Raw genomic sequence first — 115,343 nt, 5'->3', positions numbered from 1 at the left:
GTCCATCATATCAGATGGACTCTTTTTTTACTGTCTACCTATAGGGGATAATACCAGATTCGCTCTTTTTATATTTTAAAATTAAATTTCCTTCCACCAAGCGGATAAAGGATAGTCTGTAGATTTTAACGTAATAGATTCGCCAATTTGTGGCGTTGTAATTTTAACTCCTAAACGGTTAGCTTCTTTCGTAACACGTTCTATCGGGTCACTCCATTCGTGTAATGCTAACGTAAAAGCACCCCAATGAATCGGAAGAAGTAATTCTCCTTTAACATCAATATGAGCTTGTACCGTTTCTTCAGGCAACATATGAATAGCAGACCACCTCGGATCATATTGCCCGCATTCCATTAATGTAAGATCGAATGGACCGTATTTATCACCAATTTCCTTAAAGTGAGGGGCATAACCGCTATCACCACTAAAGAAAATTTTAGTCTCTTGACCAAGAATAAGCCATGAACACCATAATGAACGATCTCTATCTGTCATACCACGTCCAGAGAAATGCCTTGCAGGCGCACATACTAACTTAATATTATCAAACGTAATTTCGTCCCACCAATTATGCTCACTAATTTTACTAGGTGAAACACCCCATTTAATAAGATATTGTGCAACTCCAGTTGGAACATAAAAGTGTTTTGCGCGATTTTTTAACTGCATAATACTTTTGTAATTCAAATGATCATAGTGATTATGAGAAATGATAATCGCATCAATTTCTTGAAGGTCATCACGTTCTAAAGAAAAAGCACCACTATAACGCTTACTATTAAACAAGGGAAATGGGGAAGAGGCATCTCCAAACATCGGGTCTAATAACAGTTTTTTACCTTCTATTTTCAAAAGAGAAGCAGAATGGCCAAACCATGTAACACTCTCTAACGCTTCATTATCTTTATTTGATAAAACAACAGGCAAATCCTTTATAGGACGCAGCTTTGATTTTATTTTAAAGTAATCCGTCATTAAACTTATAATATCTTTCTGTTTAAAACTCATATCAGTATGAATTTGATTTGTATATTTCTTATTCATTCGTTCTCCTTTTTGCGATTAACAATTTACGTATGTTGTTATTGTAGCTATTTGTAGTTTAAACTATGTTATTTTACCTTTCATCTAAAATGCCTTGTATTTCATAAATCCGTCAAATTCATTATTTGTATCTATAAAGTACAAATCGCATAGCAGCAGCTAAGACAAATATTAAGTACATGTAAATTGTTTTTATTTAGTAAATTCCTTCTTATACGCAACAAAGAACGTATGTTTCATTGTATGTTATAGAAGAAAATATGTCTCTAATAAAAGAAAGGAAGGAGAGGATGTAAGTGCACATAGAGCGAAAAAAGAAATCAAAATGTAAACTATCAAAATCTGAGATAACGCAGCTATATGCAGAGGGGAAAAGCACCTCAGAGATTGCTACACTTGCTAATGTGTCTGCAAGGTATATTCGTATGGTTTTATCAGACAGCAACGTCCCAAGGCGCGCTATAGGGAGTTGGAAGAGAAAGTATGACATAAAAGAAAATTATTTTAAAACTTGGTCAAATAATATGGCTTATATTTTAGGATTTATAGCAGCTGACGGCGTTATACAAAAAGAAAATCAATGCGTCAGTATATCACAAAAAGAAAGTTATATTTTAGAAGATATAAAAAAAGAATTAAACACCAACCAGCCACTTTATCAAAACAAAAAAACAGATGTATATATGCTAAACATTAATAGCAAAACAATAAAAGACGACCTTATGAACATACATGGAATCATGCCATGTAAATCATTAAATATTAAATTTCCATTCGTGCCTGAAGAATATTTACATCATTTTGTTCGTGGATATTTTGATGGGGATGGTTACGTCAAGTATGAAACGTATACAGTAAGCTTTGTAGGAGGATCATATAGCTTTATGAATTCTTTAAATCAGGTACTACAAAATCACAATTTACCAGCCGATTTACTAAATCAAAATAAACATTATCGCGTCATTTTAACCGGGAGAAAATCAATACAACTATTTTCAAATTGGATTTATAAAGACAAAGATATTTATTTGCATAGAAAATATGAAGAATTTCAGAAAGAAAGTCTAAGTCTAGATCAATTAAAAGATCGAAACCTAAAAAGAACCCAATCTGCTGTTAAGCAGAGAAAACAAAATTTCCTTAAGGAATATATGAAAAATAAATGTATCGCTAAAACTTGTTCCATTTTAGAAATAAAGGAACCAACTTTTAAAAGTTGGTTAAAAAATGATAATCAATTTAAAAAAGACTATGAAAGAATTCATTCATTATAAAAATACAAAAAACCTTAGTATATCTATGCTAAGGTTTTTAATTTGAGATTATTAGAGGATACTTATTTTCGTTTATAGAAGTTAGTAAATACATAAATCTTACAATGAATTTACTAGTAAGGGAGGGGTTATGAAGTGTTTACTAATAATATTCCGGAGAATATATTACATACAGCTTATGAAGCTAAAATGATTTTCTCTGGAGATAATTCGCCATCTATAAAAATAAAAGGAACGAAACTTCAATATTTACTTGTAATGCTTCATCTTGGATCAGTAAAGATTTAGTCTTATTGTTTAATGAAAACGATAAATCTTTAAAAGAATACTTTGCCAGCAGCAGATACTCAAAAGAAATTACTTATGAAGAGTTTTTTATCTGGTGGTATCACTTTTTCTATACAAAAGTAACTGAAGAATTAATAAAACAAGGTGTAATTATAACAAGCACAAAAAAAATCAAACGTACATAATCCATCAATAACTTTAAATTAAAGTGCTAATACACTTTTACAAATGTAGCAGCTAAATCGATAAATAATTATTAGTAAATAGAGGATAATCTGAAATCAAAACCTAACATTAAGAAAATGAAATGTTTAAAGGGGAGAAGAGCCTTGCAAAAGAAATTTATCAATCCAGAAACGATGCCACCAACTTTTGGATACTCGCATGTAGTCGAAGTTACAAACGCTAAACGAACAATTTACATATCTGGACAAGTAGCGATTAACACTGACGGTCAAATAGTTGGAATTGACGATTTAGCTACACAAACGCGACAAGTATTCGAAAATATTAAAAGTGCATTGGAAACTTCGGAATTAAAATTTAATGATGTAGTCAAATTAACATTTTTCTTAACAGATATTTCTCAAATGGCCATTGTGAGAAATATTCGAGATCAATACATTGACACTAATAATCCACCAGCAAGTTCAGCTGTAGAAGTTAGAAAGTTAATTAACGATAACTTATTAATTGAAATCGAAGCAATCGCTGTAGCAAACTAGTTATAAAAAAATATTCGTCATCATAATACAATTCGTTTAAAATGATCAGATTAAACGAATTGTATTTTTATTATTTAAAATCTAATTTATATCCGAAAATATTATTATCAATAGCTAATAAAGCGAATAAATACATAACCAATCACACATTACTAATTCGGTGGAAAAGGGGATCATAATAAACACAACTAAAATTTAGTAAGCTTATTACTTTTTTACAGTTAACATAATATATATTATAGGCAGTTATAGGAACAAAGCGATATCGGGTATCAAAAACCAAGTAAACTATACTTAATGAGACGAAACAGAGATTTTTAGTGAGATTTACACAAAATCTTATCTAAACGAATTTCTACAGTTTTTATCATTTATTTTGCTATAAATCCATCACAGCAAATTCAAATCAATAATCCATTAAGAATTATCGAATCAAAAACATTTTTGATCGACAAGAAATTTTTTATACAGAAAAATTATTTCTATACAAAATATAAATTAATAATTATATTTTATGTTTTACTTTATGAATTTATTGCTATTTGCACACGTTTTACAACTTCACATTATTTGTTGTTATTTCTGTTATTTAGGCTTGACTTTCATTACACTCATTGTTTCTTATCCTAGTTAACATAACGCTTATTTTTAACATAAAAAAATCCTCCTCACCTTCAGGAAGATTTTTTATTTGCTATTATTTTATTTATATCTTCTAGTAACAATCCCAATTGTAAATGACATTGGAAAAATCTAGATTTAACAGCTCTGCCTTACGTATAAAGAAATTAGCAACCCCAGAATCGCCCCACATAATATTTAATGAATCGTCTGTATCAATTTGCAGCAATAATATGTCATGTTGCTGGTATTTTTCTTCCCATTCTCTCGGATCTGTCTGTGTGAAAAATGGATATCCACCAATTTTATGTCCTTGATCTTTACATAAATCATCATACAGTTCGCCTAATTCTGTATTATTTTCTTCATCAACAATTTCTTCCCAATCAATGTTATCACTAAAAATCATTTCAAATCGATAATCTCTTGGTGTTACTGGTTGATAAGCTAACTCAAAATTCAGTTTTGCTGCTTCAGGTATGATAAAGTCTTCTAATTCTAAAGTGTTTAAATAACTAAAATCAGTAATTACCTTATTTAAATCTTCTATAATTGTAGAATGATAAATAATTCGAAAGTCTTTTTGGATTGTTGGATGATCAAAATCTGCTCCATAAAGCTCATCATCAGCACTTACGAAAAACTGTAACATTCCCTTTTGAGGCATATATTCAACATGCGGAATTTCTTCAAAGTTTAACTGCGCAAGTAGCATCATAGGTTGTCCATTTGAGTCTTTAGGATGCTCTTGATCTATAGGTAAATACGGATAACCACCAAACTTACTCTCAAAAAGTGTTGTCTCTGCTAATGTTCCAGACACTTTAACATACGGTTTTATACTTTCTTCTAAAATACTACGATACTGCTCTAGTTCTGTCGGAATTTGAAGTTGATACGTATTCTTCATCACATTTGCCTCCCTTTAGTAATGAATTGAAAATGCCTTACTTAATTATATAGCAAGAAATAGCTTTGTGAAAAATTGTTAAAAGTCCGTTTTCACCCTCGTTTTTTGCGCACTTGGTGGACAAAGTAAATTGTGTTCTAAAACCTTTTTATTAATAGTTCGAATTAAATCCGCTGCTTCTGCCGCATTTGTATTTTCTTTTAGTCTTTCTTTTAAATCGTCAATTTCTTTTGAAAGCTCAATCCACCTTGGTAAAACATGATTATTTGCTAAAGTTCTATAAAGTTGTTTTTCAGGATTGTAAGAAAGATCTTTATCGAGATTAAGAGGTTTACCTTTACCAGGTAAATTATCAAAAGCTCCTTTCTGTTCTGCTTGTTTAACGATAGAACTAATATGATCCTCATACGTATACGACCAAACTTTCTCATCTTTTACTAAAATCTCTTGCTTTTTTAGTTTTTTATCTAGTTCTTCTTGATTCATAGCTTCTCTCTCCTTTTTATTTTTTAGTGTCGTTTTTGTAAAATTCAATGCCCTTAATCCTTCGAATAGCTTTTCTCGCCACCACACGCTATCATGACCGCCTTGAAACTCTTCATAAGTAATTTGGTATTCCTTTTCTTTTAAAGCTTTATACAGACGTCTATTAGCCGTTAAAAGAGGTTTGTTTTCAAGTTCTCCTACTGCTATGTAAGAATAGAGATGAGTCGCATTAGAATCTATTGATTAAATTTGATTTTCAATCCAAGGAATTTGATTTTCATAATCATCTTTTTTCCAATGTACGGATCCAGACATTGACAACACATTTCCGAAAACATGTGGATTTTGAAGTGTTGCATAAAAAGCTGCTAAGCCACCAAGACTGAAACCAGCAATTGTTGTATGTTTTGCTTCTTGATGCACACCACGGAAGTAATTCCTCCTTGAAAAATGCATTCATTTTATCATTATAAGTTAGCTCTTCTAATCGATCGACAGGATCTATAGCAACAGCAATACAAGATGGGATTTCATTTTTGTAAATTAAATAATTAAGTGTTTTTGCGATTGGAAGGTTATGAATGAATGAATGAATTCCCATCAAATACAATGAGAAGTTCTTGAAGATGTGAAGTGTGAGAATAATCATGAGGCGTATAAATATGAATTTTACGTGTGTTATTTAAAATCGAACTATAAAAAGAATATGTTTCAATCTTTCCGGATGGATAATCATTTGAAGGAAAACGACTGCTATACTGCACGTCCATACCTATTTTTAACACAGACGCTTTATTGGTACCTTCTCCATCACCTCTCTTTCTCCTTTGTAGTATTCTATATGTAATTTTTTCATTAGAATCCCTATATAAAAGTAGTCGTAAGTTATGTGTTTAGAGAAGTTATTGATTAGAAAGATGATCAATTGCTTGAATAGAAAGTTCCAATGATTTTATTCTTCTTTCTAACAGTGTTCTTTGAGGACTCCCAAGCTTTGACTTAACATAAATCTTTTCAATTGATGGCAACAAACCAATTAGAACATTTCGAGCGTCTGCTAAATCCTCTTGGGTGTAATGATGGGTTTCTTGATTCCAAATACTTTCTAACATAGCTAAGCCGATACTAGCAGCTTTGAGTCTTTTTTTCACTAATGTAGTATTTGCCACCTTTTTGAGTCATCTGAGATAGTGCATTTTCAAGTTTACGGATTGTTGACTGTAAAGACTGTATAGATTCTACTTTATCTACATTTGATACGTTTTCCATATTAAACCTGTCCCTTCTTCGTTTCTAAATTAGTTTTCTTGATATTTGATAATACCATTTAGAAGCGAATTTTACTTGAAATATTTGAGTTGGACATGAATTGAAAGGAAAACAGCTAACAAGCTTCTATCTCCTCCCTCTTACATATTCTATATGTACTTCTTTTTTCTCGTTAAAATACCTACATGGACAAGGTGTTAATATTGTATATTTTATGAACAAAAAACGTACAAGCAGCATCACTTGTACGTTTTTTGTTCAGTAAGATAATAAAGTAATAGCTTACGGGTCTTTTCATAATTCATGAAATCTCTATATAAAATGGGATAATTCATAATCTCTGTTTCTAGAAAACGATATTGCGGAAACCACTCAAAAAACGATTTTCTTAGCCACTTAATTTGATTAAACACAATCTCCTGTTTATTATTATTAAGCACGTAACTTAAAGTACCTGCTGTATGCATCCAATAATAATTTAAATCAGCGCTTATACAATCATCTTCTGTAAACGTATTATTAAAATCTTTTCTTATTTTTCGAATGTCACAATTCGGAAACGGTTTATACAGTGGACTAGGCATGTTCTGCAATTCATTAAAAATAACCTTTTTACCTACCACCCCTTTATTTCTCTAGCCAATTTAATAAGTTTTCATAATGATATTGAGCATCGATATACCCAAGATTATATACATTAACGAGCTTTTCCTTATTTCTTTCTATTCCGCTTATAGGAAGCTGTACACTTGGTTGAATTACATAAAAATTATCTTTTTGTTCTTCTTGATTCATATAAGATATCGTCTCGTTATAAAAACGATAATGGTCTACTAAATTCTCTGCGATTTTCGGATATTTTCTATATAGAATTTTAGCTAGACCAGAAAATTTATTTCGCTGCTTCTCGTATCCTTCTGGCTTTGTCATAATTACAACGTTCTTTTCATAACCATCAGTTTGAGCTTTTAAAACTGGTATAGGATCTATAATTCCTCCATCTAGTAATTTTCGATTATCATATTCTACAGCAGGTGCTATAAACGGCACAGAGCTGGATGCACGGATGATTTTTAAAATATCATTTCCATGTTCTGTTTTATTATAATAAACAGCTTGTCCTGATTCGCAATCAGTCGTCCCTATAACAAATTGTTCATTACAGTTTAAGAAAGTTTGAAAATCAAATGGAACAATTTTATTAGGTACTTCATCAAATAAAAAGTCCATTCCAAATAATTCACGTTTTCGAATTAAATTTCGATAAGATATATACCTGTAATCTGATACTAGCTCTGTATTTACTTTCTTATTTCTCCCTTGTTGACGCGACAAATAGGTTGCTCCCATACAGGCTCCAGCTGATACGCCGACTACATATGGAAAGAATAAGTTCTTTTCCATGAAATATTCGAGTACACCTGCAGTATATAAACCTTTCATTCCTCCGCCCTCTAATACTAAACCGATATTCTTCATTCTATATCCCTCTGCTTCTTTTTTCTTAATTTCATATTAGCATAAGATTTTAAGATGAGGTTATATAAACTAATTACAACAATAACCAGAAACTACTAAAGTAATGTGATAATATCTTTGTGAGTAACATGTTACAATATAAGTAATTCATTCCACATATATTAAAGGAGGAATTTAATATGGGTTTATTTAGCGGTATTTTAGGAAATGCATCAAATACGAGTTCTGAAAGTGTAGAACGTGATTTAGAGAAGATTATGCTAGACGATGAAAAAGTAGAGCATGCTTATAAATTAATTCGTGATCTAATCGTATTTACAAATCGTCGTCTTATATTAGTAGATAAACAAGGAGTAACTGGCAAAAAAACAGAATACCATTCTATTCCTTATAAAAGTATTACACAATATAGCATCGAAACGGCTGGGCATTTTGATTTAGATGCAGAACTTAAAATTTGGGTGTCTAGTATGGAGGAACCAATTACGAAAGAATTTAAAGGTGACGATAGTATTTTAAGCATTCAAAAAGCGCTAGTAACCTTTACGACAAAGTAGTGGTTTTTGTATCTTTATTCATTTTCAAAATTACTAACCCGAGTATTTTGGAAGAATATACATTATTTTTGTATATTTAATCTAAAATAACATAAAAAGGTAAAGCGTATTTTAAATGCTTTACCTTTCTTTTTTGTAATAAACAAGTGTAGTTTTATCATTTAATTTCTTTATTACTTCTGTTCTTTTATACCCCATTTTCTCGTATAGAAAACAATTTCTTTCTTCTTCTAAAATCGTAGCAAGTTCAAAACTTCGTGCTTCTGGAAACATTTCTTCAATTAAAATAAGTACCTTCTGAGCAATTCCTTTCCCTTGATAGATTGGATGAATAAACATTGGACTAATCCAAAATTTATAAGGTAGTTCTTTTGCGGATATACATATCGCTCCAACAAGTTTCGAATCTATTATCACCTTATAAAAATTACTGCTGGGATTATTTATTCTAAAAATAGTTTTTTCAATAGTTTCATTTGCTGGATTTGTTTCATAGTCTTTATATTTATGTAATAAAGAGCTAAATGAGTCTATTTGCATTTGAAATATAACTTCTGCATCAGTTTCTGTCACCTTTTCTAATATAATCTCCATGTTACCAATTTAGACGCTTTCTTAAAGAAGTAATATGAGCGGTATGGTGACGACCATGCCATGCATATAGTCCTATTGCAACAGCAAGTTTTGTTTCACCAGTTTCAGGATGGTTAAATGTCTTTTCTAAATCTTCAATTTCTAGAGAATATAAAAGATTAACCCATCTTTTATGTAATGAATCTAGCATTACTAGTGAAACATCTACCGGTAATTTTGAATCAGGTAACTCTGCCCATTTCTCTTCTTTATACGGCTTAATAGTTGGATTCTTTTCTGTCAGTGCTAATTTAAAGCGTATGTAGCTATTCATATGGCTATCAACGACGTGATGAACTACTTGACGTACAGTCCAACCTCCAACGCGATATGGTGTATCTAACTGCTTCTGATCTAAATCTTTAATTGCCCTTGTTAGTTCATTAGGTAAATCTTCAATTTCTTGAATCCATGTATCAATCATTTCTTCAGTTATAGGACGTTTGTATGTAAATTGGCCAATTGGATAACGTAAATCATTCATGAATAAGTCCTCCTTATTATAAGTGTGAAGTATTTCTCCAAATATAGTGTACAAACTTCACATGTTCTCCATTTAATTCTACAGATGTTATATCTGATTCGTTTTGATAAGAAGAAAATCCGCTTTTTTCTAGTACAATTTGTGATGCGAGATTATTAGTCGTTGTTTTAGCATAAACTTCAGTAATTTCATTATTTTCCGCTACATCTAAAATTAATTTTACGGCTGCTGTTGCAACTCCTTTTTTAGTGAATTTTTCTCCGACACGATACCCGAGCGAACTAATTCGAGTTTCCGTATCTATATCTACTAAATTGATTCGCCCTACAATTTCTTTTTCTTCATTACGAATTAAATAAAAATAAGAATCTCCATCTGCCTGTTCAATTAATAAATCGTCTAGTAGTTTTTGGAAATATTCAAATTCAAAATATTTCGAGCCACGATTTGGTACCATTGTTTCAAAAAAAGATTTATTTGTAAGTTCAAACGTAAATAAATCTTTAGCATCTTGTTTCTTTAGTTGCTCTATGTATATTTCCATCCCGTATTCTCCTTCTTGATTTACTAACTGTTATACATTCTTTTTTAATCAATTATATTCCTGCTATTTCTTTCGATTAAGTAATACAGATAGTAGCACTTTCGGATGAAAGAGATGAAATGGACTACGAATTAAATTCATCACTCGTACTAACCGAATATAAACATCAGAATTACTTGCGGATAGTCGATATATTTGCTTCGTATACCATAGTTGAAATTTTTGTTTTGTAGTTAATTCTCTCTTTAGTTGCGGGTGACGTGATATTTCTGTTGTTGTCATATCCCAAGGAGTTTCTATTATAGTAGCTGCCTTTTTATAAAATTGTTGTGTAAATGTTTTATCAAGTTGTTTTCTATCTTGCAAAAGTAATTGCAATTGGTGAGCCTCCATAGCAGCAACTGATACGCCTTGGCCGAAAACGGGATCAAAACGACATTGCGCATCTCCAATAACTAATAATCCTTCTGGTACATTATTCACTAAATCAAATCGCCGGCGTACTTGATAAGGAATTTTGTATGTCTTTATATCAGTAATTCCCTCAGCCTTATTTAAGAAGTCTGTAACATTAGAAATTGATAGATTTTCAGCAAAATCATAAAACTCATCATCTGTTTGTGGTGCTTTCTCATTTGCGTATCCACTAAAAGTAACAAAATAACGATTATCTTCTATCGTTTGAATAAGAACGCCATAAGGGTTATCAGGGAAACTAGGAGACATTAGCATATTACAACAGTCTAACTCCTCATTTTCTTTAAGTTTGAACATTTTCGTTGCGTAAAATAAATCAATACGAACTTTCTCTTCTTGTACTTTAATTTCGTATTCTCGTAGCCACTCTATACTTTTTGAGCCAAATCCACTCGCATCAACTACAAGATCCGCATGAACTTCTTCTTGTGTGTTTGTCTCTAAATATTTAACTTTTACTCCACACACTTTGTTAAGCTTTGCATCTACCAATAACCCTTTAACCAATGTTTCATATTTAATAGTAATATTTGAAATTTGATGTATTCGTTTTTGAATATGCCATTCTAGCAAAGGACGACTTTGTTGAATCATATGTACTTCCCCTATGAACGGTTGTTTCCATAGACCGAATTGATGCCATTTCAAATCACGCGTAAAATTGTTTATAATACTACCCGCTTCTATTAATTCATTCGTAATATTAGGAAACAATTCTTCAATTGCGTTTTCTCCACCTTTTAATAACACGTGAGGATGATTACTTTGTGGAACTCTTTTTCTCGAAGACTTTCCATCCCACCTTTCATCAGCTTCTATAATGATTACTTCTTTAAAAGAAGTTGATAATGCTTTTGCTGCAAACTTTCCTGCCATACTTCCACCAATAACGATAGCCTTATTAAACATATTTTCCCCCTTAATAAAAAGAGATCCTGCCTTGTATGAATGAAACAGGATCTTAAACTAATTAACTTCTTTATCATTATACTTAAAATACATCAGTAAATTGCAACATTAAAATTAAAATACCTAATCCCCATACGTAATACGCGAATACTTTTAAGGAGTGACGTTTTAAATATTGAATCATCCATGAAACGGCTATGTATCCAAAAAACGCTGCTGATAACGTTCCGACAATTAAAGATGTACTAGAAATAGATTCTGCTTTCCCTTGAAAAACGTCTACAAATTGCAAAATGATAGCTCCAACGATGGCTGGTGTCGATAGTAAAAAAGAAAAGTAAGCAGCAGTTTCACGGTCTAATTTTCTCCATAATGCAGCGACAATTGTCATTCCAGAACGGGAAATGGCTGGAAAAATAGCAGCAGCTTGAAATGAACCGATAATTAATGCGTCTTTATATGTTATGTCATCCATTTTTTTACGACCATTCTTTTGTTTATCTGCCATGTAGAGAAAGAATCCGGTCACTAAAAACTCCCAACCGATCGTGATTCCTGTTTTTGAAATATCTTCAAAGAAGTCTTTAAACAATAAACCAATTACAACTGCGGGTATTGTCCCAACGATAAGTAATAACATGAGCTTTGAAAATGGGTTTTTAATTAAATATATAAATTCTTTTTTGTAATAAATAAAAACCGCAAGTAAAGTCCCAATATGCAGCATCGTATCTAAAAATAAGCCAGCCTCATCTAATCGGAACAAATGCCTTCCTAAATAAAGATGTCCGGTACTACTGATTGGTAAAAATTCTGTTAAACCTTGAATTATACCTAGTATGAAAGCTTCTAACCAATTCATGATGGTCTCCTTTCTCTTTTGCTTGTACCAATATATGAGGGTTAAATTTTCGATATGAAAAAAACTATATTTCTCTATGAATTTACTTTTTATTTATGGATATATATGTAAAGAGGGTTAAGGAGGGTTATTATGTGGAAGCACACAAAATTCGGTAATGTATTACTTTGGGTGGGCCCTATCCTTGTATTTTTAGGACTATGTATGACAAATGTTATTTCAGATATTCCTTTCTTTGAGGGAAAACATAAAACGGTTGGTATTGTACTTATATTTATAGGTGTAATCTGTTTTGTTGCTGCTAATCATTTGAAAAAAGGAGAAAGATATGAAGAATAAATCTAAATAAAAAACAATCCTTGCATATTAGCTAGGATTGCTTTTTATTAATGTTGATTATTTGTAGAATACTTTATCAACGTTATATTTCGCTTTGTATTCATTAATGATATATGTTTCGTAAATTTCTCTTTCTGTTGGATCTTCTACGATACATGCATCAATGCGGTATACTTCATCACGGTGATTTTTAATTGGTGAAACATTATCTTCAAAATGCTTCTTAATACGTTGTCTAATTTTACGAGCTTTACCTACGAAAAGAAGTTCGTCATTAATATTGTAAAACATAAAAATGCCGCCTTTATCTCTAGGGAACAAGTGGAAATCAATAAATCCATTAATTGGAGTAATGATTGGCTCGTCTCCTTTAATAACTTGTTTACGTTCAGTAATTGAAACATCAGCTTCAGGAATATTAATTTTAATCAAGTTCATTCACGTCCTCTTTTATTATAAAGATAAATAATAGCATACATAAGTAAGAAAAGCTATGTTCAGAGGCATATTTCATTTTATAATTCAAATATTATAGGTGTATCATGTAAACTTTTCTTCCAAATCATATGATCACTGGATTCTCCCCAGTAATCTTTCAATACATAGCTAGGTTTTCCAAACTTTTTCATCCATATACTTTGCGCATTTTTATATCCACTATCTAAACAATATTCTGTTATCCCTCTGCTAAGTAATGTAAGAAACATTGTATGTAGTAATAAACTCCCTATTCCCTTTCTCTGATACTCCGGAAGTATGAATACAGTTCCTATTTCATACAAATTTTTAAGTACACCACCTGTACAACTATTAATCAATGTACTTGCTGGACCGATTTCGATTGTTCCAATGATTTTATCGTTACTTGTATCAATTGCTAATAAAAAGTAACGACTTTCTCCGTTACTATCAAAGTCACTTTTCAAATACTGCTTTTTTGAGTTAATTTCATTTTCTATGTCATCTAATAATTGTGACAATCCTTCATCTTTGTATGTATTCGTAATAACTATACGGAAAAATAAATATAGTTCATCTACATCATTCAAATTCGGTCTTCTAACTGCAACGTTAGTCATGAATTCAATCTCCAATCCTCATTATGCCATTGTCAATACAACACTTTATATAATCTATTCATCATTATTCTGCAAAAACCTGCATAAATCCAACAGTATAGAAAGCTCATTATAAATATTGATAAAATAATTTTTATATCCATAGTTGTATGAAAAGCAGGACCAAGTACCGGAAAGTGGAAAACATCGAGAACAATCATAATACCTATAAGTAGACAAGTTGCTGAAAAAGAAACAATCCAAATTCTCCTCTTTAATTTTAAAAAGGATACTCCTAAGGCTAGACCTAATAAGCCTGTAGTAAAAGGAAAGACAATTAGTTCACTGGGCTCAATAATAAATAATAGAAAAATAGTAAGAATATAAGAAAGTATTCCCTCACGAATAGAATAGAAAATAGCAAAAAAAATCGGTAATGTCGAAAATGGACTAATGAGCAAACCTATACCAGGAACTAAGTTCCCAGCTGCTTGAAACATGGTGGTCAATGCACTCATCAAAGCTGTAAGTACTAACTTATTCGCAAGGGACAATTTTCTTTTATGAACAAAGCTCGTATCATGTTCTATCATCAGTTGATACCAATAACGTACAAACCAATTCATTAAAATACCCCCTAAAGATACCACATTCATTACTTTCTATATTATTCATACACTTATGGTTTATGAGTTGCTTTCTACTAGTTATAAATCACTATATAAAATAGATACTTATAGATTGAAGATGTTTAGGGGGACAAGTCAAGTTGTGCGTTTTGGAAGCAGAATAAACTCTTTATGTTTTTAAACTGAGAATTTATATCGTATCAAGGAATAATTTCAAAAATGGTACCTTTGTTATAATCAGTTACTTTCATAGAACTGTAAACTCCTAAATATAATTTAGTTTGATCCGAATTTGTTCCTAAACTCATATAATAAGCTGGTTGCGTACCAAAATCATAATTGGTTTCAATAGCATGAAAGTCAGCATGTTTACCGTCTGTACCTGCTCTAGTATAGGCTAAAACACCCTTAATTGGAGACTGAGATTCTCCTTTCTTGGCAAGGTCAGTAAAAACAACGCTACCTGTTAAATTTGGAATTGCATTTCCCATATATGGCTGAACTCCTGTAAGTGAAGTTCCTCCAAACTTATCTGTTCTAGAATCTTTATGAAAATAACTAAGTAGAGGCAGAATACGCTTCACTGAAGTTTGTATTGTTTCATCATAATAAACCATTGTTCTCTCATCCAAAGTCTGATTCTCAGAGCAATGTCGTATAAAAGAAGTAGGCAAATCCCCTTCCCATCCTCGCCACCCAAAATTGATAAACCCATCTTGATTGAGAGTTAACCTCATAAAATGCATTTGAACAAGTTCTGTTACCGGTATAGGTTTATATTGAACAAATGAAAAAATAGACTCTACAATATCTTGTCCGACATTTCCGGCGTATTTGATATATTGATTATAAAACCTTTGAAATGAAATGCCAGTTATATTACGTACTCCTTTTGCAATTACTGTAAGTGTTTCTTGTATAGATAAAGGAAGTTCATTAAAGCGTGTAACTACAGGAGGGTTATTTATAAATGTATTTTTACTTACATCGATTTCAATTATTTTTCCTGATATTTCTAAATCATCTTGGCTTAAATTAAATGGATCATAACCTGATCCGCCATCTCCATTTGTAAAAACAAGTTTTCCAGTCTCAGGTGAAAAGTTTAAACTATTGACTCCGTTATGATTAAAAAATGGTCTTCTTACATTCAGTAATGTTCGTCGTTTTTGAGCTTGACCATTAGATTGTAAAGTCCATTCTTCCACTGTATCAATGTGATCATATTGCGTATTTCTATTAAACCACTTTAAATTTAACGTTTTAGGGTCACAAGGATTCGGTTTAAATTGCTCAGAAAATGCACCTGGCCCTTGAGTTCCAGCTACTGAATAATGAAGATAAAATAACCCATTTTGATAAAATTGTGGATGGAACGCAAGTCCAAGCAATCCGCGTTCATCATAACCGCTACTAGAAACACCTTCTTCAAATGTACCTAATTTAATAATTAGGTGACGAATATCTAAAAATGTCTTTATAACTCCGTCCCCTATGTAAAAAATCTCCCCTAATTGAGTTGCGATAAATAGTCTTTCGGTCGATTCACCTGGAAGTATCGTTGTTTTCAATACAGTTGGTAAATTTACGTTATGAACAATGGGTCGTAAACTAACTTTAACTTTTGTCAATTAACTGTACACCCCTTTTTCTTCTTTTTTATAGAAGAATATGATTAGAGTAGTTCTGTTAGTATCAAATAAGTCGCATTCCTTTTTATTACAATTTTGTATATAATATAATTATAAATAATCTGGGGGACGAACTATGATAATCGTACTACAAATCATCTTACCACTGATTTTCACAGTCTATTTATTTACCCTCTATCGTAAAGGGACGTATGGATCAGCTTCATTTCTTTTAGCAGTCATGATAGGAATTTTCGGTTTAGAGAATATTTTTCAGCATGCTAGTCTAACAGATCATGCTATTTATCCATATTGGGGCAGTTTGAAGGCTGTTGTTATCGTTTTATCAGTCGTATTTCTATTTAAAAAAGGTGGTTTAACAGAAAAATATTGATTTTTAATGCGTTACATATTTTCTTGTTAAATTGCTTTTATTTTATAAAAGAAGAAATATTTATGTAAAAACACGAAGGGATGTGTTACATATGTCTATAAATATTATTTCAATAGTATCTATCATAATATGGATTGTGTTAATTACAGAACTTATAAAACCTTCAAAAGAACAGAATGGACGAAAAATAGTAACTTTAGTAACTGCTGGTTCCACATCAACACTTATTTTGACGGTTTCATTTATTCAAAATGTCCCGTTTTGGAATTGATAGTGATATAACTAACAAAAATATGTATAAATAAAAAGATTAGGATTTACTCCTAATCTTTTTATTTTTTGAGGTAACACCATATGCCCAGCAAGCTAAGGTCTTGAAATAGCCCCTAAACAAAATTTGAAATTTTTCTAAAGTTATTTATGTGAATTTAACTCGTTTTCAGGAACATATATGGTCCTTTTATAATTTGAAGTTCTTTTTAAGCTTCTTATATTTTCTATACGAACGCCTAACAATGTTTAACATAAAATACGGTATTTTAACCGGGAAAGGCAATTTATATATGAAAGGAAAATAAAAGGTGAAATATGCCTTTTCTAGATCTCTCCACTTACTATCTTCTTTTATTTTTAAGAAATCAGATACATCGACTACATATCCCCTTCCTTTTTCCATCATCACATTTTTCCCGTGAACATCACAAGGAGTTAACCCTTGTTCCCTCGCATACTCTAAAGCCTCATTAATATCAAGTATTACTTGCTTAGGAATTTTAATACCCTTATGAATAGCATCGTATAAGGTAATTTCTTTTAAACGTTTCAATACTATGAAATTTTCCCCTTTATATATAAGCTTTGAATAAGAAGGATGATCTCCAATTCTTCGGTATACTTCTGACTCTTTTTCAATTCCTTCTCCTTCTCGCACGTAAACTTTCACTACCCAATCTTTGTATTCTTTGTGCATGAATACTGCGGCATAATTACCTGTTCCTAAACACTTCCAAAGTCTAGGAATATCTTTAACTACTACAGGCTCGAATTCATCCTCACTTCTTATACTTACCTCTTTTAATAATTCGTCATTTATCAATCCCACAAAACTATTTATACTCATCATTCCCACTCCGGTTTTGCTAAAAGGGGGCCCACCCACATTTTAACGAAAATATACACTAAGCGAATTTTAGCATAAAACGAGTCATCTTTCTTCCTAAAATAAAAAGCTGACTCGTTTTATTTGAACTGTTGAATACTTAATATTTATTTCGTTATTCATAGTCAAAAACCGTACGATATAAAAATATTTCTAACTATTTTCATTTTTTCAGAGGCAACTGTATAGGGCTTTTCTTCGTGCAAGTTCTCTTCGTTCATTACCCATGCCAAATCTATAAAATATTGTTTAGAAGTGTAGCAAGGGTTTGTTAATGGTTCAATTCTTCTTCCACAACTATTTTTGTTAGCAAAAACTTTTATTGTTTTAATAGTCTTTTGTTTAATTCCCACAATGCTGTTTTGTTGCTATCCCATTTCAAAAGCGTTACTGCTTCCTCAAAGCATAACCATTTATAATTAAAGTGTTCTTTAGATAATGATATGTTTTTTGTAGGGACTTTAACTCCAAAAGAAAATTCTTTTATTACATAAACCTCTTCTCCCCAAAGGAATCCTCTAACTACATCCTCTACTGGTAGTGAAGACACAGAATCTAATTGTATATATGGACATTCTCTTGTAATACCAGCCTCTTCAAACGCTTCCCGTTTTGCTGATTCAATAGGAATCTCACCGACTTCTCCGCCACCAGCTATTCCTTGCCAATAACTATAATCACTTCGGTTGAAAATAGCATATTGAATGGAATCAGTAGTTTTTATATAAGGAAATATCAATACTTGATATGGCGCTCTCATTGCTTAAGCTCCTCTCAAAAAATAAGTTTTAAATAAATATAAATAAAGAGCCGACATCACAATTCTACATTATTAATGCAGGTTTATAATGTCGGCCTTCTATTTTTAAAGAATTTTATTTTTCATAAACAGGCTTACTCTTAACAGAGGGAAAACTGCTTATTCCTTGTCGAATTTGTTTAGCATGGTTCTTCCTAAATGTTAGCAGTACCCTATATTATTCAATTGCGCCAGCAACATCATAATCATTTAAATCTAACTCAATTGGTTGTCCCAGCGCTAATTTAGCAAGTTCCGCTCCTAAGTATGGACCAGCTGTTAAACCCGAAGCTCCTAATCCATTCGCAACGAGAATTCCTTCAAAGTTAGGTAGTGGTCCGATAACAGGTAAGAATCCTGGTGTGAATGGTCTGAATCCAACTCTCGTTTCAAGCATTGTAGCATTTTCTAAGCCAGGTGCAACTGCTAATGCCTTATGGAATACTTCATGTAAACCACCTGCTGTTACACGATGATCGAAACCAGTATCATTCTCATGTGTTGCACCAATTACGACATGCCCATTGTCAAACGTTAAAATATATTGATCGTTCGGTGGCATAACAACTGGCATATTTTCTGTTGCTGTATTCTCGATTTGCAGATGAACAATTTGTCCTTTTTGGAATGTAACTAAGAAATTAATTCCTAATGGATTCAAGATTTCATTCGCCCATGCGCCTGCAGTTACAATAACCTTTTCTGCTAAAATTGTTTCATCGTTTACTGTAACTCCCGTAATATGATTTCCTTCACGGACTAATATAGCATCGCCTTTTATTAAAGTTGCACCATGTTTTTTCGCAGCACTTATTAATGCATTGCGTAATAATCTTCCATTTACTCGTGCAGCACCACTAATATGAACAGAACTATATTCGTCTGATAATGCTGGGAATAATTTTTTTGTTTCTTCAGCTGATAAGCGAGTGATTTCACCAATCTCTGGGGCATCTTCACGTCGTTTATAAGCTCGCTCTTCCATTTGATCTAACTTTTTCTCTTCAGTATGTAAACTAATTGCACCTACACGATTATATCCTGTGTCAGTTTCACCGTCTTCTTCTAATTGCTGAATTAACGAAGAATAGTAACGTGCACCGCCTTTAACAATTTTATACCATGCTTTATTACGACGCTGCGATAGCCATGGACATACAATACCTGCTCCTGCATCAGTTGCTTGTCCTAATTGTTGGCGATCCACGATAGTAACATTCGCACCTGCCTTAGCAAGATGATAAGCAGTAGACGCTCCTAAAATTCCAGATCCAACTACAATATACGATTTCATTTCAAACACCTTTTCTCTTTTGCTAATTATATAAATATAAGAACATTCCTTAGTATAATGGAAGGAATGCTTTTTTCAATGTACTCATCACAATTAATTGTTGCAGCATTGTGACTTTCTTAATCATTATTTTTTCTTCTTACGGAATAATTCAATTGTTTTATAGCCTTGTGAAAGGATCTCTATCATTTTCTCTAGACGTTTTTCACGTGTTTTTTCTTGTTTTACAGAAAAAAGATTACGTGCCCAATCTTTCTGATATCCAGGCGTTAAACTTTGATAAAACTTAAGTTCATTCGGATGATTAGCTAATAATGCTTCAACATCTTTAATTCGATCTGCATAATCGGCAACACATTGACTCATAGCAGATGTTTTCGTTGTTTTTTTCTTCTCGCGTTTTAAACCTACAACAGTAAAGACTTCATCCATACTTACCATTCGTGCAAATTTAATGTCGCTTTCTCCCACATAACCATCTTCTCCAACGTTTAATGCCGGAAACATCTCATCACGGTGAATAAACGTACTATAACGAGCATTACCTTTTTTCGGATATGCGAAGAATACGTAACCTTTTTCAATTAGTAATTCTTCATTACTAATAATAAAATTCGTTTGTTTCACCATTTCATCAAGCGTTTCTACAAATATAAAGATAGCATCGTGTTCTTTTGAGAATGCAGTTTCTTTACCTGTAAAAATGTCATAATCACTTGGTTCGTTAATAACGACCATATTTGTATACTTATTAAGTTTCAATTTATCAATAACTGACATAATAATCTTCCTTTACATTCAAAATTCATTGTACATACTTTTTCGTACTGTTCTAGTGTATTATATGTATTAAGAAAATCAAACTTTAAATCGTATTATTCTGCTGCAAAAGAACATAATTCTTTACTAGATGGGGTGGTTTTATGCCATATGTAATTCGAGATGAAGGGCTAGTTTTACAAGGGGATGATGGAAAAGAACCAATTTTTCATACATATGAAGAAGCTGAGAAAACATTAAAAACACTAACTATACCGCAGTTTCCGAAACATATTAGAAGAAAACCATTTACACCAAAAATAATAAAGATAGCCGCTTCTGAATAAGAACCGGCTATCTTTATTATTCATAACTTAATAGCAAATAAAGTATATAAAAACTCTTTATATTGATCTTCTGTAATTTCATGCTTAGTTTTTTCCCCACGAATAGCTTCAGTTAAACTTGTATTCGTTAATGAAATATGACCGGAGTTCGTCAACTTTACTGCAATTGGTCCTTTATTAAAAATAGACTTCTCATCTTCTATCACTCTTCTTTGAACATCGTTTACTATTATCTCATCAATATTATGTTTATAAAAAGCATGACAAACTTTCCATTCTCCATCAGTATCTATTCTTTCTAAAACATAATTTCCCTTACTCGTATCTTTTCGTCTCACCCGGTACGAACCATTTTTTGAAGAAACAGACTTACCAGTAAAAGGTACAGGAACAAGAGGTACTAACGAAGCTATACCTACATCAATTAAATACTGTACATTATCATAAGTTAAAATAATTGTTATATGGCCATCCTCAAGTGCCCATGCATTTATATCGTTTTTATAAACCGTACCTAATGCCAGTTGTACATCATAGCCACAGTCTCTTAAGAAATAGTAAAAAAGAGTATTTAATTCGTAGCAAAGTCCACCACGGGAACTAGTTAAAATTTTCTCTCGTAAGTTTTCCAGAGAGATTTGATTCGTATTTCGTGCTATAACATCTAAATTCTCAAATGGTATAGTGTGTGCAAATGAAAAGAGTATAGTAGGTAATTCTTCAAACGTTACTTCATTACGTTTTTTAAGATTTAATCTTGTGAAAAGCTGATTTTGTAAACTTGTCATAATTAGCACCCCTAAAAAATTTATAAGTTTAAATAATATATGCTGATTGTAAATTTTAAGGGGCACTGTAACAATGTACATTTCATTTAACTGTACCGGTACAAAAATTACGATTCACAAGGTAAATTAATAGAAGGCGTCATTACAAATGTCTTTTCTGTAATTACTTCTTTTTGGGGAAAATCAAAAGCTACGAATATAAATTTAATAGTTTATCTATAGGCAAATTATTAATATCACTTAAATCAACAAAATAGTGAAGTTGCCACGTTTGGCTCCTTTTAGCTTGATTGCTAACAGTGGTATCCCAAACAGGATAAATTCTCATTGCCATTTTCCCTGTTTGACTTTGTGTTCTCAATATTTTTTCTTTAAGAAGAATCTCTTTAGGAAAAATAAATTGTCCTAGTTTATTATCAGCAATACAAGTGATTACTAATAAATCAGGAGCAGCTTCATAAGAGAAAGCTCTATTTCGCATATTTTCATCTTTCTCCCAAAAAGAAACAAATTGACCAATTTTATTAGGAGTAACTTTTGATTTTCTAAAACGAATGGTTTTGTTATTTAAGTGGAATAAACATCCTGCATATTCTGCGTTTTGCTTTTCTTCTTTTAGATTCGTAATCATTAAATTGTTAGGTTTGTAAACTATATTGTTTAAATCTCGGATCGTATCATTAAAATTGTTCAAGAAAACTCCCCCTTTATTCATCTCTTAGTTTACCACAAACATCAGTTCTTCTATATCGTATATAATCATGAACTAAGTGAAATGGGGGAATTTAGCAGGATATAATTATTACTTTAATGTACTTAGTTTTTCAATTGCTTGTTGTTCAGTTGCTAAGTAAAAAATATCTTTTCCTTTATTACATTCATAAATAAAATCCTTTAAGCTTTTACTAGTATACATAGAGAAATCTCCAACAATAGCAATCTTTACCTTGTAGTTTATAAACTTTTGAAGGATATCGCCCGCAAGCCGTGTTTTTAGATCAAAGAAATCTTCACTTATTAAAGATTTATGGATAATAATATGTTTCGCATCTACCTCATATTGAACTGTTGCCATAGTATCTAATGCAGACTGAACATCCGATATTAATACCTTATCGTTTCTAATGACCGCAATATTGATTCCATCGATTACTACTTTCTTTATTTCCATAGTCCCACCCCTTTATAATTTACACAGTATGAGTAAAATTGTTTTACAAAACTTTGTATTAATCATAGATTAAATTAGCCAAAGCTATTAAAATCGCTCCTATTTTTTATTGTAAGTATATATTTTTTATTGCTAATACGGTCAATGAAATTAATGATAGTTTCTCTTTTTTTATATTTTTGAATATATATATGGAATTACTTTTACTTGTTATAAAAATATTGTGGAGTAACATAACTTAACAAACTATCCAAAGTGTTAATCTCGGCATATGGTTGTATTTTGGTAGTATTCTTGATTTTCTGAGGGTTAAACCACACACCTTTTATATTTGCATTTTGAGGACCAGCAATATCCTTTTCTAAGTCATCCCCAACAAATAAAGTATTTTCCGGTTGTAAATTTAGCTTATCTAATGCTAGTTCGAATATACGTTTATCAGGTTTACTAAATCCCACTTCTTCAGAAATAATGATTGTTTCAAAATACCTATTTAAATTCGTGTTAAATATTTTAGCTTTTTGCCTCTGAGTTGAGCCATTTGTTATAATTCCAACTTTAAAGTGCTTCTTTATTTGATTTAAGAAATGAATAGTATTTTGGTCTATTGAAAAACATCTAGGGAAATTATTATTCCAAAAATCTTGGATGTAATTGCGTGGCAATCTATACCTTGGCGTGAATTCATCAAACAATGATTCTAAAACTGTCGTTTTATTACTTATGCCATATTCTCTTTTATCGTATTCTTTGAATTTCTGTAACATGTTGCTTTTAGCCGCACCATCTACATTTTCATAACACTTTTCTAAAACAATTAAAAATAATGCCTCTACTGCTTTATCCCTATCAAGTAATGTATCATCTAAATCAAACAGCATCGCTTTATAACCCATCAAATAATTTCACAACCTTTCTCGCATGATTTAAATAATCCTTAGTTCACACCTTAATCGTTTACTAAATTAGCAAAAAACTCTAAAGTTTGTGAAGTACACTCTATAATCTCGCTAGCTTTTTTTATATTGAAATTCATTTCCGTTTCCCCTTCTAGTAAGTAGCGAAAGTATATGTTCACACAGTTTAAGAAATCACATGCAGTTCCCAATATTATACATTGGTTTTTTAGAAATATAAATCGTTCAGCTTTTCATACGATAAGTTTTTTCAAGCATACAATTATTTTTTCATAAAAAGGAATATGGCTAATCATATTTTTTTGGAGAATACACATTCTTGAAAATGAAGCTAATACGTTAAACGTCCTATGAAGTTCCTATTGTATCTCCACATAAACTCCAGATAGTACGGCTATAATGACTACCAGAGGTGATATTATGAAAAACTATCATATTCTCGTGGTAGAGGACGATCAAGAAATTCAGGAATTAATTAAACAATTTTTAATGACGCAGCATTATACAGTGATAGTCGCTTCAGATGGACTAGAGGGTATGACACAATTTAATAAGCAATCATTTGATTTAATTCTTCTAGATGTCATGATGCCCAATCTTAATGGGTTTGAAGTTTCTAAAATGATTCGAAGTCAGTCAAACGTACCAATTATTATGCTAACTGCGTTGGAAGAAGAGGAAGATCAAATGAAAGGATTCGACCTTGGGATCGATGATTATATAACAAAGCCCTTTTCATTTCATGTTTTGATTAGACGAGTCGAAGCTGTACTTAGAAGAAGTTATGATAAAAATGTAAATAATCATTTGATATTTAAAGAAGTGCGTATTGATGTGGATGCATATAGAGTATATGTAAATGACGTTGAAATTATATTAACGACAAAAGAGTTTGAAATTCTACAACTACTATTTCAAAATGAGAGAAAAGTACTCACAAGAGAAAATATCGTAGAGAAAGTCTGGGGTTACGATTATTTTGGAGAAACACGAATAATTGATACACATATTAAAAACCTACGCAAAAAATTAGCTATCCCTTATATTAAAACAATAAAGGGTATTGGTTATAAAATTGATGAATAGTATTGTAAAATTCATGAAAATGAAGCAAATTACTTATAAACTCTTTATGACTACATCTCTCATTTTATTATCCTTTGCAGTATTGATTTATTTAACTTTATACTTCTTTCTCCCTACGTTTTATGAGCAATATAAAACAGATCAACTTCAAACAGGGATAAACGAAATCATTGATAAGTCTAAAAATCTTACGTTTCAAGATGCGATACCACTTTTTGATGAATACGCCAAAAAAAATAATGCGATGCTTTATCTTCAAAATAAAGAAGGAGTAATTATTTACTCTCCTTCATTTTCTTTTATTCAAAGTGGTACGCAAAAAACAGTAGTTACTAAAGCAACACGATTCGAGAATGCAAGTACCCTCAGCAATTCATATAATGTTACGAAACCAATTCAATTCCAAGATGGTAGTTTAACGCTTATAGTCTTTGCTACATTTCAACCGATTGATGAAGCTTCACAGGTTTTAGTACGCTTTCTCCCCTATATTAGTATCATTGTGCTCGTTATTGGTATAGGGAGTGCTTATTTTTATTCCAGGTTTATTACAAAGCCACTTATTTATATTAATGAAGGTGCACAAAAGATGGCAAATTTAGATTTCTCCGAAAAAATTGAGGTTCGCTCTACAGATGAGTTAGGAGAATTATCTAATAGTTTGAATGACATGTCTATTAACTTACAACAAGCTATGTTTGATTTAAAAAAAGCAAATGAACAATTAAAGAATGATATTGAAAAAGAAAGAGAAATAGAAACAAAACGCAGAGAGTTTTTTGCGATTGTAGCACATGAATTAAAGTCCCCTCTTACTGTAATGAAAGGATACTTAGAAGGAATGATATACAATATTGGCCCTTATCAAAATCGCGATCAATATTTAAAGAAGAATCATCAAATTATTGAAAGTATGGAACAATTAGTTCGTGAAATTTTAAGCGTATCGAAATTAGAACAACACACCTTCAAACTAAAAGTAGAGAAAGTTAATCTTTCAAAATTAATAGGTACAATTACAAAAGATCTCGAATTTTTTGCTTCTCAAAAAAACATCGAAATAATAAAAGAAATTGATTTTGACCTTTCTATTTATACAGATTGTGCTCTTTTAGAAAAAGCATGTAAAAATATTATACACAATGCGGTTATGTATTCACCACATAATGAAAAAGTCTATATAAAGTTAAGTGAGGATTCGAAACAAGGTCAAATCAAAATGCAAATTATAAATACAGGTGTCAATATTAAAGATGAAGATTTACAACAAATTTTCAAACCATTTTATCGAATTGAAAAATCAAGAAATCGAAATACTGGAGGAAATGGTTTGGGGCTATATATTGTTAAACAAATTCTTGAAACACTAGATATAAAGTATTCAATGAAAAATATGGAACATAGTGTGCAATTTTGCATGAGTATTCCATTATCTAAACATAAAAACAAACAAACTCTCCTTTAAATAGGACGAGTTTGTTTGTTTTTATAGTAAGTATAAACTTATTAACAGGTTTTTCATTTGATGATATGTATGTTCTTAGAGCTGCTTTTGATAAGCAATCTATGCAAGATCTTCTTGGGAATTTAATAGTTGTTCGCCAATCTACCCTGCATTTACTTAGAAGCTTAGATAAAGAAGCTTGGTCACAAAGAGGAAATGCGAATAATTCTGAAGTTACAGTTCGTGCATTAGCATACATTATTGCTGGTCATGAGCTTCATCATCTTCAAATTATAAAAGAACGTTACCTTGGTTCTGATTTATATCCAGCAACTTAATATTTGAAGAAAATGAGTCCTATTTATGTAGTGCTCTTTTTCAGTATTTATAACGAATTAGCGCTTAGAACCATGGCAATTAAATGCATTTATTTATAAAATTCACCACATAATATTTATGCTATCCCTTCTTATTCTGTACATAATTTTCTTTAGGCTGATATACTATAAACGCAATAGTTCTGGAAAGGTGATGATAGTATGTATGAACAACAAAATAATAGAGATAGAGATCAAAAAATGATGTTTTCTATGCAAGGAGTTCCCACAAATAAAATTAACATGCATCAATTACCTAAATGGATTAGAATTTTTGGCTATTGTGCGTTTGGTTGGATAATAGTATTTAGTTTAATTATGATTGTAGGTTTAATTCTGCAATAACTATACAGAGTAGGTAAACGGGACGATATTTAGGTCATACATCTAGGTAATGTCCCGTTTTTTATGTGTGATTATCCCATGATATAGGTAACCAATTATAATAAAAAGAACCTGTAGAATATCCTACAAGTTCTTTTTATTATATTATTAAAACGGGAACAACAAACTATTTTAACATTCAGTACAGGGAGACCATTTTGATTATGGCTTGATTTTATTATAAATCAAATATAAGCTTTTGAAAGGTCTAGATTTTGAAAATTATGTGAATTAAAAAGCTACGATGTTTATATTAGATTTCATTTACGACCAACTTCTTCTTACTTAAATACACTGCACGATCTGATTTTTTAGCAACCTCCTGTGAGTGCGTCACAACAATAATGCATTTATTCTCTTTATGTGCAAGTTCTTGAAATAGTTCTATTATATCCATTGCAGTTTCCTCGTCGAGGTTTCCTGTCGGCTCATCTGCAATCAGTAAATCAACATTACAAGATAGTGCTCGAGCAATTGCTACACGCTGTTGTTGTCCGCCGCTTAGTTGCAGGACGTTTCGTTTCGCTTCAACTTCTGTGAGTCCTACCCTTTCTAACAATTCTAATGCTCTTGCTGTTTTATTTTGCACTTTAACACCCGTAATTTCCATTGCTGTTAAGACATTTTGAAGAGCTGTCATATAGGTTATCAAATTATAAGATTGGAAAATTACAGATACATTTTGATTACGGTATCGATCCAAGCCAATTTTTCTAATATCTTTACCATTATACAGTACATAACCATTTTTAGGGACATCCAGTCCACAACCTAAGCTCAGAGTTGTGGTTTTACCAGATCCAGATGGTCCTAAAATCGTGTAGAAATGTCCTTTTTGAAAAGAAAAGTTAACATTATCTAGTATCGCTACATTTTTCCCATTACTTTCATAATAATAATCCAAATTTTTAAACTGTAAAATCGTCTCCATATTAAGCCTCCTCATTCATCTTTTAAAAGAATTTGTTTTGGGTTTAAACGTAGAATAGATAATGCTGGAAGAAGCGTTGCTATTATAGCAATAGCTAGTCCAATTCCACCCATTTTCCCTACATCTTCTCCTGTTACACTTACATCAATTTTATCAATTGGTTCTTCTTTTTGATTTTGTAGAGTACCACCAGATCCAGCCATCATTACAGTACCATGTTGCGAAGTATCTGTTTCTTCGCTTGCAGTAGCAATTTCATTCGAAAGTAAATTATCTCCGATATATTGAGAAACTTTAGCTCCTGTTGTTATGGATAATCCAAATGCTAAAATAGCGACACACACTACTTCTACTACGAATTGCGCTATCAATTTCCACTTTTTCTCTCCAATAGACAATAGAATTCCCATTTCTTTACGACGTCCTTTAATTGATAGCATAATGATTAATCCTAAAATAATTGCACCTGCAATCGATACAATATAAATAATCATTTGAGAAGTCGAAGAGATATTTTCGATAGGACCAATCATTTGCTTGTACAATGAATCATGCGCATCTAATTTATAATAATTAAAATCAATGTTAGATTTTTTTGCTTCTTTTTTAAATGCATCAATATATTGTGGATCATTCAAGAAATACACGACTTGACCACTACTTATACCTTGGTCTACTTCTAATTTTTTCATAGTTGAATGCGGCATATATAGTTTATTAGCTGGATCCATAATAGGAGGAGCCTGTTGACCCATTGCTTGCTCATTTGTTTCGTAAATGCCGATAATTTCAACCTCAAGAGTTTCCTTCTTATCCCCTGATTGTACTTTAACTTTGTCTCCTACTTTCAAATTGTTTAATTCCGCTAATCGTTTTTCCATTAAAGCTACATTCTGATCTTTCATTTGCTCTGTTATTGGTTTTCCATCAATGATTTTACTTTTTCCGTTTTTAAAGCTTTCTTGTAATGCAGTCTTGCGAACTCCCTCAATCATAAAAGAAGCATTCATATCTATTTCTGTACCAGAGCTTGAACCGCCTCGCGCAGCCGTCATTCCCACTTTACCTTTTCCTTCTTCTTCTCCTTCTGAAGCTCCTACTAGTTTAAGCCCATCAGAAATACCGAAAGTGTTAGCTATGTAATTATAATCTTTTACATACTTGGACTTCGCTAATTGATCTGTTTCTTTTGCATCGAGCTGCGGCGGATTTGGCATTTCTCCAGTTTCCTTAGCTTTTTGACCTATTTTGTCGAAATCAAGACCTAAAGTAACATCTGCACCAAGTTTTTTTCTTGCAGCATCCGCTGCTTTTTTTGATGCATTTTGGATTGTGAAACCTGAAAGAACCAAATTTGTAACAATCAGAAAAACTGCCATCAAAATTAATGATGTTCCTATCCTTTTTTTCATACTGAGAATTGCTCGTTTCATAAAATTCATTTTTCTTACCTCCTTGATAACTTGTATTCTATATAGGTTATCTAGAGTTTATATGGAGCTAATCGGTAGTTTAACTAGAGATATAAGGAGTTTATGTGTAGTTATTCATTTACCTGTTCAAGAAAAACTAGAACACAAATTCAAAAATGCAGTCGTTTTTGAATATTGGTAAGGAGTTAGTCAATTTAAGAGACTTATAGAAAAGAGAGGTTAAGCTTAATTTAATGTATATAATATAAAAAATATATTTATTGTATAATTTCTATACAATAAATATAGAGAAGCTATTTGTGAATATCTAGATGGGAATTGTTAAGTTCCTCATAGAAATTACATCTTTTAATAAGAAAAGAAACAAGTTAACATTCTTTTATAAGGATAAGAATATTAACTTACTTCTTAAATTTTAGTATAAATTATTTATTGTAAGCTTTATAATATAATATGCAAATTTATCACCTATTTTTATAATTCAAGCACCTACTATTAGGAAAAGAGAATATTTCCTAATTAATTTAAAACATAAATTTTGTCTATGTTTTAAACAATATGTATTTTGGAGGAGGTTAATTTGATTTTTTCAAAACTCATTGATCGGTACGCCTTATATGATTTACACAAAAAAAGAAGTGTAGCGTTTCAGTTTACTTCCCTTTCTAACACTTCATTAAATATAAAGAACATAGAATCTTTTTATAAAGTAAAACCATCACATTTTCATTTTGACATTAAGCATTCAAAGCAGGAAAATGAATACATAGTTGGGCAATTCAACTATAAAAGTTCGGTTCAATCCGGTGATTCACACAACGACTCTGTAACTGGGGAATTATTCTTACATAAAAATGAAAATGCACCTCATGTTATCTTTGTTCACGGTTGGAGAATGGATTCTAACGAACGTGTGAAAAAAATATTCCACGATCATATGACCAGCCTGAAGTGGAATATGTATTATTTCACTCTACCCTATCATTTTGAAAGAAAACCCGATCAATCCTTATTCAGTGGAGAGTATATGGTAAGTGCAAATATTGAACGAACATTACAAGCAACTAGACAAGCGGTAGCTGATTTACGAGCTTTGATTAAATGGATTAAAGCAAATAAAAAGGGGCCCCTGATTCTAATAGGAATTAGTTTAGGCGGATTTATTACTAACTTAACCTCTCTTGTTGAAGAAGAAATTGATGTATTAGCATCCATTTTCTATGCAAATCGACTTTCTTATTCGATTTGGAATACAACTCCAGGTAAATTTATTAGAGAAGACTTGGAACATCATGGTGTTACGTATGATGATTTAATAGATTATTGGAAAATCACTGAACCGAGTCAAGCATTGCCAAAAGTAAAAAAAGAAAATATTTTATTAATTTCAGGTAAGCATGATCTATATGTGCATTCTGAGGATACAGACTACTTGTGGGAATCTTGGGAAAGACCTCCACGATATATTTATACATGCGGGCATGCCGGGATCGTTCTTAAACGTAAAAAAATTGCAACTGATACTATTGATTTTATTCAAAATCGATTGAACTCCCCACACTTATCCAATGTCATGCCTTAAATCGCGAGATTACTAAGTACAAAATCTTATACTTATATTGTTATATTTTTTACTAGTCACCTTTGTAAACCTTAGCCCCAAGCCTTACACGATTGAAAATGAAATAAAATAAATAAGGAACTAATTTACCATATGGAAAAACATTGCTCAGCATTTTCACCAGTGGTCCCTGTATATGCAATATTACATACAAAAATCTTTATGTATTACGTTATTAATTTAAAAATAAATTATTCATCTATAAATCTATACCATCCGTATTTACAGTTATGGATACCCTAATTACATATGAAAAAGAGAGAAGAACATTGGCTAGTTCTTCTCTCTTTGTTTATTTTTAAGATAACTATCTATAAAATTTTGCTTTTCATAATTCTTCATGAGTCTAGAAAAGAATCTAATCCTTTTCTAGACTCAAAAATAAATTTTTCTAATGTACATAATTACAACGACATTAAACCACTTTGCTCTTAAATCCACTACTTGTATTATTGATTGCATGAAACTCCTTCTTGAGAAAGGTTTTAATTTCCGAATATTCTGTTGACCGTTATAACATATCCAATTTACAATTTAATTGTGGTGTTCTTTCACAATTAAACTACTTAGAATACACTTCATTTATTTGAAAACAATTACAAATAGAGGTGCTAAAATGAAAACTAGAGTAAATCCAGAATTATTACAAGGATTAGAGATGTTTCCGGATCTCGATTTACGCCCAGAAAATTTGCAATCAATCAGAGAAGGAATAGCTCAAATGAGACCACCTACCGTTGTTGATGACTCTCTTTCTTTAACAGATAAAGTCATTGTTGGGCCTGATGATAATCCGTTACCATTACGAATTTATCGTCCAAAATCAAATCATGAATCTTTACCTGTCTTATTATGGATACATGGTGGAGGTTATATCTTAGGGTCTATAGATGATAACGATGATACTTGTATGAGGTTTGCAAAAGAAGCTAGCTGTGTGGTCGTGTCTGTAGACTACCGCTTAGCACCTGAACACCCTTACCCAGCACCAATTGAGGATTGTTATTCAGCTTTAAAATGGATTGCTGATAATGCAAAGTCATTAAACATTGATTCGAATCGAATTGGGGTTGCAGGAGTAAGCGCTGGCGGTGGACTAACAGCAGCATTATCATTATTAGCACGAGATCGAAAATATCCTTCAATTTGTTTACAAATGCCACTATATCCAATGATTGATGACAGAAATGATACACCTTCAGCGAATGAAATTAAAGAGGGATTTGTTTGGAACCAAAAGGCAAATGAAGCTGGCTGGAAAATGTATTTAGGAGAAATGTATGGAACGGATCAAATCCCTGCCTATGCAGCACCTTCTCGAGCTGAGGATTATAGTGACTTACCGTATACTTACACATTTGTTGGTCAATTAGATCCATTCCGCAGCGAAACATTAACCTATGTAAGCAAACTAGCACAAGCTGGTGTTGATGTGGAGTTTCATTTATATCCAAATGCCTATCACTGGTTTGAAGGGTTAAATCCAAATGCCGATGTATCTATTTATGCTGTGAACGAAATAGTACAAGCAATAAAGACTGGTTTCAAACGAGTATCCAAGGTTGAGGCTTAATCCCATTACAAGAGAAACACTTATAAATAGTATATATGTATTTATCATTTAAATATAATAGCCGATTCTAAATAAGAATCGGCTATTAATATGTAAAATCCGCCTAATATATCAAGGTTGAGAAACAGATATAAGATGTTTAGGCGATGTGTTTATTTCCTCTGCTAATGCTTTTATGTTCATCATGATTTGAAGTATTTCTTCTTTTGTGGTTCTTGGGTTGATAGAGCAAAGTCGAATTACTACTTTTTCTTTTAATTTAGTCGTACTTAGCATAGCAAATCCTCTTTGATTAATTTCTTCCACCAATTTTTTGTTTATTTCATGAATTGTATCTGTAGATGTTAGCTCACATGGAATATAACGAAAAGTAACAATTCCTAATTGGGCAGGTGTTACTACTTCCCAATCTTTTTCTTTCCTTAAAAACTCTTCAACTTGTTCAGCTAGCATAATGCCATGATCAATTGCCTCACGAAAAGCTGTAACTCCGAATGCTTTAAAAGAAAGCCATACCTTTAATGCTCTAAATCTACGAGAAAGTTCAATTCCACGTTCCCCAAAATTCACTTTTTCTTCTATATTAGTTTCTGTATCCTTAATATACTCTGGGATCATACGGAATGTTTCACTTAAATATTGGCTATTTCGAATAAGTACACAACCAACATCATAAGGCTGAAAAAGCCATTTATGCGGGTCTAACGTTAAAGAATCGGCACGATGAATTCCACTTAATAACTCCCTTCCTTTTTCACTGAGAATTGCTGCAGCCCCATAAGCCCCATCCACGTGTAGCCATATATCTTCATCACCACATACATCAGCCAATTCATCGAGGGAGTCCACCGCTCCGCAATTCGTTGTCCCTGCATTAGCAATAACACAGAATGGTTTTTTCCCTTTTAATCGATCTTCTTTTATTTGTTTTCTTAAAGTACTAACTGAAATTTTTAAGTCTTCATCTGTCTCAATTCGGCAAATTTGATGCTGTTTAAAACCTAATACTTTAAGTGCTCGATCTACAGAAAAATGAGTTTGGTTAGAAAAATAAACAATCGCATTTTCTATGTCATTATTCAGCTTGACCTGTCTCGCTACAGTAAGTGCAGTCAAATTAGCCATGGAACCACCACTGACAAATAGTCCTTCAGCTGAATCAGGGAATCCTAGCATTGATTTTAACCAGTTAATTGTCGTTAATTCAATTTGTTCGGCACCTGCACCTACTATCCAAGCTGTAGGAAATACATTAAACCCACTTGCTAAAAAATCTGCTAATACACCAACATAATTATTAGGACCTGGCACAAAAGCCATAAAATGAGGATGATCCACATGAGTAATTTGATTAAACACATTGTTATTAAGAAAATGAAGTAATTCTTTTGGATTAGATCCGTTTTCCGGAATCGTTTCAATTAGCTTGTCTCTAAAAATATTACTATCAATCGTTTCTGAAACTGGTTTACTTTTTAAATGATTCATATGATCAACAATCAAGTCAACCGCTTGATATCCTAACTGACGCATCTCTTCGGCTGATAACTGTAATTTTTTTGTCATTTGATTTACTCCTATTCTATTTAAAAAGGCGAGTTCTTGCTCGCCTTTTCATTTTTTATAATTTGTAATCACAAATTGTTTGTATTGGATTTTGAAGAATCGTGTTGATTAACCCATGGATGTGATTTAATATTTCCTGTATTTTCTCTGCTTCATATACGGTTTGATCATATCCAAACTTTATTGTAAGTCTTTCTTCAGGGAAGCACATAATTCCATACTTTACATGTGGCTCATCAACAACTTCGTAATCCGTGATAGCAAAATGTCTGTTTTCATTTGAAGAAAAGATTGCTGGATTAGTTGGATAGTTTTCAAAAACCCAAAGATGGTCAGTCAACTCAGTTTTTAATTCACTTTGCTTTTGTATATCAACAAATGAATAGTATGCATACTCATTACATTTCAATGTCTCTAGTTGTACCTTTTGCAGGAAGTCCACAAAAGATTGCGTTTCTGTCCATGCTAATCGGATAGGCAAAACATTTGTGAACAGACCGAACATATTTTCAATTCCTTCTACTTCGGGAGGTCTGACTGATACTAGATTAGGCAATACTACTTCTCTCGTTCCGTTGAATTTGCCAAGCAATATTCCCCATACAGCTAGTAATGCCGTATTCATAGTTATATTATTTTTAGTTACAAATGTCTGTAACTGATCAGTCAAATCCTTGTCTAATGTTAAATCCATAAAAGTGAAGTTTAACCCTTCACTTTTAGATGGGACTTTCTTTTTAGGAATACTAATTTTCTGATTGTATCCTGATAAATAATCTCGCCAAAAATGACGTGCTTTCTCATGATCTTGTGCCAAAGTCCAATCTATAAATGTTTCAAAAGGTTTTACCATGGGTAACCCCGCCGTAGTTCCGGCATTTGTAGTTTCGTAGAGCTGGAATAATTCGTCTATCAAAATGCTGACGCTCCAACCATCACATAATAGATGATGGGAACTCCAAATTACTTTATGCTCGTTATTACCTAGTTGGAATATACAGAGACGTGTCATAAGTTCATCATTTTTAAATCCTCGACTTAAATTTTCATTCATCCACTGTTTTAGGAATTCTTGCTGTTCTTGTTTCGTCATCTCAATCAAGTTTTTTATTTCTGAATTTATTTGAACATCATATAGAACAGCTTGCCAAGGTTTTGCTTGTTCATCTTGCACAATTATTGTTCTTAAAGAATCATGACGATCAACTAATTGTTGGAAACACTGAATAAAGAGTTTAATATCCAGCTCCCCCTCAAGTGCCCAAATTGTTTGTTCAAAATATGCATTTGTATCAGGTTCATTCGTAGCATGCTCATAAATAACTTCCTGGAAAGGTGCTAACGGGTAAATACGTTCTATTTTTATATCCGGCATTTTTTCTTGTATTTTGTTAAGTGTATGTTGATTAAGTTGTTTATCTTTAACATTTAGTAATGTAGCTTTATTATCGTTCATTATGTTTACATCATTTGTTTGTGAACTTGAAAACTGGTCTAGCTTTTTAACAAATTGAACCATGTCCCTTAATATAGAAAATGAAAATATATTTTTTGGTTCAAGCTCGAATCCTTGTCGATACAGTCTGACGGACACTTGAATCGCTTTTATCGAATCTCCACCTAAGGCGAAGAAATGATCATTTACTCCAACCTGATCTATTTTGAGTACTTCTTGCCAAATACTAGTTAATATTTTTTCCATTTCAGTTTTTGGGGCAATAAATACTTCATTTTTTTGTTTCTCCGGAGTAGGTAGCGCTTTTCTATCTAATTTCCCGTTTGGAGTCAGGGGTAATTGGTCCAAATAAACAAAATAAGAAGGAATCATATAATCTGGCAAGTGATCTCGCAAATGCTTTCGTAGTTCTGTTGTACTAATATTTTGCTCAGTTACCACATATGCTACTAAAAATTTTATTCCGTTCTCATCTGTTTGATCAATTACGATAGCATGTTCGACTTGTTTATAAGTTAGAAGACAATGAGAGATTTCTTCTAACTCTACTCGATATCCCTGAATTTTCACTTGGTAATCTTGGCGGCCTAAAAATTCAATATATCCCTCAGAATGCATTTTTCCACAATCTCCTGTTTTATATATAAGACCAAAATCAGGATGTGACACAAACGCTTCATTTGTTTTCTTTTCATCATTTAAATATCCTTTAGCAAGGCCCACTCCCCCGATATATAAATCTCCAATTACACCAACAGGGCACATTTTCTTTTCATAGTTCAACACATAATACGTTTGGTTTGCCAAGGGCATCCCGTATGGAATACTATTCCAATGTGATTCCACCTGTTTGACCGGATAATAAATTGACCAAATCGATGCTTCTGTTGCCCCTCCTAGTGAGACTACTTCTGCAATCGGAAAATGTCGTTTTATTTTTTCTGGTAAAGAAAGCGGAATCCAATCTCCACTATGTAAAACTAAACGTAAAGAAGGATATTCAAAATGAGAACCTACTTGCTCCAATGCCAAATCCATGATTGCAGGCACTGTATTCCAAATTGTAATCCCTCTACGTTCGACAGTGCGGATTAATTCTTGCATGTCTCTCGGATCACGAATCATTACTAACATTGCACCTGTGCTTAAAGCTCCGAAAATATCGTATACAGATAGGTCAAAACACATGGAAGAGATACCAATAATACGATCATCTTCATTCACCTCATATTTTTGATTTATGTCTTGAATAGTATTTGTAACCGCTTGGTGAGTAATAATTACTCCTTTTGGTTTTCCTGTACTTCCTGAAGTGTATATAATATAGGCAATATCTTCTGGACCAGCAATAGCGGGCATATCTTCTGTTGTATAAAATGACAAATGATTTTCTTCATAAAGACTAGGTTCTAATAAAAGCTTGCATGAGCTATTTTTTAAAATATATGTTTGGCGATCTAAAGGATGATCGGGATCAATCGGAACATAAGCGGCACCTGATTTTAAAATACCTAACATATTAACAATTGTGTCAACTCGCCTTTTTGCTAAAAGACCCACTTTGTCACCTAGACCAATACCTTGCTCTTTTAAGAAGTGGGCAATTTGATTAGAACGTTTATGAAGTTCCGAGTATGTTAACCATTCTTGTTCAAATACCACCGCTACTTCATCCGGCGTACGTTTTACTTGGTCTGTAAATAATTGATACAGAGTAGTTGAAGGTATTTTTTTTGTTGTTTCATTGTATTGCTTAATTAGAGTTTGATCCGATTCTTTCATATGCAAAGATGTTATATCGCTTTGTTTCACCAATTGTTCCAATAAGTCAACAAATTGGGAAAACATTGCTTCTATTACATCAACATCAAACAACTCTTCAACATAGTTCCAGCTAATTAATAACTCTCCATTTTTTTCAATTACTACATTATCCAAATACACTTGTGGAGTCCGAGCATGAATATAGCGAAGAGAACCAAGTTGTTCCCAAGAGAAAGCACCTGCACCTGCTAACATCGAGGTGAAAACGATTGGCATAACTGCTTTTGGCGTCATTTGATGATATCGAGTAAAATCTCGAATAAAGTTAACTCCATCGTAATGACGATGTTCAAGGCCATCTAATAAAGTAGCTTGCGTTTCTTTTACTCTAGTAAAGAAAGTTTGCTCTGGTTTTACATCAACATCCAATAAAATAAGTGATGTGAAATCTCCAACAATCTGTTCTACTTCATCATGAACAGGATAACGGTTAAATACAGTCAAGTTAATTGCTAATCGACGTTGATTACTCCAATATGCCAACACATCACCATATATTGTACAAAGTAGAGCGGAAGGCGTTACCTCTTTCTCTTGTGCTAACTTTCGTAGCTTTGTCCATTTTTTATTATCCAGGATTTTTGTAAGTGATTGGAATTTAGGAGTAGCAATCTCTGCTGGATCCTTTTTTAACAGCAAAGAAGGTGCAAATGGAAAGTCAGGAAGCTTACTTGTCCAATAATCTTTTGCTGTTTTATATTCTTCGCTTTGTTCCATTTCATCATAGATAAACATATAATCTTGAAAATCAAAAGATAAAGATTCTAATTTTTGATTTGGTTTATAATAATAATGCAACAAATCCTGTCCAACAATGTTCATGCTTGCTCCGTCCATTAATAAAGCATCGTATCGAAAACATAATAAATACGTGTCTTCTTTTAAAAGAAAAGCTTTCAATTCAAACAAAGGCCATTGCCCCAAAGGGAATACATGGTTAGTCATTCGAGAACGCTCTTCTTGTAAGCGAGCATGTTGATTCCTATCATCTAAATCTATGAGACTCACTATTTCAATCTCGTAATCAGGAACGCTTTGTAATATTTGCTGTTTTCCCTCTGGTAAAATTACAGCTCGCAACATTGGATGACGATGAATTACCTTTTGAAAACTTTTTGAAAGACGATTGATATCCAATGCTGTTTCATATTCAAAATATGTTTGAGGGGAAATACCACTTAATTCAAACTGTGAATTCCGTCCTATCATATACGCGGTCTGAACTTCTGTTAAGGAAAATGGCTTAGACAAATCTTTAACATGAGTTGGTCTACTTTCAAGGTTTTCCTCTTTATGCTCTAGCTTTACACAAGAACTCAGTTGAGCGATTGTGGGGTGCTTAAAAAAATCTGTTGTACTTATTTTTAAGCCGTCTTTTCTTAATAAATTAATTACCTGAAGTGCTTTAATAGATTCTCCTTTTAATGCAAAAAAATTATCATGAATACCGATTCCCTCGATCTCCATAACTTTTTCCCATGCACGCACTAATTTTTGTTCAATTTCATTGCGCGGAGCAACGTATGGAATTGATACATAATCTGTTTGTGTTATATCCAACAATCTTTTTCTATCCACTTTTCCATTTGGATTCAATGGAATCTCTTCTACCTGAATCATTTTTTCAGGAATCATAAACTCAGGTAATTTATCACTTAAATATTTTCTGATTTCACCAAAAGACACCTTGTTATCCGATACATAGTAGGCAGCTAATAATTTCCTATTTCCATACACTTGATCAACAACGATAGCCTGGTTTATTTCTGGATATTCCCTTAATTGAGTTTCGATTTCTCTTAATTCAATCCGATACCCCCGAATTTTCACTTGATGATCCATTCTACCTAAATATTCAAGTTCTCCATTAGGCAACCAACGAACGAGATCACCTGTATGATACATCATTTCCCCTGCCGCAAAAGGACTCGGTACAAACTTTTCATCTGTCAGTTTATTTTTACCAAGATACCCTCGTGCTACCGCTACGCCAGCAATGCAGAGTTCACCGGGAATTCCAAATGGTTTTAATTGGCCATACTTATTCAATATATAGGAATGATAATTCGGGTTAGGTTTGCCAATCGTAACTTCTTTGGAAGTGCTCAACTCTTTTACTGTTGCGCAAATGGTTGTTTCTGTGGGACCATAAATATTTAAAATTGTTGCTTCACTGATACAACGAATTTTTTCAACCAAATCAATGGAAAATGATTCTCCTGCTAATAAAATAGATTTTAAATCTTTTAGAAAAATCGCCCCTTCTGGATCACTCAAAATCACTTCCATTCGCGATGGCGTTGATTCCCATAAATCCACCTTATGTTTTTTGACCAAATGAGCCAATTCTTTTGTTGCAAACTGGTCCTCTGTAGCAATTACTACTTTTGAACCTTGCGTTAAAGGAAGACATATTTCTAACAAGGAAATATCAAAAGATACACTAGCAAGAAACAAGAATGATTGATTAGCTTTTACTTTTTCTCTCATTACATTTAAAAAATGAACTAGCGATTTTTGTTCTATCATTACCCCTTTTGGATTTCCTGTCGATCCTGATGTGTAAATAACATAAGCTAAATCATTAGGATTATGTTCTCGTACTAAATTACTTTCTTCACCTTGAAAAAGATATTCTTTATCAAGATACAGTACTTCACCTGCAAATTGTGGCAATACTTCCTCTGTTCGCTTACTAAGTAAATATTTTGCTTGACTATCTTGTAACATATATTCAATTCGTTCAGTTGGGTAGTTAGGGTCTATTGGTAAATAGGCTGCTCCTGCTTTTAAAATCCCCATCATACCAATAATCATTTCTAATGACCGATTTACCATAACGCCAATAATACTTTCTTTTGAAACACCTTTACTTTGAAGAATAGAAGCCAATTGATTCGCTTTCTTATTCAATTCTCTATATGTCAAAGATTGATCATTACAAACAACAGCAATTTGATCTGGAGTTTTTAATACTTGCGCTTCAAACAAATCTTGAAATGATTGAAACAAGTCTATGCCTGTTTGAAAAGTATTCAATCCTTCTAACAACTCTTTTTCTTCTTCTGCAATAATACAAATATCTTTCAATGCCAAATTCGGATTTTGTGAAACTTGCTTTAAAACATAACAATACGAATTGGCAAACTGTTGCAAAGAAGAGAATGAACGGGACTTGCAAGAAATTTGAAATTCAAATTCATTATGTATTTCATTCCATTTTCTTCGTATCCATAGGGCTAAATTATTCTCTGCGTATTCTTCTAGCGAATTTTCATTATGTAATCCTTCCATCCCGATTACAATTTGAAAAGGAGTTAAATTGTGTTTAACTAATAATTCAGAGAGCGGATACTCCTGATTTTCATACCCGAATAAAGTCGTTTGTTCAATCTCATTTACTAATTGTTTAAAGGTGTGATGCGGCTGGATTTCACTTCCTAAAGGAATCAACTTATTAAGATTCTCACTTTGTTCAAGATTCTTTTCAATTATAGGAATACCAATAGTAATTCTTTCTTGATCTGTATAATGTGCCAAACAAACCCTTAAAGCGGCTTGAAACCAGCTAAATAATAATAAATCTTGAGACTTACTTATTTTTTGTATACTTTTACTAAATTCTACATTCACTATGACTTGAACGTATTCACAAGGTGTTTCTTTATTTAGTTGGTAATCGCTATTAAATTTAAATACAGAAAAATCGAGAATCTCGGAAGATAATTGCTCCTTCCAAAACGCTTCTACTTCTTTATTTTCATGAATCGAACTTCGATCTTTAATGTGCATTTTTATCTTTATCCCCCTAATATTCATTTCTTCTACTCGTTAATTTTCAAGCCAACTTCAAGCCCATGGAGAAACACTTGATGACTATCCAAACATAAAAATTGCTGAATATCTTCAAATTTCATATGACCAACTGAACAAACCCCTAAATTTAATGTCTCAGCAACCATATTTAAGGTAGCAGTGATAATGCCTGACTCAATACAAGCAAATAAATATCCATCTGAACCGTATTTCGGGATGGAAGCGTTCGCATTATAAACCAAATAAACTGAGAAGGCAGATTGAGTAAATAAATCCTGATTAATTAACTCATGATCACTTTTGATTACTTGATCAATGTTGTTTACAATCACAAGACTATTTTTTGATGGGTTATAATAATAAAATCCAGCTTTCATATCCTCTATACGTTTTGGTTTTACATAAACAAAGATATCAATGGGATAGAGCCCGCCTGCACTTGCGTAATGATAGTATATTTTTTCTTCCCTAACCTGTTTTAGAGTTGATAAGAATCGGGAAAATTCCGAAAAACTAATATGTTTTTCCATATCAAATTGACGACAAGACCTACGTTCCTTGATTATAGTAGGTAGCTCATTTGTTGTTTCAAGTTGAATTTCGGTCGACCGTGCAGCAACGTGCGTGCGATTTAATTGTTCACTCATATACTTATCTAACTTTTCTTTAGAAAAGCGAATCTGGTTGCTATATGGATTTGAAAAAATCTTTTCTTGTGAAGAAAATACTTCTCTTGGGTGTAATATATTACTTACTAACACACGATTTTTTATCATGAGCTCTATGTTTTTTTGTGTCTCTTCTACATTTCCTAACGAAAAGCGCTCTACTAGTTCACTAATTTTCACACCTTTTTGAGCCATAAAATAAAAATCTGGAAACCACTCAGACAGAATACCTGTAAATCTCATTTCCCCTATCAAAACTTCATTATGCAACTTCTCCCAATGCTTAATCGGAGACCAGTAATAAATTTTCTCGCTCATATAACCCTCCATAAACGTTTAACTTATTTTTGAAATGCAATTTTCTAATTTACAAAAATTTTTTCGGATTCTGCTCCTTGTCTCATAGTGATTATAAATACATGCACTTTAACGAAACTTGAAAATAATGAAATAACTTTTTCTTCATTAAAATTTTTTATTTCATCATAAAAAATGATTTCTTTTTGGATATTTCACATCCTTTCCCATAGTAATCCTATAAGGTATAAACCATTTATAACATTGAGAATATTCATGTATTTCCAATGTGAAATTATTGTAATGGATTGGAGAGCGGTTGAATATAGTTATTAAATCAAATAATGTTGAGAAAGTTTTATTTATTATATCGATAAAATTTTATGATGTAATTTATTACAAATAGATTAAGAAAAGAGTTTTAAATTTTTCTTAATCAGTTAGTGTGAAAATATCACATACTATTACATACAATCGAGTTACTTACATTTCATATTCAAAATAGAGAAAAGACACCTTGAATGGTGTCTTTTCTCTATTTTAATTCCATATACTTTTTACGCCTTTGTTATTTTTAAACGATTTGTAGGAATTAATACAACTCGAACATCTAGTTCGTTATATGTTCGAATATATAATAAACATTATATGAATTACGAATGTATTTCAGGTAATTTTATAAATAAACTCAAAGATATCTTCTCCTCCTACTGTCACAAAAGAAATAATCTATTGCTTATTTCTTTTATTAAATTGTAATATAATTACAGTATGTGAAATTATATTACATTAACTTTAAAAACGAAGTGAGAATAATCTTCATTTCGCTTTTTTTATTTGCAATCCTTGTTAAATTTGCTCAATGCAGTATTTATTTCCACATTCTTCGCTTTTATTTAATCGGTTTCTCTGTTTTTAAGACAAATGAACTTAATGCAGGAACTTTAATTTTATTGTCATGGACAACATAAAGTGGTGTACTTCCCGCCTGCTTCCCATCTACTAGTACTTTCCAAGGACCTTTCGATGGAAGTGTTATTTCAACAGCTTCTCTATTTGCATTGTGAGCCACTGTAAAGTATTCATTTTTATTCCCCTCTATTGTATAAGCTACAGTATTTTTCGGAGCATCAATAAATGATACGTGTGTTTTTATTTGCTCTGCAGATGTCATTCGAAAAGCTGAGTACTTTTTGCGTAATTCTATTAAACCCTTCATATAATCTACTTCATTATTAAACGTTGCACGGCGCAGCCAATCCATCTGGTTAATTGAATCTGGAGATTTGTAACTATTATGATCACCGTATTTCGTCCGCATAAACTCTTGCCCTGCATGTAAAAATGGAATCCCTTGTGATGTTAATAAAATTGAAGAAGACAATTTGTGCATTTGTTTTCGCATTTCTTCACTGTCACCTGGATTAGTTAACTCAAGTTTATCCCATAATGTATGATTGTCATGTGCTTCCACATAAGTTAATACCTGTTCAGGATCTTGATAGGTAGACGAATTTGTATCATAGTCAATACCTGCTGTAATGCCTTTTTTAATACGATCTTCCATGTTTTGCTTTCCATTTACAAAACCATTTTCCTTTTCCTCAAATACACTACCTTTCAACCCATCACGTATATTATCGTTAAAATGAGCAATCCCTTTCATTTTCTCTGCATTTTTTTGATTTGCTTTCAACTCAGCTGCAAGAGGTGTATTTAAATCCCATCCTTCTCCGTGTAGTATAATAGAAGGGTCAATTTGATTAACAGCTTTACGTATTTCATTCATCGTTTCATAATCATGAATACCCATTAAATCAAAACGGAATCCATCTAAATTGTATTCTTTTGCCCAATATGTTACGGAATCTATCATAAATTTCCTCACCATTTTTCTTTCTGAAGCAGTATCATTTCCTACTCCAGTTCCATTTGCAAATGTTCCATCTTCATTGTAACGATAATAATAACCTGGAACTAACTTATGAAAATTAGATTCAGCAGCATTATACATATGGTTATATACTACATCCATCACTACTCGAAGATTATTATCATGTAGTGTTTGAACCATTTGCTTTAATTCAGTTATTCGAACAGTTGGCTCATAAGGATTTGTAGAATAGGAGCCTTCTGGAACGTTGAAATTTTTAGGATCATATCCCCAGTTATATTGCGGTTCATTTAAAGTCTCTTCATTTACTGAAGCATAATCAAATATCGGTAAAAACTGAACGTGAGTAACACCAAGCTCCTTTATATGATCAAGTCCTGTTTTTACACCTCCTGGCCCTTTTGTTCCTTTTTCTGTTACACCTAAATACTTCCCTTTCTGTTTAATACCACTTTCAGGTTGAATGGAAAGATCGCGTACATGTAACTCATAAATAATAGCATCTTCCGGATTTTTAAATTTTGGCTTTTTGTTTGCTTTCCATTTTTTCGGATTTGTTTCTTCTAAATTAACGACTGCACCTTTATCGCCATTTACAGAAGCAGCACGCACATATGGATCAACCGCTTCAGCCCACTTATCACCAATTTTGACCTTATACGTATAAAAGAGCCCTTTTTGGTTCCCCTTTAGTTCTGCTGTCCAAGTTCCCTTTTCACCTTGTTGCATGTTTATTTCAGCACCTATTTTATCGTTCCAGTTTTTATATGTAACTAACTTCGCTTCGCTTGCAGTAGGAGCCCATAAACGGAACTTTGTATGTTGCGGAGTATATGTATTTCCTAAATCGTTGCCACCATAATAAAATAAATTATCAAATTCTTCGCTACGAATGACTTTACCAATTTCAGTATTCGTATCAGCTAAGTTTTCAATTTTAACTTTGTATGTTTGTTTTAAATCAATTTTCTGTTCCGTAATTATTTTAACCTTATTAGTAATATCTCCACTGTTTGTATCATAAGGAGTAATATTTTTAATTTTAATGCCTTCAATTTCAATTTTCTTTTCCTTAATATGAAACGGGACATTAGTCGTTACAGTAATTTCATTGAAACTATCAATAGTTGCTTTTTGAATTGAGAGATCCGATGAAGGCTTAGAGTTATATACTTTTTCATCACCCGAAAGAATCCATACTTCAGCACGACCGTCCTTTATATTTTCAATCCAACGATCCCCACCATCTTTTTCCCATTCATTTGTTCGAACTATAAATCCTACACGATTATAGTCACCGTCTATTTTTATCTTCGCGTATTTTCCAAATTCATCTTCACCAGTAAATTCATAAGATGTACCATTTGCATTTTCTCCCCATAACCAAAGATTCCAGTCTTTTGTATTTCCAAGCTTTTCTTTGTAATGAATGATAATTTCAGTTGTTTTCGAATTTGAAACTGCCTTCACACTCTGAAAAGAGAAAACAGATGATAACATAATGATTAAAGTAAGTAATAAAACTGTTTTGTTAATTAATCTTTTTGTAATTTGCACCACATACACCCTTTCTTCAAATATTACTAACGATTTATTATGCTTTTACTGAATAAAACTGCTTAAATTTATCTAGAAATCTCTTTAACTTCACCTCCATATTGGCTATTTTCACGTATGTATTTCAATGACCTTTTAATACGAAAGCGTTTGCATTAACGCTTAAAAAAATAGATTTGTTTATGCCTTCATATATTTGTAAATACTAAAAGATCAGGGAAATCATTTTAAAGCAATCGTTTGTTATCGCTTTCATTTTATAGACTTTCTACTAAGAGGTCAATATATTATTAATTTTCTGTTTTTATACACTTTAAACCTTATTGATTTGTCACTACTTCTTAAAGAGAAAGCGCCTCATTATTGCTTAGTCAGTTTATTTTCAATAATACATTGCTACGTAAAAAAACAGCTAATATCCTTAAAATGACATTAGCTGTTTTTCATAATGTATTAATATATGAATGAGAACTATATTTCTAAATTACTTAATTTTTGCTGCATCAAATGCTTTTTGAACTGCTTGAACTTCAGCTGTATTCGCACCATATTTATTAGTTGCCACTCGAATACATGCTGATCTCAATTCTTTGAAATTAGAAGTCATGTTTAACTCATCTGTATTTGCATAATAGAAAATATCAAACATTTTATCTTCACCAATTCCTTTAACAGTTACTCCGTTATGAGTTCCGCCTTTCGCAATGAGATACGCAACTTTATTAATAATACTTGAATTAAAATGAACACCGCCTTGATCCCATCCATTAAAATCGTTAAATTCACTGTAATCATCTGGATAAGGTACTCCAAGTGAAGATGGAACAGAAGCTGGGTTTTCCATATCACGGAAAACAGATCCCGTTTGTTCTCCCATTGTCCAGTTGAATTTTCCATTATTTACGTATTTCTCAATAGATGTTCCCATAATATCAGATAATGCCTCATTAATCGCACCGGATTCTCCGTAATATTCAAGATTAGATTCGCTAGAAGTAACAGCGTGTGTAAATTCATGTCCAGCTACGTCATATGCTTTAACAATAGGATCGCCATATACAAGCATACTTCCATTATTAGCACTTAATGCATTCTGCCAATTTTTCGGATCATTCGTCTCTTCAGAATCCCAAGCGTGTACAACTGAAACTACCTTTTGTCCCTTATTATCAAAGCTATTACGCTTGTATTTATCTTTATAAAAATCAAATACTTTTGTTGCTAAGTAATGAGCACTTACTGCTTTCGGATCGTTAAATGTTGCCGAAGTACTAGTCGCTAATGTACCAGGATAATAGCTTTCTTCTTTAGTAATATCTCTGTAATTCACATCATATGTTTCAATTCCTTGCCCTCTTGTATAATCAGCAAGAGCATATTTGCCATTACTTTGTTTAGAGATACCAAATGAACGAGAAATACCTAAATCATCTTTTCCTGTTCCAGTTAATGATGTAAGACTGCTTTGTTTACTTTTCTTTAAAGCTCCAACTAGTTTGTCACTGGCTTTTAAGTTAGATTCTTGTACCATATTTTTTAACATATCACCATTTTGTGCATTTACTAAATAAGTACCAGAAACATAGTTTGGTGTTGCAGCTTCAAAGGTAACTTGGTATGCATTTTTAGCTTGTCCATTATTTTCATCAACAAAAATAACCTCTTTAACTTCTGGCTCAGAAATAAACTTGAGATCGTTCCCGTACTTCGTATAAATAAATTGTTTTGCTTCATCTTTTGATAGATTAATAGGTTTTTTCAATTCTTCTTGTTTTAAATTTTGCGCGCTATCACCTGAAACACTTTTAATAACACCATTATTATCTACGTGTGCAGTTAATTGATGGCCATATACTTCTTTTCCTTCGTATGTTTGTTGCATACGCACAAGTGTAGTTCCATCATACGAACCACGTTTTTGAAGAACTTTATAATCTACTCCTGCTTCTCCATTGACTTGTTTTTGGGACAGAGCTTGTTCTGTTTTCTCCTTAAGTGCATCCTTTACTACATTTTCTGGTGCCTTTTGTGACGGTTGTGTAAGTTCACCCGAACGGAACGATTCCTCTTGAATTTGAACTTGTAGTTGATCTGTTTCCTCTGCATGACCTACGCCATATGGTGCCACAGCTGTTAAAGCTAATCCTGTTGTTAATGCTACCTTAGTTAATGTCTTTTTGTTTTTCATTATTTCACCTCGTATAATTTTTGAAATAGAAAGCTTGTACAAAGTATACTGTCTATTTCTGTCGGAAAAAAGAGAAAATACGAAATTTATGTAACATTATGCAAAATTACATAAATTGTGGTCAATATTATAAATAATGAACGGAACACATATGTACATTAATTCGAATAAAAGAGAATCCTTATAGACGCTCATCCAATTGGTTAGTTATTAATTATCTATATTCATTCTAATAAAAGTATACTTACATCTAAATAACAACATAAAAACCCACTCTTTACTATTGTAAGAGTGGGTTTAATGCTATTAAAATAACAATTACTATAAGAAACCTTATAATTTATATTTTTTTAGTAATCCTATTAAGTTTTTTATAAAATTCACCTTTTGTCTTTGTATGATTAAACTCATTTGGATTAATATTTGCTTTTTGTGAGAGTGCTACAATTTCTTCTTTTGAAATTGAGTCTTTCGTATTTATAGATGCTATATTTGTGTATTTTCCGTCTTCTGTTTTTGGAATTTCTAAAATCCCTTTATTCACGAGATCAACTACAGCCTTATGCTCTGAAGAATGTAAATCTACACCAGTAATTTTCCAATTACGCATAACTTTTGGAGTGTATACACCATTCTTTACCTCTTTTAAATATGTAATAGCAAGGTTACGAATGGTTCCGCCTGTTTCTCCAAATGCATTCTCTTGTTTAGATGACCAAATTTGTTCAAACTTACGCCCCTCTAAAGCTCCCCCTTTTGCCTGAAGAGCCTCCATTCTATATGCATTCATTCCTAGCGTCATAACATCGCTCATTTTGATTGGTTTGTTTGTACGAATAGAGCGTAAATTTGTAATTCTGCTTCCATATGGTTTTGTTAAGTCAATTTCGTATTTTACGCCTCCAAAGAAATCGTTCGTACTGTATTTAGATGCACGGCGGGTTTTATCAAAGCTAACGGTTACATCTCCGGCACGAGATGAGTTAAAATATCCTGCTGCCCATTCCATATAGTCTTTTAAATCTTTTCCAGAAATCTTATATACTGTAATTTCTCCCAAGGCATATTGGTAATTGTACGCAATATCTTTTTTCTTAATAGGACCTGTATCTAAACGGGCATAATCATTATCAATTTGATGGGCTACTACATCCGCTTTACTGTAGTAGAGCATGACTTCATGAAAGAAATCTGATAAAGGTGTTTCTTGAATCTGAACACTTGGAATACCCTTTATTTCATTTTCAGGAACAAGATTTCTACCCTTTAATTGAGCGACTACAACATTTGCATCTCCTCTCGCATATTCGTGAAAAGGTGTTAATGCTTCTTCAAGTGTAGGATCAGATAATATCGTTGTTCCATCAGCATTTTTTACAGGTATAGCGGTAGCAGTTTTATTTTTTAAAGTCAACTTCCCATCTTGCTTTGTAAAAGTAAGGTCAATACGTGAAATATGTGTTCCATATTTATCTGGTTCTGTAATAATTACGCCATTTACAACTTCTTTTTTTACAAGTTTATGCATGTGAGCCGCAAAAATAGCGCTTAGTTCCGGACAAGCATTTGCAATATCTTGAACACCAGTACCAGGGATACCATTCTCATTTTCTAATCCCATATGCATAACTCCTACCATTACATCTACTTTACCTTCTAATTCCTTAATTGCCTTTTTCGTCTCTTCTACCGGATTTTTCACCACTAAACCATCTAAGTGATCTGTCCCTTTTTCAAAATCACTAATCATTGGTGTATTCATACCAATAATCCCAACTTTAATTCCACCTTTTTCTACAATTGTATATGCAGGAAGAAAGCGCTCTCCATTTTCCTTATAAATATTTCCTGCTAACGTTTTTCCCTTATATTGCTCACTAACTTTTTTCAATGTATCTAATCCAAAATTGAATTCATGATTTCCAAATGCCCAGGCGTCATATCCCATTGTATTCATCGCTACCATCATTGGCGATTGTGGTTTATCGTTGAATAATTCTACTGAGTTTCCTTGAATTGTATCCCCAGCATCTACTAATATGGTATTTGGATTTTCTTGACGGACCTTCTTTATAACCGTATAAAGCTGCGTCAAACTTCCACTCATATTTGCTCCATCAAGCGCATAATCCCAAGGCATAAATCTACCATGAATATCTGCAGTACCTAACAATGTGATATTAACTTCAGATTCCTCAGCCTTAGAGATAGGTGGTTTGACTATTACTGCTGTTCCAAGCAGTAATAGAATTACAAAGTAACATACATAGTTCTTCCATTTCATTTTTTGCATAATAATAATATTTCTCCCCTTTTTGTACTTTCATAAAGTTGCTTGAACTTTAAAAATGTAACTTATTATTCAGGAAACTTCAACTACAAAAGATAATTTTGAAGGTGGTTCTGTTGCAAAATAAAGAGAATAAATTGCATACATCCCCTAACAGAATTGTATTTTATCGTTTCCTGACAGAATCCCCCTTCCTTAAGCGTGTGAAGAGTACTTTCAAAATAAGGACATATCATTCATCATCATAAAATCATTATTTCAATTTACTAAAATTCGCATATAAAATATGTTATGATGATTATTTTTTTGAATTTCATTGTCGAAGTATTTCCTTCTCAATGAAAATACTTCCAAAAAAATAACCCCGCTCTTCATTTAAGACGGGGTTACACTTATACAGAAAATCGGATAGTTTCATATTTTCTTAAGCTTATTGGTTACTTTCAACTAATTTCATTCTATTTTTGTTTTCTTCTGAATCAATATGAATCAACCGTTTTCCCTGTTTATAATACGCATCAATAAATAGGGAATGATTTTTACTTTTCAATTTCACAAAGTAATTTTATCTCTTTTATTTGTGAAATATGACGCTGTTCATGTAAATAAATCAGTTCTATCCACTGATCAAGGGATAATTCTCCAAGAGCTGGATGCATCACTGCTTTTTTCGCTAATATAGACTCATCTTCTATTGTACTCAGGAAACGCATCAATTCTTTTCTTGATTCGTTTAGCATATTGAGCATTTGCTCCACTTCAAATGGTTCTTTACTTGGTTCAATCATTTCTGGAGCTATAAACTTTTTCGTTCTATCTAATAAAATAGTGTGAATTTCTTTACGCTCATTTTGGGTACTATCTAACTTTTTTAATCCTGATGAAATAACTGTTATAACTCTCTCATCTAATAAAACTAAATGATGACAAACTTGTGCAATACTCCATTTATCCTTATCTGGTTTCCTATTAAATTGAGCATCACTCAACAAATTAATTTCCTCAACTAATTGATCTCTCGTTTCATAAAACTTGTCATTTACAAATGTATCCATGTGGATTCTCCTTTCATTGCAACCTACATACTTAAATTCCTACGCTAGAAATATTATCTTCAAAAAAAGTTTTTCTTTCACTACTATTCCAATTTCATTTTAAAGCTACAAATGAAATTATTTGTTTTTTATATCTTTTTAATTGGCACAAATAAATTAACCTTTAACTTTCCATCTAGATCTTCAGCAACATTATTTAAGCAAAACTCTAAATTATCTCTATCATAATCTGCATCATACTCACTATTTGGTAGCCACTCTGCATACATGTATTGATACGCTTCACTTAATTTATGAGGTTCATCATAGAACTGGTATAGACCATATGTACCTCCATCTAATCTTTTAAATTGCACATCATGATACTTTTCTTTATCGAAGTTTTCAGGAATCGTAACACATGCATCATGCCGGCACTTATGACTTGCAACAAGTTCAGGATTATCTAATGATATTCCGATAAATGATTGCTCTGGTGGATAAAGTTTATTTTCAATTGACCAATTCAGTAACTTTCCCCAGTGATCTTGTGGTTCAAAGTAGCTACCAGTTCGTCTTATATATGCTACTTCTAATGGTGGAAATTTTTTTATAAAAACTTTCATTTACATCTTCTCCCCTATAAATATGTACACTGTTTATTTAGCTTTCTTTAAATATTTATTCCTTCTTAAATAAAAAGAATCCTCTAATCACATGAATTTTAATTGAAATACAATTGATTACTATTACTACTACTAAAGTAGTATGTACTTTCATACTTTTATTTGATTTTAAATTCTTTTTAAATCGATATATTAATTGTAAGAAAATAAAAAGGTGGAGGATTTTAATTGATTAAAGGAATATACGAAGCGCATTTACCAGTATAATGTCCTATCAATTTATCATTAAATAAATGTAAAAAATGACCCTATTTATTCATTTTTAATGCGTATGTATGTACATTTGTTAATTTATTCGATATATTATGGGTATTGAATGATTACGTGAAGTGTATAGGTCGCTTATATAACACCTTATATTTTTATATCCGTGAAAACTACAAAGTGTATGAAAATCCATTTGTCAAATGAATTTAGTGCGGAAGGAGGTTTGTGGTTACTTCATAGGGTATAATAATCAGTTTTTTACTGATAAAAATATAGGAGGCGACATAATGTTTCGTACGATTTCAAATTTCATGAGAGTAGCTGAGATAAGAAGGAAAATCCTTTTTACACTAGCGATGTTAATCGTTTTTCGAATTGGCACGTTTATTCCAGTTCCTCATACTAACGCAGAGGTATTAAAAGTACAAGATCAAGCTAACGTTCTAGGTATGTTAAACGTATTTGGCGGAGGAGCATTGCAACACTTCTCAATCTTTGCTGTAGGTATTACACCATATATTACAGCTTCCATCATAGTACAGTTACTACAAATGGATGTTATACCTAAATTTTCGGAATGGGCAAAGCAAGGAGAAATGGGCCGTAAGAAATCAGCTCAATTCACTCGATACTTTACAATCATTCTCGCATTCATACAGGCCATCGGAATGTCTTATGGCTTTAATAATATAGCAGGTGGACAATTAATAACAGATCAAAGCTGGACTACATACTTATTTATTGCGACAGTTTTAACTGCAGGTACTGCATTTTTACTTTGGTTAGGCGAACAAATTACCGCTAACGGAGTTGGTAATGGTATTTCGATGATTATCTTCGCAGGTCTCGTTGCCGCCATTCCAAATGTTGCAAATCAAATTTATTTACAACAATTCCAAAATGCTGGCGATCAGCTATTTATGCACATAATAAAAATTGTTTTAATTGGACTCGTAATTTTAGCGATAGTTGTTGGTGTTATTTACATTCAACAAGCTGTACGTAAAATACCGATCCAATATGCAAAAGCTGTTTCAGGAAACAATCAATATCAAGGAGCAAAAAACACTCATTTACCGCTTAAAGTAAATAGTGCTGGTGTTATACCAGTTATCTTTGCTTCTGCATTTTTAATGACGCCGCGTACAATTGCGCAGCTCTTCCCTGATTCAAGCGTATCAAAATGGTTAGTTGCAAATCTTGATTTCGCACATCCAATTGGAATGACACTTTATGTCGGTCTTATCGTTGCTTTCACATACTTCTACGCATTTATTCAAGTAAATCCTGAACAAATGGCTGAGAATTTGAAAAAGCAAAATGGATATGTTCCTGGTATTCGTCCTGGTAAAGCAACTGAACAATATGTAACTAAAATTCTATACCGTTTAACATTTATCGGTGCAATTTTCTTAGGTGCTATTTCTATATTACCGCTCGTATTCACGAAAATTGCTACGTTACCACCTTCTGCTCAAATTGGTGGTACAAGCTTACTTATCATTGTCGGTGTAGCACTAGAAACTATGAAGACGTTAGAAAGCCAGCTTGTAAAACGTCATTATAAAGGCTTTATTAAAAAAGTGAATTAATTATCAAAAACACAGTTGGTTATTTTTCCAACTGTGTTTTTGATTTTATCAGTCCTGTAATATACAGGGCTATTGCTTTATTAAACTACATCTCCTTCTCTAATAACCGCCCTTTTTTGAAATAAGTCCGTAGTGTTGAACGATTGGCCAAAAATACACCAATCAATATAAGACAAGCCCCCATTCCCATTGTAGGATTTAAAGGTTCTCCTAAAATGATATATCCCACAATTATTGCAATTAATGGTGATACATATAACCACGTCGATGGAAATACTGGATTTGTTTTTGATAAGAGCCAGTAATATAATCCGTGTCCACCAATCGATCCGATAAATATGAGATATAAAATAGGCCATTGCACACTCCATGAAGTTAATACGGTTACATTTGGTTGTTCTACAATAATAGATGCGATTAGTAGTAAAATCCCTCCATAAAACATTTGAATACCGTTAATAAGAAATGGTGATACATTTGATAAATCTGACAGTATTTCTTTCGAACGAATAGAGCCTATTCCGTAAAATAACTCCCCTATAACTAACACACTACAAGCAATACTCCATATGAAACTTACTTGTTGATGCATTCCTGGTAAAGAAACAAATATAACACCTATTAGTGCAATAACTAAAGCAACGAGTTGTTCCTTTTGTAATTTCTCCCTATTCCTCTTTGCTTGTATTAATAAAATCATCATTGGTCCCGTAGCAGAAAGAACAGCAGCTAATCCCGAAGAAATATATTGTTCTGACCAATATAAACTTGCGAATGTCATAAATGTTAAACAAAATCCAGCATACATAATGCGTTTTGAAAATATATGTGGCATAATTTCTTTTCGCTTTAATTTAAAAATAATCATAAGGATTATGCCCGCTAAAAAGAAGCGAATTCCTGCTGAAAACAACGGTGGCGCCCCTGCTTCAATTCCAATTTTTATCGTTAAAAATGTTGTCCCGAAAATAATACATACTAAAATGTAATTAAAAATGACCATTTTGCTTCCTCCTTTTTACTCTTAGAATGAGTATAGAGGCTATGGTGTATAACAGTGTATCGGTACATATAACAGTTACTTCAAGTTGTAGTTGATTCCCTATATATTTTTCGCTTTAATTAAGTTAAAAAGAAAAATAGGTGAACCTATGAAAATTGTATTGCGTAAAGAAACAAACATACCGTATTACAAGCAAATATATATGCAAATTGTTGACAGAATACAAAGTGGTATGCTTTCACATGGTGAATCTCTTCCTTCTTTACGTTGTATGGCCACAGATTTACAAATCAATGTATTAACAGTTCGTAAAGCGTATAAACAGTTAGAAACGAAAGGGTATATACGCATCGAACAAGGAAAAGGTGCTTACATATATAAACGGGTAAAGAAAGATTTCAAACCAATTCCGTATAAATGGCAACAAATGAAAACGATTAATGTTATGCGTTCTCAATATGCAATGAATAAGCACCGTAAATATTATAATTTTTCACAAGCAATTCTGTATCCTCGTCTGTTACCAAATCCATTTTTGGCAGATGAAATGCATAAATTGCTGGATAAAAATCCGATGTTGTTAGCAACTTATGGGCCAGTTCAAGGCGATTATGAATTGCGAGTTGAAATAGCAAATTACTTAAATGAACACCAGAAATTAGTGACAGACCCATCTCAATTATTAATTACAAGCGGCGCACAACAAGGAATTGATTTAATTGCTCAAACATTATTAAAACCTGGAGATATTGTATTAGTAGAAAGTCCATGTTACAGTGCTGCGCTTGATATTTTCATCAATAAAGGTGTTCAAATCATTCCCGTTTCTCTTGATAATCATGGAGTTCGCTCCGACTTAATTGATGATATTTGTCAAAGTAAAAATCCCGTTTTATTGTATACGAATCCCACCTTCCAGAATCCGACAGGTACAGTAATGAGTAAAGAACGAAGAATGGAACTTATAGAACTATCGGAGTTATATCAATTTTTTATTATTGAAGATGATTCTTTCGGAGAAATATATTTTGAGGATGCTATAATCCCGCCCCCAATCAAAAGTTTTGATAAGGATGGCCACGTAATATATATAAAAGGATTTAGTAAAACGTTAGCACCAGGACTGCGTATCGCGGCACTTATTGCCGATGGTCCTATTTTTGAATGGCTATATGCAGTAAAAGGTTCAATGGATATCGGTAGTCCTTTATTAACACAGAAGGCACTTCTACCGTTTTTACGTGCAGAACGTATGAAAAACCATTTAGAAAAATTACGTACAGCTTTACAAATGAGACGTGATTTAACAATTGATATATTATCGCCATTAAAAGAACTACACTTTGAAATACCAAATGGAGGTTTTAATTTATGGGTGACACTACCTGATTCGATAGATCCCTTTACCTTATTACAAAAAGCAAATGAAGTAGATGTCTCTTTTTTACCAGGAACAGCTTGTCTATTAAATTACGAAACAAATGATAACCAATTAAGAATTAGCTATTCAATGTTAAACGAGAAAGATATGGAAATTGGATTAGAAAAATTACACGATACAATACGAAACAGTATTTGTTAGAAGTAATATCACAATAGCTAACAATAAATAATACTCGAAAATGAAAATGTATAGTATGGGATATTATTTATTGTTGAGCTTTTTCGTTATTCTGAACAACCGGTTTTAAAACTTGTCTTTCTTTTAATTCTTCAACAATACCATATTGATCAATAACAATTGCTTTCATTTACTCTCCTCCTTGCTGTTTATTTTAATAACATACAATTATTTCTCAAAATTTTTTGCCTTGAATTAACATATAATTATTTTTGGGGGTAATTATGCAAGAAGCATTATAAAGTGAAACTTTAATCAACCCTCGCCAATCGGGCTTTTCCGGGCAGTTGGTCCCCTCCCAACTTCTTTACTTTCCCTGAATTTTAAGATGGGACTCTTACTGCCCAGCAAATAGCGGGATGAATTCCACCACGAATCTTACACACATCTTAGAATCATCCAAAATTGTTTTATTAATTAATTCAAAAGAAATGAGGCTAACTATATGAGTGAAAAGATATTTAAAATAAACGGAATTGATATATGTACAGAAAGCTTTGGGAACCCTAAGAACCCTGCTATTTTATTAATTATGGGCGCTACATGTTCCATGGTTTATTGGGATGAAGAGTTTTGTGAGCTGTTGGCTAGTACGGGGAAGTTTGTTATTCGCTTTGATAACCGTGATGTTGGGCGCTCTGTTGCCTATGAACCTAGAACTTCCAATTACACAGTAACAGATATGGCTGAAGATGCAATTGGAGTACTAGATGCTTATCATATTGATAAAGCTCACCTATTTGGCATGTCATTAGGTGGTATGATTGCTCAAATTGCCGCTGTAAAACATCCCGAAAGAATTTTGACGCTAACTTTACTAGCGACTAGTGTAATAGGATCTGATGACAATACTCGCGATTTACCTCCAATGGATGAAAGGATTTTAACACATCATGTAAATGGCACAAGTATAGATTGGGCAAATAAAAATGATGTGGCAGAGTATTTAGTTTCAGGATCTCGTCTATTATGTGGATCAGAACGAATATTTGATGAAAATAGAGTTTATAAACAAGTAAAACAAGAAATAGAACGCGCAAACAATTTAATAAGTATGTTTAATCACGCTTTACTTCAAGGTGATGATGCATATGAAGGTGTACTTCAATCCATACAAGCACCTACATTAGTTATTCACGGAACAGACGATACAGCACTACCATTTGAACATGGCCTCGCACTAATTGATGAAATTCCAAACTCAGTACTATTAACCCTTAAAGGGGCAGGCCATGAAAACCATCCAGATGACTGGGAAAGCATAATTAATGCTGTTTCTAAACATACATCTAAAATTTAGATAAATAACTAATGGAAGGGTCACAAATTGTATTGTGCCCCTTCCATTTACAAACAAAACCCCATCACTGTATTCGTATGTATAGTGATGGGGACTTCTTATATTTTTCTATGTTTAAAAAAATGGACAATCTAATTGATCAACAGATTCCCATAATTTTTTTTTTGCATTTTCAGTGGATGTATTTGTGTCTAGTGTCATGTTTTTAAAAGGGTTTACTTCGACTTTTAATAAGGATGAAGGCTCCACATATAATGAGAAAACATGGCTGCTTGGTAAAGCTTTAGAAACGTCAATATCTCCTACTTGTTTAAATAGTTGCTGCGCAGCAAAGAAGAAGAAATTAGTTGGATTTGATTGTTTATTCAGCCACGCAAGCATTTCAGGTGATACCGATTTATGAATATTGATTTTTACTCGATCACCACGTTTATATCGCCTAGATCGCATACTTCCACCAACTAACTTATCGTTAAGTTTGTAAATCCTAACTCTTTTTGCTTATGCTCTCTATATTTTGGCGAACAAGTATAGACTAATAATCCTCGTGCATTTGTAAATAACGGATTATCTACAAAGATTACATTTTTGAGTCGTCCTTTTTGCTTTAAAATCATTTTTAAACTGTTTTTAATAATTACTGCACCCCCGCCATAAATAAACACGTATGGATCGTCTTTCATATCATCAATTTTATTTATAATATCTGTTGCAACACGCGCTGCTAAACCTAATAGCGCTGGCTGTGATTCCTCAACTAATAATGTATTTCTCGGATGCTTATCATTTAAATAAATTTGATTGAATTCTGTAATGCTATCAATCGTTTTAGTTGGATACTTCCGGTTCCATCTCGTAATGATTTGTAGTAACGTCTCTTTTACACCATAAGATAAACCTTTACTTAGTTGCGGACGGAAATTCACCCCTAATGAAACGACTTCTTCTGTCGTCCCTGCGCCAATATCAAAAGAGAGTAGAGTTTTATCTACAAAATCAATTTCAGAAACTTGATTTTGCTCACATTCTATTTTATGTTTCACAACATTTCCTTCTTCATCGTATACAATGCCCCACGTCCCAGAAGCACCCTCAGGTAGGCATTTACAATACTCAATTGAAACATTAATTGTCACATCGCGTCCGTTCGGATAATGGAAAATAACCTTATGATTTCCCATATAACGTTTTGCATTTTCAGCAGCTATTTCTTGTGTAATAAGCTGCATAGGAAGAGCGACAGATAAATCATAACGAATATTAATATGGCTAGAAGTTGGACTTTGACGCATAGCGCTTACCGCCAAACCTGATAGTATTGTAATAACCATTAACTCATCCGTTGACTTATTTGATTTCTTCTCTACCTCAGTACCTTTTAATTGATCTTGAATGACTTTTTCTCCAACGATGTATCGTACATTATTTAGCATTAACGATGGCGAACTTATAGTCACATCAATGTGGTTTTCTAATTCAGATAATGAAACATCTACCTCATCTAAGAGTCCTGTAGGCTCACCTATATATAAAGAATAAATACTCGGAATAAAAATAGGGTCTTGCCCTTTCACCATTAACTTCAAACCGTTGTTTCCTGCATCTGCACCAGCTTTTAAAAGTATAGACATAACTACCCCCTAAATTAATCTGACATCCCTTCCAAATATATGCGAGCCCATTCTTTTACATTCAAATGTATTGTAATTTTTTATTTATCATAGAACTAAAATATTACATACTTACATATTTCGTGTAAAAAGTATTTGACATGATACTTTTCCAATTTTATACTTATATTTGTAAAGAGTTTTTTACAATCGAGGGGGCAATTATTTATTGAATACTAAAAAAACTATTTTTATAATCATTGTTTTAGCATTAATTGCAATACTAGTACATGGCACATATAAATACATAACTGAAGGTTCTATTTTGGGCGGTACGATTTTTGCTATTTCGTTAATACTTAGTAATTTAATTAATTACATTACTTGGGGAGATCCCCACGGTGTATCAGAAGAAAGTCAAGATGAAATGGGACAACAAATTACATATAAAAGCTTTAAAATTGCATATTTTGTGCTTGTAATTGTAATGTTCCTTATATTAATCTTCTCTGAAGGATTTTCTATGGGGGCTAATTTAGATGGAGTAAAAAACCTCCCTCTGTTCATCGCAATTTGCTCTTCCTTCTTTATTTATCCTATTGTCGAACTCGTAGTTGCAAAACAATATAAATAAAAAGATGAGGTTTTCTACATGTAGAAAACCTCATCTTTTTATATTTACATACCCTCTACAATTGCTTTTAATTTGTTCACAGTCCGCCAATTCCTAACTGTAGCTGGTGTATGTAACTTCTGAAACTGGTTCATTAATTTAGAATTTCGAATGCTATTTTTGAAAAACAAATAAACGACTTTCTCATCTATATAGCAATCTTCAAGTTCACTTTTAAATATAAGCAATTGACTACTCTCTTCTTCAGAAAGTACATTCGCTAAAAAAGCAACATGAACACTTTCTCCTTCTAACAATGAATGAACTTCATACGGACATTGCTTAATAATATTTATAAATTCATCATGTGTTCTTAGCATGACTGGAACATCGAAATCAAATTCATTTTTTATTTCCGTTTGTATTCGGTCTTTTAGAAAGTTTATATCTTCCTCAGATTCGAACACGATATTACCACTTTGTATATACGTTTTCACTTGTTTTAACCCTATTGATTCAAACACTCGTTTTAACTCAGCCATTTTGATTACTTTATGTCCACCGACATTGATTCCTCTTAGTAATGCAATATAAAGTGTCATACTATTCCCCCCACAATAAAATGAACTTATCAATTGAATCGATTTCCCCACTCATATTTCTCGGATATTTGTTTTAATTCTTCTAACATATCATGAATAGATAATACCTCAAATAAAATAATATACTCACTTGAAAAATGGTGATGATAATGATTTGGTTTATAATCTTTTAAATCATTTTTATAACTCCAAGTTGAGATATTAAAAAATTCACAAACTAACACTGTAAGAAAAACTGCAATCCCAGTTTTAATCACTCTTCCCCCAACGAGATTCCATTTTCTATCTTGATTCATTTTTTATATCCTTCATTTCTATTTCATTTTATATACATATATTGTATATTATTAAAATAAAAAAACCTACTACATGAATATTCAAGAGTAAGTTTTCTATCTCATTATTTCATTATAGACAAATGCATTATTATTTGTTGGCCTATTGGTCCCATTCTTCTAAAACCTTTATCTTGGAAGCCGACTTTTGCATATAAATTTTGTGCAGGAATATTTCTTTCATTCACAGCAAGTACAACTTCATTTTTTATTGGAAAATAACGTTTTACAAACTCTTCTAATAATAACAATGACTTTTTAGCGAATCCTTTTCTTTGTCTATTGTGATTAATAGAAAATGATGTTAAAAGTAAAGCATCCTCATTATCTGTGAACTCCTTTACTCTATCTCCCGTTTCCAATGCGAAAAGACCCACCGGTACCCCATTGTAATCTAAAATAACAATCACATTTTTTGTACGATCACTTTTTGCTTTCTCCAGTAATGCGCTTGGATCTGATGTAAACTGAACTTGTTCACTTGGTAAAGTAAATGTTTGTATAACTTCTTTATATTTCTCCTTATACGGAACTAATTGAATTTCCCCTGTGTGTATGTTCATGCTAAACTCTCCCATTTTTTAGCTTATTAACTTATACCTTGCTGTGCTTTTGAATGCACTCTTCCATCTAAAAAGGTAATTTCAACAAATGAATTTGGATTGTTTCCTTTCCAAGCAAAAATTTGTTTAATTTGTGTAGAATGTTCTACCCCTTCTTCTATAAGTAAATCTCCTTCAAAACCAATTAAATCTTTCACTTCTGTATAAGTCATCCCTTCATTTATACTCGAAAAATGATTTATATTGATAGACTCTTTCTGTTGCCTTTCCATCACAGTAGAAGAAGTTGCTGTTTGATTTTTCACTTCTTTTCTCTGTTCACACGCTGTCATACTGAAACCTAAGCATAAACTAAACAATATACATGCGCTTTTTTTCATCATAACAGTTGTCCCTCCCATCATAATTAAACCATATTTTTCCTTAAAAATAAACTGAATATTTAATATTATATTTAAAAACCTCGTACAATTAAGTACGAGGCTAATTTCATTTATTCAAATGATTATTTGATTGATCATCCTGTTCTTTTCTTAACTCTTGTTCTTCATCTTTTGGTAATTGTTTATCATTATCTTTAATTGGATTCGTTTCTCTATTTTCTATCATATCATTTGGAACTTGTGGCATTACTCGGCCCACAATAGCGGCTAATTCATCTAGTATACCTTCACCTGTTTTTCCTTTTTTAATTTGCTTTCCGATTTGTTTGAGCCGTTCATACGTATCAACATCTGCTACAACGACTGCATTAGCACCGTCAGGGTCATTTTTTAAACTTTCTGCAACAGAGTATTTAATTGATTCAACTCGAGTTCGATCAAGTTTTGCTTTTACATCAATACCTACAATAGCATATTTTCCAACAACGACCGCTGTTGCATCATTCACACCTGGCACACTTGCTGCTAAAGATGCTAAATGATCTGCTGCTTTTTCATTTGGCTTATTTGATTTATTCGTATAATTAACATTTTTCATTGAAACATTTTTTTGTTCCGGCTTTTCGTTTGGATTGTCTTTTTTTCCAATACTGCATCCAGTTATAACGAAGCAAAGCATCAATATATATATTAGAGTTTTCATTATTTTCACCACTTCACTATTAAGGTTTAATCATAAATTTTTTCAACAGCTTGCATTTTCTTTACCTTTTCCTCGGCCCCGCTATTAGCATTAATGAATATTTGGTACGTATCTTTTCCTAAAGTGCCTACAAATTCATAGCAAAGTACTTCATTATGCAAATCATTGACTACTAAAGCTTTACGTTCTTCCATGACTTTTACATCCGGATTGATTTTCTTTCTTGCTTCTGCTGCAGTTAGCTTTGCCGATGGAACTGTTCGCTTTTGATGTGACGCTAAATATTCTTTTGCGGAGAACCCAACGATAGAACCATCATCTAAAGCAATTTTCATTTGGATTGCTTCTGGATAAATTCGTACTCCATTTTCATTTACTACATACGTAAATACACCAACATTATCATATTGAGAGCTATCATAAAGCTCCATATTATTAAACTTATGGTCCTTTAAAAATTTCAAACCTTTACTACCTGCATCGTTTAAACTAACTTTCTGTTCTTTAATTTCCCGGTTATTCATAACCCAAATTGGATATCCGCCTTTTCCGGTAATATCCATATAGAACTCGTTGTTCGTTGCTTCATCTTTAATTTTCACACTATAGAAGGATTCTTTCGCACCTTTTCCGCTTTTCTCAACATCTACTTTTTCATTTCCTTTTAAATTCAAAAACGATTTGGCAATTTTCGCCGCTTCATCTTTAGAAATTGCCTTTCCTTCCGCTTCAAATCCGCCTTTTTTATTTTTTTGCGCACTTGTAAAGGTCGGTCCGAAGTTTGTAGAAGAATATGATGTTACGTTTTTCTCTACAGTTTTCAATCCATCAATAATTGTGTTATCTGCTGGATCGCGATTTGATGCAAGTGCCATTTCTACATCCATCCAGCGTAAATTATTTTTCAAAACAAGATGTTGTACTTTTCTTAGTTCATCTTGTATATTTCCTGCATTTGAATATAAAGTTTGCAACGTTTTATATTCTTGCTCATTTAACGGTTCTTTTTCTAAATCACGAATGGCTGCACGGTAACTAAAATCACCGATATTCGCTAAAAATTCTTCCGTTTTATTAAATGGCATTAATGTTAAAGGAAGTTGCCCTACATCTGAGCGAGCTTCAGATGTTAAACGCCATACATCCGCTAATGCAGGTGATAAAGATGATCGTGAATTCATCGCAAGTGTTGTGCCAATTTTATCGTGTAATAAATCGACTTCGTATGCTAAATCATGGAATGCACGTTGATAGCTATTTTCCGCTCGAATTAAAACTGCATTTTTCTCTTGGTGCTCTTTATAGCCCCAATAGCCTGTTCCTACTACACCGACTGTTAATAATACAATGATAATACCTCGTAACATTGTCCCACCTCCGCTCTATTTACAGAAAATATGTTTACCGATTTTTTTAATTTGTGGACGAGTCCAAATCCATTTACTAGTCGCGGTATCTGGATTGAAATAATATAAAGCATTTCCTGTTGGATCCCATCCGTTAATCGCATCTAAAACTGCTTTTTTTGCTGTTTCATTTGGCGTTAAATATATTTGCCCATCGGCTACCGCTGTAAATGCTCTAGGCTCAAAGATTACACCTGAAACAGTATTTGGGAATGACGCACTTGTAACACGGTTCAAAATGACAGCAGCTACTGCAACTTGTCCTAAATATGGTTCACCGCGTGATTCTCCGTATACTGCGTTTGCCATAAGCTGAATATCATTTTGAGAATAACCGTTCGGAACATTTGTCCCTTTATTTTGAGGTGGTTTATTCTCTTGTGCAGTGCCACCGCTATTTCCTTTATTCGTTGTCGTCCCTTTATTAGCAGTTGACTTGTCATACTTCGTTGCCTTCACGAGCATTTGCTTCGTTTTAGCTCCAGCTAAACCATCAACGGGTAATCCGAATTTCTCTTGAAAATTCCGAAGTGCCCAATATGTACCCCATCCGAAAACACCATCCACTTTTCCCGTATAAAACCCGTTATATTTCAAACGAGATTGCAGTTCAATGACATCTTCGCCAGATGCTCCTCTTTGAATAACTTGATTAGAAAAAGCTTCTACATTCTTTAATTGTATACTACTGACCATTAAAGACAGTCCTATGAACGCAAGTAAAACTGCTATTTTAAAAATAGCTTTTTGGCGCATAATTTTCCCTCCTTAATTACGGAAATGATTTCTTGGTTATGTTTTGTAAAAGCCTCGCTTTTATGTAAAGAAGACAAAAAAATCCAAACTAATATCGTTGAAAAAATATGTAAACAATATAAAAAAGGATAAAAGGAGTTCATCATGAAAAAATTGTTAAAACGTGTCGCACTTGTCATTCTGTTCCTAACAACATGTTCAAATATATATACAGGCTCATCAATTGTTCATGCGCAGCCGCCGTATGCCAAATGGGGTAAACTTGCCGTAGAAAAGACGAAAGAACAATACCCAAAAGCAGAAATTATTGACTATCTTCATATAGGTAGAAAACCAAAAACAGTTCAAATAACTGTTGAAAAATTTAAATTGTGGTTACGTGAGAACGGAAAAGAATACGGTGTTTTTGTTGATGTAGAATTTGAAACGAAGACGGAGAAATTTATAAAGTTGTCGTTTCAGAAGACGAGTAGATAAAGTGAAACCTTAATCAGTGGGGGTTTTGTTCATCTCCCACTAATCATCAGCCCTCACCAATCGGACTTTTACGGGCAGCCCGACAAATAGCTGGATAAAGTGAAACCCCCACTGTTAAAAACAGACACAGTGGGGTTCTTGCATTTCTAAAATTCTTTTCTAAAGTTTCGATTCCCTAAAAATCTTACCAATATACAAATAGCACCAATTACAACTGCTATTCCTATACTGTATAAAAGTACTTTACCATATCCACCTATTCTCGGATCTAAAAACGGATATGGATACCAATTCACGATTGGACCACGTATTAAGCTATATACAACGTAAAAAAACGGGAATAAAAGCCAACTTGCAGCTTGTTTCCAAGTGATTTTCTTAATAGGTGGATTTAAAATCCAATCTAAAAGCATTGTAATCGGCATGATATAATGTAGCACAGTATTTACCCATGGTATTGCCGTTTGAAGTGACTCTTCTAATCCTCTTAGTAACAAAAAATAAACGAGTCCTGTCGTAAGTATATATACCGTCGCCGCACCACGAAGTATACTAAACTGCTCTGAGCGACCAAATGTAGCTGTTCCGATACTACTTAAAAGGAGAATACATGCAACTAAAATGTTACTTTCGATAGTAAAGAAACTAAAAAAGTTAACTGGATTGAACGGTTTCACTTGTGCCCTGATTATGAATTGCGTAATAATGGCGCTACATACTAGAAGACTTAAACAGAATCTAAATAAAGATAAATTTTTTTCATCCTTCATACATTCCCTCCTTTTCTTATATATAATTAGAATTTCCCTGTACATGCTCAATAAATAGTTTTAATGGAACGAGCCCACGTTTTGGCATATGACTACTTATAATAGCTACTACTTCTAACTGAGGAATGATAACGATGTATTGTCCGCCGTATCCCATAGCGAAATATATACAATACGGTATGTGAAATCTTTCGGTATGTAATACCCACCAGTGATATCCATATGCGCCGACATGTTCATATGTTTCAAAATGCGCCCTACTTGACTCTTCTAACCATTTCGCTGATACAATTTCTTTTTCATTCCAATATCCATTTTGCAAACATAATTTTCCTAATTTTAATAAATCGGTAGATTTCATTTTCATACCGAAGCCGCCGACATATATACCCTGCGGATCTTGTTGCCACTCGTATTCGTTAATTTCTAATGGATTAAATAAATATTTCTTTGCAAACCGCTCTGTCGACATTCCAGTAGCTTCTTGAATAATATAGCTCAGTAAATGAGAAGAACCTGAATTATAATTCATTTTTGTAGCAGGTTCTTCAATTATTGGCTTTTCTAATATGTACTGTACCCAGTTCTCTGATTCTACAAAGTCATTTGGGAATACTACTCCATTCCCAAACTCTTTCCAGTCCTCACCAGTAGTCATTGTTAATAAGTGATATAGTGTTAAATTATGTTTTCCCTTAGGTACATTTTCAATCCACTCTGTGATCGGTGTATGTATATCATTTATATAGCCCTTATCAACTGCAATACCAATTAATAAAGATACGATACTTTTTGTAATCGAATTTATTTTATATAAGTTATTTGCACATTCGGGTGTTTTATAATACTCAGTTGTTAATTGTCCTTTTTGATAAACAAGAAATGTATTCACTTTTTTCTTTTCGAATTTATTTTCTAGTTGCTTGAAATCCAAAAACTTTACCTCCATTTAAATAGTTAATCCATTTATTATATCTTGTTCCTTCATTTTAAACATAATTGTGCTCAAATAAAAATAAACCTGTCAGCCATAATGAACTGACAGGTTTATTTTTATAATTTTGTACGAACATTCCAAAGCTCTGGGAAGAATTGTTGATCAAGTACTCGCTTTAAATAAGAAACACCGGAGGATCCACCTGTACCCATTTTATGTCCAATAATTCTTTCTACTGTTTTCATATGACGGAAACGCCATTGTTGTAGCCAGTCTTCAATATCAATCAATTTTTCAGCAAGCTGATATAAATTCCAATATTTTTTCACATCCGCATACACTTCTAACCATGCTGCTTCTACTGTTGCATCTTCTTCATAAGGCTGCGTAATATCACGGTTTAACACATCTTTATGAATAGGGAATCCTTCTTTTACTAATGCTTGAATCGCGACATCATATAGACTTGGTGCATGTAGCGCTTTATGAAGTCGTGCATGTAATTCTGGATCCTTTTCATAAATTTTTAATGCATGTGGCGTTTTATAGCCAAGTGCATACTCAATCATACGATATTGATACGATTGAAAACCTGAAGCTTGACCGAGTGAATCACGAAACTCAATATATTCTGATGGTGTTAATGTCGCGAGAATATCCCAAGATTGAATAATTTGAGACTGAATTTTTGATACACGTGCTAACATTTTAAAAGCTGGTTGTAATTTATCTTGTTTAATAGATTCAATCGCCGCATTTAGCTCATGTAAAATGAGCTTCATCCAAAGCTCACTTGCTTGGTGAATAACGATAAATAACATTTCATCATGATGGTCTGATAATCTTTTTTGAGAAGATAGTAAACTATCTAATTGTAAATATTCCCCATACGTCATATTCTCTTTAAAATCCGTATGAATCCCTTTTTCCATAATTACTTTTTCATTTTCTTTCATATTAGCCAAACGCCCCTTTTATATGATTCTACTTATATTGGTCTAATAACGGCTCGAACTGGACTTCCATCCGCATCAGTTAATGCAAGTGGTAATGCAATCAATTCATAATCACCGTCTGCTACATGATCTAGTACGACATTTTCTAAAATATGAATTCCATGTTTAAATAATTGATGATGCGCTGCTAATTCTTTATCATCTAGCGGATCAACTGATGGGACATCTACTCCGATTAAACGAATACCTTTCTCCGAAAGAAAAGGTGCTATGTCTGCACGTAAATGAGGGATCACATCTGGAAATTCTTCAGCTTTTCCATGTGAAGATGTACGTAATAATAATCGTTCTACACCTTCTAAATGAAAGCTTTCTAATTCCTTTTTTCCGATGCTTTCAAGATTAGAAACGTCAATAATCCGTGCTGGGCCAACATAAACTTGAACATCTAAATCCAATACTTTCTTTCCATCATTATCAAAATGAAATGGTGCATCAATATGAGTGCCTGTATGAATACTCATCGTTAACTTTCCAACATTTACTGAGCCACTTTCTTCTTTTGACCATGAAACTTCATATGAGAACGGTGTGTCTCCTGGCCACGTTGCAATATCATTATTTAGCGGTTGTGAAATATCAATCCACTCTGATGTTTTCATGCTTATGCCACAACCTCTCGCTTATTTTCAAACTGTTTATACTCTTCTTCTTTCATAATTTTCTTTAATATTTGTACAGATTTCCACACTTCTTCATATGTGTTATATAAAGCGACCGGCGCCAGTCTTACTCCATTAGGTGCTCGGAAATCAGGGATAACTCCATTTGCTTTTAGCGCTTTACAAATACGTGCTGCTTCTGCATGTTCTAAATATATGTGCCCGCCACGTTTTTCATCCTCTAATGGATTTCCAATTGTAAATCCGAAATCTTTTAATTCGTGATCAATTAAATTCAGCATATATCTTGTAATATGTAAAGATTTTTCGCGTAAACGTTCAATACCAGCATCTTTAAACATTTCAAGAGAACCAATTAAAGGTGCTGTACTTAATACGTGCGGTGTACCAATTTGATAAGCACCTGCATGATCGGCAGCTGTTAATGTATGCTCCATATCAAACTGTTTATCTTTTCTAGAACTAAACCATCCAGACAATCCTGGCAGTCTATTAAAATGTTTACTATTTACATAAAGGCCTGCAACACTACCCGGTCCTGCATTTAAATATTTATAATTGCACCAAACAGCAAAATCGACATCCCAATCTTTGAAATGATGCGGAATAGATCCTATTGAATGGCATAAATCAAATCCAATGTGAATGCCGCGTTTATGAGCTTCCGTTGTTAAACTTTTCATATCAAGAATTTGACCACTTCTATATAAAACAGAAGGTAATAAAATTAAAGCGATATCATCTTCCATCGCATGGATAATATCTTCTTCAGAAAGTGTTCTACCATCTCGGCTTTTCACTCTTACTAAATGCTCCTCTGGGTCTAATCCTTTTAAACGAATTTGACTTTGAAGTGCATAAATATCTGATGGGAAAGTCAATTCATCCGCAAGTATTTTTGTACGTATTCCTTTCGGCTCATAAAACGTCGCAATAACTTGGTGTATATTCGCAGTTGTGGAACCGGTTACAATAGTTTCTTCCGGTAAAGCTCCAATAAGAGGGGCTGTAAGTTTACCTAATTTCTCTGAAAGGAAAAACCACGGATGCTCACCTTCTGTCCAGCCGTCAATACCATACTCTTTCCACGAATCTAGCAACGTAAGTAATGATTTCTCTGCTCTTTTTGAAAGTAGCCCTAATGAGTTTCCATCTAAATATATAGTACCTTCTTTTTTATAGAATTCAGTTTGAAAATCTTTCAGTTCATCATGTTTATCACATTCAAGCGCATACTCATAAGTTGGTTGAAATGGTTCTTTATACATGGTGTCACCTTCTCTTAATTTTCTTTTTATTCTAACTAATTGAAATATATCACCTTAATTGATACAACGTCAATGATATTATGTCAGTTGACTTTATATATGAACTTCTTTTACAATACAATTATATTTTCAGATATTTCAGTATAAAGAGGTGATTCTTTGAAAAACAGTACCCTTTCATCAAGAAAACACCGCTCCTTAGAAACGAAGAAGAAACTATTACACTCTGGTTACACTATTTTTATACGTAACGGATTTCAAAAAACGACAATTACACAAATTATTAAACATGCAGAAACCGGATATGGTACAGCATATGTATACTTCAAAAACAAAGATGATCTCCTAATTAGTTTAATGGAAGATGTTATGAATCGTTTTTATAATATCGCTGAACGCTCTTTTTCTCCACAAACAAAAGAGGAAGCACGTATAATGATCCAAAATCAAGTTAGAGCATTCCTGCAATTAGCAGATGAAGAACGCGCTATTTTGCAAGTTGTAGAGGAAGCGATAGGATTATCAAGAGAAATACGGCAAAAATGGGATGAGATTCGGGAACGTTTTATAACAAGCATTAAACAGGATATTACTTACTCTCAAGAAAGTGGATTAGCACAACCTAATTTAAATAAAGAGATTGTAGCACGCGGTTGGTTCGCGATGAATGAATCGTTTCTTTGGACTATTATGCAAAATGACAAAAAGATTAACTTAGAGGAAATTGTGTATACGTTAACGGAGATGTATACGACCGGGTTATATAAATAGCACACCTTCAATAAATAAGGTGTGCTATTTTACATCTATAAAAATATATTATCCGGGTATGGTAGTGCTAAAGGAGGCTTTTCAGAAAATGAGAAATATTGTAGTTTTAAAGATTCACCATCTATCGATTTCAGTTTTCCACTAGTAATTTCACATTCAAACACAACAACAATATATTCTACTTGATCGCCATTCGGATATATATGACGGAACCTTTCCCCTCCAAATACCCCTTTTTGTTTTTTTACTTGCACTTTCAAACCCGTTTCTTCCCACACTTCACGAACTACCGCTTCTTCTGGAGTTTCTCCAGGCTCAATTGCTCCAGCCGGCAAACTCCAATATTCTCCGCCAGGATATTGAAATAAGAGTTCTCCCTGCTCGTTTTTAATAACTGCAGCTACACTTGGCATAAATATTAGTTCATGTCCTAATTGCTCCCGGATTTTTTTATAATATAGCGACATCGACATATAATTCTCTCCCACTCCATTAATGAATAACTGTATTTTCTGACATATATTCTATAATAATACCAATAACAATTTCTATATAGAAAGGATAAGAAAATGACCCAAGTACAACTAGTAAATAGCTTTCTATCATTTTTAGGAACGACAAAACAGCCTACTAGCTTAAAGTTTTTAAATGAGCTTATTAAAGCTCATCAAGAAAAAGTAAAAGAACCAATACACTTATCAAATATGAAAGAACTTATTTCAAGGTCTAACGATTGGCATACATCTCCTGTATTAAAGAAAATTCAGATTTTCGGTTATATCGATGGTATTCCAACTTCTATTAATGATAATGTTTTAAAACGATATTTCCAAGGTAAGAAAAGAGAACAAATCATTACATCTTCTGAACTTAATTATTGGATAACAGAAAGATTTTGTGTTGATAAAGAAATATATGAAAGAGCTATTGAGATTTTCAATGAAAAATCTTCAAATAGAATATTACAAACAAGTTCTTTAATATCTTTAGGCTGAGGTAAATAGCTAGTTGAAGGAGCAATTTCAAAATTAAAGCTTATATGTCCACATCCAGTTAGCCACATATAGTGACATTTCAACTCTTCATCGAACATATATTTCACAATATCTATAAATAATAAATCTCCTGCGTATTGCAACAGAAACTCCATATTCGAGCTACAAGTATAATAATTGTCATCGTCATCAAGATTTTTTATATTATATTCCGCCAAATCCCATAAAAAATCTTCTTTTAATATATTTTTAATTTTTTCAACAATGCTTATCCCCCCGAATTTTCCCAAGAATAACTCTCTAATCTACTTAAAATAATTTCAGTAAATTCTTCAGCAATGTCCTTAGAAATCTCACCACGATTTCCAATAATATCCCAAGCAATATTAATTGAAGTCCATCTCATCAATGAATTCTTTTCAAATTTTAAAAACTCTATTATTTCCTCCTCTTTCATTTCACTTAGAATTGCTTTTAATTCACTTTCTTCTAATTTACTTCTTTGATCATAATCAGTTTGATTTAGTATTTTTACATATTCCTTACTTTCTTGATAAAAAGCAATCTTTACTTGTTCTGGTGATAAATCCGCTAATAGTTTTTCAATTTCTTCAGCGCCTATTTCTTTACCTTTATTTATACATTTGAAATAACATCCCATTTTAACTTTTCATTAATTTCACTCATAAGTTGGGGTATTACTACTTCACCATATTTTTTAAAACATTCATGAGTTCCTTCGTAATTTTAAAATAAAGTTTGATTAAAAATATCGTGTTAACCCGTATTCTATGGTCAATAAAAAGAATCCATTTTGAAAAAGATTGATCAAAATGGATTCTTATCCAGCAGGTTTATGTTTTGGTTTTATAAAAAAGTTTGATCATTTTCTATCAATGAAAACAATTAATTGACTATTTTTATTATGAAGAGGTCGGAGCAGGAAATTCATCAATTTTGATACGAAGTAAACTATAAGGTTTCTGTCGTAAGTCTTTTCCATAATGAAATCTAGGCTGTCGATGTAATTGGTTCACAATGACATACAAATATTGATCCGGACCAATTGAAAAAGTATCCGGCCACAAAATTCTCGGATCATGTGCGATAGCTTCCATTATGCCATTTGGCAATATCTTACGGATACTGTTGTTTTCATAATCTCCAGCATAAACAGCTCCCTTTGCATCGGTGATCATTCCATCAGACGCACCTTTTTCTCCCCAATACTCCACATGATAAGGTAAATTCATGTCCGGTATCGTTCTGTCTCTCAAGGCTTCTGTTGAGATCGAGAACAAATGCCGACTGGTTAGTGGAGCAAAAAATAATATCTTTCCATCGGGAGAAATCGCAAGACTATCAGACGCCAACCTAAATGGAGAAGTTGAACCGTCTTTGTTTCGATTCATTAAAATTTGACCTTCTACTTTCGGTAAAAAATAGGGATCGGGTGAAGTTGAATTTGCTCCATTTAACCGTCTAAACGCGTTTCCATTTGATAAATCTACGACGATAATAGCTCCTGGTCCTCTTGAAGAAGAATCCGTTATATAGGCATAACCTGCTTTTCCAACACGAAAATCAAAACGGACATCATTCAGATAAGTTGTAGGCAGGACAACATCTTCTGTAAAGGTATATACTTTTCTTATTGTATTGGTTTCTAAATCAACAGCGACTAATTTTGCCCCCCCTTTAATAGGTTCAGAAAAATTGGGTGCCGCTGTATCTAATATCCAAAGCGTTCCCCTTCCATCAGCAACTACACTTTGGACACTGATGAAAGTCATTGGGATATTCTCGGGATTAACCAAATTGGTTTGTAAATTAGGATAAGGCTGCAATTTATCCTCAAAAATTTCCGCCACCGTAAATTTAACATCGTCTCCCCATTTCGGAAAGCAAATGAAAATACGACCGGTTTCTGAAACAGTAACACCTGTAGGCATAGCCCCATAAAATGCATAAACTAGTTCTAAATTACCGAAATATTTTTCACTAGGTAACATAGGTTTCATAATATCCTCCTCAAGCATTCAAACGGGATATCTCCTATATATGATTTATATTTTTTCTAGTGCATGTTTCTTAATAAGTTTTTCTATACGAAAAGATGATTGAATTGATTGTTTTCGAAATTTAATAAGTCTGTCAGAAGAAAGGAAACATTTTAATTTAAAGGTCTCCAGATGAAGTAGAATTCAATTAGCAGGTAGCTAAGTTCAACATTCCCGAATCAACGTTAAGCTAGTATAAAAAATGGGGAAATATCCCCCTTTAAATTTGTGAAAAAATGTACTTAAGCTAAACTGCCCGTTAGTTTAAGTGTAACACTTCACAAACAATCTATTGAGTATTCTTATTATTCCTGTTTCCTCAACAATCTGGCCCTTTAATTGAACAATACAACTGAAATTTAAGGGGCAAAAGAAAAATCTTATATTAATACAGGGTTTTATCAATCTTTTTTATAAATTATCAAACTTTATTTTAAATCAATACCACACTTTATTCCATGTTCCATGAGTGACTAACGGGTGCTTTGAACAAGAAAATAAAGGTGAGTACATATTATACATGACTAATATGCGCTCACCTTTATTTTTTTAGGATTTTTAGCTTTTAGGTCTTGATAATAATTTTTAGTGGTTTTATTAACAATTTATATTTAGTAAAATTGCTTTTTATGAATTTAATATAAGTCCAAAGAATTTCCTGGTCAATATAATAACGTATATCAGCACACTTTTTCTTTATTCAGTCTACTTACAATTCCAACTATAAATTTATATTCAATCCTCCTCTTCTTAGTTTTTTTAAACCCTTCTTTCGTATCAAAAATAAAACACGTTTTCCGAAACCAAATTCGTACATATAAAGACTCAAAATAAATAGGTTTTATAATTCCTCGTTCCTCAAATTCAGTTCCATCTTTATTTTCAGTTTCTGTTCGAACGAACCACCTATTTCCGAAGCCAATTTCAATATACTTCACATAAGTCCCCCTTTCGGAAATTAATTTCTAACTGTTCTATTATTTCCCCGGTAAGCGCACATTCCGACAGAACATGAGCCCACAAAGAAAAAGTAGATTGCAAAAATCTACTTTATAACTTATATTTTTGCATTCGTTTATAAAATGTACTACGGGGTACATTTAATAGTTTTGCAGCTAACGAAACATTTCCATTTGTCTTTTGTAATGCTTCAATCATGCTATCACGCTGTATTTTTTCGCGAAAATGTAATGTATGTTCTGTTTTATTTTCAACTTGTAACTCAAGTTGTTGTTGATTTCCCCTCATTGTTTGTAACAAAAAAGCGACTTGTTTTTCGCATATTTCCCGTCCTTGCGACAAAATGTAAATGCGTTCTAATACATTTACTAGTTCCCGAATATTTCCGGGCCATGTATGTTGTAAAAATTGATTGTATATACTCTTTGGAAATACAACATTCCAATTCTTCTGTTCGCAAAAGTGTTGTATAAAATATGGGATATCCTCTTTTCTTTCTATTAACGATGGAACATATAACGGATAAACGTGCAAACGATAATATAAATCTTGACGGAATTTCCCTTCTTCTACTAACCGTAGTAAATCTTTATGTGTGGCAGTAATAATACGAATATTTACTGGTACCAATTTTGAACTCCCAATTGGAGTTATTGTGCGTTCTTGTAAAACACGCAATAATGCTACTTGCATCTCTGGTGGTACTTCACCAATTTCATCTAAAAATAATGTTCCTCCGTTTGCTTGTTCAAATTTCCCTTTATATCCTTGACGTCGCGCACCTGTAAACGCACCTTCAGCATAACCGAACAATTCACTTTCCATTAATTCTTTAGGCAAAGAACCGCAGTTAACAGCTATAAAGGGCCCGTCTTTTCTTGGACTATTTTCATGAATCGCTCTCGCGACATATTCCTTTCCTACTCCTGTCTCACCACATACATACACACTAGCATCAGTCGGTGAAACAAGCTTAATTTCTTCTAGTGTGTGTTGAAATGCTCTGCTTGTCCCGGTAACTCCTGAAAAAGTAATCCCTTTTATAAATGTGAGAGCAGAATATGTATTCATTTGTTTATTTTCCTTTAAATACATACATTTCCCAATCATTCTTTCATTACTATATACTGGTATCTCTAATTTAGTTTCCAATCCATGGTGCATTAACTCTTCAAGTTTCATTCTTGACCAATTATTTATTCGTTCACGAACGCTCTTACTCGCAGAAACGATAACATCACGATGATTACAAATAACTACTTGTTCATCACTATCAATGACATCTAAAAAACGATGGATTAAGTGTAATTCATTTTGATGAACTCTTATGCTACATTCACGTTCTATCGCATGTGCAATTGAAGTTACCATACCGAGCATATATGGATGCGAAAATTCAATCGGACACGAGAAATCTAGAACACCAATTAATTTCCCATCATCATTATGAATGGGAGCAGCCGCACAACTCCAGCTATGAGATGCCACGGTGTAATGTTCAGTACCACTTATCATAATAGCTTCTTCAATTTCTAGCGCTGTTCCAATTGCATTTGTGCCAACAGCTGATTCCGTCCATTTTACACCTTCAATAAAATTAATATGTTTCGCTCGCTTTAACGTTTGTTTATTTCCACTTAACGATAGAACATAACCATCTGGATCGATTAATAATGCCATCATTTGTAGTTCATCAATGGTTTTTCTCATATTTTGTATTTGAGGTAATGCGATATCAAGGAAAATTTCACTCTTTTTCTTTTGTTCTTGAAAAATGTTAGAAGACAAAATTTTCTGACCTTTATTCATGTGAGGATTAACATTAGCCTGTTTACATCGATGCCACGATTCTGAAATTCTTTGATTTATGCGATTTGAATCAAGAACACCTTCATTAACAAACTTTTTCCATGTATGTAAGTAAAACGGTGAAGCTAACATTGTATCATCTCCCTTTTAATTGTTTTGGAGATTTATAAAACATACTTTTATTATAAAACTGAATAAAAGCGTTTTCAATACAACTAGCAAGACGACACAAATATGTTAATAATTTGAATATCTTAATGCACTTCTTTATTCTTTTTTAGTAGCACTATATTTTGTATAATGGACGCAAAGAAAATACATAACCAAAACCACTTTTGTGGATTACCATTTATAAAGAAAACAATCACGGCTATTGCAAATAAAATAGTGGATGCTAAACTAAAATATAATTTTGTTTTAATTTCTCTTATCCCTCACCCCTCTGTTACTTTACAGTACATACTAACTCTTCATTTTTCATCTCTACTATGTACTCCTGTAAAACATATTCTTTCCCTCCATGGTTTTCATACCATTCATGTATTCCTTTAATATGCCTCTCGTCACTTCTAATTTTCGATTCTATTTCATTATACTGTTCATAACTATCATATTCCCATATGGCAAATACTTCAGACGTACCATTCTTATTATCTTCCATCCAGCGTCCTATTAGCCTAGAACCATGCTTTAATTGATTAGGTAAGTTCGTGTGATTGAAATGATCATTAAATACTTCTATGAATTCATTTTTCACTACATAGTACTTCCTTCTGTAAAACATACTTCTTCACCTCTTTCATGAAAAGTATTAGTAAATCTTCCCATCACTACCGTATTATAATACTTTCCATCCGATAGTCTTTTGTCATTTTTCAAAATGCCTTCTACTTCAAAACCTAATTTTTTATAAAGATGAATAGCTTTCTCGTTTGTCTCTAATACTTGTAAAGATATTTTATTTACTGCATTTTCGTCAGCCCATTTAATAGATTGTTGTAATAGGCTCTTCCCCATTCTATATCCCCAAAACTCTTTTAAAATACAAACGCCAAACTCCACTTTATGAGATAATCTCTTAAAATTTGATCCTTCACATCTTGAAAATCCAACAATTCGATTGTGCACTTCTACAACTAAAAAGAGATTCTTCGTTTCTTCACTATCTGTTTTTATTATTTTTTGAAACCCTAGGTCATCTATAAATCCCTCTCCAGCATCTCTATCCATATTTTCAGTTTCTCCATCAATCTGAACTCTAATTTTCGATAACTGCTCAGCATCTTTTTCAGCTGCAGAACGAATTGTATAAGTTAATCCATTTATATGATACTCTTGCTCTTTTACAATCATGTCAAACTCCTTTCAAATCAATATAATGGCGCTATTACAACTTGTTTACCTTGTTTCTCAAATTCCTGAACAGTTTCTTTACTAGCCTCTTCGTCAGTTATAATAAGGTCAACTTCTTTTAGAGACTCTCCTCTTATAAAACAATCTATTCCAAGTTTATTATGCGGAGCTAAACAAATATTTCTTCTAGCAATTTCACTTACTCTTTTACTAAAATAAGCAACTTCAGGTGTTGCAGTACTAATACCTTGTAATGAAATGCCTCCACCTGTAGAGAAATAAAGATCAATAGAAAATCTACTTATCAATTCAGAGGCAAATGTATCAGTAATATTTCCTGAAGGCTTTACTTTTCCACCAATTAAATATGTATCGATGTTCTTATATTCTCTTAGATGACCAGCTATTTCTATAGAATTCGTAATAACCGTAAATGATACTTCCGGTAAATATTTCAGCATCGCATTATGAATGGAAGCCCCGCCAATAAAAATAGAATCATCTTCTTGTATATAAGATGCCGCAACTTTTGCAATTGTGTTCTCATATATTGAGCTATCACTATAACGTTTAGCTGGTTCCGCAGCTAAGTTCCTCACTCGCGTAAGTTCAATTGCACCTCCGTGCGTTCTTTTTAATAAACCATCCTTTTCCATAATAGACAAATCTCTTCTTATAGAATCAATAGACATTTCAAATCTTTCCGCAAGTTCCTTTGCGATTACTCTTCCATCTGTATTAAGTAGTTCTAAGATTCTCTCTCGACGTTCTTCAGTAAACATGTTATCACCACCGTTATTGAAGATTCAGAAACTTAAACTTTATTTTAATTATATGTATGCCTCTTCTGTTTTACAATATTTTCAGTTCTTATTTATTCCGTTTTATACAGTCTTCTCCCGCTTTCTATCCCATTAATTTGCCAACCGAATAAATGTATATCTGTATATTACGCAAAAATACTTTCATTTACCTTCCTGTTGATGTAAAATTATTCCTATGTTTTACTTTTTAATACAGAAAGGGATTACTATGAAATCATTAATCAAAACGACATGTACAGCATTATTATTTACTGGAATATTAACAGGATGTAATAGCAATACTACATCAAAACAAGAAAAGAGCGCTCTCGAAAAGAATGCAATGCACTATGGAGAAATAGTTAAAAACGAATACTATAGAGCGACAGTTGAAAATGCAAAGTTTGAAAAAATAGACAAAGAGCGACGCCTTACTACTCGTGTTATGATTAATAATGTTCGGGACGATGGACAAACTATTGATCTTTCGGAAATAAAATATTTCATACAAGATGAAAAAACTGGTCAGAAATATGAAGGTGAAGCTCATCCGATAGATGACGAGCACTATAAAAATGTTCCACACGAATTCTCTTTAACTACTGACGTTGTGTTTGAACTGAAAACTTCACCAAAAGATTTAAATAATATGTATTTATACATAGATAGCAAAGCAGCGCCGTTAACAGATACATATTGGAAGCTTGATAATTTAGTATCTAAATAGAAAGACCAGTCTTACATGACTGGTCTTTTACATTCATACATTTAACTTTCATTAACACTTATATTCATTTTCTAATAACAACTTGAATAACATCAGCTAAACCAGTGTGCCCTTTCCCTTCAATTCGCTCTTGTTCGCCATTAAAGAAATGAATTACCTTATGTTCTTCACACCAAGTAAGGATATCAATTGGATCATACAGCATATCAACATCTTTTGGTCCACCAGTACCATATTTTATTTGTTTTTTTGAGTAAACTTCAAACATAATTAAACCACCAGGCTTTATCGTTTGTATCATTTTACCTAATATCATTTTTTTATAATTATCATGAAAATGTCCAAATACCATAATTGCTGCATCATATTCATTTTCTGGCAAACTATCAGCTAATAAATCTACTTTTTTTGTATGCACGTTTACGTTATGCTTCTCTGCCAATTTTTTTGTCTTCTCTAATCCATCTTCCGAATAATCAATAGCTGTTACTTCGTTCCCTTGTCTTGCTAGAAATACAGCATTTCTACCTTCTCCCTCCGCGAAAGCTATTACTTTATTGTGATTTGCTAAACGAAATGCTTGTTCTTTAATAAATGTATTAGGTTCTTCCCCGTAAAAATATTCATCTGATTTATATCGATCATTCCAAAATTTAGTCATCATCTTCTCTCCTTCTTCATATCATTTTCTAACTACAATTAAAGATATCGAAGAGTCTTTTTATCCTTAATTAATTTAAAAATAAAAGCAGATTAAAAATCCACTTTTATTTTTTTCGCAAGATCTACGATTTTTTGATTTCGTAACTCTTCTTCCATTTTCTCTTCTGCTGCGAGCATTACTTCATTAATTAAACATCCAGGTTTGTCATGTAAACAACATTCAAACAATGATGTTTTACCTTCAATTGCATGTATAATATCTAAAAATGAAATATCTTCCCAATTCTTACTAAGTGAGTAACCGCCCTTTGGACCAGATGATGAATGTATCATCCCTTCCTTCGTCAACTTAGTTAGTATTTTAGACAAGTACGTTGGTGAAACATTTTGCATTTCTGCTAATTGGTGAACACTAACTAACTTATTTGGTGTAGCCTTTGCCAGAAAAAGCATTGTATGAAGAGCATAATTTGTAGCTTTAGAATATTTCATAATACAGCTCCTATTGTAGACTTCATGTATCTACAATAACTTTATTTTTTTATTATGTCAAACGTTTGTAATACTCCATACAACATTATTTCTTCACAAGTAATACATCTGCCGCGCAAATCGTCACTTCTCTAAATGGAGAGTCAAATAAAACACCTAGTTCAAAACCATCTTCAGTAAGAGCTATTTCATGATATAACCACCAAGCATTTTCAAAGTTTTCCGGCATAGAACACTTTGTTACTCCTATAAAGGTTACTTCAAGTTTATCAAATTCACTAAAAGTACCACTGCAATCTAATACGATAGACAAAGTATCTTCTGATTCTCTCTTTATTACTTTAATTACACTATCGTGTAGTGATGTCTTGTGTAACTGAGCGACATTTGACGGAAGTTTTTTCTCAATGGAATTAAAATATTCTACGTATAATTGATCTAATTGTGCCACTCTTTTCTCATAATCTGTTGTCCACTTTTGCATACGTTTTTTCAGTTCACCTGATGGATATTCTGAATTAATTGTGATGTTTTGTATAATTGAGTATATCGATTCAGGAAGGAATTTTAATAAATCTATTTTCCTTTCCTCTATTTCTTCCTTTAAACTTTGTATATCCATTTCTGACCATTCTTTTATAGACTCTATAAAACTTACAAATTCTAAAACTTGCATTTTTTATACCAATCTCTTGTAAAATATTTCAATGACACCTCTCCTAAAACATTTTTAAATCCAGTAAAAACAATATATCCACTTATTATATCATTCCAATAACTATTTTTTCTAAAGAAAAAATGTAAAACTGTAAATATTCCGCCTATTATTTCTAAAACTTCAGAATATTTACAAAAGTATAAAATTAGAATACATTTTAGCTGTACAAGATTCACCTGTACAAAAATTCAAACAAAAAGGGATGGTTATATGTTGAAAAAATTAGTAGCAGGAACATTAGTAGCGGGTTTTGCATTAACTGGAGGACTAGGTGCGGTAAGTGCTGAAGAAAAAAGCAACACAATTAAGTCATTTGATTATTTAAAAGTGGATGAACAAAATGTTAATTCATTTGCAAAATTAAATGATCAGGATAAGAAAAATATCCAAATTACTATGGTATTACCAGAGCAAAATGAAAATGGGGATTGGCTAGCTTACGGTTTTACTAGTCGTGAAACATTAGATGCGTATATTGAAAAGGATAAAAAAGCAATTAAAAATAAAATTAATCCTTTAGGTAGCGGTGCTGGTAGTACTGATTTTTATGAACATAAAGATAAAGGTGGCCAATATATTTACTGGAGTAGCGGCTTTAAAAACTTACCATCTAGCTGGAATGACAGAATTTCTTCTGTAAGTACAGCGTCACCTTCTGCAAGTTATTCAACGACACTTTGGGAGCACACTTCAACACAAGGATATGGAAAAGGCGTTTTATTTAAACACGCTGATTGGTACGGTAAAACTGCTAATTTAGCTGCTGATTGGAACGATATTACTTCAGCGATTGAAATTAAATAGTAATAAGACATTTAATTTCTTCTATAAAAATTCAAACCACTATTCTCTCTTTCATTTAGAGAATAGTGGTTTATCATATTTCTATTTAAGCATGTACAGCATGTCCTACTGCTTGCATTAACGCTTCATGAATCGCCTCAGATAAAGTTGGATGTGCTGCAATATAATCTCTCATTATATCAGCGGTAACTTCTGTATGAATCATTACGGTTCCTTGACCAATAAGTTCAGTTGCATAAGGACCGATAATAGAAATCCCTACAATTTCTTGGTATTTAGGTTCCACAATGACTTTTACTTTCCCTACTTGTTCTCCTAAAATAAGAGCTTTTCCGTTCGCTGTAAAAGGAAATTCTCCGATGAGAATATCACCATATTGTTCTCTTGCACCTTTTTCACTTAACCCGACACTAGCTATTTCTGGAGCTGTGTATATACATCGAGGCACAGCGTGATAATTTACTTTCACGTCTTCTCCACTTGCGTGTAATGCTGCTGTCGTTCCTTCATGGAAGGCAACGTGAGCAAGCTGAATTCCACCGATCACATCACCAGCTGCGTAAATATGTGATACGTTCGTTTGCATATGTTCGTTCACAGCAATCCCTTTATTTGAAAACTGAACCCCTGCTTTTTCTAAATCTAATTGTTGTACACGTGGTTTTCGGCCGACAGAAATGAGAACATATTCCGGGTTAGCTTCTTGGATACTACCTTCATATTCAAATGAAGCTTGCTTCTTATAATTATTTAATCCTTTTAAAGCAGCTCCTGTAAATATTTCTACGCCATCACTTTCTAATTTCTCTCTTAAAATATGTGCGATATCTTCATCTTCACCTGGTAATAATTGCGGTGCCATTTCAACAATCGTAACTTTTGTCCCAAGGCGACTATAAATACTTGCAAACTCGCATCCTATTACACCACCGCCAATGATTAACAATGAAGATGGTACACTCTCAAGAGACATCGCATGGCTACTATTTAAAATCCATTTTCCATCAAACTGAGCGAATGGTAATTCTGTAGGTTCGGAACCAGCTGCGATAATAAACCTCTCTCCATCCACTACTTCTTCTTTATTTCCTTGTACAACTCGCACACGATGATCCGTTTCGAATTTCGCTTTTCCTTTTACAACTTTAATTTTATTTTTCTTCATTAAATATTGTATTCCTTGGACGAGTTGCATTACGATTTGTGATTTCCTTGCCTGTATTTGATCCCAATCAATTGATATACTTCCTGTATTAAGCGTAACCCCATAATCATTCGCTTTTCTCACAATGTCATGCACTTCTGCACTTTCTAACAATGATTTCGTCGGCATACACCCAACATTTAAACACGTTCCGCCAAGGTCAGCTTCATCAATAAGAGTGACCTCTTTTCCATTTTGAGCCGCGGTAATTGCCGCTACATATCCAGCTGGTCCGCCTCCAATTACAACTAATTTACTCATTCTCTCACCTTCTCTTTATAAAAGAATTGTTATAGGTTCTTCTAAATAATATTTAATTGTGCGTAAAAATGCAGCTGCTGGTGCACCGTCTAGTACACGATGATCGAATGTTAAACTTAAAGGTAACATACTACCTTTTTTTAATTTTTTCCCTTTATATACAGGAACATGTTCAATTGCGCCAATACCTAAAATACCAGTCTCAGGTGTATTTAATACAGGTGTGAAATATTCAATACCAAAGCTACCTAAATTACTAATTGTAAATGTCGTTCCGTGCATATCATCACTACTTAAGCTACCTGCTCGCGCCTTTTGTGCCATATCCTTAATCTCTTTAGACAACTCTACTAAAGATAAATTATTTGCAAAGCGAATAGCTGGAACGACTAATCCTTTTTCTAATGCGACTGCTATGCCTAAATGCACATGTTCAAATTGATGAATGGCATCATCTATATAAGCGCTGTTCATTTCTTTATGCTCTCTAAGCGCTAATACAACAGCACGAGAAACGAAATCCGTAATGGTTAGTTTGTTTTCGTATCGTTTTTGCACAACTTCCGCTATGTCTTTATGTAATGCAACTAAATCTGTAACATCTACTTTCATCGTTAACGTTAATTGCGCACTATTTTGTAAGCTTGCATGCATACGACTCGCAATTGCTTTTCTCATACCAGTAACAGGAACGACTGTACTTTCTTCTTGTTCAGGTACTTCTGGATTTGCTACTCTTTCTTCTAGCGCCTTTAATACATCTGCCTTTGTAATCCTTCCGCCAGGACCTGTACCAACTAATGCCTTGATATCCAGATTTTCAGACTTTGCAATTTTCTTCGCTACAGGTGAAATTTTAATTCTTTGCTTCGATACTTCTTTCCCATTTGGTTCTTGATTTTGTACATTTTGTACTTCTATATTAGATGTTTTTTCTTCTATAACATGTGTGCTTTCCTGCATTTCTACTTTTTCATTCGGTTTACCGATGTAGCAAATTACAGTACCAGGCGGCACTCCTTCATCTTCACTTACAGCTATATCAAGTACCGTACCATCAGCTGGCGCTTCAATTTCCGTTTCAATTTTTTCTGAATTAATACTAGCAATCAGTTCTCCTTTTGCTACATTATCGCCTGCTTTAATATTCCAGCTCGTAATAATACCTTCTTTCATCGCCATACCTAACTTCGGCATTACAACTTCTACAGCCATGTGTCTCTCTCCCTTCTCATCGTTTTATTACACATGTAATAAAGATTGGTCTCCAATCATTTCTGATACAGTTTCAATTACTTTTTCTGGCGTTGGCAAATACAACTTTTCAAGTGGTGGTGAGAACGGAACAGGTGTATGTGGTGCTGTAATTCGTTTAATAGGTGCATCTAACAAATCAAAACCTTTATCCGCTACAATTGCCGCAATATCTGTTGCGATACTACATCTTGGATTCGCTTCGTCAATAACGATAAGACGATTTGTTTTTTCAACAGATGATAAAATAGTATCTTCATCAAGCGGTGATAAAGATCGTGGATCAATTACTTCTACTTCAAGCCCCTTTTTCGATAATTGCTTTGCAGCTGCAAGTGCTGTATGAACTTGTTTTCCGATTGCGACAATTGTTACATCAGAACCTTCTCGTTTAATATCTGCTTTTCCTAAAGGAATTGTATAATACCCTTCCGGCACTTCACCTTTCATATTGTAAAGTGTTTTATCTTCAAAGAAGATTACTGGATCATCATCTTCAATTGCTGCTAATAATAAGCCTTTTGCATCATACGGCGTGGAAGGAACAACAACTTTAATACCTGGTATGCTCGTAAATAATGCGTACAAACTTTGTGAATGCTGAGCTGCTGCACTAAAACCAGCACCATGCATCGTACGTACTGTAACGGGTACTTTTGCTTTACCTCCAAACATATAACGGAATTTCGCACCTTGGTTTAATACTTGGTCAAGACAACTACCGATAAAATCATTAAACATTAACTCAGCTATCGGACGTAACCCAGTTGCAGCAGCTGCCATCGCAGCTCCCATATAACCCGCTTCAGAAATTGGTGTATCCAATATACGATTTCGGCCAAACTCTTGTACAAGTCCTTTCGTAACACCAAGAACACCACCCCAAGCTTCATCATCTTGCAGATGATCAACTTGTGCACCGCCTGCAACATCTTCACCTATTAAAATTACATTTTCATCACGACGCATTGAGATTTTCATCGCTTCATTAATTGCAGTTGACATACTTACTGTTCTAGTCATAATTTTTCACCCTCCTCTTATTTGTAAGAAACGTATACATCTTTTAATAATTCTTCATCGTCTGGGTATGGACTATTTTCACTAAATTCAATGGATCTTTGTACTGCATCATCTACTGCTTTTTCCATATCAACAAGTTCAGATTCCGTTAATAAACCTTCATGAATTAAATGCTTACGGAAATTCACAATCGCATCTTTTTCATTTAAATGTTCTTCTTTTTCTTCTGATGTTTTATATGTTTGCGCTTCACCTTCAAAATGACCGTAATTACGATATGTCATACATTCAATAATTGTTGGACCATCACCATTACGCGCACGTTCCACTGCTTCTGCAGCAGCTTTATATACAGCTAGAAGATCTTTTCCATCTACTTGAACGCCTGGAATATTATAAGCTTTTGCACGATCCGCAATAGAATCACAACTTGAAGCATATTCAAATGTAGTTGCTTCACCGTAACCGTTATTTTCTGCAATAAAAATAACTGGTAACTTCCAAATCGCCGCTAAATTAACCCCTTCATGGAATGTTCCTTCATTATTTGCTCCGTCACCGAAGAAACAAACACTTACATCTTTTGTTCCTTTATATTTAGCTGTCAATGCTGAACCGCAAGCAAGTGGGAAACCCCCGCCTACAATGCCATTAGCACCAAGCATTCCTTTATCTAAATCCGCAATATGCATGGAACCGCCTTTACCTTTACATAATCCTGTCGCTTTCCCGAAAAGTTCAGCCATCATACCATTTAAATCACAACCTTTTGCGATACAATGTCCATGACCTCTATGTGTACTTGTAATACTGTCACTATCCGTTAAGTGGGCACATACACCAACTGCTACCGCTTCTTCACCTGCGTATAAATGAACGAAACCTGGCAAAACGCCTTGCGCGAACAATTCATGTACCTTATCTTCAAACTTACGAATCTCTAACATTTTTTCATACATCCAACGAGCTTGTTCTTTCGTAATTTCATTCCCTTTACTTTCAGTTGTTTTTAACATGTCCAGCCCTCCTATTTTCTTGATCATCTTTTATATTGCAAGTACCGTGCCAAATTCTAATCCTTGATTTAATAGGTTTTCTCTTTTCTTTCATAATAAAAAAGTGGACAAAATGAGACATCTGTCTCGTTTTGTCCACTTTTGTTCACCTAATTTGAGAACTATTATCTTATTCATTATCAAAGCTCTGCTGTAATTTTCGGATGTAAATAATTTGGCCAATATGATATGCATTATGAGTTGTTACATTCGCTAACACTTCCCACCACTTTGCAGAAACAGGAAATCCTACTACATCACTTTCAACCTTTTCTTCATTTATAAGATTTTGCCATTGTAACAGTTTTTCTAGTAGTTTTTCCCGTAATTCATCGAAAGTTTGATTATCTGAAAGCATAAAACTTTTGTTATTATCTCCTATAGAGGGTACTGCATTAACATTTGATTCTTTATACCTAGTTTGCCACGTAGAGTTCCAATACAGTAAATGTTGTACGATTTCAGCTATACTATTACTCTCTTCATTCGGTTTCCAGAAAGCTTCCCTCTCAGATAAATCCTTAACTGCATCTGAAAATGGCATATACCAACTGGGATCATTTGCATTTGCTAATAACTGATCTGCTAATACATCTTTCACATGGACCATTTTTCTTCCCTCCTGTTAAAAAGATTCATTTCATGACAATACTCACTTCTCTAAATACGCTGAGTTTGTAAGATTTCCTCTTTTTAAGCATAACCCCATACATATGCACATAAAGAAACCGAAAGCACCTAATACATAAGCTAATGCATAACCACTTCTCCCAATAACCCAGCCCGCAATTCCAGGTCCAATCATTTGCCCAACTGCATAGAAAACAGATATAAAACTAATTGCCATTGAGACATATTTCGGAGATACTTGCTTTGAAGCTGCAACTTGAATTAATAATAGTATACCTCCGAGGCTAGAACCCCAAATAATTGCCGACACGATAAAACCAGTTATATTTCCAAATATAATTGGAGCCATATCACCTATAATAGCTAATAAAAGCGCACTACATAAACTCTTCTTTATACCAATTCGATCCGAAATAAATCCCCAGACAGATGCTCCTACGATTGAAAAGATGCCAGCAATTGCATAAACAGTCCCCGAAATTGATGCTGAGATACCACTATCAATCATAAAACTAGTTTGATATAAATTTGGAATTAAATATACAACACCAACAATAAAATACATCCATGCAATGATATATAGTTCTTTCGTTTTCCATAAAAACGATTTATTACTCATTTTTTGCTCATCTTCAGTAACTTCTGGATTTTTCAAAACAACTGAAGCGGCAAATACAATGATACATGTAATAACTCCAAACAAAAACCATGCACCACGCCAACTATACTCAGGAAATGTGCGCACTACATAAGGAACAATTATTCCACTAAATAGCATACCTATACCTGCACCGCTTAATAACAATCCCATTACAGTTCCTCTTTTGTCTGGAAACCACCCTACCGTTATTGACATGAGTGGTGTATATACAAGAGCACTACCAGCTCCAGCACATAGCATACAAAAAGCAACTATCCAAAATGAAGAAACAAACGCTAATCCCATTAAGCTTATAACGACGAACCAACTGCCTATTAATAAAACTGATTTTGCGCCAAAACGGATAGTAAATATTCCAGATGTTCCTACAGTTAATAAATAACCTAAAAAAAGTATGGTTCCTAGCATACCTGATTGAGCCGTAGATAAGTGAAGTCCTTCCTGCATAAATGGCAGTATAATTCCATATGCCATACGGGCGAAACCAGTTGTTGTTATAATAAGAAAGATTCCTATTAATACAAATATCCAAAAATGACTTTCATTCCGCTCTTTCATTTAAATTCCTCCATAAAAAATTATTTCCAATTGGATGTTGATTGTAATTATAATGATTATGACAAAATACAACTACCAAATGGTGGAGGAGTTTACGGTATAACGGATTTTTAATACATACGCAAAATTTCAGAAGGTTTCATTCCATATTTCTTTTTAAATGACTCTGAAAAATGACTAATATTATTGTATCCAACAGCAACTGCCGTTTCGGTCACATTACTAGTTCCCGAACGCAATAAAAGCATTGCTCTTTCCATTCGCTGTTCTCTTAAATATGCAAATGTGGACGTGCCAAATAATTCTTTAAAACCAATTTTTAATTTATAATCATTTAATCCTACTATTTTAGCCAATTCTAATAATGATGGGGGTAACTCCATTCTTTGAAGTAAAATTTCTTCAGCTTGTTTTATTTTATTTAAATCCTTTTTGGATAATTGACTCCTTTTATTTGCATCACGATCATTCAGTAATACTTTCCCAAAGTATATAGAAAGCAATTCGAGCGCTTTACTTTCTATTTCGAGTTGATTAATACGATCCTTTTGGGGATTCTCTAACATTCTCTTAATAATATTAGATGTTAGGGCATCAATGGGGGTTTGAAACTTTTTAAAAGATTGATTTCCTATTATAGTATGAAAATCATGACTTTTTTCAATAGCACAATTTAGCATGAAATGATTAAACAACTGTACAGGAATTCCAATTGCTAATGAATATAGTGGAGTTTCTTTTTCATATTCAAATAGAACTTCAAAGTCATTCATAAAATATAAATAGCTATTCCCAGCCATTAATTTATTTGTAGAGTAACCAACTTGTACTTCCCCGGATCCTTGTAAACAAAAATTAAGTTCCACCATTGCTGCATCCGATGCAAATTGAATGCGATGGTTTTTATGAAACTGGTAATTTGATAGCACTATTTCCATTCCAGAAAACGAGCTCCACCTTCGCACTTCACCCATACCTATTGTTTTTGGCACATACATATATCTTTCTTCTACAACTTGTAACCCATGAAAATATTTACTAAAAATATCATGAAAACTGTTAGTCTTCATGAAATCCACACTCCTTTTATATACAAATTACAATCAATTGATAATCATTTTCAATTATAACAAATATCTTTATACAATAAATAGCTTTTACCTTTATATCTCGTTATGATAAAAGAAAAAGAAAGCGAGCCGACAATGAATAAAAAAATTGCAATTATTACTGGGGCTTCAAGTGGATTCGGCCTATTAGCAACGCTTGAACTTGCGAAAAAAGACTATTTAGTCATTGCTACAATGCGAAACCTAGAAAAACAAGGAACCTTACTATCTCAAGTTACTGAACTCAACTTACAGCAAAATATAAAAGTTCAACAATTAGATGTAACAGATCAAAATTCTATACATAACTTTCAATTATATATAAAAGAAATAAACAGAGTAGACCTACTTATTAATAACGCAGGATATGCAAATGGGGGCTTTGTAGAAGAAATTCCAGTAGAGGAATACCGCAAACAATTTGAAACGAACCTATTTGGGGCTATATCAATTACTCAGCTTGTCTTACCGTATATGAGAAAACAAAGAAGTGGAAAAATCATTAATATTAGCAGCATTAGCGGCCAAGTTGGATTCCCTGGTTTATCTCCTTATGTATCTTCAAAATATGCATTAGAAGGCTGGAGTGAATCACTTCGCTTAGAAGTAAAACCTTTCGGAATAGATGTTGCTTTAATTGAACCAGGTTCTTATAACACAAACATATGGGAGGTTGGGAAACAACTCGCTGAAAACCAATCTGATACAACATCTCCTTACAAAGAGTATATGGATAAAATACAAAAACATATTAATAGCGGCAGTGATACATTTGGTAATCCGATAGATGTTGCTAATAAAATTGTAGAAATTGCTGAATCTAAGCGTACAAATTTACGATATCCAATCGGTAAAGGTGTGAAATTTATGATCTTTGCGAAGAAGATTCTTCCTTGGAGATTGTGGGAATATCTTGTTTTGAGAAGCTTTAAGAAAATGTAATAAACTTTTTGAAAACTATTTTGAAAACTATTTTGAAAGGGATGCTAATTAAATGTTAGGTTTACCGTATGGGAAAGTGTTTTTAGTGCCGTGGACTGAAGAATGGGAAATTGAGTTTATGAAAGAGAAACAACTCATTGAGGAACAAATTGGCGAACATATTTTAGCGATACACCATATTGGTAGTACTTCTATTCCATATTTAAGTGCAAAGCCAATTATTGATATAGCAATTGAATTAGAAAATTATACGGACGGTATACATTGTATTAAAAAGTTAGAACTACTAAACTATAAATATAGAAAAGAAGTATTACCCGAAAGATACTATTTTAATAAAGGTGAACCAAGAACTCATCAAATTCATATGTATGAACAAGGGAATACATATTTAATAGAACAATTACAATTTCGTGATTACTTAATAGACAATAAAACTGCACGCATGCAGTATGAACAGTTAAAGATTCAACTTTCACAAGCTAATCCTACTGATAAACATAAGTATGCAGAGGATAAAACTAATTTCATTACATCTATATTAACTAAAATAAATGCTTAAATAAACAAGAAACCATTTAGTAGTAAATGGTTTCTTGTTTATTAGTTATTTCATTATTTGTACTATCAAATTTTTATTATACAGCAGGTGGAAAGAAGTAAAATAGTATCGAAGTCATAAAAATAAACGTGAATACCCCAATTACCGAAAATATATATTCTTTCGACTCTCTATCATACTTCCATTCCATCAATGCTCTTAAGATTAACGTCCCACCTAAATAAGTAAAAATGACATAAGCAATATTAATACTTTCAAATTTAAAGATAAACATAAAGCTAGTTATTAAATAAATAAAAAGTAGTCCTATTTCCAATTTTTTATGTAAACTATTTACATGTTTTTTATATCCCCAAAAACCACCCTTGGGCATATTCAATTTTTTTCTTAAAAACTTATCGAGAAAATAGACAGCTATACAAAAAACAATAGTTATAATCCCAAAAGTAGAACCTCCCATTTTCACCCCTCCTATTATTTCATTTAATTACTTGAAATAAATTGGACTATATTACGGTTATCCCCTTCTAAATAACTTATGATGCCTTCAGGATATGTCGGCTTCTCCTGTAATTCCTCTAGACTTTTCCAAATTAATATAATATCCTCATGCTCTTTATGCCTTATTTCATTTGTAATGATTTTTTCAACAGTCCCCCAATGTATCAATGTACAATGATGACCTTTTTCGTTGTCCCACTCAAAAATGTGTTCATTTACAATTGCTAACTCTTGAACATCAACTTTCAAATCGTATTCTTCTATTAACTCTCGAATTATTGCTTCTTTTGACGTTTCACCAAATTCAATAGAGCCACCTGGAAAACGATAAAATGATTCATTTTCATCGCATTGTACAAGTACTTTAGAATGATCTTCATTTAAAATCATTGCTTCAGCACGTAATTTAGGATTTTTCATTTTGTCTCCCCATTCATTCCACATATGATTAAATCCAATAGGTATAAAAGAAAAAATTAAGAATAATTCCTGTTATTACTAATAGCGGAACCTTTCCTAAAGAAATGACATATTCCCTCGATTCTTTATCAAATTTCCACTCCATAAATGATTGAAAGCAGTATAAAGTTATTAAAAATAAAATGGGTAAATTACTAATATAAACGGGATTTAAAGTAGCACATATCATCGTAAAAATTATATAAGAAATAATAAGAGCCCTAGTGCCCCATTTATGAAAGTTGTTTACATATTTACTATTCCAGTCTGTTTGTTTCGGTATATTTAGTTTTTTCCTCACTACTTTTTCAAAAACAACTAAGGATATAATCCATACTATTAATAAAATTCCTTTAACCCAAAACAGTGATGTTTCCTCCTTTACCTTTTCTCCGGCTGATCACTCGGATACGTAGCATTCCTTTTATTTTCTACGTCCCAACTAATAATTGTCGCACTATCACGTCCCAACTGATGATGCACGTGTTCTAAAACATTGTGAATATTTTCTTTAAGTGTTTTATCATTTCTGTTCATAGCATTATACAAATTTACAGGTATTTCATATCGGCGTTCCCCGCATTCTAATACTCCATCTGTCACCATTACAATTCGGTTCTTTCCAGTACGTAATTCACGAATACCTGATGAATAGCAAGGAACAGGTAAATCAAATGTGTTTACATTTCCAATCCATTCGTAAAAATGACGTTGATTTAATGCATATTGTCCTAACTTATGTAACTCTTCATGAAATACATACACTAAACAATCACCGATAGAAAGCCACCATATACAATTTTCTTTCCTTACACATAGTAAGCAAGCTGTTTCACCTTTAATTTTTTTGCACTTTTCCTTAAATGAAGATGCCTGAAAAATTGTCAGTATATGATTTTCAACAGATTGAAACACTGTATTAATTGGTTCATTCAAAATTACTTTTATATTTTCATATTCTTTTTCGATTGTATTTACTACTAAATCAACACTTTCTGCACTATTATGTCCATCTAATATAGCTGCAAATTCCCATTCGCCATTTGACCAAACTAATGCACCATCTTCATTCTTTTTCGCTCCAGCACTTATATTCCCACCATATTTACCAAGTACAATATCACCATATTGTTTAACTGAAATTTCTCCTAAACACATTTCTATATTTCCAACCCATGAATATTGTGTATTATTTTTTGTATGCATACTCATTTACCATATACTTTCGTATTCTTTCACATAGTTTTTTTATTTTCTCTTCGTCACCATATGGTGCGCCAGTCCATTTCGCTATCTCGGTTGGTGACCAAAACTCTTTTGGTGTATTCGGATAACGCGGAATAATGTGCATATGCATATGTGGTACACCATTTCCTGAAACAAAAGTGTAAATATGCTCTGCACCTTCTCTTTCTTTTAGCGCTTTACTTACTCTACTTGTTATAAGTCCGAACGCTTTCGCTTCTTCATCTGTTAGTTCAGCAAGGCCAGGTACATGTCTTTTTATATCTATCATTACATAACCCAGGTATGTTTCTTCACTATCCCAGTGGACATGTCCAACGTAAACGAGTTCATCTTCGTAAATAGCTCCACCTGGAACTATAATATTTCCTATATGTTTTTTGCAAATGAAACAGTTTTGTTCTATTTGATTGTTTGTTGACATATCCATCACCTTCCTTTTCATATATAATATCACAAAAAAAGGAAAAACAGGTTTCGTATTCCGAATTTTCATTCTTTTGATATAACAATTTTTGAAATGAATTTACATCTCATTATTTCTTCAAAAACGCAATCACAATTATAATCCCAATTACAATTCCTATTACTAAATTATTTGTAAAGTGCCCTTGAAATACACCAATTACAACCCCTATACCGACACCTATTGCCAAAGCATCATTTCTTTTTTTATTTTTAGCCAAAATCACATCTCCTCCCACCATTTCTCCCTAAATAACATACACTTACTTGAATGTATTAATATACGCACTATCTCGCTTAAATATTTCCAAAAAATGTACTGTAACTTCACATATAATATTTTCCATTTTCTGTACATACTCCTTTTATATTGGAAAATTTTCAAGTAACTATTAATTATACATAGGCATTTACTATAAGAAAGCTTCGTAATTTATTGAAGGAGGAACGATTCAAATGTATCCTCATTGGAATCCAAATATAAATCAACAGTATGTTTATTCCCCTCATCCCGCAAGGAATACATTGCATCATGATTCACAATATATGATGCAGCGTATTGCAAGTCTTGAAAATCAATTAACTAAATTAATCTCATTAATCGAGGAAAATAATCAATTAATTAAATCAATGGAACAACAAAAAAACCAAGTTTGTGCACCAGCTGGAGGTTCTGTTATCGTTCGTATGTGATCTGGATGCAATAAAAAACACACTTTGTATTATAAAAGTGTGTTTTTTATTCATTATTTTCTTTTCGTATGGAGCCCTTGTGTAATTCGATCTAATATAATTGCGATTACTACGATAGCTAATCCAGCTTCAAATCCCATTCCGATATTAACTTGTGTTACAGAGCGATATACATCAACTCCAAGTCCTGGAGCTCCTACAAGTGATGCTGTTACAACCATCGATAACGAAAGCATAATGCTTTGGTTCACACCAGCCATAATCGTTCCGGTTGCAAGTGGTAATTGTACTTTAAATAGTTTTTGTGATGCCGTGGATCCAAACGCATTCGCTGCTTCAATTAAATCTTCTGGAACTTGTCTAATTCCTAAGTCAGTAAAACGAATTGTCGGTGGCATTGCAAAGATTACTGATGCAATAATTCCAGGTACTACACCTACTCCGAAAAATGTAATCGCTGGAATAAGGTATACGAATGCAGGCATTGTTTGCATAAAATCTAATGTTGGTTTTAAAAATTTTGAGAAACGTTCATTTTGAGATGCTAATATACCAATTGGAATTCCGACAATAATTGAAATAATAACAGACGTAAGTACGAGTGCCAATGTTTGCATCGTTTGTGCCCAGTAGTTAATATTCAAAATAAATAATAATCCAATAAGCGTAAAAATGACTAAAGATAATTTCCTCGTTGTGTACCAAATGAGGAAACATAAGATAATAATCATCAATATGGCGGGTATTATTGTTAAAAAATTAGTGAGTAAATCAACAAATCCGCCAATAATATAAGAGAATCCTCGGAATAAGCCTTCAAAGTGCTCATATAAACTTGCAACAAATGAGTCGACCCATTCCCCTAATGGAATCCGCGGTATACTATTCATCGTCTTTCACCTCTTCCTCAATGTTTCCTGCAAGAGCTTGAATGACACTTTCACGTTTAATAATTCCTCTTAGCCTTTTCTTCTCATCGATTACTGGTAACGGATATTTCATCTCTGCCATTTTTGCATATGTCTCTTCCAGTAAAGTATCCAAATACACATGCGGAATATCATTAAGTAATAAATCAGCAATCGGCCACTGTTTTTGTACTGCTTTACTCGCATCATCCGCAGTTAATATACCTAAAAACTCATACTTTTTGTTTACAACATATACAGTTGAAACACCTGCATTCCTCATAATTTGAAGGGCTACACGAGGTCCACGATCAATTAATAAAGTTTCTGGTCGTTTTAAAATAGACTCCGCCGTAATTACTTTTCCTAAATTCACATCCGCAACAAACTTTTCTACAAATTCATTAGCGGGGCTCATCATAATTTCTTCTGGTGTTCCAATTTGGACGATTTCTCCATCTTTCATTAATGCGATACGATCTCCAATTCGAAGCGCTTCGTCTAAATCATGCGTAATAAATATAATCGTTTTTTCCATTTTATCTTGTAACTCTAACAATTCATCTTGCATTTCTTTTCGAATAAGTGGATCTAATGCACTGAATGACTCGTCCATTAGTAATACATCTGGATTATTCGTTAGTGCCCTTGCGATTCCAACGCGCTGTTGCATACCACCACTAAGTTGACTTGGGTAATTATCTTTATGATGATCGAGTCCTACTAACTGTAGCGATTCTAACGCTTTTTTCTCTCGCTCTTCAACCGGAACTCCTTGTATTTCTAAACCATATGCAACATTTTGTATAACTGTACGATGCGGAAATAGAGCGAATTTCTGAAATACCATACTCATTTTCGTTCTTCTTACTCTCCGTAACTCTTCTTTTCCCATCGTTGCGATGTCTTCACCATCTATGTATATATGACCTGCAGTTGGTTTAATCAATTGATTTAACATACGAACTAGCGTAGATTTCCCGCTACCAGACAAACCCATAATAACGAAAATCTCTCCAGAGTAAACTTCAAACGTTGCTTTTTTCACCCCAACGTTCATTCCTGTCTCTTTTAAAATTTCCGATTTACTTTTTCCTTCTTTTAATAAGGAAAGGGCCCTTTGCGGATGTTTCCCGAATACTTTTGTTACGTTTTCAACACGCACCTTTGTATTATCCATGTCACTACTCCTTTTCTACCCATCTATTCACATAGTGTTGCGATTTTACCAAGAAATATTACATAAAAATGACATTCATAAGATTTCTTTAAAATTCTCGTTTCCGTTCATAATAAGAATGCTTACTTATACATTTATTTTATAAGGCAAACGTTACTTAGGAGGTTTTCGATGCGAAAGAAAATTTGGTTTATATGCCTTGCATTATTTATTACTATGATTTTCACTTCATGTAATGCAACAAATGCAAATTCGAAAGGAAAAATTAAACTTGGTGTAACAAGTTGGAAAGAAAATATTGCAACCGCAAACATGTGGAAAGTTTTATTAGAAGAAAAAGGCTACAAAGTTGAGCTCATGTATTTAGAAAAAGCCGCAATTTGGACTGGTGTCGCTCGTGGTGATGTTGATGCGAATTTAGAAGTATGGCTACCAGTTACAGATAAACCGCTAAACGATCGTTATAAAGATGATATTGTCTTAAAATCAAAATGGTACGAAGGTACTGGACTAGGTTTAGTCGTCCCTTCTTATATGAAAAACATAAACAGTATCGAAGATTTAAATGCTCATAAAGATGAACTAGAGAATAAAATTGTCGGTATCGAACCCGGTAGTAGTCTTATGAATTTAACGAATAAAGCAATGAAAGAATATGATATAAAACTAAAACTTGTCCAATCCTCTGAAGCTGCGATGATGAGTGAACTAAAGAAAGCATATACGAAAAAGAAACCAATCGCTGTTACGCTTTGGAATCCGCATTGGGGCTTTTCAGAATTTGACTTAAAATATTTAAAAGACCCTAAGAAAGTATATGGTGAAAAAGATGACATTTATTACTCTGTTCGTAAAGGTTTCGAAAAAGACCATCCGGATATCATAAAATACTTTGACAAATGGAAGATGAACGATGAACAGCTTGGTACATTAATGGTCGAGTTAAATAAAACGAAAGATCCCGAAGAAGCGGCGCGAAAATGGATTAAGAAGAATCAAGCGCTAGTTGATGAATGGATAAAAGATTAATAAAAATAGGCTAGAGGGTTAGCATATCCTCTAGCCTGTTTTTAACTTATTTTTTCGTAACAACGTTATCTACAATCCCATATGCCTTCGCTTCTTCTGCAGTCATAAAATAATCTCTTTCTGTATCATGTGCTACTCTTTCAATCGGTTGCCCCGTTTTTTCTGCAATCATTTTATTAATATCATGCTTTAACTTTAATATTCTTTTCGCAGTTATTTCAATTTCTGTTGCTTGCCCTTGTGCACCACCAAGCGGCTGATGAATCATAATTTCACTGTTAGGGAGAGCAAACCGTTTTCCTTTTGCCCCTGATAATAATAACAATGCACCGAATGATGCCGCAAAGCCCATGCATAGCGTTTGCACATCTGGTTTAATTAAATTCATCGTATCTAATATTGCAAAACCTGCTGTCGTTGAACCGCCAGGGCTATTGATGTATAAGAATATATCTTTTTCTGCATCTTCTGCTTCTAAAAATAATAATTGCGCTACGACACTACTCGCTACTTGATCATTAATTTCTGAGCCGATAATAATAATGCGGTCTTTCAATAACCTTGAATATATATCATAGGAACGTTCTCCTAATTTTGTTTGTTCTACTACATATGGAATTGCATTCATTTTAAATCCCTCCAATACTTGTTATGCTGCGTAAAGCATATAACTGTAGGAAGAAGGGTTTTTCACATTAAATAATAAGACTGGCTGTTTAGATGGTAACTTAGTAAAATCTATTGTCGGAAGAAGCTTCGTTAATAATTCCGGTCTTTCCTCACGAATAGATGTTACAACAACTTCAATATCCTCTGTGAATTCGACTATCTCAATCCCTTCTTCACTTACAGTTTTCAGCCTATTTCTACTCCGAAATAAAGAAGCTTTCACTGCACCTTCTGATACAGAACACACTTTAGCAATATCAGCGATACTATATTGAAAAACATCTTTTAATAATAAAATTGCGGATTGCTGTACATTTAATGAAGACAATACTTTCCCTACCATTTCATGCAAATCTGCAATGTTCTCATGTGGTTCTTCAAATGTGATTTGTTCTCTTATTTTTTCATGAACAGACTTAGACTTCATCTGATCTAACCAACGATTTCTTGCTATTTTATAGACGAGTGTCATACAAATTTCTTTATTTCTATATTTTTGAAGCACTTTACACACTGTTTCTTGGGCGAGATCTTCCCCATCCCATTTGTTTTTCGTTAAAAAAGTACAGTATCTTTTTAACTCTCCATATTGTTCAATTAAAAAGTTTATATTTGAATGATTCATATCGATATGATTCTTTAAAACATGAGTTACTTTTGTGCACAAAATAACCACTCCTTTTCAGCGCTTACTTAATAAACGATTCAACATTAAAAAAAGTTACGGGGATATAAAAAAATAATGTTTATGTTCAATAATTCGCGGTCATAAATATGTTATGTACAATTTTACGTGAGGAGGAACAAATTTGCCAAAATTAACAATTGAAGGTACGGGAACTTTTGATGTGAAAGAAGGAACAAAGTTAGTATTAGCAATTGAGGATAGCGGTGTCAACATTCTTCATCGTTGCGGCGGGAATGCACGTTGTACAACTTGTAGAGTAGAAATACTAGCAGGTGATTTCTGTGAAGCGAGTGCGAATGAGAAACATGCAATGACGGAAAAAGGAATTGAAGATCATTTACGATTATCTTGTCAAATGCGTGTACATAAAGATATAGTCGTTCGTCCGGTACTTACAGTTGAAAATTCAGGTCTTGATGCTGGGCCACGCCCGGCGGAGTAAAGTGATGAATTTAAAACAGCTCGCTGGCGAATATGCTGCTAACTTTGTAAATGATGGCATGAAAATTGGGCTTGGTACAGGTTCTACTGTATATTGGACAATACAAAAATTAGGTGAACGTGTAAAAGAAGGATTATCATTTCAAGCTGTACCGACATCAAAGGAAACTGAAGCATTAGCAAAGCAACTAAATATCCCCCTAATTTCGTTAAACGACGTACAAAGCCTTGATCTTACAATTGATGGAGCGGATGAAATTGATTCAAATTTACAACTTATAAAAGGCGGTGGTGGTGCATTACTTCGTGAAAAAATCGTTGCCTCTTCCTCTAAAGAACTAATTATCATTGCTGATGAATCGAAATTTGTAACACATTTAGGTAATTTTCCATTACCTGTTGAAATCATCCCTTTTTCATGGAAACAAACCGAAAATAAAATTCAGTCTTTAGGGTGTCAAACCACATTACGTTTGAAAAATGATGAAACTTATATAACCGATAACAATAACATGATTATCGATTGTATATTCCCTAATCATATTTCTAATCCTGCCCATTTACACACCCAATTAAAAATGATTACTGGTGTAGTTGAAACAGGGTTGTTTATAAGTATGACGAGTACAGCAATTATTGGTACTAAAAATGGGATAAAGAAATTGTAATAAAAGCTAACTTTTTAAAGTTGGCTTTTTAGTATGTTCTTCTTCTCTTAATAGTGCTTTATTATGATATACTAGGAAAACGTAAACTGATTACACTAGAAAGGACTGAACATTTTGCAATCCAAACTTATAACAGAACTTGCTGATTTAGAAACTGCCTTTCATATTCGAAAAGAAGTATTTGTAAAAGAACAAGGTGTCCCTCTTGCAGATGAATTCGATACATTCGATGAAATCGGAGAGCAATGTAAACATATTTTAGTTTATTATCATGAACTTCCTGTAGGCACAGGTCGTATACGATTTGTTGATGGTGTCGGAAAATTAGAACGTATTTGTATTTTAAAAGATTATCGTACATACGGATTAGGTAAAGTCATCATTCAAACGTTAGAAGAACTTGCTCGTAACGAACAAGTTACGAAAGTGAAACTACACGGTCAAACACAAGCTGAAGGATTTTATAAAAAATTAGACTATGAAACTTCTTCTGATATATTTATGGAAGATGGCATTCCGCACATACTTATGACGAAAATGTTATCATAATAAAAAGGGTAGTATATGAATCTTATGTATTCATACACTACCCTTTTTTATTAATAGAAAAGTGAATTCTTAAGATTACCTTTTGCATCAAAGCCCATCATCTCTTAGTTCATACCTAAGTAAAGCTTACACTGTTTTCCATAATGATAATGCATAAATCCAGTTTGGATCACCATTTCCTTGATAACTCTGGACTGCTTCATATACTTTTCCTTCGTGTAGAACTCTATCTCCCTTTTTATATGCTTTTTTTGCATCCCACGCTTCATATGAAGCGCTTTCGGTTTTTGTAGTAATTGTGAATATATCACTCTGTACGGATTCATTTCCAGCTACATCAACAGCTTTCACTACATATTTATAAGTAGTATTAGCGAGCAGATTTTTATCCAAATAAGAAGTTGTATTGGATGTTGCAATCTTTTTCATTGATCCTTCTGTTTCTCTATAAATATCATAATGGTCTACACCAATATTATCGTCAGATGGACTCCACATTAAATCCACACTTGACGCTGTCGTTCCCATACTATGTAATCCTTTTGGTTGTGTTGGTGCTTCTGTATCAGGAGTCTCAACTGTCGTTTTTACTGTAAGCGCTGTACTTTCTGTCGATACATTGCCAGCTGCGTCAATTGCTTTTACAGTATAAGAGTATTCTGTACTTGGTTGTAACTTCTTATCAATAAAATGAGTCCCTGGTACTGTATCAATCATCTCTCCGTTACGGAAGATTTGATATCCTTTTACCCCTACATTATCCGTAGAAGCGTTCCATGTTAGTTCTACACTATTCGCTGTTACTTTTTGCGTCTGAAGTCCATTTGGAATACTTGGTGCTTCTATGTCTGGTTTCACATCATTAATAAGATTAACATCAATTACATTATAGAATGCATTTGCTGTATCAGCTACATCCCATACTGCTAAAATCACATGATATCCACTACGATCAGTAGGTACATTGATTTTATGAGTTAAATTATTTGAAGCTGCAGAACCATCATGTTGTACAGTTCCAATTGGTTCGAAATCTGCTCTTGTTAGCGCTTTATTTGGATTCCATCCTTTTTTAGTAATATAGTAATGCCACTTACTCGTTAAGTGAGGCGCAGTATACTTCCAAGTAAATGTATTTTCCCCACCAGTGATTGTATTTTTAAACCAACGATTTGCTGTTTGTTGATCTAAAATACCACCAAATTTTCCGCCTGCTGAAGCAATTTGTCCATCTACTGGACCACCTTGTGGGAACCCTTTTGGAGCTTCTAAACTTTGTGGTTCATACATAACACTTCCACAGTTTACATTTAGCGCACCATAAGTTGGACTACATAAAGCGGATCGGCTACCGGGCTTTTCAACAAAACCGTGCGCATAAGCATTTTGAGGAATAAGTGTCGTACTAATAATTCCAGCTGTTAATGCTACAACTCCTAAACTTTTTTTGTTCATTTTCATATTTTGTAGTTGTTTTAAAAATCGATTATTCATGTTCATGTCCCCTTCTTGTTATACTTTGTAGTGGAATGTGGGCTTTGATGTAAAAGAATAACAAGAGACAAACTTGTACCGATGTATGTGTTAATTATGCATACACCGCAGTGAAAATATATTTTTTCCTTGTGAAATATTTCACTTTATGAATATATCATGACATAGAACTCGCCTAAGCATGTGCAGAAGTTGTGCAGAAACAGTGAAATTATTACTAACATATAAAACCACATCCTGAAATCATAAAGTAAAACTTTAATTAGTTGGGGTTTTACGGTCGGTTAATACGGGATAAAATAAAAGTGTGCAGCAGAAATTGTAGACTTAGTTCTCAAAATTCACATTTAGTATTTTCATTTTTTCCATTTAAACAATTCTTCTCTTCTTACAACAGAAAAGTGTCTATATCATTTAATATAGACACTTTTTTCATGTATAACTTTATATTTATTACTGACCTACAAATGTAAAGATTTCATCAACAGCTTCTTTATATCCACCCGATGTTCGGAATGATTCCTTCAAATTCAAAGCAGCCTCTTTATATGAAGGGTTATTTAAAACTAACTCCACACTTTCACGCAATTTCTCCACGGTTAATTCATTCATATGTAATTGAACTCCTGCTCCAAGACTCTCCACTTGCTTTGCGATTGCTGGCTGATCTGCACTTTGCGGTATTACAACGAGCGGAATCCCATTATACAGTCCTTCATGCACACTGTTCATCCCGCCGTGTGTAATAAATAGTTTCGTATAAGTAAGCAGTTCGGTTTGAGGCACATAGTTTTTCACAATGAAGTTTTTAGGGATTTCGCCTAGATCACTTATTTTTGTTTTATTACCAATAGACATGACAATTGTATGCTCGCTATTCTCAAAGGCCTTCATACACAGTTTATAAAAATCAATCACTTCATTAAAAACAGTACCTAATGAAATATAAATCGGACTTTTTTCTTGAATTGAAGTAAAATCAACGTCTCTGTTTTTTACTTGTGCAGAGATAGATGGTCCTACAAATTTATATGTTTCATCAAACGTATCACCAAAAGGCTGGAACTCCTTAATTGTATACACAATAGTAAGGGGTGCAGGATTACAGAAAACTTCATACGGTGATTTTATTTCAACACCATATTTTTCAGCAATTCCCTTCGTTAAGTTTTGAAAATCATTCTGTATTTTATCATGAATTTCTACTGGGATATTTTTTGACAGATGACCTAACATTTGCTCAAAAGATTTTTCATCCTGCGCAAAAGATGTACATGAATTTATAGATGGCAATTTAAGAATTTGAGCAATTAAGTGCCCACAGCCAAACATAGAATCATGAATTATGTAATCAAAATGTTCACCTTCAATTTGTTCTAGAACACTAGGTATAACAACATCTGCTGTATGTAGAAGACCGTTTATTCTTTCCTGTAAATAATTTCTGCCTCCAGATAGAAACGCTTTTATAAATTTTTGATCGTCAATCGTTCGTACAGTAGCACCTGTCTTCTCAATTCGTTCCCTAAAAGCTTCTATTGAAAAATAAACGACCTCTTCACCACGAGAAATCAATTCTTCTACAACTTGTAAAGTTGGATTTATATGTCCTTCTGATCCAGCGTTAATAAATAAAACACGCGCCATAATAAACACTCCTTACGTTAAATCGTTTCTATGTTGGAAAAGTACGGATTCTCTCCATACTCTTTTCTTAGTTGTTCGTATCATGTTCCTACTAAATTGATCTAGCAAGTCTAAAACCGAGATCATCTATATGAAATGTAGGATGGCTTCGACGACGACAAGTAGCGCCGCACCCTCTCGCTGTTTCAGCCCAACTACCACCACGAAAAATGCGGTATGATCCGTACACTGTTTCATCATACAAATCATAACACCATTCCCAAACGTTCCCTAGCATATCATAAAGTCCCCATGCATTCGGTTCTTTTTGGCCAACGTCATGAATCTCTCCATTTGAATTTTCATTATACCACGCTATATCATGAAGTTTCCCGTATGTATATCCGGTTGTACTTGCTTTACATGCATATTGCCACTCTGCCTCACATGGTAATCGGTAGCCATTCGAATCTAAATTACATTTCACAATTTGACCACCATCACTAATAGAATAATATTCTTTTAATCCCGCTATTTTTGAAAGTACATTACAAAACGCAATGGCATCGTTCCATGAAATATTTACAACTGGTTTATGATTTTTTTCAAAATTATTTAATGTGCTATTTGTAATAGCATCATATAGTTCGATTGTTACAGCATACTTTGCAAGAAGAAATGGTTGAATTTGTACTAGCCATTCTTTTTTTATTCGATCATCTCTTAATACTACCTCTCCAGCTGGAATATTTACCATTAATGAATCGATTGTTTGAATTAAATCATTAGTCATTTTCTATTCCTCCAAACGTTCATTTTATATGAATTTATAGTCATATACTCATTACAAAATACAATTTTCAAAAAGCGTTAAATTTTTCATAATAAAAAACGATTAGTTTAATTAAACTAATCGGTAAGATCCAAAAAGAATTGTTGTGTCACATTGTATTATTATATGTGCTCTAAAAATTTCCGAACCTCATTTGGAGATTTTAAAACAATAACCTTTTTCTCTTCGGACAATTGCTCTAACCCTTTTAAAATTGTAGGTCGTTTAGCATTAGGATATTTCCATATCCATTTAAAAAATTGCAAATCAAATCTTTCTTCACATCCCGCGCCCATATCTGGTCTTGTTTTATTCCGGTATTTTACAATTCTTTTAAACGCACGATAAATACAAATTGTTCTATGAATATCAAGGAAGATAATTGTATCAGCTGCATTCAGTCTGATATCCATCGTCCCGCCATAATTCCCATCAATAATCCACTTCTCATCTTTAATTAAGTTATTTTGAACTGCTATTTGTTCTTCTCTCGGAACACCTTCCCAATTCGGTTTCCAAAATAATGCATCAAGATGATGCACCTTAATATTTAATTTATTTCCTAACTGCCTTGCTAATGTAGATTTTCCTGAACCACCAGAACCAATTAATATTATTTTTTTCATACCTTTACGATACATTCTATAACTTCTTCAATAGCTTCCTTATTAGCAAAAATCCAGAAGAACATTTCTTCATTTAACTTTAATAAATCTGGTAACTGGACAAAATAAGCAATAAAGATAATTTGAATTGAAAGCATAACATACCAAATAGCTTTTAGTTCTTCTTTCGTTAAATCATTTTGTTTATAATAACCTTCAAAGACTTTGCTAACGATATGTAACCATTTCCCTCTTAATCTTTCATTACTAAATAGCTCGCTTAATACACTTGTACAGCAATAACATAAATCAAATATTTTTACATTATTTTCTAAAATCTCAAAATCTATAAACCCTTCCAGTTTATCATCTTTAAAGATTACATTCGATAGATGCATATCACGATGAATAATTTGTCTCGGTAATGAATGGACCGTTTCCTTGAAAGCTGCGTGCATTCGCTCCGTCTTTTGAATTACCTCTCGATGAACATACTCATTCTTTTCTAAAATCGGTATAGCCCATTCAAATACCATCTTATATAAATCTCTTTTTATTAACTCATGGTCACTATTCACCGAATGTAATGCTTTGTGCAGATTAGCTATTTCTTCTCCAATTGTACTTGCTAGCCTTTCCAGCTTATTCGTATCTTTTATTTCTAAAACACTTCCGGCAACATACTCATATAAGCAATAATATTTTTCTTTATATAATACATATTGTTCATCATTTTCTGTCTTTACTACTCTCTGTACTTTAATTCCCTTTTCATACAGTTGCTTCAAAACATCGAATTCAACTAGAAGTTGCTTTATCGATCCCGTTCTCTTTAAAATGTACTCTTTATTCTTGCATAAAACCTTCGCTACTTTTGGTTGCATTACAGTAGCTGTGACATGTTCATTTCGAAACCAAAGCTTTGCAATTTCCAGTGCTTGTTCCATTTACAAATACCCCTTTTACAATTCTTATTTCTTCCGAAAAATAACCTCACACAGTATTCCCACTCCAACACCAATTGTATAAGCCACTACATCACTCCACAAAAAACCGTATCCCAACACGAGTCCCCCCAAAGTCGTTGCACGAATGCTATCTATCCATTCCGCATGATACAATTGGCTCGCTTCAATCCCGTAGCAAAACATTAAACTAATAAAAGCCAACTTCTTCGTCTCTGTTTTAGGAAACAAAAATCCAAAGCCAGTGAAAATCATTAATGCCCATAATGCATCACCTAAATAATCATTTAATAGATGTGGTAGTGCAAAAGCAAACTTTCTTGAGCTAAGACCTAAAATAATAACAACTATAGTAAATAGTGCATATACTACTCTATTTCGTTTCGTATTCATTTTAAAGTCTCCTAATATGTAATGTAAAACTGTAAATAGCTAGTAAAACAAAGTTATTTTACTAGCTATTTATTGATTGCTTTTATGATAAGAAAATGTGGATTCATATTTAAATAATGATATGATTTTTCGCTTACTTCTTTCATTTTTTCAATTGCCTTCGGTTCCACTATCTCTTCTAATACAAAATAATTTGTAGTTTCATTTAGTATGTCTTGTAATGATCTTCTAAAAAACTTGACTTCAATAGTAATATTCGGTTTAACCCAAGTATCTATTAATAACTGTTTTTCAAAATAATTTTCACATGGAAACTTTGTGAAATCCATAAAAGGATGATGAATAGAATAAATAAGTTCTCCACCTGGCTTCAATACACGACGAAATTCTTGAAATACTTGATTCCAATTTTCTATATAATGAAGAGTTAATGAACTTACAATCACATCATACGTATTATCTTCAAATGGCAATGTTTCTTGCAGATCATGACAAAGGAACGTCGCTTCTTCTCCTATATTTTCTTTTGCTGCTTTTACCATTTCAGGACTTACATCAATTGCTGTAACATTTGCTCCTCTTCCTATGAATTGAGAAGTATACCATCCAGCTGCACATCCAGCATCTAATATCTTTTTTCCTTCTAGTTCCTTTGGAATAAGCTCCATCATCGCCGGTCTTTCATAATAACTGTTATATGGATTTGCGAAATCTAGATTTTCTTTATATGTACTCGCTAATTTATCATACGTATCTTTAATCGAATCTTTCATTACACACACTCCTAATACATATTAATCCATTAACTCCTGCTGCTTTTTCTTTGAAAATGATTGTAGTACTAAATCATACGACCAATCAATCATTTTATTAATTTGCTCCTGCTCTATACCCTTATGAATATAAACGGTATTCCAATGTTTTTTATTCATATGATACCCTGGAATAATTGTTTCTGGATAATCTTCTCTTATTCTTAATGCGACTTCTGGATCACACTTTAATGTAATCGCAGCCTTTTCACCTTCTTCATGATTTACTATCGCAAATATTTTATTCTTAAGCCTCATACATGTTGCACTCCAGCCATCTGGAGAATCTTCTGTCGCTTTTCTTTTCGATAAACAGTACGCTCTTGTTGCATTCATTTTAATTGGCACCTCTTATTCTTTCCCTGTTTGATTACGATGCATCACAATTTGCTTCGTTGCTTGAAATTGCTGCTCACCGTAAAACTTTATTAGCTTCTCTCCGCAAAATAGACTAACAATATTAATATGAGATATTTCTCGAAGTAATATTGTAAGCATTTTCTCTCCAATACCTTTATTTCTTACATTCTCATGTACGACAACATCTTCAATGTATGCTCGAAAAACACCATCAGAAACGACTCTAGCAAATCCAACTAATTCATTTTCTTCCCATACTCCAATGGCTATACTATTCTTTAACATTTTTTCAATATCGACTTCTTTTCTTTCTGGCCACCAGCCGACAGAATCATAAAGCTTCTTAATTTTTTCTGCACAGATTGGTTGTTCTTGTTGCAATTTATACGTGTACATATGCTTTCTCCCATCAATCAGTATACATAATATTATTATAATCTCTTTTCAAAAAAGTGCCGACTATGACCTTTTGGATGATCTTCAACGATACCATACTCTCGGTAACCGTGCTTTTTATAAAATTCTGGCGCTTGAAAACTAAATGAATCTAGCAATATTAATCTGCACCCTTTTTCCTTCGCAATTTCTTCAATTTTATGTAACAGTTGACTACCATAACCGTCATGACGAACTGATTTATCAACCCATAAAAAGTCGATATGAAGATGATAAAAATACATCGTACCTGTTACACCACCAAATATTTTTCCTTCTTCATTTTTTACTACGAGGCTTACTTTTTCCATCGGCTGTTTTACTTCATCTGTTAAGATGGACATATTATATTGAATGACTTTATTTTTAATGTATTCTCCTTCAATACGTGTACCGTTCTCTATATGTTTCATATACATTGCTTCCTTTCAACTTAGTAAGCTACATTTTATTTTTCCCCTTTAAAATACTAATCAAAACGAATCCACCATATGTAACAAAGCATGAAAAGCCAATTATCCCTGGTACAGAGACATAGCCTACCCTTATGTAATTTATAACTGCAAAACAAGCGATAGACAATAAAATAGATGGCCAAAATATAACAGCTATTTTTCTTCGCCCTCGTTTCGATGTACTTTCTTTCTCTTCAGAAACACGTGTGCCAAAAAGCAATACAATACAAATAAGGATCGCTGCAAAGTAAATTGTATCTAATGACAAATTGTGATCATATAGGGCGATTCCAACTTCAAGAGCAATAATCGTTAAAATTAAAATAATGATTGTTAAAGTCTTTAAGTTTCTTTTCAATCGCTCACTCCTAGCATGCTTTCACTATATTCTTTGTATATGTACTTTAAAACTACTGCAAAAGCTTCATCTACCTCTTTATTTTCACGGCGATTCGGTAAATCTTTTCCCCCAATCACATAAAGAAGTGGAAATTCGTTAAACATTCCTATAATACCAATATTTATTGTAGCTGTGAGTAATCCACCTGTCATATGAGTTATATGATAATATGGAATTTCTTCATACTCTCCTTGCTGTCTTACCATGCCGCTAATAATTGGTTCCCATAATTCTGGTTCTGATTTATAACCTTGAAAGGTTTGTATGAAAAGGGCAAGAACTTCACTTAATTCTCCAACATTTTTCTCATCTCTAGCATTCTCTTGTATATGAATTTTTGAAAAGTACGTTTGTGCGTACATTTTCACAGCATCCCATCCACCACAGTGCATTACAACTGACTGTGCAACGTAACTATCATGACAAGCAATCATTACCTCTACCGCTTGACTAAGTGTTAAAGAAGTTCTTCCTTGTAAATGCGGATATAACTGCGCACTATCTTCATGTGGATTAAATTTAATGTAATGAAGTATATCATTCCAATTATGTTTATTTTCCTTCACCATTTGCGTTACTACAAATCCAATGACTAATTTTGCTGCTGATGCTAACGGAATATTTAATTCACTATTATACGAAGCAACTATACGATTATTTTTTGTAGAATAAATTGCCATTCCCACATAATTAGATTGTACCTCTTTTATTTTATTTATAACAGTTTCCATTTCTATCCCTCTTTTTATATCGTTATATTAACTTATAATATTTCAACATTGAATGTAAAAAACCTTTTCATTAGCTATTAAAATAAGAAAAAGGTAGCATGAATTTTTTCTTGCTACCGAAAAATATTTATTCTTCTATAGGATTTTCAGGACCGTTAAGTTCCAGCTGATAAAAAGCTAAATCTAGCCATTTATTAAACTTATAACCAGCTTTTTTTATTGTTCCTGCATGAACAAATCCATAGTTTTGATGCAAGGCAATACTTTTCTCATTCTCTGCATCAATTCCAGCAATTAAGGTCATATACTCTCTTTCCTTTGCAATTTTGATTAATTCTTTCATTAATGAAGACCCAATGCCATTTTTTCTATATGCCTTATCTACATACACAGAATGTTCAACTGAATATTTATAAGCAGGCCACGCTCTAAATGGGCCGAATGTCGCAAATCCTACTACTTTATTATCTAATTCATATACGATAATTGGATACTCTTCAGCCTTTTTTTGTTCATACCAATCTATTCTATTTTCAAGGGTTACAGGTTTATACGCATATACAGCTGTTGTATAAAGTATCGCATCGTTATAAATATCTAAAATGTATGCTAAATCTTTTTTCGTTGCTTCCCTTATCATTATTTTCTTCCTTTCATCATGTTCACCTTATTTTACTATCTTTTTAATAGTTTTATTTTATCGAAATTTCCGATTTTTATCTACATACGAATACTAGCTTTTCGGAAACCATCAAATATATTTATTGCAGCAGATAACATGTAGAAGAAAATTCCTCCCCCAATGAGCCACGTTTTAAACTCCTCTGAGGAAATAGTAAATGCATTTGCCAAATACGTAATAAACCCTGCGTTAAATACATGTGGATTTACTACAATTACAATGAATACTATCGTCCCAGCTATTTGAAGAATAGCATTCCCAATCGCCAATCTTTGCGTCCATTGTCCCTGCACTAATTTATAAAGGGATATACATATTTCAAAAACGATCATAATTACAACGATTGGCCAGTACTGCAATAAAACATCTTGATTAAAAGTTGGCGAGACAAACTTCAGTCCATTTGCCGTACCGTTATATACGCCAACAAGATAATTCGCATAAAAGTAAAGTGTAGCCCAAACTGCTGTCCACATTAAACCTCCAAAAACTTCAAACTTCGAGATTGCTTTTTTCTTTGGGATATACGAGATGTTTTTCAAATCATCTGGTGTCCATTTTTTTAAACTTGTCGTCAACGGCTCGATACCTTTGTCTTTATCTGTTCTTTCTAAAATAACAAACACAACTGTCAACCAGAAAAATACATGGAGGCCCACTTCAAAAATTCCCCCAATGCCTTTACCTATCAATTGTAAAATAACATTTAATACCGCTTGATCACCACTATAGCCTATAAAATTTTCTGCAACCATTGATATGAGTGCAATGACAGCTGCGATTGGTATAATCATTTTTAACAACGTTGTATATACATCAAAATAACGTGGTCCAATTAAATGCATCGGTCTATCCAAATAACCATTAGCCAATGAAACCGGACTCCCCAATTTTTCGAGAACGCTCTTTACATCTTTCTCATTATAATCTTCAGGTAACATATCATCTATAGTTGACCTTAGTTCAAGTGTAATATCTTCACGATTTTTTTCAGGTAATCTCTTCGCAACCTCTTGGATATAGAGATCAATTAAATTCATTCTCTTCCTCCTCCTTTAATAAGTTATAAAGTTCTTTCGAATCCTTTATCCATTCTTTTTTCAACTGCAAAAATATTTCTAATCCATAATCACTTAAAACATAATACTTACGAGGTCTACTCTCCGTTTTATCCCAACTACTCGTCACTAATTCCTGCTTTTCTAATCGGCGAAGTAGTGGATATAAAGTACTTTGATCAATTGTAACCCCTGATTGCTCTAATAACTGGACAAGTGAATATCCGTACTGCGGCGTTCTTAATTGACTTAAAACAGCTAACGTTAATGTCCCTCTTCTTAACTCAGTAATTAACGAATTTAATAAAGTATCCATTCACTCACCTCATTTCCATTACTATATGTCATACAGTATGTGTTTTATACTATGTATCGTACAGTATTAATGTGACAAAAACTATAATTTTTTACCAAAAAACAGATAATGAACAGCGCAAATTATATGATTTGTGCTTTTTTAGCTAAGTTATATATAACACTCTATAAGGTAACAACCTTAACTACTAATTTTGAAGTTCCAGTAATGCTATATTAAGTTACAAATATCGTATACATATGATGTGAACATAACATCTCACTATAGGAAGCTATAAAAACGGTGAATTACCATGCTTGAATAATTCCCGTTTTCAGCACCTAATCAACGTTATTTCCTTCATAAACTTCATCTTGTTCAAAATCTTTATTTTTGTTTGGTTTATTAGAGAAAAATAAAAAAACAATTAAATTAGGTTAATTGTTTTTCAAATACAAAATCTTTATTTTTTTAAATAACCTATGATATTCGAAAAGACAAATTCTCCAAATGCAAGTGGTATATAAATAAACCATAACTTTAATATTGCCTTTGTTTCTTTGTGATCAGAATCCCCCATTAAAACCAACCCTATCCTTTTTCTTCTAATATTTTCATTTTAATTCCAATAACAAGGAAATTATACCATTTATTAATGTTTTAGTCTATTTTTTCTGAAAATTAAATAAATAAAATTATTGTATTCCCTCAATATTCAGATAAACATAATAACTTTTTTACGTTTCATCTTCAAAGTCAATAATGACTCCTGTTAGAACCGCTACATTACCAATCGATTGGATCCCGTGACCAATAAAATCCACCTTAAATTCTTCCTACTTTAATTTATGTAATGATATAATAACACTAAATTTTCAACACGTGCTTAATAGATTGGGGACTTATAATGGATAAACCTCTCACTGCATTACAAACTATTATTATACATATGAATACAACTGAGCATTGGCATGATTTTATTTGTTACTGTCAGCATCGCGAAGCGGGACTTCGAAAATTAGCTTTTAAACATTTAGAGACATTTATTACAAATGCAAAGAAATGGGAATCAAAAGATCAAGAAGAGTTTGCCATTTCGCTGTTTACTATTTTAGATGTATTAAACGAAAAAGATGAGGTCTTAACTTTCTCACTAAATAGTTTTCTAATTGACATTCTATATAGATGGACAGAAAACAACCCATTTGATTCAAGACCTTTTAGATGGATAGGAATTTATATGGACTCTAGCAATAAAGAAGACGATTTAGAAAAATCCCTTCGAAAAGCGATTGAATTAGGTGGTGATACCGAACAAGAAGCCATGATATACCTAGTTTCTAATTACATCAATACTTTAGAATTTGGTACACATGAATTCCCTTCAGGTTATTGCGGAGATTTAAGTGAATGTATAGAAAAACTTCCCTATATGCTTCAATTAATTGATAGAATTCAGAATAAGAACATAAAGGAGCAAAACATTGGGCAAATACAAGAACAACTACACCTTATTCTAGATTGGTTAAAACATACACAAATTCCAGTAGATGCCGTTCGTGTACGGGAAAAAGAACAAACTAAGAAATTAGAAAAGGTCATTGTATATTATTTACACAACAGCTCAAGTCGTTAATTCATCGTGTACAGAGATAATAAAGTTGTTTAAAAAACGCCAGTCATGTTATTCAACAATCGGGCTATATAACGGAATAAATCCTTGTAAAAATTAAAAATATTTGAAATAATCGTCATTAAGTTGAAGTAGAGCGATTGCAGAAAAAGGTGATACGACTTTTTCTTACTTAATAATTGCACGATAGTTAAAAAATTCAACTAATTATATTCCGAAAGGGTGTGTGTAGTATCTTATCAACTAATGTTTTTACTTATAAATCTAAGGATGGAAAAACAATAATAATTAGAGAAGCTAAAGAACGGGATGCAGAAAGAATACTAGATTCTGCTTCAAAAGCTTTAATAAACGCTCCATACATGCTAAGTACGGTTGAGGATGTAAAAAAGGTGCGTATCGATGCTATTCAAAAAACGTTAAAAGCTTATCATGAAAATCCAAATTATGTACAGTTTATTGCTGAAGTTGATGGTAAGTTAGTCGGTGCAATAGATTTTAAGAACGGAAACAAAGAAAAAATTAGTCATCAAGGGGCTTTTGCGATGACCATACTACCCGAATATCGAAATTATGGTATTGGAAGAGCTCTTCTAGAAACGTTAATCAATTGGGCTAAAAATAACAGTAAGATTGAAAAAGTTTGTCTTGAGGTAATGGAAGATAATCTAGGTGCAATCCAGTTATATAAGAATCTAGGCTTCTTTGAAGAGGGTAGAAAAGCAAAGGGTGTAAAATTGGATGGTAGCTATCAAGATTTAATATTAATGGCTTTATTCGTTTAAAATTGAACATTAATTTCAATATAAAAAGAGGGTCTTCATAGTCATCTCCCTGTTAAGTAGACAGTAATAGAAACCCTCTTTTTATATTTATCCCACATTAGCTTGCAGTAAAACTCCCCACTGATTATAGTTTCACTTTATTTTAATCCTTTAATTAAAGGTGACGCTTCCCCACTATGGAAAATCCATAGGTCATGAAGTGATCTCGTACATCCAACATATAGTAACTTTGCATCATGTTTTGTGTCTTTGTAATGTTCTTCATCCACATCAATTAAAAGCACCGCATCAAATTCTAAACCTTTCGCTAAATAGACAGGTACTACTGATATACCACCTTCATATTTACTTTGGTTTGCTTCAATTACGTTTACCGTTAATCCTGCATTTGTTAATTCCACATATATATCACGGCATTCATCTTCTGTTCTTCCGATTACCGCAATTGTTTTCACATCTGCATTTTGCAAATGTTTTACCGTCTTCACAATTTCAGTAAATTGATTTTCCGCATGAATTACTTTCACATCTTCTCCACTGCGGAAGACTGGTGTTGCGAGTCCTACTGGGATTTCTGCATTTTTAATTATTTCATTTGCAAATTCAATAATTTCTTTTGTAGAACGATAACTTCTTGTCAATTCATAATAACCGGTTTCTTGGAATACTTCCTTAAAAGCATTCCAATCTTCAATTCCTTGGTAATCATAAATCGCTTGCGATAAATCACCTAATATAGTGAAAGAATTACCTAATGTAATTTCTTTTAATACATAAACTTGGAAAGGCGAAAAATCTTGCGCTTCATCAATAACAACGTGATGAAACTTCTGCCCGATTTCAATCCCTGTTATACGATGATGTATGTATATTAAAGCTGGTAAATCTTCTACATACACTTCTTTTTTACGACAACTCTTTTCTGTTTCTTTAACAAGTTCTTCAGGTAATACCTCGAGTATTTCTTTACTTTTTACTATTGAACTATACAGTGAAAGAGCACTCATTTTCGGCCAAAACTTCATATATGCGTTCAGTCTCTTAGTCGCTTCTTTTTTAAGTAATTTTTTCTCGTTTGTTTCCCCGAATTTTTTAAGTTCAATTTCAATCCAGCGC

Annotated in this window: 120 protein-coding genes and 6 pseudogenes (1 of these 126 cut by a window edge); 33 read left to right on the top strand and 93 right to left on the bottom strand. The window is 32.8% G+C overall.

Translation table 11 applies throughout. The features are described from left to right. Nucleotides 1-81: 81 nt before the first annotated feature. The gene (locus AB6801_RS18050) at nt 82-1,044 is read right to left on the bottom strand and encodes an MBL fold metallo-hydrolase (RefSeq protein ID WP_097998994.1); all 963 of its coding nucleotides are present in this window, start codon (nt 1,042-1,044) and stop codon (nt 82-84) included. Between the two features lie 296 nt (nt 1,045-1,340). On the opposite strand from AB6801_RS18050, the gene AB6801_RS18045 reads away from it, so the two are divergent. The 4 genes and pseudogenes from AB6801_RS18045 to AB6801_RS18030 all read left to right on the top strand — a co-directional run bounded on the left by AB6801_RS18045 (nt 1,341) and on the right by AB6801_RS18030 (nt 3,331). Next, complete coding sequence (locus tag AB6801_RS18045; protein WP_084064245.1) at nt 1,341-2,318, top strand: LAGLIDADG family homing endonuclease; 978 nt, start codon at nt 1,341-1,343, stop codon at nt 2,316-2,318. A 135-nt stretch (nt 2,319-2,453) separates the two neighbouring features. Further along, nucleotides 2,454-2,606 carry a hypothetical protein gene (locus tag AB6801_RS18040; RefSeq protein ID WP_002005131.1) on the top strand — a complete coding sequence of 51 codons (153 nt, stop codon included), beginning with the start codon at nt 2,454-2,456 and terminating at the stop codon, nt 2,604-2,606. Continuing rightward, nucleotides 2,591-2,802 (top strand): annotated as a pseudogene (locus tag AB6801_RS18035) (hypothetical protein); the annotation flags it as partial. The gene AB6801_RS18040 and the pseudogene AB6801_RS18035, both read left to right, overlap by 16 nt. A gap of 133 nt (nt 2,803-2,935) precedes the next feature. Then, nucleotides 2,936-3,331, top strand: coding sequence for a RidA family protein (locus AB6801_RS18030; protein ID WP_001169714.1), 396 nt, complete (start codon nt 2,936-2,938; stop codon nt 3,329-3,331). Between the two features lie 715 nt (nt 3,332-4,046). Here the strand turns inward: AB6801_RS18030 and AB6801_RS18025 are convergent. The 6 genes and pseudogenes from AB6801_RS18025 to AB6801_RS18000 all read right to left on the bottom strand — a co-directional run bounded on the left by AB6801_RS18025 (nt 4,047) and on the right by AB6801_RS18000 (nt 8,096). Further along, nucleotides 4,047-4,862 carry a YwqG family protein gene (locus AB6801_RS18025; protein WP_097998993.1) on the bottom strand — a complete coding sequence of 272 codons (816 nt, stop codon included), beginning with the start codon at nt 4,860-4,862 and terminating at the stop codon, nt 4,047-4,049. A gap of 78 nt (nt 4,863-4,940) precedes the next feature. Next, nucleotides 4,941-5,348 carry a DnaJ family domain-containing protein gene (locus tag AB6801_RS18020; protein WP_033667379.1) on the bottom strand — a complete coding sequence of 136 codons (408 nt, stop codon included), beginning with the start codon at nt 5,346-5,348 and terminating at the stop codon, nt 4,941-4,943. Nucleotides 5,349-5,372: 24 nt separating this feature from the next. After that, nucleotides 5,373-6,157 (bottom strand): annotated as a pseudogene (locus AB6801_RS18015) (alpha/beta hydrolase); the annotation flags it as partial. A gap of 93 nt (nt 6,158-6,250) precedes the next feature. Continuing rightward, nucleotides 6,251-6,617, bottom strand: a pseudogene (locus AB6801_RS18010) (hypothetical protein). Nucleotides 6,618-6,856: 239 nt separating this feature from the next. After that, the gene (locus AB6801_RS18005; protein WP_097998992.1) at nt 6,857-7,240 is read right to left on the bottom strand and encodes a YxiJ-like family protein; all 384 of its coding nucleotides are present in this window, start codon (nt 7,238-7,240) and stop codon (nt 6,857-6,859) included. 4 nt (nt 7,241-7,244) lie between these two features. Then, a complete protein-coding gene (locus AB6801_RS18000; protein ID WP_000789292.1) occupies nt 7,245-8,096 on the bottom strand; it encodes a patatin-like phospholipase family protein in 852 nt (283 codons plus the stop codon). Between the two features lie 179 nt (nt 8,097-8,275). Between AB6801_RS18000 and AB6801_RS17995 the strand changes: the two genes are divergently transcribed. Further along, entirely contained in the window at nt 8,276-8,653 is a 378-nt protein-coding gene (locus AB6801_RS17995) for a PH domain-containing protein (RefSeq protein WP_000522476.1), read from the top strand. A 120-nt stretch (nt 8,654-8,773) separates the two neighbouring features. Here AB6801_RS17995 and AB6801_RS17990 read toward each other — a convergent pair whose 3' ends face one another. The 5 genes from AB6801_RS17990 to AB6801_RS17970 form a co-directional block, all read right to left on the bottom strand. Further along, the gene (locus tag AB6801_RS17990) at nt 8,774-9,247 is read right to left on the bottom strand and encodes a GNAT family N-acetyltransferase (RefSeq protein ID WP_002005126.1); all 474 of its coding nucleotides are present in this window, start codon (nt 9,245-9,247) and stop codon (nt 8,774-8,776) included. Between the two features lies 1 nt (nt 9,248). Continuing rightward, complete coding sequence (locus AB6801_RS17985) at nt 9,249-9,770, bottom strand: YfiT family bacillithiol transferase (RefSeq protein WP_000999082.1); 522 nt, start codon at nt 9,768-9,770, stop codon at nt 9,249-9,251. A gap of 16 nt (nt 9,771-9,786) precedes the next feature. Beyond that, complete coding sequence (locus AB6801_RS17980; protein ID WP_000409239.1) at nt 9,787-10,314, bottom strand: GNAT family N-acetyltransferase; 528 nt, start codon at nt 10,312-10,314, stop codon at nt 9,787-9,789. A 63-nt stretch (nt 10,315-10,377) separates the two neighbouring features. Next, nucleotides 10,378-11,700, bottom strand: a complete 1,323-nt coding sequence (locus AB6801_RS17975; protein ID WP_000482044.1) for an FAD-dependent oxidoreductase — start codon at nt 11,698-11,700, stop codon at nt 10,378-10,380. Nucleotides 11,701-11,782: 82 nt separating this feature from the next. Beyond that, on the bottom strand, nt 11,783-12,562 hold the full coding sequence (locus AB6801_RS17970) for an undecaprenyl-diphosphate phosphatase (RefSeq protein ID WP_001104298.1): 780 nt from the start codon (nt 12,560-12,562) through the stop codon (nt 11,783-11,785). Nucleotides 12,563-12,694: 132 nt separating this feature from the next. Between AB6801_RS17970 and AB6801_RS17965 the strand changes: the two genes are divergently transcribed. Next, nucleotides 12,695-12,901, top strand: coding sequence for a hypothetical protein (locus AB6801_RS17965; RefSeq protein WP_000265477.1), 207 nt, complete (start codon nt 12,695-12,697; stop codon nt 12,899-12,901). Nucleotides 12,902-12,958: 57 nt separating this feature from the next. On the opposite strand, the gene AB6801_RS17960 is transcribed toward AB6801_RS17965, so the two are convergent. From AB6801_RS17960 to AB6801_RS17945, 4 genes are all read right to left on the bottom strand, one after another. Beyond that, the gene (locus tag AB6801_RS17960) at nt 12,959-13,339 is read right to left on the bottom strand and encodes a nucleotide excision repair endonuclease (RefSeq protein WP_001048941.1); all 381 of its coding nucleotides are present in this window, start codon (nt 13,337-13,339) and stop codon (nt 12,959-12,961) included. A gap of 77 nt (nt 13,340-13,416) precedes the next feature. Further along, entirely contained in the window at nt 13,417-13,980 is a 564-nt protein-coding gene (locus tag AB6801_RS17955) for a GNAT family N-acetyltransferase (RefSeq protein WP_000185958.1), read from the bottom strand. Nucleotides 13,981-14,012: 32 nt separating this feature from the next. Beyond that, complete coding sequence (locus tag AB6801_RS17950) at nt 14,013-14,585, bottom strand: YybS family protein (protein ID WP_097998991.1); 573 nt, start codon at nt 14,583-14,585, stop codon at nt 14,013-14,015. Nucleotides 14,586-14,788: 203 nt separating this feature from the next. Further along, nucleotides 14,789-16,219, bottom strand: a complete 1,431-nt coding sequence (locus tag AB6801_RS17945; RefSeq protein ID WP_370941115.1) for a PQQ-dependent sugar dehydrogenase — start codon at nt 16,217-16,219, stop codon at nt 14,789-14,791. Nucleotides 16,220-16,355: 136 nt separating this feature from the next. Between AB6801_RS17945 and AB6801_RS17940 the strand changes: the two genes are divergently transcribed. Beyond that, entirely contained in the window at nt 16,356-16,613 is a 258-nt protein-coding gene (locus AB6801_RS17940; RefSeq protein ID WP_000587708.1) for a hypothetical protein, read from the top strand. Between the two features lie 91 nt (nt 16,614-16,704). Next, nucleotides 16,705-16,884 (top strand): hypothetical protein, encoded by a 180-nt coding sequence (locus tag AB6801_RS17935; RefSeq protein WP_370941114.1) that lies wholly within the window; start codon nt 16,705-16,707, stop codon nt 16,882-16,884. 189 nt (nt 16,885-17,073) lie between these two features. Here the strand turns inward: AB6801_RS17935 and AB6801_RS17930 are convergent, their stop codons facing one another. From AB6801_RS17930 to AB6801_RS17915, 4 genes are all read right to left on the bottom strand, one after another. After that, nucleotides 17,074-17,733, bottom strand: a complete 660-nt coding sequence (locus AB6801_RS17930; protein WP_000026533.1) for a protein kinase family protein — start codon at nt 17,731-17,733, stop codon at nt 17,074-17,076. 358 nt (nt 17,734-18,091) lie between these two features. Then, a complete protein-coding gene (locus AB6801_RS17925; RefSeq protein ID WP_001202618.1) occupies nt 18,092-18,532 on the bottom strand; it encodes an NUDIX hydrolase in 441 nt (146 codons plus the stop codon). A 217-nt stretch (nt 18,533-18,749) separates the two neighbouring features. Then, nucleotides 18,750-19,865, bottom strand: a complete 1,116-nt coding sequence (locus AB6801_RS17920; RefSeq protein ID WP_097998995.1) for an NAD(P)/FAD-dependent oxidoreductase — start codon at nt 19,863-19,865, stop codon at nt 18,750-18,752. Nucleotides 19,866-19,991: 126 nt separating this feature from the next. After that, nucleotides 19,992-20,645, bottom strand: coding sequence for a YdeI/OmpD-associated family protein (locus AB6801_RS17915; RefSeq protein WP_000110844.1), 654 nt, complete (start codon nt 20,643-20,645; stop codon nt 19,992-19,994). Between the two features lie 143 nt (nt 20,646-20,788). Here AB6801_RS17915 and AB6801_RS17910 point away from each other — a divergent pair, with 143 nt between their 5' ends. Beyond that, a complete protein-coding gene (locus tag AB6801_RS17910; protein WP_001147161.1) occupies nt 20,789-20,971 on the top strand; it encodes a hypothetical protein in 183 nt (60 codons plus the stop codon). A gap of 20 nt (nt 20,972-20,991) precedes the next feature. Here AB6801_RS17910 and AB6801_RS17905 read toward each other — a convergent pair whose 3' ends face one another. The 4 genes from AB6801_RS17905 to AB6801_RS17890 form a co-directional block, all read right to left on the bottom strand. Then, complete coding sequence (locus AB6801_RS17905) at nt 20,992-21,759, bottom strand: arylamine N-acetyltransferase family protein (protein ID WP_000202805.1); 768 nt, start codon at nt 21,757-21,759, stop codon at nt 20,992-20,994. Between the two features lie 190 nt (nt 21,760-21,949). Then, complete coding sequence (locus AB6801_RS17900) at nt 21,950-22,453, bottom strand: MepB family protein (protein ID WP_001058767.1); 504 nt, start codon at nt 22,451-22,453, stop codon at nt 21,950-21,952. A gap of 108 nt (nt 22,454-22,561) precedes the next feature. After that, nucleotides 22,562-22,930 (bottom strand): DUF4180 domain-containing protein, encoded by a 369-nt coding sequence (locus AB6801_RS17895; RefSeq protein WP_000403462.1) that lies wholly within the window; start codon nt 22,928-22,930, stop codon nt 22,562-22,564. 203 nt (nt 22,931-23,133) lie between these two features. Beyond that, nucleotides 23,134-23,826 carry an HAD family hydrolase gene (locus tag AB6801_RS17890; protein WP_000540714.1) on the bottom strand — a complete coding sequence of 231 codons (693 nt, stop codon included), beginning with the start codon at nt 23,824-23,826 and terminating at the stop codon, nt 23,134-23,136. Between the two features lie 441 nt (nt 23,827-24,267). On the opposite strand from AB6801_RS17890, the gene AB6801_RS17885 reads away from it, so the two are divergent. From AB6801_RS17885 to AB6801_RS17870, 4 genes and pseudogenes are all read left to right on the top strand, one after another. Then, complete coding sequence (locus tag AB6801_RS17885; RefSeq protein ID WP_000800726.1) at nt 24,268-24,933, top strand: response regulator transcription factor; 666 nt, start codon at nt 24,268-24,270, stop codon at nt 24,931-24,933. Continuing rightward, nucleotides 24,926-26,398: a sensor histidine kinase gene (locus AB6801_RS17880; protein ID WP_370941113.1), complete on the top strand. Its 1,473-nt coding sequence runs from the start codon at nt 24,926-24,928 to the stop codon at nt 26,396-26,398. The genes AB6801_RS17885 and AB6801_RS17880 overlap by 8 nt, the downstream gene beginning before the upstream one ends. A 41-nt stretch (nt 26,399-26,439) precedes the next feature. Next, nucleotides 26,440-26,715 (top strand): annotated as a pseudogene (locus AB6801_RS17875) (DinB family protein); the annotation flags it as partial. 201 nt (nt 26,716-26,916) lie between these two features. After that, entirely contained in the window at nt 26,917-27,099 is a 183-nt protein-coding gene (locus AB6801_RS17870; protein ID WP_000273232.1) for a hypothetical protein, read from the top strand. A gap of 292 nt (nt 27,100-27,391) precedes the next feature. Here AB6801_RS17870 and AB6801_RS17865 read toward each other — a convergent pair whose 3' ends face one another. Next, nucleotides 27,392-28,069: an ABC transporter ATP-binding protein gene (locus tag AB6801_RS17865; RefSeq protein WP_000447855.1), complete on the bottom strand. Its 678-nt coding sequence runs from the start codon at nt 28,067-28,069 to the stop codon at nt 27,392-27,394. A gap of 11 nt (nt 28,070-28,080) precedes the next feature. Next, nucleotides 28,081-29,511 (bottom strand): ABC transporter permease, encoded by a 1,431-nt coding sequence (locus tag AB6801_RS17860; RefSeq protein WP_001010215.1) that lies wholly within the window; start codon nt 29,509-29,511, stop codon nt 28,081-28,083. 571 nt (nt 29,512-30,082) lie between these two features. On the opposite strand from AB6801_RS17860, the gene AB6801_RS17855 reads away from it, so the two are divergent. Beyond that, nucleotides 30,083-31,084, top strand: coding sequence for an alpha/beta hydrolase (locus AB6801_RS17855; protein ID WP_000577702.1), 1,002 nt, complete (start codon nt 30,083-30,085; stop codon nt 31,082-31,084). Between the two features lie 655 nt (nt 31,085-31,739). Continuing rightward, nucleotides 31,740-32,696: an alpha/beta hydrolase gene (locus AB6801_RS17850; protein ID WP_000857943.1), complete on the top strand. Its 957-nt coding sequence runs from the start codon at nt 31,740-31,742 to the stop codon at nt 32,694-32,696. Between the two features lie 111 nt (nt 32,697-32,807). On the opposite strand, the gene AB6801_RS17845 is transcribed toward AB6801_RS17850, so the two are convergent. From AB6801_RS17845 to AB6801_RS17810, 8 genes are all read right to left on the bottom strand, one after another. Next, nucleotides 32,808-34,262: a pyridoxal phosphate-dependent decarboxylase family protein gene (locus AB6801_RS17845; protein WP_000162820.1), complete on the bottom strand. Its 1,455-nt coding sequence runs from the start codon at nt 34,260-34,262 to the stop codon at nt 32,808-32,810. Nucleotides 34,263-34,317: 55 nt separating this feature from the next. Then, nucleotides 34,318-41,334, bottom strand: a complete 7,017-nt coding sequence (locus AB6801_RS17840; RefSeq protein WP_167320193.1) for a non-ribosomal peptide synthetase — start codon at nt 41,332-41,334, stop codon at nt 34,318-34,320. A 32-nt stretch (nt 41,335-41,366) separates the two neighbouring features. Continuing rightward, nucleotides 41,367-42,344, bottom strand: coding sequence for a SagB/ThcOx family dehydrogenase (locus AB6801_RS17835; protein WP_116291444.1), 978 nt, complete (start codon nt 42,342-42,344; stop codon nt 41,367-41,369). 871 nt (nt 42,345-43,215) lie between these two features. After that, nucleotides 43,216-45,774, bottom strand: a complete 2,559-nt coding sequence (gene pulA, locus AB6801_RS17830) for a type I pullulanase (RefSeq protein WP_097995317.1) — start codon at nt 45,772-45,774, stop codon at nt 43,216-43,218. Nucleotides 45,775-46,258: 484 nt separating this feature from the next. After that, nucleotides 46,259-47,962: a M4 family metallopeptidase gene (locus tag AB6801_RS17825; protein ID WP_000791453.1), complete on the bottom strand. Its 1,704-nt coding sequence runs from the start codon at nt 47,960-47,962 to the stop codon at nt 46,259-46,261. A gap of 340 nt (nt 47,963-48,302) precedes the next feature. After that, the gene (locus tag AB6801_RS17820) at nt 48,303-50,255 is read right to left on the bottom strand and encodes a bifunctional metallophosphatase/5'-nucleotidase (protein WP_001171075.1); all 1,953 of its coding nucleotides are present in this window, start codon (nt 50,253-50,255) and stop codon (nt 48,303-48,305) included. Between the two features lie 536 nt (nt 50,256-50,791). Further along, nucleotides 50,792-51,307, bottom strand: a complete 516-nt coding sequence (locus AB6801_RS17815; protein ID WP_097813679.1) for a DinB family protein — start codon at nt 51,305-51,307, stop codon at nt 50,792-50,794. Nucleotides 51,308-51,435: 128 nt separating this feature from the next. Next, nucleotides 51,436-51,912, bottom strand: coding sequence for an AraC family transcriptional regulator (locus AB6801_RS17810; protein WP_000862354.1), 477 nt, complete (start codon nt 51,910-51,912; stop codon nt 51,436-51,438). A gap of 554 nt (nt 51,913-52,466) precedes the next feature. On the opposite strand from AB6801_RS17810, the gene secY reads away from it, so the two are divergent. Then, nucleotides 52,467-53,771, top strand: coding sequence for a preprotein translocase subunit SecY (gene secY, locus AB6801_RS17805; RefSeq protein WP_000490135.1), 1,305 nt, complete (start codon nt 52,467-52,469; stop codon nt 53,769-53,771). Nucleotides 53,772-53,856: 85 nt separating this feature from the next. Here the strand turns inward: secY and AB6801_RS17800 are convergent, their stop codons facing one another. Beyond that, nucleotides 53,857-54,774 (bottom strand): DMT family transporter, encoded by a 918-nt coding sequence (locus AB6801_RS17800; RefSeq protein WP_370941112.1) that lies wholly within the window; start codon nt 54,772-54,774, stop codon nt 53,857-53,859. A 148-nt stretch (nt 54,775-54,922) separates the two neighbouring features. Here AB6801_RS17800 and pdxR point away from each other — a divergent pair, with 148 nt between their 5' ends. Together pdxR and mleBCA are read left to right on the top strand one after the other, a co-directional pair. Then, nucleotides 54,923-56,356, top strand: a complete 1,434-nt coding sequence (pdxR, locus tag AB6801_RS17795) for a MocR-like pyridoxine biosynthesis transcription factor PdxR (protein WP_000706791.1) — start codon at nt 54,923-54,925, stop codon at nt 56,354-56,356. Between the two features lie 484 nt (nt 56,357-56,840). Then, nucleotides 56,841-57,695, top strand: a complete 855-nt coding sequence (gene mleBCA / locus AB6801_RS17790; RefSeq protein ID WP_097813680.1) for a BCA family alpha/beta fold macrolide esterase — start codon at nt 56,841-56,843, stop codon at nt 57,693-57,695. A gap of 114 nt (nt 57,696-57,809) precedes the next feature. On the opposite strand, the gene AB6801_RS17785 is transcribed toward mleBCA, so the two are convergent. Then, complete coding sequence (locus tag AB6801_RS17785) at nt 57,810-58,145, bottom strand: hypothetical protein (protein WP_001257760.1); 336 nt, start codon at nt 58,143-58,145, stop codon at nt 57,810-57,812. Nucleotides 58,146-58,156: 11 nt separating this feature from the next. Beyond that, entirely contained in the window at nt 58,157-59,326 is a 1,170-nt protein-coding gene (locus AB6801_RS17780; protein WP_000025622.1) for a ParM/StbA family protein, read from the bottom strand. 208 nt (nt 59,327-59,534) lie between these two features. Here AB6801_RS17780 and AB6801_RS17775 point away from each other — a divergent pair, with 208 nt between their 5' ends. Beyond that, nucleotides 59,535-59,939 carry a hypothetical protein gene (locus AB6801_RS17775; RefSeq protein ID WP_001093143.1) on the top strand — a complete coding sequence of 135 codons (405 nt, stop codon included), beginning with the start codon at nt 59,535-59,537 and terminating at the stop codon, nt 59,937-59,939. Between the two features lie 44 nt (nt 59,940-59,983). Here AB6801_RS17775 and AB6801_RS17770 read toward each other — a convergent pair whose 3' ends face one another. From AB6801_RS17770 to sleB, 7 genes and pseudogenes are all read right to left on the bottom strand, one after another. After that, nucleotides 59,984-60,520, bottom strand: a complete 537-nt coding sequence (locus AB6801_RS17770) for a DUF1697 domain-containing protein (RefSeq protein ID WP_000177395.1) — start codon at nt 60,518-60,520, stop codon at nt 59,984-59,986. A gap of 224 nt (nt 60,521-60,744) precedes the next feature. Beyond that, nucleotides 60,745-60,816 (bottom strand): annotated as a pseudogene (locus AB6801_RS17765) (hypothetical protein); the annotation flags it as partial. 104 nt (nt 60,817-60,920) lie between these two features. After that, nucleotides 60,921-61,433, bottom strand: a complete 513-nt coding sequence (locus AB6801_RS17760; RefSeq protein ID WP_002061531.1) for a GNAT family N-acetyltransferase — start codon at nt 61,431-61,433, stop codon at nt 60,921-60,923. 11 nt (nt 61,434-61,444) lie between these two features. Beyond that, a complete protein-coding gene (locus AB6801_RS17755) occupies nt 61,445-61,801 on the bottom strand; it encodes a hypothetical protein (RefSeq protein ID WP_000976447.1) in 357 nt (118 codons plus the stop codon). A gap of 106 nt (nt 61,802-61,907) precedes the next feature. Then, complete coding sequence (locus tag AB6801_RS17750) at nt 61,908-62,504, bottom strand: YhcN/YlaJ family sporulation lipoprotein (protein WP_000854053.1); 597 nt, start codon at nt 62,502-62,504, stop codon at nt 61,908-61,910. A gap of 26 nt (nt 62,505-62,530) precedes the next feature. Continuing rightward, nucleotides 62,531-63,871, bottom strand: a complete 1,341-nt coding sequence (gene ypeB, locus AB6801_RS17745) for a germination protein YpeB (RefSeq protein WP_000943727.1) — start codon at nt 63,869-63,871, stop codon at nt 62,531-62,533. 15 nt (nt 63,872-63,886) lie between these two features. Next, complete coding sequence (gene sleB / locus AB6801_RS17740; RefSeq protein ID WP_001249053.1) at nt 63,887-64,666, bottom strand: spore cortex-lytic enzyme; 780 nt, start codon at nt 64,664-64,666, stop codon at nt 63,887-63,889. A 144-nt stretch (nt 64,667-64,810) separates the two neighbouring features. Here sleB and AB6801_RS17735 point away from each other — a divergent pair, with 144 nt between their 5' ends. Continuing rightward, nucleotides 64,811-65,143, top strand: a complete 333-nt coding sequence (locus AB6801_RS17735; RefSeq protein ID WP_000734903.1) for a DUF3889 domain-containing protein — start codon at nt 64,811-64,813, stop codon at nt 65,141-65,143. A gap of 146 nt (nt 65,144-65,289) precedes the next feature. On the opposite strand, the gene AB6801_RS17730 is transcribed toward AB6801_RS17735, so the two are convergent. The 5 genes from AB6801_RS17730 to kynU form a co-directional block, all read right to left on the bottom strand. After that, nucleotides 65,290-65,913 (bottom strand): Pr6Pr family membrane protein, encoded by a 624-nt coding sequence (locus tag AB6801_RS17730; RefSeq protein ID WP_370941111.1) that lies wholly within the window; start codon nt 65,911-65,913, stop codon nt 65,290-65,292. A gap of 16 nt (nt 65,914-65,929) precedes the next feature. Next, on the bottom strand, nt 65,930-66,847 hold the full coding sequence (locus AB6801_RS17725) for a serine hydrolase domain-containing protein (protein ID WP_370941110.1): 918 nt from the start codon (nt 66,845-66,847) through the stop codon (nt 65,930-65,932). 119 nt (nt 66,848-66,966) lie between these two features. Beyond that, a complete protein-coding gene (gene kynA / locus AB6801_RS17720) occupies nt 66,967-67,806 on the bottom strand; it encodes a tryptophan 2,3-dioxygenase (RefSeq protein ID WP_000661957.1) in 840 nt (279 codons plus the stop codon). A 32-nt stretch (nt 67,807-67,838) separates the two neighbouring features. Beyond that, nucleotides 67,839-68,468, bottom strand: coding sequence for an arylformamidase (gene kynB / locus AB6801_RS17715; protein ID WP_000858061.1), 630 nt, complete (start codon nt 68,466-68,468; stop codon nt 67,839-67,841). Between the two features lie 2 nt (nt 68,469-68,470). Next, complete coding sequence (gene kynU, locus AB6801_RS17710) at nt 68,471-69,757, bottom strand: kynureninase (RefSeq protein ID WP_000276293.1); 1,287 nt, start codon at nt 69,755-69,757, stop codon at nt 68,471-68,473. Nucleotides 69,758-69,916: 159 nt separating this feature from the next. Here kynU and AB6801_RS17705 point away from each other — a divergent pair, with 159 nt between their 5' ends. Further along, nucleotides 69,917-70,528 carry a TetR/AcrR family transcriptional regulator gene (locus tag AB6801_RS17705; RefSeq protein ID WP_000798551.1) on the top strand — a complete coding sequence of 204 codons (612 nt, stop codon included), beginning with the start codon at nt 69,917-69,919 and terminating at the stop codon, nt 70,526-70,528. Between the two features lie 35 nt (nt 70,529-70,563). Here AB6801_RS17705 and AB6801_RS17700 read toward each other — a convergent pair whose 3' ends face one another. Next, the gene (locus AB6801_RS17700; RefSeq protein WP_000062929.1) at nt 70,564-71,001 is read right to left on the bottom strand and encodes an NUDIX hydrolase; all 438 of its coding nucleotides are present in this window, start codon (nt 70,999-71,001) and stop codon (nt 70,564-70,566) included. A 96-nt stretch (nt 71,002-71,097) separates the two neighbouring features. On the opposite strand from AB6801_RS17700, the gene AB6801_RS17695 reads away from it, so the two are divergent. After that, entirely contained in the window at nt 71,098-71,523 is a 426-nt protein-coding gene (locus tag AB6801_RS17695) for a hypothetical protein (protein WP_000195532.1), read from the top strand. Nucleotides 71,524-71,791: 268 nt separating this feature from the next. Here the strand turns inward: AB6801_RS17695 and AB6801_RS17690 are convergent, their stop codons facing one another. The 7 genes from AB6801_RS17690 to AB6801_RS17660 all read right to left on the bottom strand — a co-directional run bounded on the left by AB6801_RS17690 (nt 71,792) and on the right by AB6801_RS17660 (nt 78,487). Then, entirely contained in the window at nt 71,792-72,184 is a 393-nt protein-coding gene (locus AB6801_RS17690; protein WP_000501980.1) for a hypothetical protein, read from the bottom strand. A 262-nt stretch (nt 72,185-72,446) separates the two neighbouring features. Further along, on the bottom strand, nt 72,447-73,544 hold the full coding sequence (locus AB6801_RS17685; protein WP_015382380.1) for an L-dopachrome tautomerase-related protein: 1,098 nt from the start codon (nt 73,542-73,544) through the stop codon (nt 72,447-72,449). 719 nt (nt 73,545-74,263) lie between these two features. After that, nucleotides 74,264-74,521 (bottom strand): DUF3977 family protein, encoded by a 258-nt coding sequence (locus tag AB6801_RS17680; RefSeq protein ID WP_000873827.1) that lies wholly within the window; start codon nt 74,519-74,521, stop codon nt 74,264-74,266. Between the two features lie 112 nt (nt 74,522-74,633). Then, nucleotides 74,634-76,484, bottom strand: coding sequence for a sigma-54-dependent Fis family transcriptional regulator (locus AB6801_RS17675; RefSeq protein WP_000881431.1), 1,851 nt, complete (start codon nt 76,482-76,484; stop codon nt 74,634-74,636). A gap of 313 nt (nt 76,485-76,797) precedes the next feature. After that, nucleotides 76,798-77,136 (bottom strand): NIPSNAP family protein, encoded by a 339-nt coding sequence (locus tag AB6801_RS17670; protein ID WP_000499982.1) that lies wholly within the window; start codon nt 77,134-77,136, stop codon nt 76,798-76,800. After that, on the bottom strand, nt 77,109-77,705 hold the full coding sequence (locus AB6801_RS17665; RefSeq protein ID WP_000635686.1) for a GNAT family N-acetyltransferase: 597 nt from the start codon (nt 77,703-77,705) through the stop codon (nt 77,109-77,111). Before AB6801_RS17665 ends, AB6801_RS17670 begins: the two co-directional genes overlap by 28 nt. A 17-nt stretch (nt 77,706-77,722) precedes the next feature. Beyond that, entirely contained in the window at nt 77,723-78,487 is a 765-nt protein-coding gene (locus AB6801_RS17660; protein ID WP_000493659.1) for a DeoR/GlpR family DNA-binding transcription regulator, read from the bottom strand. Between the two features lie 250 nt (nt 78,488-78,737). Here AB6801_RS17660 and AB6801_RS17655 point away from each other — a divergent pair, with 250 nt between their 5' ends. Next, nucleotides 78,738-79,235, top strand: coding sequence for a hypothetical protein (locus AB6801_RS17655; RefSeq protein WP_000838469.1), 498 nt, complete (start codon nt 78,738-78,740; stop codon nt 79,233-79,235). A 64-nt stretch (nt 79,236-79,299) separates the two neighbouring features. On the opposite strand, the gene AB6801_RS17650 is transcribed toward AB6801_RS17655, so the two are convergent. From AB6801_RS17650 to AB6801_RS17640, 3 genes and pseudogenes are all read right to left on the bottom strand, one after another. Continuing rightward, nucleotides 79,300-79,899: a class I SAM-dependent methyltransferase gene (locus tag AB6801_RS17650; RefSeq protein WP_002103201.1), complete on the bottom strand. Its 600-nt coding sequence runs from the start codon at nt 79,897-79,899 to the stop codon at nt 79,300-79,302. An 89-nt stretch (nt 79,900-79,988) separates the two neighbouring features. After that, nucleotides 79,989-80,390, bottom strand: coding sequence for an Rrf2 family transcriptional regulator (locus AB6801_RS17645; RefSeq protein WP_000877650.1), 402 nt, complete (start codon nt 80,388-80,390; stop codon nt 79,989-79,991). An 85-nt stretch (nt 80,391-80,475) separates the two neighbouring features. Next, nucleotides 80,476-81,098 (bottom strand): annotated as a pseudogene (locus tag AB6801_RS17640) (DUF4085 domain-containing protein). 220 nt (nt 81,099-81,318) lie between these two features. Between AB6801_RS17640 and AB6801_RS17635 the strand changes: the two are divergent. Continuing rightward, nucleotides 81,319-81,912: a hypothetical protein gene (locus AB6801_RS17635; RefSeq protein WP_000914430.1), complete on the top strand. Its 594-nt coding sequence runs from the start codon at nt 81,319-81,321 to the stop codon at nt 81,910-81,912. Between the two features lie 85 nt (nt 81,913-81,997). Here AB6801_RS17635 and lpdA read toward each other — a convergent pair whose 3' ends face one another. The 7 genes from lpdA to AB6801_RS17600 all read right to left on the bottom strand — a co-directional run bounded on the left by lpdA (nt 81,998) and on the right by AB6801_RS17600 (nt 89,628). Continuing rightward, a complete protein-coding gene (gene lpdA / locus AB6801_RS17630; RefSeq protein WP_000041213.1) occupies nt 81,998-83,377 on the bottom strand; it encodes a dihydrolipoyl dehydrogenase in 1,380 nt (459 codons plus the stop codon). 15 nt (nt 83,378-83,392) lie between these two features. Beyond that, nucleotides 83,393-84,592, bottom strand: coding sequence for a dihydrolipoamide acetyltransferase family protein (locus AB6801_RS17625; protein WP_000257765.1), 1,200 nt, complete (start codon nt 84,590-84,592; stop codon nt 83,393-83,395). Nucleotides 84,593-84,619: 27 nt separating this feature from the next. Continuing rightward, complete coding sequence (gene acoB / locus AB6801_RS17620; protein WP_000198898.1) at nt 84,620-85,654, bottom strand: acetoin:2,6-dichlorophenolindophenol oxidoreductase subunit beta; 1,035 nt, start codon at nt 85,652-85,654, stop codon at nt 84,620-84,622. Nucleotides 85,655-85,671: 17 nt separating this feature from the next. Continuing rightward, nucleotides 85,672-86,670 carry an acetoin:2,6-dichlorophenolindophenol oxidoreductase subunit alpha gene (gene acoA, locus AB6801_RS17615; RefSeq protein WP_000921275.1) on the bottom strand — a complete coding sequence of 333 codons (999 nt, stop codon included), beginning with the start codon at nt 86,668-86,670 and terminating at the stop codon, nt 85,672-85,674. Nucleotides 86,671-86,839: 169 nt separating this feature from the next. Further along, the gene (locus AB6801_RS17610; RefSeq protein ID WP_000233797.1) at nt 86,840-87,319 is read right to left on the bottom strand and encodes a DinB family protein; all 480 of its coding nucleotides are present in this window, start codon (nt 87,317-87,319) and stop codon (nt 86,840-86,842) included. 42 nt (nt 87,320-87,361) lie between these two features. After that, a complete protein-coding gene (locus AB6801_RS17605) occupies nt 87,362-88,558 on the bottom strand; it encodes an MFS transporter (protein WP_000664567.1) in 1,197 nt (398 codons plus the stop codon). A 110-nt stretch (nt 88,559-88,668) separates the two neighbouring features. Then, complete coding sequence (locus tag AB6801_RS17600; protein WP_370941109.1) at nt 88,669-89,628, bottom strand: helix-turn-helix domain-containing protein; 960 nt, start codon at nt 89,626-89,628, stop codon at nt 88,669-88,671. A 135-nt stretch (nt 89,629-89,763) separates the two neighbouring features. On the opposite strand from AB6801_RS17600, the gene AB6801_RS17595 reads away from it, so the two are divergent. After that, the gene (locus tag AB6801_RS17595) at nt 89,764-90,609 is read left to right on the top strand and encodes an oxidoreductase (RefSeq protein ID WP_061654820.1); all 846 of its coding nucleotides are present in this window, start codon (nt 89,764-89,766) and stop codon (nt 90,607-90,609) included. 52 nt (nt 90,610-90,661) lie between these two features. Beyond that, nucleotides 90,662-91,171, top strand: a complete 510-nt coding sequence (locus tag AB6801_RS17590; protein ID WP_000901213.1) for a GrpB family protein — start codon at nt 90,662-90,664, stop codon at nt 91,169-91,171. A 76-nt stretch (nt 91,172-91,247) separates the two neighbouring features. Here the strand turns inward: AB6801_RS17590 and AB6801_RS17585 are convergent, their stop codons facing one another. The 6 genes from AB6801_RS17585 to AB6801_RS17560 all read right to left on the bottom strand — a co-directional run bounded on the left by AB6801_RS17585 (nt 91,248) and on the right by AB6801_RS17560 (nt 94,080). Beyond that, entirely contained in the window at nt 91,248-91,631 is a 384-nt protein-coding gene (locus AB6801_RS17585) for a DUF4181 domain-containing protein (RefSeq protein WP_061655770.1), read from the bottom strand. Nucleotides 91,632-91,654: 23 nt separating this feature from the next. Then, nucleotides 91,655-92,092 (bottom strand): NUDIX domain-containing protein, encoded by a 438-nt coding sequence (locus AB6801_RS17580; RefSeq protein WP_000795350.1) that lies wholly within the window; start codon nt 92,090-92,092, stop codon nt 91,655-91,657. A gap of 28 nt (nt 92,093-92,120) precedes the next feature. Further along, the gene (locus AB6801_RS17575) at nt 92,121-92,459 is read right to left on the bottom strand and encodes a DUF4181 domain-containing protein (protein ID WP_097998988.1); all 339 of its coding nucleotides are present in this window, start codon (nt 92,457-92,459) and stop codon (nt 92,121-92,123) included. 53 nt (nt 92,460-92,512) lie between these two features. Continuing rightward, nucleotides 92,513-93,337, bottom strand: coding sequence for a PP2C family serine/threonine-protein phosphatase (locus tag AB6801_RS17570; RefSeq protein ID WP_000556970.1), 825 nt, complete (start codon nt 93,335-93,337; stop codon nt 92,513-92,515). Next, nucleotides 93,321-93,821: an HIT family protein gene (locus AB6801_RS17565; RefSeq protein ID WP_114160728.1), complete on the bottom strand. Its 501-nt coding sequence runs from the start codon at nt 93,819-93,821 to the stop codon at nt 93,321-93,323. The genes AB6801_RS17570 and AB6801_RS17565 overlap by 17 nt, the downstream gene beginning before the upstream one ends. A gap of 91 nt (nt 93,822-93,912) precedes the next feature. Beyond that, nucleotides 93,913-94,080 carry a glycine zipper domain-containing protein gene (locus AB6801_RS17560; RefSeq protein ID WP_002196584.1) on the bottom strand — a complete coding sequence of 56 codons (168 nt, stop codon included), beginning with the start codon at nt 94,078-94,080 and terminating at the stop codon, nt 93,913-93,915. A 217-nt stretch (nt 94,081-94,297) separates the two neighbouring features. Between AB6801_RS17560 and AB6801_RS17555 the strand changes: the two genes are divergently transcribed. Further along, nucleotides 94,298-94,534 carry a hypothetical protein gene (locus tag AB6801_RS17555; protein WP_000283222.1) on the top strand — a complete coding sequence of 79 codons (237 nt, stop codon included), beginning with the start codon at nt 94,298-94,300 and terminating at the stop codon, nt 94,532-94,534. Nucleotides 94,535-94,587: 53 nt separating this feature from the next. Here AB6801_RS17555 and AB6801_RS17550 read toward each other — a convergent pair whose 3' ends face one another. Together AB6801_RS17550 and AB6801_RS17545 are read right to left on the bottom strand one after the other, a co-directional pair. Further along, the gene (locus AB6801_RS17550; RefSeq protein WP_001084761.1) at nt 94,588-95,424 is read right to left on the bottom strand and encodes an ABC transporter permease; all 837 of its coding nucleotides are present in this window, start codon (nt 95,422-95,424) and stop codon (nt 94,588-94,590) included. Further along, nucleotides 95,417-96,622, bottom strand: coding sequence for a quaternary amine ABC transporter ATP-binding protein (locus AB6801_RS17545; RefSeq protein ID WP_000370606.1), 1,206 nt, complete (start codon nt 96,620-96,622; stop codon nt 95,417-95,419). The genes AB6801_RS17550 and AB6801_RS17545 overlap by 8 nt, the downstream gene beginning before the upstream one ends. Nucleotides 96,623-96,793: 171 nt before the next feature. On the opposite strand from AB6801_RS17545, the gene AB6801_RS17540 reads away from it, so the two are divergent. Next, entirely contained in the window at nt 96,794-97,651 is an 858-nt protein-coding gene (locus tag AB6801_RS17540; protein WP_001227619.1) for a glycine betaine ABC transporter substrate-binding protein, read from the top strand. Between the two features lie 46 nt (nt 97,652-97,697). On the opposite strand, the gene clpP is transcribed toward AB6801_RS17540, so the two are convergent. Both clpP and AB6801_RS17530 read right to left on the bottom strand, forming a co-directional pair. Then, a complete protein-coding gene (gene clpP / locus AB6801_RS17535; protein ID WP_000991611.1) occupies nt 97,698-98,279 on the bottom strand; it encodes an ATP-dependent Clp endopeptidase proteolytic subunit ClpP in 582 nt (193 codons plus the stop codon). Nucleotides 98,280-98,300: 21 nt separating this feature from the next. Then, on the bottom strand, nt 98,301-98,987 hold the full coding sequence (locus tag AB6801_RS17530) for an RNA polymerase subunit sigma-70 (protein WP_000337519.1): 687 nt from the start codon (nt 98,985-98,987) through the stop codon (nt 98,301-98,303). Nucleotides 98,988-99,129: 142 nt separating this feature from the next. Here AB6801_RS17530 and AB6801_RS17525 point away from each other — a divergent pair, with 142 nt between their 5' ends. From AB6801_RS17525 to AB6801_RS17515, 3 genes are all read left to right on the top strand, one after another. Beyond that, the gene (locus tag AB6801_RS17525; RefSeq protein ID WP_001125395.1) at nt 99,130-99,450 is read left to right on the top strand and encodes a 2Fe-2S iron-sulfur cluster-binding protein; all 321 of its coding nucleotides are present in this window, start codon (nt 99,130-99,132) and stop codon (nt 99,448-99,450) included. A 4-nt stretch (nt 99,451-99,454) separates the two neighbouring features. After that, nucleotides 99,455-100,117 (top strand): ribose 5-phosphate isomerase A, encoded by a 663-nt coding sequence (rpiA, locus tag AB6801_RS17520; RefSeq protein WP_370941108.1) that lies wholly within the window; start codon nt 99,455-99,457, stop codon nt 100,115-100,117. A gap of 114 nt (nt 100,118-100,231) precedes the next feature. Beyond that, nucleotides 100,232-100,666, top strand: a complete 435-nt coding sequence (locus tag AB6801_RS17515) for a GNAT family N-acetyltransferase (RefSeq protein WP_001190864.1) — start codon at nt 100,232-100,234, stop codon at nt 100,664-100,666. A gap of 126 nt (nt 100,667-100,792) precedes the next feature. Here the strand turns inward: AB6801_RS17515 and AB6801_RS17510 are convergent, their stop codons facing one another. From AB6801_RS17510 to AB6801_RS17440, 15 genes are all read right to left on the bottom strand, one after another. Continuing rightward, nucleotides 100,793-102,160, bottom strand: a complete 1,368-nt coding sequence (locus AB6801_RS17510; protein ID WP_001065164.1) for a lytic polysaccharide monooxygenase — start codon at nt 102,158-102,160, stop codon at nt 100,793-100,795. A gap of 453 nt (nt 102,161-102,613) precedes the next feature. Then, nucleotides 102,614-103,807, bottom strand: a complete 1,194-nt coding sequence (locus AB6801_RS17505; protein ID WP_097813688.1) for a macrolide family glycosyltransferase — start codon at nt 103,805-103,807, stop codon at nt 102,614-102,616. Between the two features lie 91 nt (nt 103,808-103,898). Further along, a complete protein-coding gene (locus AB6801_RS17500) occupies nt 103,899-104,579 on the bottom strand; it encodes a formylglycine-generating enzyme family protein (protein ID WP_044584535.1) in 681 nt (226 codons plus the stop codon). A 161-nt stretch (nt 104,580-104,740) separates the two neighbouring features. Continuing rightward, nucleotides 104,741-105,244, bottom strand: a complete 504-nt coding sequence (locus AB6801_RS17495) for a DNA topology modulation protein (protein WP_000720552.1) — start codon at nt 105,242-105,244, stop codon at nt 104,741-104,743. Then, nucleotides 105,241-106,170: a phosphotransferase enzyme family protein gene (locus AB6801_RS17490; protein ID WP_097813689.1), complete on the bottom strand. Its 930-nt coding sequence runs from the start codon at nt 106,168-106,170 to the stop codon at nt 105,241-105,243. Before AB6801_RS17490 ends, AB6801_RS17495 begins: the two co-directional genes overlap by 4 nt. Before the next feature lie 24 nt (nt 106,171-106,194). Further along, on the bottom strand, nt 106,195-106,581 hold the full coding sequence (locus AB6801_RS17485; protein WP_001093461.1) for a ribosomal maturation YjgA family protein: 387 nt from the start codon (nt 106,579-106,581) through the stop codon (nt 106,195-106,197). A 65-nt stretch (nt 106,582-106,646) separates the two neighbouring features. Further along, nucleotides 106,647-107,354: a class I SAM-dependent methyltransferase gene (locus AB6801_RS17480; protein ID WP_000655256.1), complete on the bottom strand. Its 708-nt coding sequence runs from the start codon at nt 107,352-107,354 to the stop codon at nt 106,647-106,649. A gap of 21 nt (nt 107,355-107,375) precedes the next feature. Then, a complete protein-coding gene (locus AB6801_RS17475) occupies nt 107,376-107,729 on the bottom strand; it encodes an MmcQ/YjbR family DNA-binding protein (RefSeq protein ID WP_370941107.1) in 354 nt (117 codons plus the stop codon). A 15-nt stretch (nt 107,730-107,744) separates the two neighbouring features. Next, a complete protein-coding gene (locus tag AB6801_RS17470; protein ID WP_000288970.1) occupies nt 107,745-108,149 on the bottom strand; it encodes a GNAT family N-acetyltransferase in 405 nt (134 codons plus the stop codon). 35 nt (nt 108,150-108,184) lie between these two features. Further along, complete coding sequence (locus tag AB6801_RS17465) at nt 108,185-108,601, bottom strand: GNAT family N-acetyltransferase (protein WP_370941106.1); 417 nt, start codon at nt 108,599-108,601, stop codon at nt 108,185-108,187. Nucleotides 108,602-108,629: 28 nt separating this feature from the next. After that, complete coding sequence (locus tag AB6801_RS17460; protein WP_000827981.1) at nt 108,630-109,001, bottom strand: hypothetical protein; 372 nt, start codon at nt 108,999-109,001, stop codon at nt 108,630-108,632. Further along, nucleotides 108,998-109,774, bottom strand: coding sequence for a serine hydrolase (locus AB6801_RS17455; protein ID WP_000450752.1), 777 nt, complete (start codon nt 109,772-109,774; stop codon nt 108,998-109,000). The genes AB6801_RS17460 and AB6801_RS17455 overlap by 4 nt, the downstream gene beginning before the upstream one ends. 127 nt (nt 109,775-109,901) lie before the next feature. After that, on the bottom strand, nt 109,902-110,414 hold the full coding sequence (locus AB6801_RS17450) for a GNAT family N-acetyltransferase (protein WP_000617511.1): 513 nt from the start codon (nt 110,412-110,414) through the stop codon (nt 109,902-109,904). 80 nt (nt 110,415-110,494) lie between these two features. Continuing rightward, complete coding sequence (locus tag AB6801_RS17445; protein ID WP_001048881.1) at nt 110,495-111,496, bottom strand: HAAS signaling domain-containing protein; 1,002 nt, start codon at nt 111,494-111,496, stop codon at nt 110,495-110,497. Further along, nucleotides 111,483-111,830, bottom strand: a complete 348-nt coding sequence (locus AB6801_RS17440) for a PadR family transcriptional regulator (RefSeq protein ID WP_000380301.1) — start codon at nt 111,828-111,830, stop codon at nt 111,483-111,485. Before AB6801_RS17440 ends, AB6801_RS17445 begins: the two co-directional genes overlap by 14 nt. Nucleotides 111,831-112,716: 886 nt before the next feature. Here AB6801_RS17440 and AB6801_RS17435 point away from each other — a divergent pair. Continuing rightward, nucleotides 112,717-113,445: a hypothetical protein gene (locus tag AB6801_RS17435; protein ID WP_097813691.1), complete on the top strand. Its 729-nt coding sequence runs from the start codon at nt 112,717-112,719 to the stop codon at nt 113,443-113,445. Between the two features lie 221 nt (nt 113,446-113,666). Beyond that, nucleotides 113,667-114,227 (top strand): GNAT family N-acetyltransferase, encoded by a 561-nt coding sequence (locus tag AB6801_RS17430; protein ID WP_000337114.1) that lies wholly within the window; start codon nt 113,667-113,669, stop codon nt 114,225-114,227. 137 nt (nt 114,228-114,364) lie between these two features. On the opposite strand, the gene AB6801_RS17425 is transcribed toward AB6801_RS17430, so the two are convergent. Further along, nucleotides 114,365-115,343 carry the end of a HelD family protein gene (locus tag AB6801_RS17425; RefSeq protein WP_070757881.1) on the bottom strand. It continues 1,097 nt past the right edge of the window, so only the last 979 of its 2,076 coding nucleotides appear in the window; the start codon falls outside the window, past its right edge; it ends in the stop codon at nt 114,365-114,367.

Origin of the sequence: Bacillus sp. RCC_6_1 (assembly GCF_041360755.1) — a bacterium.
Lineage (GTDB): Bacteria > Bacillota > Bacilli > Bacillales > Bacillaceae_G > Bacillus_A > Bacillus_A cereus.
This window is presented reverse-complemented; position numbering and strand designations above follow the sequence as displayed.

Coding starts and splice junctions, on each gene's coding strand:
- AB6801_RS18050 (WP_097998994.1), bottom strand. CDS start 1,044: ATGAATAAGAAATATACAAATCAAATTCATACTGATATGAGTTTTAAA.
- AB6801_RS18025 (WP_097998993.1), bottom strand. CDS start 4,862: ATGAAGAATACGTATCAACTTCAAATTCCGACAGAACTAGAGCAGTAT.
- AB6801_RS18020 (WP_033667379.1), bottom strand. CDS start 5,348: ATGAATCAAGAAGAACTAGATAAAAAACTAAAAAAGCAAGAGATTTTA.
- AB6801_RS18000 (WP_000789292.1), bottom strand. CDS start 8,096: ATGAAGAATATCGGTTTAGTATTAGAGGGCGGAGGAATGAAAGGTTTA.
- AB6801_RS17995 (WP_000522476.1), top strand. CDS start 8,276: ATGGGTTTATTTAGCGGTATTTTAGGAAATGCATCAAATACGAGTTCT.
- AB6801_RS17990 (WP_002005126.1), bottom strand. CDS start 9,247: ATGGAGATTATATTAGAAAAGGTGACAGAAACTGATGCAGAAGTTATA.
- AB6801_RS17985 (WP_000999082.1), bottom strand. CDS start 9,770: ATGAATGATTTACGTTATCCAATTGGCCAATTTACATACAAACGTCCT.
- AB6801_RS17980 (WP_000409239.1), bottom strand. CDS start 10,314: ATGGAAATATACATAGAGCAACTAAAGAAACAAGATGCTAAAGATTTA.
- AB6801_RS17975 (WP_000482044.1), bottom strand. CDS start 11,700: ATGTTTAATAAGGCTATCGTTATTGGTGGAAGTATGGCAGGAAAGTTT.
- AB6801_RS17970 (WP_001104298.1), bottom strand. CDS start 12,562: ATGAATTGGTTAGAAGCTTTCATACTAGGTATAATTCAAGGTTTAACA.
- AB6801_RS17965 (WP_000265477.1), top strand. CDS start 12,695: ATGTGGAAGCACACAAAATTCGGTAATGTATTACTTTGGGTGGGCCCT.
- AB6801_RS17960 (WP_001048941.1), bottom strand. CDS start 13,339: ATGAACTTGATTAAAATTAATATTCCTGAAGCTGATGTTTCAATTACT.
- AB6801_RS17955 (WP_000185958.1), bottom strand. CDS start 13,980: ATGACTAACGTTGCAGTTAGAAGACCGAATTTGAATGATGTAGATGAA.
- AB6801_RS17950 (WP_097998991.1), bottom strand. CDS start 14,585: ATGAATTGGTTTGTACGTTATTGGTATCAACTGATGATAGAACATGAT.
- AB6801_RS17940 (WP_000587708.1), top strand. CDS start 16,356: ATGATAATCGTACTACAAATCATCTTACCACTGATTTTCACAGTCTAT.
- AB6801_RS17935 (WP_370941114.1), top strand. CDS start 16,705: ATGTCTATAAATATTATTTCAATAGTATCTATCATAATATGGATTGTG.
- AB6801_RS17930 (WP_000026533.1), bottom strand. CDS start 17,733: ATGAGTATAAATAGTTTTGTGGGATTGATAAATGACGAATTATTAAAA.
- AB6801_RS17925 (WP_001202618.1), bottom strand. CDS start 18,532: ATGAGAGCGCCATATCAAGTATTGATATTTCCTTATATAAAAACTACT.
- AB6801_RS17920 (WP_097998995.1), bottom strand. CDS start 19,865: ATGAAATCGTATATTGTAGTTGGATCTGGAATTTTAGGAGCGTCTACT.
- AB6801_RS17915 (WP_000110844.1), bottom strand. CDS start 20,645: ATGTCAGTTATTGATAAATTGAAACTTAATAAGTATACAAATATGGTC.
- AB6801_RS17910 (WP_001147161.1), top strand. CDS start 20,789: ATGCCATATGTAATTCGAGATGAAGGGCTAGTTTTACAAGGGGATGAT.
- AB6801_RS17905 (WP_000202805.1), bottom strand. CDS start 21,759: ATGACAAGTTTACAAAATCAGCTTTTCACAAGATTAAATCTTAAAAAA.
- AB6801_RS17895 (WP_000403462.1), bottom strand. CDS start 22,930: ATGGAAATAAAGAAAGTAGTAATCGATGGAATCAATATTGCGGTCATT.
- AB6801_RS17890 (WP_000540714.1), bottom strand. CDS start 23,826: ATGGGTTATAAAGCGATGCTGTTTGATTTAGATGATACATTACTTGAT.
- AB6801_RS17885 (WP_000800726.1), top strand. CDS start 24,268: ATGAAAAACTATCATATTCTCGTGGTAGAGGACGATCAAGAAATTCAG.
- AB6801_RS17880 (WP_370941113.1), top strand. CDS start 24,926: ATGAATAGTATTGTAAAATTCATGAAAATGAAGCAAATTACTTATAAA.
- AB6801_RS17870 (WP_000273232.1), top strand. CDS start 26,917: ATGTATGAACAACAAAATAATAGAGATAGAGATCAAAAAATGATGTTT.
- AB6801_RS17865 (WP_000447855.1), bottom strand. CDS start 28,069: ATGGAGACGATTTTACAGTTTAAAAATTTGGATTATTATTATGAAAGT.
- AB6801_RS17860 (WP_001010215.1), bottom strand. CDS start 29,511: ATGAATTTTATGAAACGAGCAATTCTCAGTATGAAAAAAAGGATAGGA.
- AB6801_RS17850 (WP_000857943.1), top strand. CDS start 31,740: ATGAAAACTAGAGTAAATCCAGAATTATTACAAGGATTAGAGATGTTT.
- AB6801_RS17845 (WP_000162820.1), bottom strand. CDS start 34,262: ATGACAAAAAAATTACAGTTATCAGCCGAAGAGATGCGTCAGTTAGGA.
- AB6801_RS17840 (WP_167320193.1), bottom strand. CDS start 41,334: ATGCACATTAAAGATCGAAGTTCGATTCATGAAAATAAAGAAGTAGAA.
- AB6801_RS17835 (WP_116291444.1), bottom strand. CDS start 42,344: ATGAGCGAGAAAATTTATTACTGGTCTCCGATTAAGCATTGGGAGAAG.
- AB6801_RS17825 (WP_000791453.1), bottom strand. CDS start 47,962: ATGAAAAACAAAAAGACATTAACTAAGGTAGCATTAACAACAGGATTA.
- AB6801_RS17820 (WP_001171075.1), bottom strand. CDS start 50,255: ATGCAAAAAATGAAATGGAAGAACTATGTATGTTACTTTGTAATTCTA.
- AB6801_RS17815 (WP_097813679.1), bottom strand. CDS start 51,307: ATGGATACATTTGTAAATGACAAGTTTTATGAAACGAGAGATCAATTA.
- AB6801_RS17810 (WP_000862354.1), bottom strand. CDS start 51,912: ATGAAAGTTTTTATAAAAAAATTTCCACCATTAGAAGTAGCATATATA.
- secY (WP_000490135.1), top strand. CDS start 52,467: ATGTTTCGTACGATTTCAAATTTCATGAGAGTAGCTGAGATAAGAAGG.
- AB6801_RS17800 (WP_370941112.1), bottom strand. CDS start 54,774: ATGGTCATTTTTAATTACATTTTAGTATGTATTATTTTCGGGACAACA.
- pdxR (WP_000706791.1), top strand. CDS start 54,923: ATGAAAATTGTATTGCGTAAAGAAACAAACATACCGTATTACAAGCAA.
- mleBCA (WP_097813680.1), top strand. CDS start 56,841: ATGAGTGAAAAGATATTTAAAATAAACGGAATTGATATATGTACAGAA.
- AB6801_RS17785 (WP_001257760.1), bottom strand. CDS start 58,145: ATGCGATCTAGGCGATATAAACGTGGTGATCGAGTAAAAATCAATATT.
- AB6801_RS17780 (WP_000025622.1), bottom strand. CDS start 59,326: ATGTCTATACTTTTAAAAGCTGGTGCAGATGCAGGAAACAACGGTTTG.
- AB6801_RS17770 (WP_000177395.1), bottom strand. CDS start 60,520: ATGACACTTTATATTGCATTACTAAGAGGAATCAATGTCGGTGGACAT.
- AB6801_RS17760 (WP_002061531.1), bottom strand. CDS start 61,433: ATGGGAGAGTTTAGCATGAACATACACACAGGGGAAATTCAATTAGTT.
- AB6801_RS17755 (WP_000976447.1), bottom strand. CDS start 61,801: ATGATGAAAAAAAGCGCATGTATATTGTTTAGTTTATGCTTAGGTTTC.
- AB6801_RS17750 (WP_000854053.1), bottom strand. CDS start 62,504: ATGAAAACTCTAATATATATATTGATGCTTTGCTTCGTTATAACTGGA.
- ypeB (WP_000943727.1), bottom strand. CDS start 63,871: ATGTTACGAGGTATTATCATTGTATTATTAACAGTCGGTGTAGTAGGA.
- sleB (WP_001249053.1), bottom strand. CDS start 64,666: ATGCGCCAAAAAGCTATTTTTAAAATAGCAGTTTTACTTGCGTTCATA.
- AB6801_RS17735 (WP_000734903.1), top strand. CDS start 64,811: ATGAAAAAATTGTTAAAACGTGTCGCACTTGTCATTCTGTTCCTAACA.
- AB6801_RS17730 (WP_370941111.1), bottom strand. CDS start 65,913: ATGAAGGATGAAAAAAATTTATCTTTATTTAGATTCTGTTTAAGTCTT.
- kynA (WP_000661957.1), bottom strand. CDS start 67,806: ATGAAAGAAAATGAAAAAGTAATTATGGAAAAAGGGATTCATACGGAT.
- kynB (WP_000858061.1), bottom strand. CDS start 68,468: ATGAAAACATCAGAGTGGATTGATATTTCACAACCGCTAAATAATGAT.
- kynU (WP_000276293.1), bottom strand. CDS start 69,757: ATGTATAAAGAACCATTTCAACCAACTTATGAGTATGCGCTTGAATGT.
- AB6801_RS17700 (WP_000062929.1), bottom strand. CDS start 71,001: ATGTCGATGTCGCTATATTATAAAAAAATCCGGGAGCAATTAGGACAT.
- AB6801_RS17695 (WP_000195532.1), top strand. CDS start 71,098: ATGACCCAAGTACAACTAGTAAATAGCTTTCTATCATTTTTAGGAACG.
- AB6801_RS17690 (WP_000501980.1), bottom strand. CDS start 72,184: ATGGGATGTTATTTCAAATGTATAAATAAAGGTAAAGAAATAGGCGCT.
- AB6801_RS17685 (WP_015382380.1), bottom strand. CDS start 73,544: ATGAAACCTATGTTACCTAGTGAAAAATATTTCGGTAATTTAGAACTA.
- AB6801_RS17675 (WP_000881431.1), bottom strand. CDS start 76,484: ATGTTAGCTTCACCGTTTTACTTACATACATGGAAAAAGTTTGTTAAT.
- AB6801_RS17670 (WP_000499982.1), bottom strand. CDS start 77,136: ATGTTTTACAGAAGGAAGTACTATGTAGTGAAAAATGAATTCATAGAA.
- AB6801_RS17665 (WP_000635686.1), bottom strand. CDS start 77,705: ATGATTGTAAAAGAGCAAGAGTATCATATAAATGGATTAACTTATACA.
- AB6801_RS17660 (WP_000493659.1), bottom strand. CDS start 78,487: ATGTTTACTGAAGAACGTCGAGAGAGAATCTTAGAACTACTTAATACA.
- AB6801_RS17655 (WP_000838469.1), top strand. CDS start 78,738: ATGAAATCATTAATCAAAACGACATGTACAGCATTATTATTTACTGGA.
- AB6801_RS17650 (WP_002103201.1), bottom strand. CDS start 79,899: ATGATGACTAAATTTTGGAATGATCGATATAAATCAGATGAATATTTT.
- AB6801_RS17645 (WP_000877650.1), bottom strand. CDS start 80,390: ATGAAATATTCTAAAGCTACAAATTATGCTCTTCATACAATGCTTTTT.
- AB6801_RS17635 (WP_000914430.1), top strand. CDS start 81,319: ATGTTGAAAAAATTAGTAGCAGGAACATTAGTAGCGGGTTTTGCATTA.
- lpdA (WP_000041213.1), bottom strand. CDS start 83,377: ATGAGTAAATTAGTTGTAATTGGAGGCGGACCAGCTGGATATGTAGCG.
- AB6801_RS17625 (WP_000257765.1), bottom strand. CDS start 84,592: ATGGCTGTAGAAGTTGTAATGCCGAAGTTAGGTATGGCGATGAAAGAA.
- acoB (WP_000198898.1), bottom strand. CDS start 85,654: ATGACTAGAACAGTAAGTATGTCAACTGCAATTAATGAAGCGATGAAA.
- acoA (WP_000921275.1), bottom strand. CDS start 86,670: ATGTTAAAAACAACTGAAAGTAAAGGGAATGAAATTACGAAAGAACAA.
- AB6801_RS17610 (WP_000233797.1), bottom strand. CDS start 87,319: ATGGTCCATGTGAAAGATGTATTAGCAGATCAGTTATTAGCAAATGCA.
- AB6801_RS17605 (WP_000664567.1), bottom strand. CDS start 88,558: ATGAAAGAGCGGAATGAAAGTCATTTTTGGATATTTGTATTAATAGGA.
- AB6801_RS17600 (WP_370941109.1), bottom strand. CDS start 89,628: ATGAAGACTAACAGTTTTCATGATATTTTTAGTAAATATTTTCATGGG.
- AB6801_RS17595 (WP_061654820.1), top strand. CDS start 89,764: ATGAATAAAAAAATTGCAATTATTACTGGGGCTTCAAGTGGATTCGGC.
- AB6801_RS17590 (WP_000901213.1), top strand. CDS start 90,662: ATGTTAGGTTTACCGTATGGGAAAGTGTTTTTAGTGCCGTGGACTGAA.
- AB6801_RS17585 (WP_061655770.1), bottom strand. CDS start 91,631: ATGGGAGGTTCTACTTTTGGGATTATAACTATTGTTTTTTGTATAGCT.
- AB6801_RS17580 (WP_000795350.1), bottom strand. CDS start 92,092: ATGAAAAATCCTAAATTACGTGCTGAAGCAATGATTTTAAATGAAGAT.
- AB6801_RS17570 (WP_000556970.1), bottom strand. CDS start 93,337: ATGCATACAAAAAATAATACACAATATTCATGGGTTGGAAATATAGAA.
- AB6801_RS17565 (WP_114160728.1), bottom strand. CDS start 93,821: ATGAAAAGGAAGGTGATGGATATGTCAACAAACAATCAAATAGAACAA.
- AB6801_RS17555 (WP_000283222.1), top strand. CDS start 94,298: ATGTATCCTCATTGGAATCCAAATATAAATCAACAGTATGTTTATTCC.
- AB6801_RS17550 (WP_001084761.1), bottom strand. CDS start 95,424: ATGAATAGTATACCGCGGATTCCATTAGGGGAATGGGTCGACTCATTT.
- AB6801_RS17545 (WP_000370606.1), bottom strand. CDS start 96,622: ATGGATAATACAAAGGTGCGTGTTGAAAACGTAACAAAAGTATTCGGG.
- AB6801_RS17540 (WP_001227619.1), top strand. CDS start 96,794: ATGCGAAAGAAAATTTGGTTTATATGCCTTGCATTATTTATTACTATG.
- clpP (WP_000991611.1), bottom strand. CDS start 98,279: ATGAATGCAATTCCATATGTAGTAGAACAAACAAAATTAGGAGAACGT.
- rpiA (WP_370941108.1), top strand. CDS start 99,455: ATGAATTTAAAACAGCTCGCTGGCGAATATGCTGCTAACTTTGTAAAT.
- AB6801_RS17510 (WP_001065164.1), bottom strand. CDS start 102,160: ATGAATAATCGATTTTTAAAACAACTACAAAATATGAAAATGAACAAA.
- AB6801_RS17505 (WP_097813688.1), bottom strand. CDS start 103,807: ATGGCGCGTGTTTTATTTATTAACGCTGGATCAGAAGGACATATAAAT.
- AB6801_RS17500 (WP_044584535.1), bottom strand. CDS start 104,579: ATGACTAATGATTTAATTCAAACAATCGATTCATTAATGGTAAATATT.
- AB6801_RS17495 (WP_000720552.1), bottom strand. CDS start 105,244: ATGAAAAAAATAATATTAATTGGTTCTGGTGGTTCAGGAAAATCTACA.
- AB6801_RS17490 (WP_097813689.1), bottom strand. CDS start 106,170: ATGGAACAAGCACTGGAAATTGCAAAGCTTTGGTTTCGAAATGAACAT.
- AB6801_RS17485 (WP_001093461.1), bottom strand. CDS start 106,581: ATGAATACGAAACGAAATAGAGTAGTATATGCACTATTTACTATAGTT.
- AB6801_RS17480 (WP_000655256.1), bottom strand. CDS start 107,354: ATGAAAGATTCGATTAAAGATACGTATGATAAATTAGCGAGTACATAT.
- AB6801_RS17475 (WP_370941107.1), bottom strand. CDS start 107,729: ATGAATGCAACAAGAGCGTACTGTTTATCGAAAAGAAAAGCGACAGAA.
- AB6801_RS17470 (WP_000288970.1), bottom strand. CDS start 108,149: ATGTACACGTATAAATTGCAACAAGAACAACCAATCTGTGCAGAAAAA.
- AB6801_RS17465 (WP_370941106.1), bottom strand. CDS start 108,601: ATGAAACATATAGAGAACGGTACACGTATTGAAGGAGAATACATTAAA.
- AB6801_RS17455 (WP_000450752.1), bottom strand. CDS start 109,774: ATGGAAACTGTTATAAATAAAATAAAAGAGGTACAATCTAATTATGTG.
- AB6801_RS17450 (WP_000617511.1), bottom strand. CDS start 110,414: ATGATAAGGGAAGCAACGAAAAAAGATTTAGCATACATTTTAGATATT.
- AB6801_RS17445 (WP_001048881.1), bottom strand. CDS start 111,496: ATGAATTTAATTGATCTCTATATCCAAGAGGTTGCGAAGAGATTACCT.
- AB6801_RS17440 (WP_000380301.1), bottom strand. CDS start 111,830: ATGGATACTTTATTAAATTCGTTAATTACTGAGTTAAGAAGAGGGACA.
- AB6801_RS17435 (WP_097813691.1), top strand. CDS start 112,717: ATGGATAAACCTCTCACTGCATTACAAACTATTATTATACATATGAAT.